The 115,343-nt window shown below is 36.2% G+C and carries 125 protein-coding genes, 4 pseudogenes, 3 riboswitches and 2 other annotated features (1 of these 134 cut by a window edge); of the genes and pseudogenes, 95 read left to right on the top strand and 34 right to left on the bottom strand.

Annotated features, from left to right (window positions below; genetic code table 11):
• The 10 genes from ACIGHG_RS01485 to ACIGHG_RS01440 all read left to right on the top strand — a co-directional run.
• On the top strand, positions 1-41 hold the 3' portion of the coding sequence (locus tag ACIGHG_RS01485; protein ID WP_336471483.1) for an immune inhibitor A domain-containing protein. Its footprint begins 2,347 nt before the window's first position; the window shows 41 of its 2,388 coding nt (coding positions 2,348-2,388); its start codon lies beyond the left edge, outside the window; it ends in the stop codon at positions 39-41.
• Positions 42-411: 370 nt separating this feature from the next.
• Entirely contained in the window at positions 412-1,809 is a 1,398-nt protein-coding gene (locus ACIGHG_RS01480) for an aldehyde dehydrogenase (RefSeq protein ID WP_396547181.1), read from the top strand.
• A gap of 257 nt (positions 1,810-2,066) precedes the next feature.
• Positions 2,067-3,050 carry an ABC transporter ATP-binding protein gene (locus ACIGHG_RS01475; RefSeq protein ID WP_090915218.1) on the top strand — a complete coding sequence of 328 codons (984 nt, stop codon included), beginning with the start codon at positions 2,067-2,069 and terminating at the stop codon, positions 3,048-3,050.
• Complete coding sequence (locus ACIGHG_RS01470; protein WP_396546813.1) at positions 3,047-3,892, top strand: ABC transporter permease; 846 nt, start codon at positions 3,047-3,049, stop codon at positions 3,890-3,892. The genes ACIGHG_RS01475 and ACIGHG_RS01470 overlap by 4 nt, the downstream gene beginning before the upstream one ends.
• A gap of 6 nt (positions 3,893-3,898) precedes the next feature.
• Entirely contained in the window at positions 3,899-4,699 is an 801-nt protein-coding gene (locus ACIGHG_RS01465) for an ABC transporter permease (protein ID WP_396546811.1), read from the top strand.
• A 103-nt stretch (positions 4,700-4,802) separates the two neighbouring features.
• Entirely contained in the window at positions 4,803-5,855 is a 1,053-nt protein-coding gene (locus ACIGHG_RS01460; protein ID WP_396546809.1) for a polyamine ABC transporter substrate-binding protein, read from the top strand.
• A 59-nt stretch (positions 5,856-5,914) separates the two neighbouring features.
• Positions 5,915-6,562: a phosphatase PAP2 family protein gene (locus ACIGHG_RS01455; RefSeq protein ID WP_396546807.1), complete on the top strand. Its 648-nt coding sequence runs from the start codon at positions 5,915-5,917 to the stop codon at positions 6,560-6,562.
• A gap of 85 nt (positions 6,563-6,647) precedes the next feature.
• A complete protein-coding gene (locus ACIGHG_RS01450; RefSeq protein WP_396546806.1) occupies positions 6,648-8,846 on the top strand; it encodes an MMPL family transporter in 2,199 nt (732 codons plus the stop codon).
• A 104-nt stretch (positions 8,847-8,950) separates the two neighbouring features.
• Positions 8,951-9,361, top strand: a complete 411-nt coding sequence (locus ACIGHG_RS01445) for a histidinol dehydrogenase (RefSeq protein WP_396546804.1) — start codon at positions 8,951-8,953, stop codon at positions 9,359-9,361.
• A gap of 100 nt (positions 9,362-9,461) precedes the next feature.
• Complete coding sequence (locus ACIGHG_RS01440; RefSeq protein ID WP_396546802.1) at positions 9,462-10,382, top strand: RluA family pseudouridine synthase; 921 nt, start codon at positions 9,462-9,464, stop codon at positions 10,380-10,382.
• 324 nt (positions 10,383-10,706) lie between these two features.
• On the opposite strand, the gene ACIGHG_RS01435 is transcribed toward ACIGHG_RS01440, so the two are convergent.
• Positions 10,707-11,561 (bottom strand): CAP domain-containing protein, encoded by an 855-nt coding sequence (locus ACIGHG_RS01435; protein ID WP_396547179.1) that lies wholly within the window; start codon positions 11,559-11,561, stop codon positions 10,707-10,709.
• 694 nt (positions 11,562-12,255) lie between these two features.
• Between ACIGHG_RS01435 and ACIGHG_RS01430 the strand changes: the two genes are divergently transcribed.
• The 9 genes from ACIGHG_RS01430 to ACIGHG_RS01390 all read left to right on the top strand — a co-directional run bounded on the left by ACIGHG_RS01430 (position 12,256) and on the right by ACIGHG_RS01390 (position 20,432).
• Positions 12,256-13,227: a YncE family protein gene (locus tag ACIGHG_RS01430; RefSeq protein WP_396546800.1), complete on the top strand. Its 972-nt coding sequence runs from the start codon at positions 12,256-12,258 to the stop codon at positions 13,225-13,227.
• Entirely contained in the window at positions 13,224-13,895 is a 672-nt protein-coding gene (locus ACIGHG_RS01425; protein ID WP_336471493.1) for a response regulator transcription factor, read from the top strand. The genes ACIGHG_RS01430 and ACIGHG_RS01425 overlap by 4 nt, the downstream gene beginning before the upstream one ends.
• 1 nt (position 13,896) lies before the next feature.
• The gene (locus ACIGHG_RS01420; protein ID WP_336471494.1) at positions 13,897-15,285 is read left to right on the top strand and encodes a sensor histidine kinase; all 1,389 of its coding nucleotides are present in this window, start codon (positions 13,897-13,899) and stop codon (positions 15,283-15,285) included.
• 276 nt (positions 15,286-15,561) lie between these two features.
• Entirely contained in the window at positions 15,562-16,251 is a 690-nt protein-coding gene (locus tag ACIGHG_RS01415; RefSeq protein ID WP_396547177.1) for a FadR/GntR family transcriptional regulator, read from the top strand.
• 165 nt (positions 16,252-16,416) lie between these two features.
• Positions 16,417-17,133, top strand: a complete 717-nt coding sequence (locus tag ACIGHG_RS01410) for a (Fe-S)-binding protein (protein WP_090915244.1) — start codon at positions 16,417-16,419, stop codon at positions 17,131-17,133.
• Positions 17,134-17,151: 18 nt separating this feature from the next.
• Complete coding sequence (locus ACIGHG_RS01405) at positions 17,152-18,573, top strand: LutB/LldF family L-lactate oxidation iron-sulfur protein (RefSeq protein ID WP_396546797.1); 1,422 nt, start codon at positions 17,152-17,154, stop codon at positions 18,571-18,573.
• Positions 18,573-19,283 (top strand): LutC/YkgG family protein, encoded by a 711-nt coding sequence (locus ACIGHG_RS01400; protein ID WP_396546795.1) that lies wholly within the window; start codon positions 18,573-18,575, stop codon positions 19,281-19,283. Before ACIGHG_RS01405 ends, ACIGHG_RS01400 begins: the two co-directional genes overlap by 1 nt.
• Before the next feature lie 111 nt (positions 19,284-19,394).
• Positions 19,395-20,105 (top strand): prepilin peptidase, encoded by a 711-nt coding sequence (locus ACIGHG_RS01395; RefSeq protein ID WP_396546793.1) that lies wholly within the window; start codon positions 19,395-19,397, stop codon positions 20,103-20,105.
• 12 nt (positions 20,106-20,117) lie between these two features.
• Positions 20,118-20,432, top strand: coding sequence for a cyclic-phosphate processing receiver domain-containing protein (locus tag ACIGHG_RS01390; protein WP_396546791.1), 315 nt, complete (start codon positions 20,118-20,120; stop codon positions 20,430-20,432).
• 169 nt (positions 20,433-20,601) lie between these two features.
• Here the strand turns inward: ACIGHG_RS01390 and ACIGHG_RS01385 are convergent, their stop codons facing one another.
• The 6 genes from ACIGHG_RS01385 to phaQ form a co-directional block, all read right to left on the bottom strand.
• Positions 20,602-21,450, bottom strand: a complete 849-nt coding sequence (locus tag ACIGHG_RS01385) for a formate/nitrite transporter family protein (protein WP_396546789.1) — start codon at positions 21,448-21,450, stop codon at positions 20,602-20,604.
• Between the two features lie 213 nt (positions 21,451-21,663).
• Positions 21,664-22,470, bottom strand: coding sequence for a TerC family protein (locus ACIGHG_RS01380; RefSeq protein WP_396546787.1), 807 nt, complete (start codon positions 22,468-22,470; stop codon positions 21,664-21,666).
• A gap of 458 nt (positions 22,471-22,928) precedes the next feature.
• Entirely contained in the window at positions 22,929-23,114 is a 186-nt protein-coding gene (locus ACIGHG_RS01375; protein ID WP_090915256.1) for an alpha/beta-type small acid-soluble spore protein, read from the bottom strand.
• Positions 23,115-23,248: 134 nt separating this feature from the next.
• A complete protein-coding gene (locus ACIGHG_RS01370; RefSeq protein WP_090915258.1) occupies positions 23,249-23,692 on the bottom strand; it encodes a MaoC family dehydratase in 444 nt (147 codons plus the stop codon).
• Positions 23,693-23,793: 101 nt separating this feature from the next.
• A complete protein-coding gene (gene phaP, locus ACIGHG_RS01365; protein WP_336471502.1) occupies positions 23,794-24,318 on the bottom strand; it encodes a polyhydroxyalkanoic acid inclusion protein PhaP in 525 nt (174 codons plus the stop codon).
• 43 nt (positions 24,319-24,361) lie between these two features.
• Positions 24,362-24,811, bottom strand: coding sequence for a poly-beta-hydroxybutyrate-responsive repressor (gene phaQ, locus ACIGHG_RS01360; protein WP_090915262.1), 450 nt, complete (start codon positions 24,809-24,811; stop codon positions 24,362-24,364).
• A gap of 214 nt (positions 24,812-25,025) precedes the next feature.
• On the opposite strand from phaQ, the gene phaR reads away from it, so the two are divergent.
• From phaR to ACIGHG_RS01340, 4 genes are all read left to right on the top strand, one after another.
• A complete protein-coding gene (gene phaR / locus ACIGHG_RS01355) occupies positions 25,026-25,493 on the top strand; it encodes a polyhydroxyalkanoic acid synthase subunit PhaR (RefSeq protein WP_396546784.1) in 468 nt (155 codons plus the stop codon).
• A gap of 154 nt (positions 25,494-25,647) precedes the next feature.
• Positions 25,648-26,391, top strand: a complete 744-nt coding sequence (gene phbB, locus ACIGHG_RS01350) for an acetoacetyl-CoA reductase (protein WP_396546782.1) — start codon at positions 25,648-25,650, stop codon at positions 26,389-26,391.
• 82 nt (positions 26,392-26,473) lie between these two features.
• Complete coding sequence (gene phaC / locus ACIGHG_RS01345; RefSeq protein ID WP_090915268.1) at positions 26,474-27,559, top strand: class III poly(R)-hydroxyalkanoic acid synthase subunit PhaC; 1,086 nt, start codon at positions 26,474-26,476, stop codon at positions 27,557-27,559.
• Positions 27,560-28,029: 470 nt separating this feature from the next.
• Positions 28,030-29,379 (top strand): TrkH family potassium uptake protein, encoded by a 1,350-nt coding sequence (locus tag ACIGHG_RS01340; protein WP_336471506.1) that lies wholly within the window; start codon positions 28,030-28,032, stop codon positions 29,377-29,379.
• 42 nt (positions 29,380-29,421) lie between these two features.
• Here the strand turns inward: ACIGHG_RS01340 and ACIGHG_RS01335 are convergent, their stop codons facing one another.
• Positions 29,422-29,757 carry a DUF3905 domain-containing protein gene (locus ACIGHG_RS01335; RefSeq protein ID WP_090915272.1) on the bottom strand — a complete coding sequence of 112 codons (336 nt, stop codon included), beginning with the start codon at positions 29,755-29,757 and terminating at the stop codon, positions 29,422-29,424.
• 503 nt (positions 29,758-30,260) lie between these two features.
• Here ACIGHG_RS01335 and ACIGHG_RS01330 point away from each other — a divergent pair.
• Positions 30,261-30,413, top strand: coding sequence for a hypothetical protein (locus tag ACIGHG_RS01330; RefSeq protein ID WP_336471507.1), 153 nt, complete (start codon positions 30,261-30,263; stop codon positions 30,411-30,413).
• A gap of 32 nt (positions 30,414-30,445) precedes the next feature.
• On the opposite strand, the gene ACIGHG_RS01325 is transcribed toward ACIGHG_RS01330, so the two are convergent.
• Positions 30,446-32,212, bottom strand: a complete 1,767-nt coding sequence (locus ACIGHG_RS01325; protein WP_336471508.1) for a B12-binding domain-containing radical SAM protein — start codon at positions 32,210-32,212, stop codon at positions 30,446-30,448.
• A 172-nt stretch (positions 32,213-32,384) separates the two neighbouring features.
• Between ACIGHG_RS01325 and ACIGHG_RS01320 the strand changes: the two genes are divergently transcribed.
• From ACIGHG_RS01320 to cbpA, 3 genes are all read left to right on the top strand, one after another.
• Positions 32,385-32,507: a hypothetical protein gene (locus ACIGHG_RS01320; protein WP_396546780.1), complete on the top strand. Its 123-nt coding sequence runs from the start codon at positions 32,385-32,387 to the stop codon at positions 32,505-32,507.
• Positions 32,508-32,662: 155 nt separating this feature from the next.
• A complete protein-coding gene (locus ACIGHG_RS01315) occupies positions 32,663-33,292 on the top strand; it encodes a class II aldolase/adducin family protein (protein ID WP_090915280.1) in 630 nt (209 codons plus the stop codon).
• A gap of 159 nt (positions 33,293-33,451) precedes the next feature.
• Positions 33,452-34,078, top strand: coding sequence for a cyclic di-AMP binding protein CbpA (gene cbpA / locus ACIGHG_RS01310; protein ID WP_336471509.1), 627 nt, complete (start codon positions 33,452-33,454; stop codon positions 34,076-34,078).
• A gap of 26 nt (positions 34,079-34,104) precedes the next feature.
• Here cbpA and ACIGHG_RS01305 read toward each other — a convergent pair whose 3' ends face one another.
• Positions 34,105-34,878, bottom strand: a complete 774-nt coding sequence (locus ACIGHG_RS01305; RefSeq protein ID WP_336471510.1) for a divergent polysaccharide deacetylase family protein — start codon at positions 34,876-34,878, stop codon at positions 34,105-34,107.
• Positions 34,879-35,271: 393 nt separating this feature from the next.
• Between ACIGHG_RS01305 and ACIGHG_RS01300 the strand changes: the two genes are divergently transcribed.
• A complete protein-coding gene (locus tag ACIGHG_RS01300) occupies positions 35,272-35,541 on the top strand; it encodes an aspartyl-phosphate phosphatase Spo0E family protein (RefSeq protein WP_090915285.1) in 270 nt (89 codons plus the stop codon).
• Between the two features lie 24 nt (positions 35,542-35,565).
• Here the strand turns inward: ACIGHG_RS01300 and ACIGHG_RS01295 are convergent, their stop codons facing one another.
• Complete coding sequence (locus tag ACIGHG_RS01295; protein ID WP_396546777.1) at positions 35,566-37,062, bottom strand: ATP-binding protein; 1,497 nt, start codon at positions 37,060-37,062, stop codon at positions 35,566-35,568.
• Between the two features lie 151 nt (positions 37,063-37,213).
• Here ACIGHG_RS01295 and ACIGHG_RS01290 point away from each other — a divergent pair, with 151 nt between their 5' ends.
• The 4 genes from ACIGHG_RS01290 to ACIGHG_RS01275 all read left to right on the top strand — a co-directional run bounded on the left by ACIGHG_RS01290 (position 37,214) and on the right by ACIGHG_RS01275 (position 40,680).
• On the top strand, positions 37,214-37,660 hold the full coding sequence (locus ACIGHG_RS01290; protein WP_090915287.1) for a MarR family winged helix-turn-helix transcriptional regulator: 447 nt from the start codon (positions 37,214-37,216) through the stop codon (positions 37,658-37,660).
• A gap of 268 nt (positions 37,661-37,928) precedes the next feature.
• The gene (locus ACIGHG_RS01285) at positions 37,929-39,623 is read left to right on the top strand and encodes a M3 family oligoendopeptidase (protein ID WP_396546775.1); all 1,695 of its coding nucleotides are present in this window, start codon (positions 37,929-37,931) and stop codon (positions 39,621-39,623) included.
• 142 nt (positions 39,624-39,765) lie between these two features.
• Positions 39,766-40,299, top strand: coding sequence for a DinB family protein (locus tag ACIGHG_RS01280; RefSeq protein WP_090915291.1), 534 nt, complete (start codon positions 39,766-39,768; stop codon positions 40,297-40,299).
• 264 nt (positions 40,300-40,563) lie between these two features.
• The gene (locus ACIGHG_RS01275; RefSeq protein ID WP_090915292.1) at positions 40,564-40,680 is read left to right on the top strand and encodes a DUF6254 family protein; all 117 of its coding nucleotides are present in this window, start codon (positions 40,564-40,566) and stop codon (positions 40,678-40,680) included.
• A 10-nt stretch (positions 40,681-40,690) separates the two neighbouring features.
• Here ACIGHG_RS01275 and ACIGHG_RS01270 read toward each other — a convergent pair whose 3' ends face one another.
• Positions 40,691-41,899 (bottom strand): ATP-binding protein, encoded by a 1,209-nt coding sequence (locus tag ACIGHG_RS01270; RefSeq protein ID WP_396546773.1) that lies wholly within the window; start codon positions 41,897-41,899, stop codon positions 40,691-40,693.
• A 233-nt stretch (positions 41,900-42,132) separates the two neighbouring features.
• Positions 42,133-42,176: riboswitch (PreQ1 riboswitch) on the top strand.
• Between the two features lie 96 nt (positions 42,177-42,272).
• Here ACIGHG_RS01270 and queC point away from each other — a divergent pair.
• The 4 genes from queC to queF are packed head-to-tail and all read left to right on the top strand — an operon-like array spanning position 42,273 to position 44,654.
• Positions 42,273-42,935 carry a 7-cyano-7-deazaguanine synthase QueC gene (queC, locus tag ACIGHG_RS01265; protein ID WP_090915293.1) on the top strand — a complete coding sequence of 221 codons (663 nt, stop codon included), beginning with the start codon at positions 42,273-42,275 and terminating at the stop codon, positions 42,933-42,935.
• On the top strand, positions 42,935-43,429 hold the full coding sequence (gene queD, locus ACIGHG_RS01260) for a 6-carboxytetrahydropterin synthase QueD (protein ID WP_090915295.1): 495 nt from the start codon (positions 42,935-42,937) through the stop codon (positions 43,427-43,429). The genes queC and queD overlap by 1 nt, the downstream gene beginning before the upstream one ends.
• Entirely contained in the window at positions 43,422-44,138 is a 717-nt protein-coding gene (queE, locus tag ACIGHG_RS01255; protein WP_336471514.1) for a 7-carboxy-7-deazaguanine synthase QueE, read from the top strand. The genes queD and queE overlap by 8 nt, the downstream gene beginning before the upstream one ends.
• A gap of 18 nt (positions 44,139-44,156) precedes the next feature.
• Entirely contained in the window at positions 44,157-44,654 is a 498-nt protein-coding gene (gene queF, locus ACIGHG_RS01250; protein WP_035435424.1) for a preQ(1) synthase, read from the top strand.
• Positions 44,655-44,689: 35 nt separating this feature from the next.
• Here the strand turns inward: queF and ACIGHG_RS01245 are convergent, their stop codons facing one another.
• Positions 44,690-44,875, bottom strand: a complete 186-nt coding sequence (locus ACIGHG_RS01245) for a YkvS family protein (RefSeq protein ID WP_090915300.1) — start codon at positions 44,873-44,875, stop codon at positions 44,690-44,692.
• A 211-nt stretch (positions 44,876-45,086) separates the two neighbouring features.
• On the opposite strand from ACIGHG_RS01245, the gene ACIGHG_RS01240 reads away from it, so the two are divergent.
• Positions 45,087-45,245 carry a hypothetical protein gene (locus ACIGHG_RS01240; RefSeq protein WP_336471515.1) on the top strand — a complete coding sequence of 53 codons (159 nt, stop codon included), beginning with the start codon at positions 45,087-45,089 and terminating at the stop codon, positions 45,243-45,245.
• 181 nt (positions 45,246-45,426) lie between these two features.
• Complete coding sequence (locus ACIGHG_RS01235; protein WP_396547175.1) at positions 45,427-46,026, top strand: histidine phosphatase family protein; 600 nt, start codon at positions 45,427-45,429, stop codon at positions 46,024-46,026.
• 65 nt (positions 46,027-46,091) lie between these two features.
• On the opposite strand, the gene ACIGHG_RS01230 is transcribed toward ACIGHG_RS01235, so the two are convergent.
• A complete protein-coding gene (locus tag ACIGHG_RS01230) occupies positions 46,092-46,649 on the bottom strand; it encodes a GNAT family N-acetyltransferase (RefSeq protein WP_090915304.1) in 558 nt (185 codons plus the stop codon).
• A gap of 133 nt (positions 46,650-46,782) precedes the next feature.
• Here ACIGHG_RS01230 and ACIGHG_RS01225 point away from each other — a divergent pair, with 133 nt between their 5' ends.
• The 14 genes and pseudogenes from ACIGHG_RS01225 (at position 46,783) to ACIGHG_RS01160 (ending at position 57,567) form a co-directional block, all read left to right on the top strand.
• Positions 46,783-46,977: an abortive phage infection protein gene (locus tag ACIGHG_RS01225; RefSeq protein ID WP_090915306.1), complete on the top strand. Its 195-nt coding sequence runs from the start codon at positions 46,783-46,785 to the stop codon at positions 46,975-46,977.
• 64 nt (positions 46,978-47,041) lie between these two features.
• On the top strand, positions 47,042-47,359 hold the full coding sequence (locus ACIGHG_RS01220) for a hypothetical protein (protein WP_336471517.1): 318 nt from the start codon (positions 47,042-47,044) through the stop codon (positions 47,357-47,359).
• Between the two features lie 428 nt (positions 47,360-47,787).
• Positions 47,788-48,147: a class Ib ribonucleoside-diphosphate reductase assembly flavoprotein NrdI gene (gene nrdI, locus ACIGHG_RS01215; RefSeq protein ID WP_336471518.1), complete on the top strand. Its 360-nt coding sequence runs from the start codon at positions 47,788-47,790 to the stop codon at positions 48,145-48,147.
• Positions 48,134-48,898 (top strand): annotated as a pseudogene (locus ACIGHG_RS01210) (ribonucleotide reductase N-terminal alpha domain-containing protein); the annotation flags it as partial. The gene nrdI and the pseudogene ACIGHG_RS01210, both read left to right, overlap by 14 nt.
• Before the next feature lie 349 nt (positions 48,899-49,247).
• A pseudogene (locus ACIGHG_RS01205) lies at positions 49,248-49,610 on the top strand (ribonucleotide-diphosphate reductase subunit alpha); the annotation flags it as partial.
• Positions 49,611-49,994: 384 nt separating this feature from the next.
• The gene (locus ACIGHG_RS01200) at positions 49,995-50,945 is read left to right on the top strand and encodes a ribonucleotide reductase large subunit (protein WP_336471802.1); all 951 of its coding nucleotides are present in this window, start codon (positions 49,995-49,997) and stop codon (positions 50,943-50,945) included.
• A gap of 188 nt (positions 50,946-51,133) precedes the next feature.
• Positions 51,134-51,709: pseudogene (locus ACIGHG_RS01195) on the top strand (ribonucleotide-diphosphate reductase subunit beta); the annotation flags it as partial.
• Between the two features lie 321 nt (positions 51,710-52,030).
• A pseudogene (locus ACIGHG_RS01190) lies at positions 52,031-52,420 on the top strand (ribonucleotide-diphosphate reductase subunit beta); the annotation flags it as partial.
• 429 nt (positions 52,421-52,849) lie between these two features.
• Positions 52,850-53,239, top strand: a complete 390-nt coding sequence (locus ACIGHG_RS01185; RefSeq protein ID WP_336471519.1) for a GntR family transcriptional regulator — start codon at positions 52,850-52,852, stop codon at positions 53,237-53,239.
• On the top strand, positions 53,227-53,925 hold the full coding sequence (locus ACIGHG_RS01180) for an ABC transporter ATP-binding protein (protein ID WP_396546769.1): 699 nt from the start codon (positions 53,227-53,229) through the stop codon (positions 53,923-53,925). The genes ACIGHG_RS01185 and ACIGHG_RS01180 overlap by 13 nt, the downstream gene beginning before the upstream one ends.
• Positions 53,922-54,713: an ABC transporter permease gene (locus ACIGHG_RS01175; protein ID WP_336471520.1), complete on the top strand. Its 792-nt coding sequence runs from the start codon at positions 53,922-53,924 to the stop codon at positions 54,711-54,713. The genes ACIGHG_RS01180 and ACIGHG_RS01175 overlap by 4 nt, the downstream gene beginning before the upstream one ends.
• A 14-nt stretch (positions 54,714-54,727) precedes the next feature.
• On the top strand, positions 54,728-55,630 hold the full coding sequence (locus ACIGHG_RS01170; protein WP_396546767.1) for an ABC transporter ATP-binding protein: 903 nt from the start codon (positions 54,728-54,730) through the stop codon (positions 55,628-55,630).
• Complete coding sequence (locus ACIGHG_RS01165) at positions 55,630-56,406, top strand: ABC transporter permease (protein WP_336471522.1); 777 nt, start codon at positions 55,630-55,632, stop codon at positions 56,404-56,406. Before ACIGHG_RS01170 ends, ACIGHG_RS01165 begins: the two co-directional genes overlap by 1 nt.
• Positions 56,407-56,541: 135 nt before the next feature.
• Entirely contained in the window at positions 56,542-57,567 is a 1,026-nt protein-coding gene (locus tag ACIGHG_RS01160) for a CPBP family glutamic-type intramembrane protease (protein WP_396547173.1), read from the top strand.
• A 24-nt stretch (positions 57,568-57,591) separates the two neighbouring features.
• On the opposite strand, the gene ACIGHG_RS01155 is transcribed toward ACIGHG_RS01160, so the two are convergent.
• Positions 57,592-57,774 (bottom strand): DUF3913 family protein, encoded by a 183-nt coding sequence (locus ACIGHG_RS01155; protein WP_396546765.1) that lies wholly within the window; start codon positions 57,772-57,774, stop codon positions 57,592-57,594.
• A gap of 302 nt (positions 57,775-58,076) precedes the next feature.
• Between ACIGHG_RS01155 and ACIGHG_RS01150 the strand changes: the two genes are divergently transcribed.
• Positions 58,077-58,475, top strand: a complete 399-nt coding sequence (locus tag ACIGHG_RS01150; RefSeq protein ID WP_336471523.1) for an SseB family protein — start codon at positions 58,077-58,079, stop codon at positions 58,473-58,475.
• A 474-nt stretch (positions 58,476-58,949) separates the two neighbouring features.
• Here ACIGHG_RS01150 and ACIGHG_RS01145 read toward each other — a convergent pair whose 3' ends face one another.
• On the bottom strand, positions 58,950-59,852 hold the full coding sequence (locus ACIGHG_RS01145; RefSeq protein WP_396546763.1) for a S66 peptidase family protein: 903 nt from the start codon (positions 59,850-59,852) through the stop codon (positions 58,950-58,952).
• Between the two features lie 110 nt (positions 59,853-59,962).
• Here ACIGHG_RS01145 and ACIGHG_RS01140 point away from each other — a divergent pair, with 110 nt between their 5' ends.
• Positions 59,963-61,048 (top strand): NAD(P)H-dependent flavin oxidoreductase, encoded by a 1,086-nt coding sequence (locus ACIGHG_RS01140; protein ID WP_396546761.1) that lies wholly within the window; start codon positions 59,963-59,965, stop codon positions 61,046-61,048.
• Positions 61,049-61,080: 32 nt separating this feature from the next.
• Here ACIGHG_RS01140 and dltD read toward each other — a convergent pair whose 3' ends face one another.
• The 5 genes from dltD to ACIGHG_RS01115 form a co-directional block, all read right to left on the bottom strand.
• Positions 61,081-62,256, bottom strand: coding sequence for a D-alanyl-lipoteichoic acid biosynthesis protein DltD (gene dltD, locus ACIGHG_RS01135; protein WP_336471526.1), 1,176 nt, complete (start codon positions 62,254-62,256; stop codon positions 61,081-61,083).
• Positions 62,253-62,492 carry a D-alanine--poly(phosphoribitol) ligase subunit DltC gene (gene dltC, locus ACIGHG_RS01130; protein ID WP_336471527.1) on the bottom strand — a complete coding sequence of 80 codons (240 nt, stop codon included), beginning with the start codon at positions 62,490-62,492 and terminating at the stop codon, positions 62,253-62,255. The genes dltD and dltC overlap by 4 nt, the downstream gene beginning before the upstream one ends.
• Positions 62,493-62,563: 71 nt before the next feature.
• The gene (gene dltB / locus ACIGHG_RS01125; RefSeq protein WP_396546758.1) at positions 62,564-63,742 is read right to left on the bottom strand and encodes a D-alanyl-lipoteichoic acid biosynthesis protein DltB; all 1,179 of its coding nucleotides are present in this window, start codon (positions 63,740-63,742) and stop codon (positions 62,564-62,566) included.
• Positions 63,739-65,253: a D-alanine--poly(phosphoribitol) ligase subunit DltA gene (gene dltA, locus ACIGHG_RS01120; RefSeq protein ID WP_336471529.1), complete on the bottom strand. Its 1,515-nt coding sequence runs from the start codon at positions 65,251-65,253 to the stop codon at positions 63,739-63,741. The genes dltB and dltA overlap by 4 nt, the downstream gene beginning before the upstream one ends.
• Before the next feature lie 12 nt (positions 65,254-65,265).
• Positions 65,266-65,412, bottom strand: a complete 147-nt coding sequence (locus ACIGHG_RS01115; protein WP_090915341.1) for a teichoic acid D-Ala incorporation-associated protein DltX — start codon at positions 65,410-65,412, stop codon at positions 65,266-65,268.
• 321 nt (positions 65,413-65,733) lie between these two features.
• On the opposite strand from ACIGHG_RS01115, the gene ACIGHG_RS01110 reads away from it, so the two are divergent.
• Entirely contained in the window at positions 65,734-66,912 is a 1,179-nt protein-coding gene (locus tag ACIGHG_RS01110) for a M20 metallopeptidase family protein (RefSeq protein ID WP_396546755.1), read from the top strand.
• Positions 66,913-67,309: 397 nt separating this feature from the next.
• Positions 67,310-67,756 (top strand): flavodoxin, encoded by a 447-nt coding sequence (locus ACIGHG_RS01105; RefSeq protein ID WP_396546753.1) that lies wholly within the window; start codon positions 67,310-67,312, stop codon positions 67,754-67,756.
• A gap of 74 nt (positions 67,757-67,830) precedes the next feature.
• On the opposite strand, the gene ACIGHG_RS01100 is transcribed toward ACIGHG_RS01105, so the two are convergent.
• From ACIGHG_RS01100 to ACIGHG_RS01080, 5 genes are all read right to left on the bottom strand, one after another.
• On the bottom strand, positions 67,831-68,739 hold the full coding sequence (locus tag ACIGHG_RS01100) for an aminoglycoside phosphotransferase family protein (protein ID WP_396546751.1): 909 nt from the start codon (positions 68,737-68,739) through the stop codon (positions 67,831-67,833).
• A gap of 292 nt (positions 68,740-69,031) precedes the next feature.
• Positions 69,032-69,181, bottom strand: coding sequence for a hypothetical protein (locus ACIGHG_RS01095; protein ID WP_090915349.1), 150 nt, complete (start codon positions 69,179-69,181; stop codon positions 69,032-69,034).
• An 18-nt stretch (positions 69,182-69,199) separates the two neighbouring features.
• Positions 69,200-69,376: a 2-isopropylmalate synthase gene (locus ACIGHG_RS01090; protein ID WP_090915351.1), complete on the bottom strand. Its 177-nt coding sequence runs from the start codon at positions 69,374-69,376 to the stop codon at positions 69,200-69,202.
• Positions 69,377-69,685: 309 nt separating this feature from the next.
• Positions 69,686-70,156, bottom strand: a complete 471-nt coding sequence (locus ACIGHG_RS01085) for a L,D-transpeptidase (protein WP_336471533.1) — start codon at positions 70,154-70,156, stop codon at positions 69,686-69,688.
• A gap of 190 nt (positions 70,157-70,346) precedes the next feature.
• Complete coding sequence (locus ACIGHG_RS01080; protein WP_336471534.1) at positions 70,347-71,705, bottom strand: MATE family efflux transporter; 1,359 nt, start codon at positions 71,703-71,705, stop codon at positions 70,347-70,349.
• Positions 71,706-71,887: 182 nt separating this feature from the next.
• Between ACIGHG_RS01080 and bacA the strand changes: the two genes are divergently transcribed.
• Positions 71,888-72,679, top strand: coding sequence for an undecaprenyl-diphosphate phosphatase (bacA, locus tag ACIGHG_RS01075; protein ID WP_090915356.1), 792 nt, complete (start codon positions 71,888-71,890; stop codon positions 72,677-72,679).
• 26 nt (positions 72,680-72,705) lie between these two features.
• On the opposite strand, the gene ACIGHG_RS01070 is transcribed toward bacA, so the two are convergent.
• Both ACIGHG_RS01070 and ACIGHG_RS01065 read right to left on the bottom strand, forming a co-directional pair.
• Positions 72,706-73,260, bottom strand: coding sequence for a thioredoxin family protein (locus tag ACIGHG_RS01070; RefSeq protein ID WP_396546748.1), 555 nt, complete (start codon positions 73,258-73,260; stop codon positions 72,706-72,708).
• Between the two features lie 64 nt (positions 73,261-73,324).
• Complete coding sequence (locus ACIGHG_RS01065; protein ID WP_336471536.1) at positions 73,325-73,765, bottom strand: YrvL family regulatory protein; 441 nt, start codon at positions 73,763-73,765, stop codon at positions 73,325-73,327.
• 381 nt (positions 73,766-74,146) lie between these two features.
• On the opposite strand from ACIGHG_RS01065, the gene ACIGHG_RS01060 reads away from it, so the two are divergent.
• From ACIGHG_RS01060 to ACIGHG_RS01050, 3 genes are all read left to right on the top strand, one after another.
• A complete protein-coding gene (locus ACIGHG_RS01060) occupies positions 74,147-74,566 on the top strand; it encodes a MarR family winged helix-turn-helix transcriptional regulator (protein WP_336471537.1) in 420 nt (139 codons plus the stop codon).
• A gap of 132 nt (positions 74,567-74,698) precedes the next feature.
• Positions 74,699-74,854 carry an imidazoleglycerol-phosphate dehydratase gene (locus ACIGHG_RS01055; RefSeq protein ID WP_336471538.1) on the top strand — a complete coding sequence of 52 codons (156 nt, stop codon included), beginning with the start codon at positions 74,699-74,701 and terminating at the stop codon, positions 74,852-74,854.
• 617 nt (positions 74,855-75,471) lie between these two features.
• A complete protein-coding gene (locus tag ACIGHG_RS01050; protein WP_336471539.1) occupies positions 75,472-76,815 on the top strand; it encodes a TrkH family potassium uptake protein in 1,344 nt (447 codons plus the stop codon).
• Positions 76,816-76,901: 86 nt separating this feature from the next.
• On the opposite strand, the gene ACIGHG_RS01045 is transcribed toward ACIGHG_RS01050, so the two are convergent.
• Positions 76,902-77,267: an imidazole glycerol phosphate synthase gene (locus tag ACIGHG_RS01045; protein ID WP_396546745.1), complete on the bottom strand. Its 366-nt coding sequence runs from the start codon at positions 77,265-77,267 to the stop codon at positions 76,902-76,904.
• A 212-nt stretch (positions 77,268-77,479) separates the two neighbouring features.
• Here ACIGHG_RS01045 and ytfJ point away from each other — a divergent pair, with 212 nt between their 5' ends.
• Positions 77,480-77,854, top strand: coding sequence for a GerW family sporulation protein (ytfJ, locus tag ACIGHG_RS01040; RefSeq protein WP_336471541.1), 375 nt, complete (start codon positions 77,480-77,482; stop codon positions 77,852-77,854).
• Between the two features lie 127 nt (positions 77,855-77,981).
• Positions 77,982-78,071 (top strand): hypothetical protein, encoded by a 90-nt coding sequence (locus ACIGHG_RS01035; RefSeq protein ID WP_020063024.1) that lies wholly within the window; start codon positions 77,982-77,984, stop codon positions 78,069-78,071.
• A 445-nt stretch (positions 78,072-78,516) separates the two neighbouring features.
• Here ACIGHG_RS01035 and ACIGHG_RS01030 read toward each other — a convergent pair whose 3' ends face one another.
• Together ACIGHG_RS01030 and ACIGHG_RS01025 are read right to left on the bottom strand one after the other, a co-directional pair.
• Positions 78,517-78,759, bottom strand: a complete 243-nt coding sequence (locus ACIGHG_RS01030; RefSeq protein WP_139207656.1) for a YkuS family protein — start codon at positions 78,757-78,759, stop codon at positions 78,517-78,519.
• A 98-nt stretch (positions 78,760-78,857) separates the two neighbouring features.
• Positions 78,858-79,112 (bottom strand): DUF3911 family protein, encoded by a 255-nt coding sequence (locus ACIGHG_RS01025; RefSeq protein WP_336471542.1) that lies wholly within the window; start codon positions 79,110-79,112, stop codon positions 78,858-78,860.
• 405 nt (positions 79,113-79,517) lie between these two features.
• On the opposite strand from ACIGHG_RS01025, the gene ilvE reads away from it, so the two are divergent.
• The 21 genes from ilvE (at position 79,518) to ACIGHG_RS00920 (ending at position 100,140) form a co-directional block, all read left to right on the top strand.
• The gene (ilvE, locus tag ACIGHG_RS01020; protein ID WP_336471543.1) at positions 79,518-80,417 is read left to right on the top strand and encodes a branched-chain-amino-acid transaminase; all 900 of its coding nucleotides are present in this window, start codon (positions 79,518-79,520) and stop codon (positions 80,415-80,417) included.
• Positions 80,418-80,428: 11 nt separating this feature from the next.
• Entirely contained in the window at positions 80,429-82,096 is a 1,668-nt protein-coding gene (ilvD, locus tag ACIGHG_RS01015; protein ID WP_396546741.1) for a dihydroxy-acid dehydratase, read from the top strand.
• Between the two features lie 23 nt (positions 82,097-82,119).
• Positions 82,120-82,347: a binding site (T-box leader), on the top strand.
• Between the two features lie 72 nt (positions 82,348-82,419).
• Positions 82,420-84,114 (top strand): acetolactate synthase large subunit, encoded by a 1,695-nt coding sequence (ilvB, locus tag ACIGHG_RS01010; RefSeq protein WP_336471545.1) that lies wholly within the window; start codon positions 82,420-82,422, stop codon positions 84,112-84,114.
• Positions 84,114-84,629, top strand: coding sequence for an acetolactate synthase small subunit (gene ilvN, locus ACIGHG_RS01005; protein WP_336471546.1), 516 nt, complete (start codon positions 84,114-84,116; stop codon positions 84,627-84,629). The genes ilvB and ilvN overlap by 1 nt, the downstream gene beginning before the upstream one ends.
• A 26-nt stretch (positions 84,630-84,655) precedes the next feature.
• A complete protein-coding gene (gene ilvC, locus ACIGHG_RS01000; RefSeq protein WP_396546739.1) occupies positions 84,656-85,666 on the top strand; it encodes a ketol-acid reductoisomerase in 1,011 nt (336 codons plus the stop codon).
• A 1-nt stretch (position 85,667) separates the two neighbouring features.
• Positions 85,668-87,191 carry a 2-isopropylmalate synthase gene (locus ACIGHG_RS00995; protein WP_396546737.1) on the top strand — a complete coding sequence of 508 codons (1,524 nt, stop codon included), beginning with the start codon at positions 85,668-85,670 and terminating at the stop codon, positions 87,189-87,191.
• A 14-nt stretch (positions 87,192-87,205) separates the two neighbouring features.
• Positions 87,206-88,270 (top strand): 3-isopropylmalate dehydrogenase, encoded by a 1,065-nt coding sequence (leuB, locus tag ACIGHG_RS00990; RefSeq protein ID WP_090915384.1) that lies wholly within the window; start codon positions 87,206-87,208, stop codon positions 88,268-88,270.
• Positions 88,270-89,664: a 3-isopropylmalate dehydratase large subunit gene (gene leuC / locus ACIGHG_RS00985; protein ID WP_396546735.1), complete on the top strand. Its 1,395-nt coding sequence runs from the start codon at positions 88,270-88,272 to the stop codon at positions 89,662-89,664. Before leuB ends, leuC begins: the two co-directional genes overlap by 1 nt.
• Positions 89,642-90,217: a 3-isopropylmalate dehydratase small subunit gene (leuD, locus tag ACIGHG_RS00980; RefSeq protein WP_396546733.1), complete on the top strand. Its 576-nt coding sequence runs from the start codon at positions 89,642-89,644 to the stop codon at positions 90,215-90,217. Before leuC ends, leuD begins: the two co-directional genes overlap by 23 nt.
• Positions 90,218-90,689: 472 nt before the next feature.
• Entirely contained in the window at positions 90,690-91,952 is a 1,263-nt protein-coding gene (hisZ, locus tag ACIGHG_RS00975) for an ATP phosphoribosyltransferase regulatory subunit (protein WP_396546731.1), read from the top strand.
• A complete protein-coding gene (gene hisG, locus ACIGHG_RS00970; protein WP_396546729.1) occupies positions 91,928-92,563 on the top strand; it encodes an ATP phosphoribosyltransferase in 636 nt (211 codons plus the stop codon). Before hisZ ends, hisG begins: the two co-directional genes overlap by 25 nt.
• Positions 92,564-92,577: 14 nt before the next feature.
• Positions 92,578-93,867, top strand: coding sequence for a histidinol dehydrogenase (gene hisD, locus ACIGHG_RS00965; RefSeq protein WP_396546727.1), 1,290 nt, complete (start codon positions 92,578-92,580; stop codon positions 93,865-93,867).
• Entirely contained in the window at positions 93,867-94,451 is a 585-nt protein-coding gene (hisB, locus tag ACIGHG_RS00960; RefSeq protein ID WP_396546725.1) for an imidazoleglycerol-phosphate dehydratase HisB, read from the top strand. The genes hisD and hisB overlap by 1 nt, the downstream gene beginning before the upstream one ends.
• Position 94,452: 1 nt before the next feature.
• Positions 94,453-95,058 carry an imidazole glycerol phosphate synthase subunit HisH gene (gene hisH / locus ACIGHG_RS00955; RefSeq protein ID WP_396546723.1) on the top strand — a complete coding sequence of 202 codons (606 nt, stop codon included), beginning with the start codon at positions 94,453-94,455 and terminating at the stop codon, positions 95,056-95,058.
• Positions 95,055-95,774: a 1-(5-phosphoribosyl)-5-[(5-phosphoribosylamino)methylideneamino]imidazole-4-carboxamide isomerase gene (gene hisA, locus ACIGHG_RS00950; protein WP_396546721.1), complete on the top strand. Its 720-nt coding sequence runs from the start codon at positions 95,055-95,057 to the stop codon at positions 95,772-95,774. The genes hisH and hisA overlap by 4 nt, the downstream gene beginning before the upstream one ends.
• Entirely contained in the window at positions 95,768-96,526 is a 759-nt protein-coding gene (gene hisF / locus ACIGHG_RS00945; RefSeq protein WP_090915400.1) for an imidazole glycerol phosphate synthase subunit HisF, read from the top strand. Before hisA ends, hisF begins: the two co-directional genes overlap by 7 nt.
• On the top strand, positions 96,523-96,828 hold the full coding sequence (gene hisI, locus ACIGHG_RS00940) for a phosphoribosyl-AMP cyclohydrolase (RefSeq protein WP_396546718.1): 306 nt from the start codon (positions 96,523-96,525) through the stop codon (positions 96,826-96,828). The genes hisF and hisI overlap by 4 nt, the downstream gene beginning before the upstream one ends.
• Positions 96,829-96,841: 13 nt before the next feature.
• On the top strand, positions 96,842-97,165 hold the full coding sequence (hisE, locus tag ACIGHG_RS00935; RefSeq protein WP_336471560.1) for a phosphoribosyl-ATP diphosphatase: 324 nt from the start codon (positions 96,842-96,844) through the stop codon (positions 97,163-97,165).
• A 12-nt stretch (positions 97,166-97,177) separates the two neighbouring features.
• A complete protein-coding gene (locus ACIGHG_RS00930; RefSeq protein ID WP_396546716.1) occupies positions 97,178-98,197 on the top strand; it encodes a histidinol phosphate phosphatase domain-containing protein in 1,020 nt (339 codons plus the stop codon).
• A 145-nt stretch (positions 98,198-98,342) separates the two neighbouring features.
• Entirely contained in the window at positions 98,343-98,501 is a 159-nt protein-coding gene (locus ACIGHG_RS00925; protein WP_090915407.1) for a DUF4025 domain-containing protein, read from the top strand.
• 667 nt (positions 98,502-99,168) lie between these two features.
• Positions 99,169-100,140 (top strand): NAD(P)-dependent oxidoreductase, encoded by a 972-nt coding sequence (locus ACIGHG_RS00920; RefSeq protein WP_396546714.1) that lies wholly within the window; start codon positions 99,169-99,171, stop codon positions 100,138-100,140.
• A gap of 37 nt (positions 100,141-100,177) precedes the next feature.
• Here the strand turns inward: ACIGHG_RS00920 and pssA are convergent, their stop codons facing one another.
• Both pssA and ACIGHG_RS00910 read right to left on the bottom strand, forming a co-directional pair.
• On the bottom strand, positions 100,178-100,882 hold the full coding sequence (pssA, locus tag ACIGHG_RS00915; RefSeq protein WP_090915410.1) for a CDP-diacylglycerol--serine O-phosphatidyltransferase: 705 nt from the start codon (positions 100,880-100,882) through the stop codon (positions 100,178-100,180).
• Between the two features lie 280 nt (positions 100,883-101,162).
• Complete coding sequence (locus ACIGHG_RS00910; RefSeq protein ID WP_396546712.1) at positions 101,163-103,049, bottom strand: LTA synthase family protein; 1,887 nt, start codon at positions 103,047-103,049, stop codon at positions 101,163-101,165.
• A gap of 191 nt (positions 103,050-103,240) precedes the next feature.
• Between ACIGHG_RS00910 and ACIGHG_RS00905 the strand changes: the two genes are divergently transcribed.
• The 12 genes from ACIGHG_RS00905 (at position 103,241) to ACIGHG_RS00850 (ending at position 115,113) form a co-directional block, all read left to right on the top strand.
• Positions 103,241-103,636 (top strand): DUF3888 domain-containing protein, encoded by a 396-nt coding sequence (locus tag ACIGHG_RS00905; protein WP_336471564.1) that lies wholly within the window; start codon positions 103,241-103,243, stop codon positions 103,634-103,636.
• A gap of 90 nt (positions 103,637-103,726) precedes the next feature.
• Positions 103,727-103,909: riboswitch (Lysine riboswitch) on the top strand.
• 343 nt (positions 103,910-104,252) lie between these two features.
• Entirely contained in the window at positions 104,253-105,569 is a 1,317-nt protein-coding gene (gene lysA / locus ACIGHG_RS00900; protein WP_336471565.1) for a diaminopimelate decarboxylase, read from the top strand.
• Positions 105,570-105,863: 294 nt separating this feature from the next.
• Positions 105,864-105,972: riboswitch (SAM riboswitch) on the top strand.
• A gap of 70 nt (positions 105,973-106,042) precedes the next feature.
• Positions 106,043-106,186, top strand: coding sequence for a YezD family protein (locus ACIGHG_RS00895; RefSeq protein ID WP_090915417.1), 144 nt, complete (start codon positions 106,043-106,045; stop codon positions 106,184-106,186).
• A gap of 246 nt (positions 106,187-106,432) precedes the next feature.
• Positions 106,433-107,137 carry a phosphoadenylyl-sulfate reductase gene (locus tag ACIGHG_RS00890; RefSeq protein WP_336471566.1) on the top strand — a complete coding sequence of 235 codons (705 nt, stop codon included), beginning with the start codon at positions 106,433-106,435 and terminating at the stop codon, positions 107,135-107,137.
• A 27-nt stretch (positions 107,138-107,164) separates the two neighbouring features.
• The gene (gene sat / locus ACIGHG_RS00885) at positions 107,165-108,301 is read left to right on the top strand and encodes a sulfate adenylyltransferase (protein WP_336471567.1); all 1,137 of its coding nucleotides are present in this window, start codon (positions 107,165-107,167) and stop codon (positions 108,299-108,301) included.
• Between the two features lie 13 nt (positions 108,302-108,314).
• Entirely contained in the window at positions 108,315-108,914 is a 600-nt protein-coding gene (cysC, locus tag ACIGHG_RS00880; protein ID WP_336471568.1) for an adenylyl-sulfate kinase, read from the top strand.
• 107 nt (positions 108,915-109,021) lie between these two features.
• On the top strand, positions 109,022-110,644 hold the full coding sequence (locus tag ACIGHG_RS00875; protein ID WP_336471569.1) for a nitrite/sulfite reductase: 1,623 nt from the start codon (positions 109,022-109,024) through the stop codon (positions 110,642-110,644).
• 12 nt (positions 110,645-110,656) lie between these two features.
• The gene (locus ACIGHG_RS00870) at positions 110,657-110,857 is read left to right on the top strand and encodes a DUF3906 family protein (protein ID WP_336471570.1); all 201 of its coding nucleotides are present in this window, start codon (positions 110,657-110,659) and stop codon (positions 110,855-110,857) included.
• 113 nt (positions 110,858-110,970) lie between these two features.
• On the top strand, positions 110,971-111,747 hold the full coding sequence (cobA, locus tag ACIGHG_RS00865; RefSeq protein WP_396546708.1) for a uroporphyrinogen-III C-methyltransferase: 777 nt from the start codon (positions 110,971-110,973) through the stop codon (positions 111,745-111,747).
• 1 nt (position 111,748) lies between these two features.
• Entirely contained in the window at positions 111,749-112,507 is a 759-nt protein-coding gene (locus ACIGHG_RS00860) for a sirohydrochlorin chelatase (RefSeq protein ID WP_396546706.1), read from the top strand.
• Positions 112,476-113,084 carry an NAD(P)-binding protein gene (locus ACIGHG_RS00855; protein ID WP_396546704.1) on the top strand — a complete coding sequence of 203 codons (609 nt, stop codon included), beginning with the start codon at positions 112,476-112,478 and terminating at the stop codon, positions 113,082-113,084. The genes ACIGHG_RS00860 and ACIGHG_RS00855 overlap by 32 nt, the downstream gene beginning before the upstream one ends.
• A 329-nt stretch (positions 113,085-113,413) precedes the next feature.
• Positions 113,414-113,658: a binding site (T-box leader), on the top strand.
• A gap of 111 nt (positions 113,659-113,769) precedes the next feature.
• Positions 113,770-115,113, top strand: a complete 1,344-nt coding sequence (locus ACIGHG_RS00850) for a sodium-dependent transporter (protein ID WP_336471574.1) — start codon at positions 113,770-113,772, stop codon at positions 115,111-115,113.
• Positions 115,114-115,147: 34 nt separating this feature from the next.
• On the opposite strand, the gene ACIGHG_RS00845 is transcribed toward ACIGHG_RS00850, so the two are convergent.
• Entirely contained in the window at positions 115,148-115,315 is a 168-nt protein-coding gene (locus ACIGHG_RS00845; RefSeq protein ID WP_336471575.1) for a hypothetical protein, read from the bottom strand.
• Between the last annotated feature and the right edge of the window lie 28 nt (positions 115,316-115,343).

The raw sequence follows: 115,343 nt of genomic DNA, 5'->3' as shown, positions 1-115,343 counted from the left end.
CAGACGATAATTCTGCAGGTGCAGTTCGTTTATATCGTTAATAATGGAGAAGCTGTTGAAGGGGATTCCTTTCAACAGCTTTTTTTATAGGAACATAGTAACTACTCAGTCACTCTATGAAAAAACGATAGAAAAGCATTTTTTTAAGTGGTCGAGAGGGGCTGGCTATGTATAGTAGCGGTCAGGGCCTTTTCCTGCCACACGCAAAGTTTGAAAACAAAGAAAGGCAGCGAGGTGTAGGTTCATTTTTATCTTCATGGCAGCAATTATAGGTAAGCGTATTTTCGCTGGAATTATACTCATTACCAAACTTCTAAATGAAATGTATGGCTGAGTAGTTACGGAACATAAATAATAAATTTTTACATATCAGTTCATTTTTTAATAAGAAGAAACAAGAAATGTATTATAATATATGGTGAAGTAAAGGGGGGAAGCTTTATGACGATTGCTTCTATTGTGGAAAGACAAAAATCCTACTTTTATAGTGGGAAAACAAGAGGAATAGATGAAAGAAAGCAACAGTTACGAGCATTATATGAAAGCATTCAGCGCTATGAGTCTGAAATTTTTGCAGCGCTAAAGCTGGATTTAAATAAATCAGAGCATGAATCATATACAACAGAGATTGGATATACATTAAAAGAAATTTCTTTTATGATAAAGAATCTTTCTAAATGGAGTAAACCAAAGCGTGTGAAAACGGCAATGACTCATATTGGATCAAAAGGGAAAATTATTCCGGAGCCGTATGGCGTAACGTTAATAATTGCCCCGTGGAATTATCCATTTCAACTGGCGATTGCTCCGTTAGTTGGAGCTATTGCAGCTGGAAATACGGTTGTTTTAAAACCTTCAGAGTTAACACCAAATGTTTCTAAAGTTCTTGCGAAAATATTAACGGAGTTATTCCCATCTGAGTTTGTCGCTGTGATGGAAGGCGGCGCCGAGGTGAGCACAGCTTTGCTGAAGGAGCCGTTTGATTATATTTTCTTTACTGGTAGTGTCGGAGTTGGAAAAATTGTTATGGAGGCAGCTGCAAAACAATTAACACCTCTTACACTTGAGCTTGGCGGCAAAAGTCCGTGTATTGTGCATAAAGATGCAAAGCTTGATGTTACAGCGCGGCGAATTGTATGGGGGAAATTTTTAAATGCGGGGCAAACGTGCGTTGCACCTGATTATGTATACGTTCACTCTTCTATTAAAGATCAATTCATAGAAGAAATGAGAAAAGCTGTGCATGAACAATATGGAGAGAAGCCATTGCAAAATGAAAAGTATGTTCGCATTGTGAGCAGGCGTCATTTTGAAAGATTGTGTTCATTTTTAGAGGACGGCCAGGCTGTAATAGGTGGGAATTATGATCAAGATAAACTATTAATTGAACCTACAGTACTGACAGATGTGACATGGAACGATGCTGTTATGGAAGATGAGATTTTTGGTCCCATTTTACCATTATTAGAGTATGATCATATAGAAGATGTCATAACAACTGTTCAGCGTCATCCGAAACCACTTGCACTATATGTTTTTTCTGAAGAACGAGATTTGCAAAAGCAAGTGACACAATCTATTTCCTATGGAGGCGGTTGTATTAATGATGTTGTATATCATCTAGCAACGCCGTATTTACCATTTGGTGGTGTTGGTCAAAGTGGATTGGGCAGCTATCACGGAGAGCAGAGTTTTCAAGCATTTTCACATTATAAAAGCATTTTGTCTCAATCGACAACGTTTGATATGAAAATTCGCTATTCTTCTACAAAAAGTGCTTTAAAATTCATTCGAAAATTGTTAAAATGATGATGGTGTTTATCAATTGGTTCGTCCGTATGATAAAAACCCCTTCAACACGAAGGGGTTTTTCTATTCAAGGTGTGTATCGTGTAAAATTGAAGCAGACATATTACATAAAGTGAAGCTTCTATCAGTGGCGTGCATTCACCACTAATCACGCTTGTATTACGTGATTAAACATTTAAATTGAAGCAAAGTTATTGCATATAGAATACTTGGGTTATTTATGAATATTAAAAATATGAGGTAGATAGGAAGAGAAGATGAAAAATATTATTAAGGTCGAAGCAGTAGAAAAACATTTTGGAAATCAAGTTATTATTCCGCCTCTTTCTTTAGACATTAAAGAGGGCGAATTTTTAACAATTCTTGGTCCGAGTGGTTGTGGGAAAACGACATTACTTCGTATGATTGCTGGTTTTGAGAAACCGACAAAAGGGGTAATTTCCCTTGATGAAGAAACGATTAATGATTTACCGCCTTATAAACGTCATATGAATTTAGTATTTCAGCATTATGCACTGTTTCCGCATATGACTGTTGAGAAAAATATTCGCTTTGGATTGAAGATGCAAAAGGTTTCTGAAGCGGAGCAGCAAGAACGTGCTGAGGAAGCGATACGTTTAACACAATTAACAGAATTCCGTAATCGGAAACCAGCTAAACTTTCTGGCGGACAACAGCAGCGCGTGGCAATTGCACGTGCAATTGTGAATAATCCTCGTGTGTTGCTATTAGATGAGCCGTTAGGAGCACTAGATTTTAAGCTTCGAAAAGATTTACAGCGTGAATTGAAAAACTTACAACGAAATCTTGGGATTACGTTCATTTATGTGACGCATGATCAAGAAGAAGCGATGAGTATGAGTGATCGCATTGTAGTTATGAACAAAGGTCACATTGAACAAATTGGAACACCAAAAGAAATCTATCACAAGCCAGAAACGTTGTTTGTTGCGACGTTTATTGGAGAAAATAATATTATTCAAACAGGAGAAAACTATGTAGCAGTACGCCCAGAAAACGTGAAAGTACGTTCCGTGGAAGAATCATCTACTGAAGGGTATCAATTTGGCCATATTGAAGATATCGAATTTGTTGGAAATATGGAGAAGTTATATATTCGGGATGAGAAAACAGGCGAGTTGTTGATGGCGTATCAAAGCGCAGAAGAAGCGAAGCAGTGGAACATTGGTGACAATGTGTATGTAGGTTGGGAAAAAGAGGATGAGGTGACCTTAAATTGAAAAAAGGGAAATTACTTGCATTACCTACAGTTGCCTGGTTGCTGATCTTCTTCTTAGTACCTCTCTTGTTTGTGTTAGCTTTTGCATTTTTACAGCGCGGGACGTACGGAACAGTTGAGATGAGCTTTACGTTAGAGAATATTAAACGTGTATTTGATTCGCTCTATATGGAGACGTTATGGGAAACAGTAAAAATTGCTGTTATTACAACAGTACTTTGTTTATTGATTGGGTATCCGTTCGCCTATACGGTGACGATTGTTGATCGTAAATGGCGTTCTCTTTTACTGCTTCTTGCTACAATCCCGTTTTGGATTAACTTTTTAGTCCGTTCGTATGCTTGGATTGTTATTTTACGTTCACAAGGGCTTGTCAATACGCTATTGCTGAAATTAGGTATTATTAGCCAACCTTTAAACTTACTATACAATACACCATCTGTTATTCTAGGGATGGTATATTCACTTTTACCATTTATGATTTTGCCTGTATATGCAGCGATTGAACAACTTGATAAGAGAAAATTAGAAGCGGCATATGATTTAGGAGCAACACCGCTCAAAGCATTTTGGCATGTAACAGTTCCAATGACGATGTCAGGAATCGCGACAGGATCGATTTTAGTATTTGTGTCATCTATTGGGATGTTCGTTGTATCAGACGTTATGGGTGGTTCGAAAGTTGCATTAATCGGAAATGTAATTCAAAATCAGTTTTTAGGTGCACGTGATTGGCCGTTTGGGTCAGCGTTATCGATGATTGTTGTGTTATTCTCCGTTCTGTTAATTTACTTATATTATCGGGCTACGAAAGTATATAACTATGGAAACGGAGGGGAATAAACGAAGATGAAAAAGTTTTTAGTCACTTATTCTTGGCTAATTTTATTGTTTCTTTATTTACCAATGATGGTACTTATGCTATTTTCGTTTAATGACTCACGTATTAATGCGGAGTGGAAAGGCTTTACACTTCATTGGTATACAGATTTATTTCAAAAACAGGATGTAATTGATGCACTTATAAACAGTTTGACGATTGCAGTTGTCACGACAATTGTCTCTACACTGTTAGGTGTGTTAATCGCAATTGCTTTACATCGTTATAAATATCGTTTTGAAGGTGCAATTAACGGACTTGTTTATTTACCAATTCTCATTCCAGATATTTTAATGGGATTATCGCTTTTAATTTTGTTTAGTCAACTTGGGATTGAACTTGGACAAATGACAATTATTATTGCCCACATTACATTTAGTATTTCATTTGTCGTTGTCGTTTTATCAGCAAGACTTTCGGGTATGGGGCGCGACTTAGAAGAAGCAGCAAATGATTTAGGAGCAACACCGTGGCAAACGTTTCGTTATGTAACGCTACCAGGACTTGCACCGGGAATTATTTCAGCGGCATTATTGACATTCACATTATCGATTGATGATTTTGTGATTAGTTTCTTCGTATCAGGTCCAGGCTCAACAACATTGCCACTGTATATTTACAGTATGGTAAAACGTGGTATATCACCTGAAATTAACGCATTGTCGACAATTTTAATTGTTGTAATTGTCGGATTAATGCTTGCTTCTGAAATGTTCCGTAGCAAAGGTACAGATGGAGAGGGAAATTCAGGCGGCCATCTTCCATTGTAATAAAGTGAAACTTTAATCAGTGGGAGTATTACTGCCCACGAATAGCGGGATAAATAACCGAGTAAAAGCTGAAGGATTAAGTTCAAACTAGGAGGGAATGCAAATGAAATGGATGAAAGTAGTCGCAAGTACTGCACTTACTTTCGGAATTGCTGCTGGTGTGTTAGCTGGATGTGGCGAAAAGAAAGAAGAATTAAATATTTACAGCTGGGCTGATAACTTTGATGAGCAAGTTATTAAAGACTTTGAAAAGAAATATGACGTGAAAGTAAATTATGATAAATATGCAAGTAATGAAGAAATGCTTGCGAAATTACAAGCAGGCGGTGCAAAGTATGATTTAGTTCAACCGTCTGACTATATGGTAAAAACAATGACAAAAATGGATTTGTTAGAGCCATTAGATAAAAAGAACATTCCGAATGTAGAGAATCTCGTTTCAAACTTTAAGACACCTCCATTTGATCCGGAAAATAAGTATTCAATTGTGTATACATGGGGTGTAACGGGCATTGCTTATAATAAAAAACATGTGAAAGAAGCGCCAACAAGTTGGGCTGATTTATGGAATGAAAAGTATAAAGGACACGTAGCATTATTAAATGATTCTCGTGAAGTACTTGGCATGGGGCTTAAGAAACATGGTTTTTCAAATAGCTCAACAAATGATGCGGAGTTAAAAACAGCTTTTACAGATCTTCAAAAATTATTACCAAATTTATTAGCGTTTGATACAGATAATATTAAACAACAATTTATTACTGAAGAAGCATGGATCGGTACAGTATGGTCCGGAGATGCGGCGTTCATTGCAAAAGAGAATAAAGATGTTGGATATGTCGTTCCAAAAGAAGGCGGCACAATTTGGGCGGATACATTAGCAATTCCCAAAGGTGCAAAACATAAAGAGCTTGCAGAGAAATTTATTAATTACTTAATGGATCCTAAAGTCAGCGTGAAAAACTATGAATCCATTGGATATAGTAATCCAAATGAAAAGGCTCGTCCTCTTCACAGCAAAGATTATCAAGAAAATCATATGATTTTCTTATCAAAAGAAGAGCTAGATCGTACAGAATGGCTTGTCGATGTGGATGGAAAAATAAAAGATTATGATCGTTACTGGACAGAACTGAAGACAGGAAAAGAAAAGTAATAAAAAGCGCGATTTCTTAGCGGAAATCGCGTTTTTTTTATAGTAGGAGGAACTGTAGTTTGAAAAAGAAATTACATATGTATGAGATTGTATGCACCGTACTTTTGCTTTGTGCATTTAGTATCATTACGTGGAAAATACGTTCAGGCGGAATAACGACAGTTGATGAGTATGTGAAAGGAATGGTAACAGGGCTTCAAACAGAATCATCACTTACGTTTTTTCGTTATGTTACAAAGCTTGGTTCTGGAATTGGGATTGTAATTGTGTTAGCGGTAAGTCTGTTCTTTTTTTTGAAGAAACGTTATTATGTAGCGATGGTCATATATCCTCTTTCTATTCTTAGTACACATCTTATGAATAAAGGAATTAAAGCGATTGTGAAAAGAGATCGGCCGACTATTAACGAGGCGTTAGATGCCCTCGGATATAGTTTTCCAAGTGGACATGCGATGTTATCGATTGTTACGTATGGATTTCTTGCCTATATCATTGCAGCAAACGTAAAAAGTGTAGCAGCAAAATGTTTTGTAACGATAGTAGCCATTGTATTTATTGTCTTAATTGGATTAAGCAGGATTATTTTATCTGTGCATTATCCAACTGATGTTTTAGCAGGTTATTGTATGAGCGGTATATTACTTATTATCGCTATTTATTTACACCGTTTCTATTCAGCGCGTTTTCAAGCGAATGAAGAGCGTTAAGAAAAGCGATCCTTTTTTCATAAACGAGAGAGTGGATATGATACACTAAGAGAAAGAATATGAGAAGAGGAGTAGGTGAGACTCTGTGAAAACAACTGTACATAAAGTAGATATGTGGGGGAAAATTGGCGCTTTGTTATATCGATTTCGATATACAACAATTGCGCTATTAATATTGCTAGCTGCGCTACTTGGGATATTTGCACCGAAGCTTCCTGGTGTATTAGGTGGAGATGGATTTCAAACACAAGGTGATTATCAAACGACAAAAAAGATACTCGATAAAGATTTTAAACAGTCACAAGATGCATTGTTACTCGTCTTTCAAAAAGAGAAAGGTGTATCTCAGCAAAAATTTATCGAGAGAATTGATGAGGTTGTAAAAAAAATTCAAAGAGAAGAAGCTTATGAATCTTTTCATGAGCCGATAGAAAATAAAACAATGTTGAAGGAAGACATTGCTTATGCAACAATTTTATTTTCCGGGAAAACAAGCAAAGAGCGGAAGGAAAAAACATTAGCATTTGCAAAGGATATTCAAAAAGAAAGTAACGGGGAGGTAAAAGTATCTCCAACTGGATATCCAGTTATTAATGATGAAATCAATACGAGAACACAAAATGACTTGAAAGTAGCAGAAATGATTGGGCTGCCAATTGCGTTTTTGGTGTTATTACTTTCTTTTGGCAGCTTCTTTGCATCAGTTTTGCCTATTTTAAACGGGGCACTAAGTGTTATTAGTACGATGGGAATTTTATATTTTGTCGGAGAACAAAAGGAACTTTCTATTTTTGTATTGAACGTGGCGCCAATGATTGGGCTTGCTTTATCCATTGATTTTGCTCTTTTATTTGTGAATCGTTTCCGAGAAGAGCTGGCATATCGTTCTGTTAAAGAAGCGATTATGGTTACTTATCAAACGGCGGGACGCGCTATTATTTTTTCAGGTTTATGTGTATTTGTTGGTTTGTCCGGTTTGTTCTTTTTCCAAATTGATTATATTCAAGCTGTCGCCATTAGCGGGATGATTGTCGTAATCATGAGTATTTTATTTTCATTAACGATGCTTCCGGCGCTGTTAGCTTTAATGGGGAAACGTATATTAGGAAAGAACCAAAATGTTCAGCGTACAGCACCAATGTGGCGTAAATTTGCACAGTTTGTAATGAAATATCCCATTGTAATGACGATTGCAGTATTTACATTTATTATTATTTGTTTATTGCCGCTTCGCGGTGCAGATTTACAGTTCCCTGGTGTAGAAGCATTACCTGAGAAAAGTGAGGCACGCACTGCCTTTGAACATTATGAAGATGCATTTAATAAAACGGTAAAAACCCATGCAGATGTGACGCTTGTTATTGAAACGAAAGGAAATGTCACAGAAAAAGAGAATTTACAAACATTGCAAAAGGTTGTGCAGAAACTAAAGGATGATAAAGATGTATATGAAGTGAAAAGTTTATATGAACAACTTGGAAATATGACTGCAGAACAGTTAACAGCAACGTTGCAATCACCAAATCGTGCACAAATAGAACCGGCATTAGAGGCGTATGTGAAAGGGAATAAGACAACGATTGGAATTGTTTTAGATACAAAACCAAGAACAGAAAAAGCAAAGCAATGGGTCCGAGAGTTTAAAACAAACTATAAAACGGAAGATATAACATATTATCTAGGTGGAATGACAACCTTCCAGCAAGAATTAGAAGATGAAATTAAAGATAAAGTTGTTGTGGGTATGTCTGTTATTTTTGCGTCAACGTTTCTGATTTTATTACTAGCGTTTCGTTCGCTCCTTATTCCAATTAAAGCAATTGTGATGAATGTGCTTAGTTTAAGTGCAACGATTGGAATTGTCATTTGGCTTTTTGAAGGTGGGCATTTTGGATTAGAACAAAGTTCGGTATTATTTGTGTTGCCAATTTTTATTTTTGGGTTAGTATTTGGATTAAGTATGGACTATGAAGTATTTCTTATTTCACGTATTCATGAATTATACGGAGAGACGAGAGATAACGATTATGCAACGTTAGAAGGATTAGTGTCAACAAGCAGGATTATTACGTCAGCTGCGTTAATTATGATCGTTGTTACAGGTGCATTTGCTTTTACTGATATTTTGCCTGTGAAACAGATGGGACTTGGTGTTGCGCTAGCTATATTCCTTGATGCAACCATTATTCGATTAATCCTTGTACCAAGTTTAATGAAAATGTTTGGCGAGTGGAACTGGTGGCTTCCATTTACCAAAAGGAAACAGAAAAAAATGCATGAATAAGTATCTCTCATCTTATAGGTGAGAGATACTTGTATGAATAGCTTTACCCCATTTTAGCGAATAGTATGAGATAAGGAGATTACATATAAGAGTGGGGGAAGGCAATGTTTCGTTATTTTAAATTTAAATTGAATGATAATGTACAATTTGCAGAAAATGATGGGCATATGTATCGCATTGTCGGCTATCGGTTAGAAAAAGGTTTTTATTCAAAGGAGACACATATTATTTATGAATTGCTGCGCGAGTTTGATGGATATACACTCGATGCAGAAGAAAGTGAACTTGTGAAAGTCATTCAAGTAGACGAGGAATATTATAAAATTCGTGATATGGGAGAATACCGTTATCCTGTTAAACTAAAAACATCGCTGAAAAAAAATAATCATAAAGCGATAGACCAATTATTAGATGCTTACAATGACTACAAGCGGTTAGCTGAATTTTTTCAAGATTTATCATATGAAAGAAAAGCTGAAGAAATGTTGCAGGAAATGAAAAGGCTTCGTGCATAAAGCGATAATTGGAGACAGTTCGATTGCGAACTGTCTCTAATTATGCATGAGAAGCGATTTTTCGTTACAATAAGAAAATGAATAGAAATAAGGTGATGATATGAAAGTAAAGAAAATGGGAGAATGGTGTGAAATTACGGTTCCTTCAGAATGGGATGGACGAACAATAGATTCTATTTTGAAAGAAGAATGGCAAGTTCCGAAAAAATTATTACATAAATATCGTATGGAAAAAAGTATTCTTGTTAATGGAGAAGGAAAACGGTGGAGTGAACAACTGCAAAAAGAAGATAAATTGCAAGTTCATATGTTTATACAAGAAGAGTACGATGTAGAACCGGAGTTTTATGATATAGAAGTTATTTATGAAGACGATCATGTATTAATTGCTAATAAACCAATTCAAGTAGACACACATCCTGCAAATAAAGGCGGGACAGGCACATTAGCAAACTATGTAGCATTTCATTTGCAAATGCAAGGAATTGAAACAAAGGTGCGTCATATTCACCGATTAGATAAGGACACAACAGGTGGAGTCGTCTTTGCAAAGCACGCTTTAGCCGGTGTGATTATGGATCGGTTATTAACGGAACGCAAAATTAAGAGGACATATATGGCACTTGTTGAAGGGAAAGTACAAAAGAAGCGAGGTACAATAGATGCTCCAATTGGACGAGATCGCCATCATGCATCAAGGCGTCGAGTTTCTCCAAAAGGTGACCGTGCCATAACACATTACGAGGTCATGCAATATTCGAAAGAGAATAACATAACACTTGTTAAAGTTCAATTAGAAACGGGAAGAACGCATCAAATACGCGTTCATATGAGTTATCTCGGTCATCCGCTGATTGGCGATGTATTATATGGCGGTAAGACAAGGCTGCTTTCTCGTCAGGCATTGCATGCTGCTCATATTACAATGTTACATCCAATAACAAAACAGCAAATTGAAGCAGATATCCCTCTTCCTCATGATTTTTCTCGTATTTTACATTCTTGTATGAATAAAAAATAAATAGAGCCCCCTAAGAAGGCTCTATTTATTTTTTTATTTGCGGACTCTTTCAACTCCAAATGCAATAGAAAGTAAAGAAATTAGTTTAGGAGAGTCCGATTGGTTTAACTAGTTTAACTATATAAATCGCTGCGATGCCAAGCAAAACATGACCTGCATTCGCTTTTTCCCTTTGTTTTAAAACCCTGCATGTGGCCAAACAAGATCCTGACCGCTTCTATGCACGGCCAGATGCTCTTATCCATCTAAAAAAAGGGTTTTATGCCAGTTTTTCAATATGTATTTATAAAATAATCAATGGGGAGAACCCCATTGATTAAAGTCTTACTTTGAAATAAATTCTTGTGTCCAGTAGTTTCCGCTTTCTACGTAACCAACACCGATATGTGTGTATCCGCTATTTAAAATATTTGCACGGTGACCTGCACTATTCATCCAAGCTTGTACAACTTCTTCAGGAGTACGTTGTCCTTGTGCAATATTTTCACCAGCAGATTTATATGAAATGCCAAACTGTTTCATCATATCAAACGGAGAACCGTATGTTGGGCTAGTGTGATCGAAGTAATGATTTTTTTGCATATCTTCTGATTTAACACGTGCCACTTTGCTTAACTGGGCGTCTACTTTTAATGCTGGTAAACCTTGTTTTGTACGTTCAGCATTTGTTAAATCAACAACTTTTTGTTCAAATGCGCTTAATGAACCCTTTGATTCTTCGGCAGGCTTATCAGCAGGCTTATCAGCTGGCTTAGTTGGTTGGTTGTTATCAACAGGCTTATCAGCTGGCTTAGTCGCTTGGTTGTTATCAGCAGGTTTATTAGCTGGCTTAGTTGGTTGGTTGTTATCAACAGGCTTATCAGCTGGCTTAGTTGGTCGGTTGTTATCAACAGGCTTATCAGCTGGCTTAGTTGGTTGATTGTTATTATCAACCGGTTTCTCTTCGGGCTTAGCTGCTGAGTTGTTATCAGCCGGTTTTTCTTCTGGTTTCGTTGTTTCATTGTTATTAACTGGGTTTGTAATTACAATATTCCCCCAAGGAGTTGTAATTGTTGTGTAAGTCGGTTGCCCAGGAATTACACAGTTGCCTGGTTGGAAAGCACCCGCATTCCATTTTGCATATGAATTTAAAAGAGATGTTAAGAAAGATTGAAAGTCTTGTTGATTCATATATTGCATAAATAATGGAGAATATGAAATATTTTGAACTTTAGGTGTTGATGGTTGGATTGTTTCTGCTTTCGCACCATTTGTTCCTAGGCCAAATGTAAGAGCAGTTGCTGCCGCTACAGATAGTAAAACACGTTTTTTCATTGTTAAATTGTCCCCCTACTTATGTATAAAGTTATGAAACTGTTATTACATAGAATTTATTTTTGTCGGCCTGATTGACTGACACGTTCATCGTAGCATAGATTTTTGTCGAAAAAAAGTTGGAAAAAAATTCATAGGCTACGAGATTTCCTTTTTTATCCTAACTGCTCAAAGAGAACAAAATAACGAAATATTAGATGTCATAAGGGGTAGTTAATATTTAAATAGAGAAAGAGTAACAATAATAATTGGTTATATTTTCTACCTTGAAAGAAGGGGAATGGGATAACACTAACGTTTATAGAAGAAAATAGAGGAATATTATGGATTGTTTTTAACACAATTGTAATCTTTTTGTCGTTCTTTTTTATTATACAGTAACATATTTTTAATGTTGTAGACTATAAAAAAGACGGGCGTATCTTTAATAGAGAAAGGTACGCTCGTTTTTCAATTTACATTTATATATTATATAGTAAGAACTATGATTTCACACTTTCCTCACAATTATTTGCTATTTTACAAGTATAACGAAACTGTCCATAATGGAGGTAATCTTTTGAAAAGGTGGCTTATTTTACTTTGTATCGTACTATTACTTACAGGATGCAAGGGAGGGGCGTATCAATCGATTGATACGAAAACATCTCTTCTTATAACGACAAATATAAAAGAAGGAAGTATTAGTTTTATTGATACTGATACGAAAAAAACAATTACAACGTGGCATTTAAATGAGGCTATTACGGGAACAACGTTGTTACCAGATAGAAATCGCTTACTTGTATATGGAAAACAGCTTGAGTATATATATGTATATTCTTTGAAAGATGGAAAGCAGCTTGAAAAATGGAATACAGGAAAAGGCATAGCAAATATTTTATTATCTGAAAATGGGAAAGAGCTGTTCGTTGCGGATCAAAACCAGCAAAAAATTCGTGTGTTTACAACCAATGGAAAAGAAACAGAGAGCATTTCGGTTGAAAAGGGTCCGCTGACGATGGTCCAACATAATGATATGTTATATGTTCTTAATTTTTATGATACGAAATTGTCTAGTATTGATGTGAAACAAAAGAAGGTTGTGAATTCTTTTATGATTCCACCAGCCTCAACAGGTGCTTTTCTTAGCCGAGATGGAAAGGACATATTTATTGGCGGGCATGGTGACGGTAAACAAGTAAATGAAAAAGTGCTCATGTATTCTGTACAAGATGGACAAATGCTACAATCGTTACATGCACCATTTATGCCGGTCAATCTGTCTACAGATCAACAATTTATTTATGTACTTAGTCATGGGTCTAACACATTGAGAAAATTTGATGGAAAAACGTATAAAGAAGTAGGAGTGCTTGAAGTAGGATCGAATCCATTTGCATTTTGGCAAGTTGGTAATGAAGGATATGTTGCGAGCTATGATAGTGATGAAGTGTATGTTTTAGATTTAAGTGAAATGAAAATAAAGCAGACGATTTCAGTTGGTAAAGGGCCATTTCAATTTACGCAAAGAGTAGGGGAGAAGAAATGAGTAAGTATAAAGTATTACTTGTTGATGATGAAAGTGATATGAGGCAACTTGTCGGTATGTATTTGGACAACTTTGGGTATGAGTGGGAAGAAGCTGAAAATGGAAAAGAGGCGCTCCATATACTTGAAATAGAAAACTTTGATTTTGTTATTTTGGATATCATGATGCCAGAAATGGATGGGATTACGGTTTGTAAAGAAATTCGAAAAACATCCGATATTCCGATTATCTTTTTGACAGCAAAAGGAGAGGAATGGAATCGCGTAAATGGATTGCGTACAGGGGCAGATGATTATATTGTTAAACCATTTAGTCCAGGAGAATTGATTGCACGTATGGAAGCAGTATTAAGGAGATACACGAAATATGAAGAACAAGAGGAGATAGCATTTGGACCAGTTGTTATTAATGAGAAAAGTCGCCGCGTTGAAATAGATGGTGAAGGTATTTCATTAACTGTGAAAGAATTTGATTTACTTTATTTTCTTTGTCAACATAACGGTCAAGTATTTAGCCGGGAGCAGTTGCTTGAAAAAGTTTGGGGATATGATTACGCCGGTAGCACTCGAACAGTTGATACGCATGTGAAAACAATGCGCTTAAAGTTTGGAGAACATGGGAATTGTATTCAAACTGTTTGGGGTGTAGGCTATAAATTTGAGGTGTAAGATGTTTACGATGGTACAAAAGTTATGGCTTACAATTGCGTGCGCAGTTTGTATAACAGTTTCATTTTTATATTTTGTTTCATTATATTCGTATGAAAAATTATATGTCCAAAATATTGAAGAGACATTAAAGGCAGAGGGAAATCGTCTTGTTGCGCAATATAGAGCAGACGAACCTATAGATGTATTTGAGGAAAGGGTAAAATCATTCGATAAAATTGCTAGTGCCGATGTATTGTTTGTAAATAATCCACGTGATTTAAGTGCATGTCTTCCATTTGATGTTCATTACAATTCAATTATTAGTGAGGATGACCGGCAAGCACTGTTAGAAGGAAAGACGATTACAAAGATGGGATATGAAGAACATTTTCAGCGTAACATTATGGGAGTCGTTATTCCTGTATTAGACAATAAAAAATTGATCGGTATTGTATATTCTTATATTCCTTTAAAGAGCATTAAAGATTTAATTTATGAAATGGGACTCATTTTAGCTCCTCTTGCTCTTGTAATGATTGTGTTAACTGTATGGATTGGACGAAAGATTGTTATTGCAATTACAAAGCCACTTTCACAAATGGAGCGAGTTGCGAATCATATGGCAAAAGGAGATTTTTCGCAGCGAATTACAATTTCATCAGAAGACGAAATTGGTCGGCTTGGTAAAGCATTTAATAAGATGGCAAGTGCACTTGAAGAAGAGGATGTGCAGCGAAAAGAATTTTTAGCAAATGTGTCACATGAACTGCGAACCCCTCTTAGTTATATTAAAGGATATAGTGAAGCAATTATTGACGGTGTAGCAAAAGGCGAACAGCAGTTAAAGTTTACCGGGCTTGTTCATAAAGAAGCAGGACGTATGCAACGTCTTGTTCATGATTTATTAGATTTAGCGCAGCTTGAAGGAGAACGTTTTCCTCTTAAGAAGCAACCTATTGTATTTGCACAGTTAATTGAAGATGTACTAGAGACATACGAATTACAATTGACAGAAAAACAAATTAAATTGCATACAATTCTTGATCCAGATGTAATTGTCAATATTGATGAAGATAGAATGCAACAAGTACTTCATAACATAATAGATAATGCGATTCGCTATACAGGTGAGAATGGGATTATACATGTCCAATTAGAGCAGCAAGCAGAGCAATGTAAATTGCAAATTAAAGATACGGGGATTGGTATTGGCACCGAACATCTCGAAAAGTTAGGCGAACGCTTTTACCGAGTGGATAAAGCGAGAAGCCGTCACAATGGTGGGACGGGACTAGGACTTGCGATCGTAAAACAAATTGTGCACATTCACGATGGAACATGGCAAATTAAAAGTGAAGAAGGAAAAGGAACGACAATTTTGATTCATTTACCAGTTATCTCTTCATAATGAATAAATAGGAAAAAATATCGGGATAACTTTTTTTGTCTATTTTATGAACAAAATGTTTGTACTTCTGTACGTTTAGTTCTAAAATAGATATGGATGCTATTTTCTGTATAAAGTGAAACTTGTAGTAGTTATCTCTTGACTATCTTTTTTCACTTCTCAGAATTTTGAGGTGAGAGTTTTACTACCCGTTAGTGCGGGATAAATTGTTGTCATAGTTGTTTGGATGATACTGGGGTGATACAACTGGAATACAAATCTATTAAGCCAAAAAAAATTTACGAAGAAGTATCGGAAGCCATTTTAGCAATGATTAAAAATGGTACATTAAAGCCTGGTGACAAACTTCTTCCTGTTCATCAATTGGCAGAGCAGTTTCAAGTTGGCAGATCTGCTGTGCGCGAAGCGTTAAGCGCATTGCGAGCAATGGGCTTAATTGAGATGAAACAAGGTGAAGGTACGTATGTGAAGAACTTTACTGCCTCTTCATTAACATCGTCATTAAATACCACTTTGCTAATGAAACAAGAAGATATTGTGAATTTATTGGAAGTGCGAAAAGTGCTTGAAGTAGGAGCAGTTGGTGCAGCAGCATTAAAACGCACTGAAGAAAACTTACACAATATGCAGCATTGGTTAGATGAGATGCAAAAGGGGATGGGAGATGAACAAGCTGGTGAAAAAGCAGATTTTCATTTCCATATGGCAATTGCAGAAGCTTCGCATAACAATATTTTGTTAGAATTAATGAACCACGTCTCTGAAATGATTGCTGAAACAATCGGTGAAACAAGACGAATTATTTTATATGGTGAACAAACAACAGCAGAACGACTTCTAGAAGAGCATCGGAAAATTTATGAAGCAGTGCTAGAGAATGATGTTGAAGCAGCGCAACAAGCGATGCAAAATCACCTAACGAATGTAGAGTGTATGGTCACAGGCATTGAAGAAACAAATTCGTAAGTGTATGCTTTTAAAATTTTATTTTTTGATAAAGTAGAGAAAGTATAAGTAAGCGTTTTCTAAAGAAAGAATATGAGCAGTTGGTGTCTCACTTCTTTCTTTTTTAATAAGTCGTCTGATGACCATATGAATATTGGCTGAGTTGAAATGAGGGGGAGCTATAATATGAAAGTTACATTGTTTGTTACATGCTTAGTCGATATGTTTGAAACAAATGTCGGCAAAGCGACGGTTGAAATTTTAGAGCGATTAGGTTGTGAAATTGAATTTCCGGAAGCGCAGGTTTGTTGTGGGCAGCCGGCTTACAATAGTGGCCATGTAGAAGCGGCAAAAGAAGCAATGAAGCATATGATTAGCACATTTGAAAATGCTGAGTATATCGTTACACCTTCCGGTTCTTGTGCGACAATGTTTCACGAGTATCCACATGTATTTAAAGATGATCCAGAATGGGGACCGCGTGCACAAAAAGTAGCTGAAAAAACATATGAATTGACACAATTTATTGTTGATGTGTTAAAAGTTACTGACGTTGGTGCTCGTTTGGATGGCGTAGCAACGGTCCATAAATCTTGTCACATGACACGTTTACTAGGAGTAAAAGAAGCTCCAGGTATTTTATTATCAAATGTGAAGGGCTTAGAAGTAAGAGAGCTGCCAAATGTACAAAATTGTTGCGGTTTTGGAGGAACGTTCTCGGTAAAAATGACGCCAATTTCTGAACAGATGGTAGATGAAAAAGTTGATAGTGTCATAGAAACAGGTGCTGATTATTTAATTGGAGCAGATTGTGGGTGTTTGTTAAACATTGGCGGGCGTATCGAGCGTTTAGGGAAAAATGTGAAAGTAATGCATATTGCTGAAGTGTTGAATAGCCGCTGATGAAGGGGGAAGTAAGCTATGTCTATGAAAACAAGTGATAAAAAATTTAATGATCGTGTTGGTGAAAATCTTCAAGATTCGTTTATGCGCGGGGCAGTATCATCTGCGCAAACGCGTCTGTACACAAAACGTTTAGAAGCAGCTGAGGAGCTAGGTAACTGGGAGGAGTGGCGTGATCTTGGTGAACAAATTCGTCAGCATACGCTAGAAAATTTAGATTATTATTTAATGCAACTGAGCGAAAATGTATCAAAACGAGGCGGGCATGTTTTCTTTGCGAAAACGAAGGAAGAGGCAGCTGAGTATATTAAGCAAGTAGCTGAAAAGAAACAAGCGAAAAAAGTTGTGAAATCAAAATCGATGGTAACAGAAGAGATTGGTATGAACCATGTACTTCAAGAAATCGGTTGTGAAGTCGTTGAGAGTGACTTAGGGGAGTATATTTTGCAAATAGACAATGATCCGCCATCTCATATTGTTGCGCCAGCACTTCATAAAAATAGAACGCAAATTCAAGGTGTATTTAAAGAAAAGTTAGGATATGAAAACTCCGATGATCCATATGAGATGACGAAGTTTGTTCGTAAAATTCTTCGTGAAAAATTTATGGATGCAGAAATTGGAGTAACAGGATGTAACTTTGCAGTTGCTAACACAGGTTCTCTTTGTTTAGTAACAAATGAAGGGAATGCAGACCTTGTTATGTCTATTCCGAAAACACAAATTGCGGTAATGGGTATGGAACGTATGGTTCCAACGATGGAAGAACTTGATGTTCTTGTCGGTTTACTTTGTCGTAGTGCTGTTGGTCAAAAACTAACAAGTTATGTAACCGTAGCAGGACCAATTCAAGAAGATGAAATAGATGGACCAGAAGAATTCCATTTAGTTGTTGTAGATAATGGCCGTTCTGAAATTTTAGGTTCTGAGTTCCGTCAAGTATTGCAATGTATTCGTTGTGCGGCATGTATCAATGTATGTCCAGTGTATCGTCATGTTGGCGGTCACTCTTACGGATCCATTTATCCTGGACCAATTGGTGCGGTATTAACGCCACTTTTAGGTGGCTATGATGATTATAAAGAACTTCCATATGCATCTAGTTTATGCGGAGCATGTACAGAAGCTTGTCCAGTAAAAATTCCATTGTATGACTTGTTATTAAAACATCGTCAAGTAATTGTGGAAAAAGAAGGACGTGTACCGCTTGCAGAAAAACTTGCGATGAAGATGTTTAGTATGGGCGCTTCTTCTGCGGCTTTATACAAAATGGGATCGAAAATGGCGCCGGCTGCAATGAGCCCATTCACATCTGGTAATCGTGTTTCTAAAGGTGTGGGACCGCTGAAAAATTGGACGGAAATTCGTGAATTCCCAGCGCCAAGCAAAGAAAGATTCCGCGATTGGTATAAAGAGCATAAGAAAGGCGGGAATAACTAATGGCAGGAACGATTCAAAACCGCGATGCATTTTTAGAAAATATCGCAAAACAGCTTGGACGTGAACGCAAAACAGAAGGGGTACAGCGTCCGTTATGGAAAAACAATGTGAATGTAGAAACGTTACATGATTACTCGCAAGAAGAATTATTAGAAGTATTTAAGAAACAATGTAACAACATTCATACAACTGTTATTGAAACAAATCGAGATGGATTAAGTGCTGCAATTAAGAAAGTTGTCACTGAAAACGGCGGCGGACCAATTATGTTATCTCAAGATGATCGTTTTGAAGAGTATGGACTAGGGCAATTGTTTGAAGCGGAACTTCCAGGTAAAAACGTAGAAGTAAATACTTGGGATCCAGTAAAGAAAGAAGAAAACATGAAGCTGGCGGAACAAGCAAATATCGGAATTTCGTTTAGTGATTATACATTAGCGGAATCAGGTACAATTGTCGTGCAGAGCCATAAAGGAAGAGGCCGATCATTACACTTTTTACCGACTATTTATGTAGCCATTATTCCACGTGAAACAATCGTACCGCGTATTACACAAGCAGTACGTGATTTGAATACACGTGTAGAAAATGGAGAAGCCGTGGCTTCTTGTATTAATTTTATTACAGGGCCAAGTAACTCTGCTGACATTGAAATGAACCTTGTCGTTGGTGTACATGGACCATTAAAAGCATTTTATTTTGTTGTATAGATGGAAAAACAGGCCTAATAAGGGCCTGTTTTTTTATGGAGAAAGATAAATTTTTGCAAATACAATATGTTATCTTTTCTTGTTATACTAGGCGCGAAAGGAGAGGATGAAATGCTATTTTATGTATATGCTTTTTTCACTGGTTTGATATTAGGGTCTTTTTATCACGTTGTGGCGTATCGGATTCCGCTCGGTTACTCCATTATAGAACCGCGTTCCCATTGCTCTCATTGTTCCCATGTATTACAACTAAAAGAGTTGATTCCCATTTTATCATTTTGTATTCAAAAAGGACGGTGCACGCACTGTAATATAAAAATTTCATATTTTCATCCTTTATTTGAAGGCATTGCAGGGCTAATGTTTCTTCTTGCAGCAGTTTTTGTTGGTTTCAATGAGCAACTTATTATCGTGTGGACATTGTTATCACTTCTTTTGATTGTTTCCATTACAGATCTTCTTTATATGATAATTCCAAATCAAATTTTATTCTTTTTTGCAGGACTATTTCTAATAGAACGTTTTTTTATACAGCCATCGCTATGGTGGGACGGACTGTTAGGGGCAATGGTTATGTTTATGCTCTTATATGTCATTCAAGTTATTTATCCAAAAGGAATCGGAGGAGGGGATGTGAAATTATTGACTTTACTTGGTTTTGTAGTTGGAACAAAAGCGATACTGTTGTCACTTTGTTTCTCATCATTATTTGGTCTTTGTTTTCTTATTATTTTTATTGTTCTTAGACGTATGACATATAAAGAGCCACTTCCCTTTGCGCCTTTTATTGCACTTGGTACAATATGTACATATAGTATGTAGAGGAGGGATGGGATGAATGTATATATGGATGATCAAAGACCGTTCCCAGCTGGCTTTACACTAGCGACGACAGTCGAACAAGCGCTGGAGCTTATTCGAAATAATAAGATACATACGTTATCACTCGATTATAATATGGGATTTCGTCAGAGAAATGGGCTGTATTTTGTAGATGTATTTTGTAAGGAACGATTATATGTGGAAGAAATTCATTTTCATACGAATGATACGATCGGACAACGTTATATGTTAAATCGGATACAAAAAGGAAAAGAGTCTGGAGAAATTTCTTCATCTATTATTATTAAATGTGTTGGAAGTTACTAAAAAAGCATGCATTCCAATAAATCTGGAATGCATGCTTTCGACGTGCAGGGGATGAATCCTTCATACTTATTAAAATTTCGCTTTATCCCGCTATTAACGGGCAGTAAAACCCCGATTGGTTCAACTAACCTCTTGTGAGGAAAAGCATCTCACAAGAGGAAGTTTCACTTTATTTTACATGTGCTGGCAATGGAATAATTTCTTCAGTTTGTTCAGAATCGATTTCTGATTTTGTAGATTTTGTTTCACCTTTTGTTTTAGTCAAATAATGATAAACCATACCAACAAATACAGATCCGCCAACTATGTTACCGATTGTAGCTGGAATTAAGTTATGAATCGCACCCGCAAAAGAAACTGTATCAGGATGTGGAACAAGTAAAGCAATTGAAAATATGGATAGATTTGCGATGCTATGTTCATATCCTGACATGAAGAAAGTAAATACAGTTAAAAATATCATAAGGATTTTAGCTGTATCTCCCTTTACTTGAGATGGAAGGAAACATGCAAGACAAACGAGCCAGTTACATAAAATAGCTTTGAAAAATATGTGCATTGTTGATGCGCCCATCTTTGTTGTGGCAACTTCATTTAATAAGTGATTGTGACTTATTGTTTCAAAAATACCAGTTGCATAAAAGAGGAATGCAAAAAATACTGCTCCTACTAAGTTTCCTACATAACAAGCACCCCAGTTGCGAAGTGTATCGATAACAGTTGTTTCTTTACGTAAAGTTGCAACTGTGAAATACATTGTATTTCCTGTAAATAATTCAGCTCCACCAAATATAATTAAAATAAGTGCAATTCCAAAAAAGATAGAGAATGCAAAATATGTTGCGGGTGAATGTGCATCATGAAAGAAATTTCCTAATTTAGAACATAGTACAATAACAAAACCCATATAGATACCAGCTAGTGCTGCCCGAAGGAAATATTGCATTGGATTGTTATCTAATATTTTTTTCTTTTTCTTTGCGAGCTGTACTAGGTAATCTACTCCTTGTTCTAGCATAAAACATTACGCTCCTTCAATAAATCGATTATAAATATTCTTTATATGAATAAGGTACACGTATTTGTTGTTACTTTCAATAAGTTTGTTCAATATTTCACAAAAAGGACACCATTTTTAATGAAAGCGCTAACAATATGTTGTATAATATAATACATTTTCAATAATTGAGAAACTCCACCTATTTTTGAAGAAAAAAGAAAAGCGCTGAAATTACAGCGCTCTTTCGTTATATTGTTTCGAATCTTGTTGTGCGTTTGGCTTTGTTTCTTTTGATAAGAACCAACCACCTGCACCAATTGACAGCAATACAACCCAGAATATCAATTTCCAAGTAGTTGATTCTGGGAATTCATGTGGAATTACGCCTAATGCAGGGTGAGCTAACGTATAAACCGCTAATTTCACACCAACCCAGCCGACAATCATGAATGCAGCAGTTTCTAATCCAGGTTTACGTTGCAGTAAGTTTACGAAAGCGGATGCGGCAAAGCGCATAATAATTAATCCAATCATACCGCCTGCGAAAATAACAGCAAACTGTCCGATATCAAGTTCGCCAATTGTACCAAGGTTTGTCTTCGGTAATGTCATTGCTAATGCAACAGCTGCTAAAATAGAGTCAACAGCAAACGCAATATCAGCAAATTCTACTTTCAATACAGTCCACCAAAAGTTTTCTTGTTTTTTCTCTGTTTCTTTTTTCTCTGTTTCTTGTTGAGTTGTATTCTTTTTTACATACGTTTTTACAAGGTGGTTACCAGCGATAAACAGTAAATAAACGGCACCGAGCGCTTGTACTTGCCATACATCGACAAGATATGAAATCAGAAACAATGATCCAAAGCGGAATACAAATGCTCCTGCAAGTCCGTAAAATAAAGCTTTTTTACGTTTTTCTTCCGGTAAGTGTTTTACCATAATCGCAAGGACAAGTGCATTATCTGCTGCTAAAATTCCTTCCAAAGCAACTAAAATCAGTAATACCCAACCATACTCCAATAATAAAGATAGTTCCATTTACATTCTCCTCTCGTTTGTATAAGCGCTAAACAAAAAGAAGAAAATTCCCCATTGTTTAGCTTCCCCAAAAATAAGCTCTATCAACGGCGGAGGAATTTAGAAATGAATGCAAAAAAGACCTCTGCCGTTAATAGGCAAAGGTCTTGCTAGACATATGTAATAAAAATATGCCAACAAAGCCGGAGGAACACAGTTCCACGTAATGACGACTTTGTTTCAGAGAATATTTTCTCTGACGCTACTCCCCTTTGGAAATATGCTATTACGTAAAGTATATAAGTAATACTAAAGTTTGTCAACCTGTTAAAAGGTTTCTGCGTGAATATTTTGTTTTTTTTATACTTTCTATGAGGAGAGAGAAATGTTCATGAGTAGTGTGCTTGTTCTGCTTAAAATTAGAATAGTAAAGAGGCAGAGAATATCTGCCTCAAATCCATTGTTTATTTTATTTATTATTATCCACGTAATTGTTGCTGTGCAAGGGAAACGAGACGTTTTGTTACTTCACCGCCGACAGATCCGTTTGAACGAGCAGCTGTATTAGATCCTAAATTCACGCCAAATTCTTGTGCAATTTCATACTTAAACTGCTCTAATGCTTGTTCAGCACCAGGAACAAGTAGTTTATTTGTTTTTGCCATAGTATAATACCCCTTTTTTCATTTTCAGCTTATAACAGCTGATGATATTATTGTATGTGTTTGATTTTCACTCATACGCGGAAGTAATCGGGCAGACTAACAGTTCTTGGATGAAATGAAAAAGAGTAGCAGCGCTACTCTTTTTTCATAACAGTTGCTGTACCTTCTACAACAACTTTATTGTATTGATTATATATGTTTGTTTGTAATGTAATAATTCTTTTATCATCACGTTTTTCAATGACTTCAGCGACAACACGCAGTGTATCTCCGATTTTTACAGGGGCACGGAATGCGATATTTTGTGATAAATAAATGGTGTTTTTTCCAGGAAGCTTTGTTCCAAGTATTGTTGAAATAAAGCTAGAGACGAGCATACCATGAGCAATACGTTCTTTAAACATCGTTGTTTTGGCAAAAGAATCAAGTAGATGAATTGGATTTACATCGCCCGTAAGTTTTGCAAACGTAACAATATCTTCGTTTGAAATCGTTTTTGTTAAAGAAGCTTGATCCCCTATGTGAATGTCATCATAATAAAGCTCATGAACCGATTCTGCTTCTCGAAAAGGATTCATTTCTTCCTCCTTCTTTTCCATGTTGAAAAATGTGAGCCATATTGATGCAAATGGAGAAAGAAAGGAAAGAGTATCTTTTGCAGTCAGTTGCCACATCTTTCTTACTTCATGGAAGTAAATAGATTTTTTGAGTTTTCCTCGAACTTTTTTACGAGGTCTAGTTGCATGGATTTGAATTCTTCTAAAAAACTTTCCATTTGTTTTTGAACCTCTTCACGTTGTTGTTGTTGCTGGCTAATTAGTTGTTTCACTGCTTCTTCGAATTGTTCGCTTGTTTGTGAAAGTAAAGATAGAGATGTTTTTGTTGGAGATACAGTGATTTGCTGCATATGATTGGAAAGTTCATTCCATTTTTCTTGCCATCCATCCATTTGTTCATTAAAGCAATTTCCAGTAAATTGCTTTACGTATTCAGTATATTGTTCATTTGCTTGTGCTGAAAATTGCTGGATTTCTTTTTCGATTTCTTTCGTACTTTCTGTTAATTTATGCAAAGCTTCCTGTTGATGTTTCAATGTTTCTAATGTAAGTTGTTCCATTTGTTTTCCAGCTGAAGAGAAAAAGGATAGAGAGTGTGACCAATTTTTCCAGAATACATCAACAAGTTCGTGTGGTTTCGTTTCCATGACTTGACCTCCAAATAAAATTTTTACATATTGTGAACGCAGATTAATCTGCTGTATCACCAGAAGATGATGAAGATTTTTCATCCTTTACTGAAACCGTGGAAAATGGGAAGAATGCATTTGTGTATAGGTTAAAAAATGTACGAAGCATCTTTTGATATTGCTCAAATGAAGTAGCGCAAGAAGATAAATATTCCTCTCCATATTCCGTTAAAGAATAAATTCGTTTTGCTGGACCTCCTTCACTTGTATCCCAAGTGGAAGATATGAGGTTTTCTTTTTCTAACTTTCGCAAAGTCCTATATACATTACCTTGATCAATAGAAGAAAAGCCAATATCCATTAGCATTTGAATGAGTTTGTAACCGTGAAGACTCCAGTCTTTAAGACAGAGAAGTAGAAATGGAACTAAGAAGTTTTTTGGCATGGAGTTTGGTTGTTTCGTTTGGGGCGTTTCCAAACTTTCTTTTTTTTCTGGTTCATTTTGTAGCATGATTGTGCATCACCTCATGAATCAGTTAGTTGGGAATTTTTTCTTATATGTGCAATTTACACCTATCTGTATTTTTTGTCAATGAATTTTTCGAAAATAGAAAAAATAAATACACCCTTGAACTTTTAGTCAGAATATTAGAAAATAATGAATAGATTGAATTATTTCAATTGTTTTTCTAGTTTTAATAACTAAATGAAGGAGTGTAGGAGAAGTGATTGAACAAAAACTCGATCCACTACAAGCTTGGAAGGAAGTTTACGAACAGACAGAAAAGTTTTGGGGAAAAACGCTTGGTGAAACAATCAAGACAGAAGAGTATTCTGCATGGATGGGAAGCGTTTTAGATTTGAACTTGTTTTATCAAAAGATGATGAACGATGCAACGAAGGGATATTTAGAGAAAGTGAATATCCCAACGCAAGAAGATATTGCACGAGTTGCCACTCTTGTTATTAATTTAGAAAACAAAGTTGACAATATTGAAGAGTTTTTGGAGGAAAATACAGAAGCCCTTGGACAATCACTTACAATAAAACGTGATGTAACAAAAGTAAAGCAAGATATTCGGACGTTAGAAAATAAATTAGATAAAATTTTAGAGCTATTAGAAGGGCAAAATGGAATATTAGAAAAACTACAAGTGCCAGCAGTACAAGCGAAACCAGATAATAAAAAATAATTTCGTTAAATATATATTCGTTCCGAAAGCGGAAGGGAGAACCTCTTTCTAGGGCGATATATTATTTATAAATGTATACATGCATTGTGCGGTGTACATCTAGGCGAAATCCATCCATCATGTAGCCGCGAATTATAACAAAGGGGGAGCAAAAATGGCTCAATTACATGGAAAAGTAGCAATTGTAACTGGTGGAGCAAAGGGGATTGGAAAAGCAATTACAGTGGCACTAGCGGCAGAAGGTGCAAAAGTAGTGATTAACTACAATAGCAGTAAAGATGCTGCTGAAAACCTTGTGAATGAGCTCGCGAAAGAAGGACATGATGTGTATGCTTGTCAAGCAGATGTTTCTAAGTTAGAAGATGCAAAGCGCCTTGTAGAAGAAACAGTACAGTATTTTGGGAAAATAGACATTTTAGTTAATAATGCTGGAATCACAAGAGATCGTACATTTAAAAAGCTAAATCGTGAAGATTGGGATCGTGTTATCGATGTGAATTTAAGTAGCGTATTTAATACAACAAGTGCTGCACTTCCATACATAACGGAAGCGGAAGAAGGGCGAATTATTAGTATCTCTTCTATTATTGGACAAGCTGGTGGATTTGGACAGACGAATTATTCAGCTGCAAAAGCTGGTATGATTGGATTTACAAAATCTTTAGCATTGGAACTTGCAAGAACAAATGTAACAGTAAATGCGATTTGCCCAGGGTTTATTGATACAGAGATGGTAGCAGAAGTTCCGGAAAACGTTCGTGAACAAATTGTAGCTAAAATTCCGAAGAAACGTTTTGGACAAGCTGATGAAATTGCAAAAGGTGTTATATACCTTTGCCGAGATGGTGCGTACATTACAGGTCAGCAATTAAATATTAATGGCGGTTTATATATGTAATCTAACAACAAAGAAGTGCATGTCTATGATAGGTATGCACTTCTTTCTTTCTAAAAAAAATAAAAATAAAGGAGTTGCGAACATGACAATGCTCAGAGCAGAATGGGAAAAACAATTAGAGTTGTATCCAGAGGAATATCGAAAAGCATATCACCGCTTTAGACGAGCAAGTGAAGTGTTACTTCGTGAACCAGAGCCGCAAGTGGGCTTAACGCCAAAAGAGGTTATTTGGACGAAAAATAAGACGAAATTATATCGTTACATTCCAAAGAAAGAAAAGACACATTCTGTTCCTATTTTGTTAATTTATGCTCTTATTAATAAGCCCTATATTATGGATTTAACACCAGGGAATAGTTTAGTGGAATATTTAGTGGACCGTGGTTTTGATGTGTATATGCTAGATTGGGGAACGTTTGGTTTAGAAGATAGTCATTTGAAATTTGATGATTTTGTTCTCGATTACATTGCAAAAGCTGTAAAAAAGGTATTGCGTACAGCAAATGCGGAAGAAATTTCTTTGCTTGGTTATTGCATGGGAGGAACATTAACTTCTATTTACGCTGCACTGCACCCGCATATGCCAATTCGTAATTTAATTTTTATGACGAGTCCATTTGATTTCTCTGATACAGGGTTATATGGACCGCTATTAGATGAAAAATATTTTAACTTAGATAAAGCAGTGGATACATTTGGAAATATACCTCCAGAAATGATTGACTTTGGAAATAAAATGTTAAAGCCAATTTCGAATTTTGTCGGTCCGTATGTAGCGCTTCTTGATCGCTCAGAAAATGAACAGTTTGTAGAAAGTTGGAGATTAGTTCAAAAATGGGTTGCAGATGGGATCCCTTTTCCAGGAGAAGCATATCGTCAATGGATTCGGGAATTTTATCAAAAAAATAAACTAGTTAAAGGTGAACTTATGATTCGCGGCAGGCAGGTGAAGTTGGAAAATATTAAGGCAAATGTATTAAATATTTCTGCGAAACGTGATCATATTGCTCTTCCATGCCAAGTGGAAGCTTTATTAGATCATATTTCTAGCGTTGATAAGCAGTATGTGTGTATTCCAACGGGGCATATGTCAATTGTGTATGGAGGAACAGCGGTAAAACAAACATATCCGACAGTCGGCAATTGGCTTGAAGAACGTTCAAACTAGGGATTGATAGTGAGAGAAAAGGAAGTTATCCAGTTAGTGAAAACTAGCTGGATTTTTTTATCCCGCTATTTTTGGGCAGTAATACTCCCACCTCAAAATTCAGCGAAAGCATTGTCCGGCTCCAGTGGCTAGAATGTTCGGTGGCTTCGCTTCTTCCTACGAGGTAAAAACCCCCTCTACGTCAGAAGCTCCATCCCCCTCACATTCTGAACGAGCCACTTCCGCTTTTCTAAGAAGTTAGGTGGGAGATAAACTGCTGGCATGCGCCCGATTGGGAGGGCTAATAATCAGTGGGAGCTTGCAACTGTTACAGAGTATGTTGGGCATGTCAGCGTAGTCACTGCTTAAACGTTAAAGTCTATACCTTGTTATGAAATGTTGGAAAATGATATGATATGTGATGTGCTCGTTATTGGTAGTAGTTCGGATTTTAAAGTATTTTAAGCAAAAAAAGTTAAAGAAGTGATGGAATGAAAGCTATTAGGAAATGGTTACAACGTTTAAGGCCAGTACAGCTTATTGCTGTATTTTATGGCATTGCTGTGATTGTATCTGTTCTATTATTAAGCATGCCATTTGTTATTAAACCAGGAGTGAAGTGGACGTTTATTGATGCTTTATTTATATCTGTTAGTGCAGTAAGTGTAACCGGTTTATCTACTGTGTCGATTCCAGATACATTTAATACAGCAGGTATCGTTATATTAGCACTTGTTTTACAATTAGGCGGACTTGGCATTATGGCACTTGGCACGTTTGTTTGGATGATTACAGGGAAGAAAATAGGTTTGCAGCAGCGGCGATTAATTATGGCAGATCAAAATCAAGGGAATTTAGCAGGACTTGTTCATTTAATGCGCTCTATTTTAATATTGATTGTTTCGATTGAATTGCTTGGTGCACTTTTATTAGGGACAAGATTTTTACATTACTTTCCTAGTTGGAAGGAAGCGTATTTTCATGGTTTTTTTGCAGCAGTTAGTGCGACAACGAATGGTGGATTTGATTTGACGGGCCAATCGCTTATACCGTATCAAAAAGATTATATTGTACAAATTATACATATGTTTCTCATTATTTTAGGTGCAATTGGTTTTCCTGTATTAATTGAGATTAAGCAATATATGAGTAGAAAGAGAGAGAAATTATTTCGATTTTCATTATTTACAAAACTTACAACAACAACGTTCTTTTCTTTAGTTATTGTTGGAACAGTCGTTATTTTTTTGTTAGAATGGGATCATTTTTTACATGGGAAATCATGGGATGAAATGCTGTTTTATACATTGTTTCAATCTGTTACGACAAGAAGTGGCGGTTTAGCAACGATGGATATTCAGGAATTTTCGCCTCCAACACTTTTCTTTATGAGTATATTAATGTTTATTGGCGCTTCGCCAAGTTCTGTTGGCGGTGGTATTCGTACAACAACATTTGCTGTTAGTATCCTCGTATTGTATAACTTTGCAAAAGGTAGTAGAAGTGTACGTGTATTCGGGAGACAATTACATGAAGAAGATATTGTAAAATCGTTTGTTGTTGCATTGATGGGCGCGTTGTTATGTGCGGTAGCAATATTTATTTTATGTATAACGGAATCATTTCCATTAATGAATCTCGTCGTAGAAGTGTGTTCAGCGTTTGGAACGACTGGATTATCGACAGGGATTACATCAGAACTCACAACAATTGGAAAGTTAGTATTAATTGTGCTTATGTTTATCGGGCGGATTGGTATTTTAACGTTCATATTGGTGATTGGGGGAAGAGAGAGACCTCCTCGATATAAATATCCGAAAGAGCGGATTATTATTGGATAAGAAAAGCGATTCTATTTTGTAAAATAGAATCGCTTTTCTATATTAATCATTAATACCAAACTGTGGATGCATAAAAATATCTTCTGCATCACTATTATTTTTGGATAGTAACTCTTGGTTTTCTTCAGCAATCCAACCGATATCATTAGTTGGATGTACCCATTGGTTTCCAGACATAATAGCAGGATCGATATCATCGTTCCAATGATTTAGAGGGCTATTTTCTGAGTTATATTGGCTATCGCCAATAATCACGTCATATTCATTGATGAATGGCTGTTGCATTGTGATGCCAGTTCCTTTAAACGAAGGAAAATTCATTTGATGCGGAATTGTTTCATCAAGAATCGGAGAGTCGATAGGTTGCTTTTTCTTCACATTCATCGCTCCTTGTGTATTAAAGTATCTAAACCCATTTTAATTTTTCGACATATAAGGCAGCCATGCAGAATATAGCCTCATTTGTACTCGCTTTGGCCTTTTGTTTTAAACATAGCACGTGGAAAAAACAGGCTCTGACCGCTTCTATCACGGCCAGATGATCTCGCCCATCTAAAAAAAGTGTTTTATGTCAGGTTTTCACTTGTATTTATATAGAAAGGTGTATAGGCCTTCCTGTTTTATAGCATTTCCTCACATTGCGTATTCACAACTTGTTAACAGTTACCATTTATAGAGTGGGGTCTTGATGTCCATATTAGTATTACAAGCATTATATAAAATCCTTTTTCTCTTTAGGTAGGGCCGGCTATGTATAGAAGTAGTCAGGGACTTTTTCTGTCACATGCAAGGTTTAAAACAAAAAGAGAAAGCGAAGGAAATAAGTGAAACCTCCACTACTGGAAAGTTCACTTTATATAAAGAAGTAAGGAGTGTTTCGTATGGTAAAACGAAAGGTGAGTCGTAACGCAGCTGCAAAGAACAATCAAACTCCAAAAGAAAGCTTGCCAGATGCGGAATTTGCAGTAGAGTACGAAAATGAAGATGTTGCAAAATATGCAAATCGTAATTCAAAAAAAGGTAAGAAAAAATGAGGCGTTTTTACAAACGTCTCATTTTTTTATACTTAGATTGATTTTGAGAATGTGCCTTTACCGGCTGCGTATAATTCACATTGTGTCGTTTTCGGATTGTAGTAGGCAACAAGGAAAGAAGGGTTTGAAATCAGTTCACCATGCTTCATGTAATGGTGGTAATCAAATGGTATATGCTCTACAATCGTGTGTTTATACAAGTCTTTTTCCGTCAATTGAAGAACAGCAAATTTATCTCCTAGAATACTTGGTTGTTCTAAAATTCTTTTATAGTAGGCATTTACTTCTTCTTTCTTTCTTTGTTCTGTTGTCCATGATTTACGTGGGCGATATTTATGATTTTGTAAATAATCAATTGTCATTAACCCTTTAATTATATGGAGTTTTGCAGTTTTTCTTGATTGTAAAAACTGATACAGGCGTTGGAATAAATCTTCTAGTTGGTGTCCAATTCGTATCCATCCTTGTGTATCCCAATAAGAGCCAAATTCTTGAAAGAAGTCAAAAGGTGTATCAAATACATGGGATACAACATATGACACAGTGTTATCCATACGATGGGCATTCCAATATTTTTCTAATACATCTTCAACTTGTTTAATTCGAATAATATCATCAAATGATAGTATATTATTTCCAAGCATTTCATACGGTGCATTCTCCATGTATATATATTGATGATCATTTGCTCGAAGTCGAAGTCCTGTACCACGCAGCAATTTTAAAAAGCCAAGTTGTAATTCTTCTGGTCTTAAAGCAAAGACATCATTAAATGTTTTTCTGAAGGATTGATAGTCTTCTTCAGGGAGTCCTGCAATTAAGTCTAAATGTTGTGCGATTTTTTGTCCATCGCGAACCATTGTAACTGTTCTTGTCAATTTTTCGAAGTTTTGACGTCGTTTTACAAGGTCGTTTGTTTGATCATTTGTAGATTGTACACCAATCTCAAAACGGAACAAACCTGGGGGAGCGTGTGTATTTAAAAATTCAATGACCTCGGGCCTCATAATATCAGCTGTGATTTCAAATTGAAATACGGTTCCATCTACGTGTTCGTCAATTAAAAATTGAAACATTTCCATTGCGTAGCTACGGCTAATGTTAAAAGTACGATCGACGAATTTAATAATACGTGCACCATTTTGCATTAAATAGCGAATATCTTCTTTAATACGTTCACGATCGAAGTAACGGACGCCGACCTCAATAGAAGATAAACAAAATTGACAGCTAAACGGACAACCACGGCTCGTCTCGATATAGGTAATGCGTTTACTTAAATGTGGAATATCTTCTGGGAAACGATATGGAGATGGTAATTCTTTTAAATTTAGTTTTTCACGTTGTGGTTTGATTACGTAGGTACCATCATCTTTTCTAAATCCAATACCGTCAAGATTTTCAAATTGCTGTGTGCTTTGTATTTCAAATAGAAGATTTTTTACAGCCATTTCTCCTTCACCAATAATAATAAAATCAATTTCAGGAACACGTTTTAGCCAATGTGGCACATCGTATGTAACTTCTGGACCACCAACAAAAATAATAAGATTTGGATTAATCTTTTTGAGCATTTGAATGACTTCAATTGTTTCTTCGATGTTCCAAATATAACAGCTAAATCCTATTACATCCGGCTTGCGCCTATGTAAATCCGTAACGATATTCATGGCAGGATCGTTAATCGTATATTCAGCCATCTCTAAATCAAATTCAGGCTGGGCATAGGCTTTAAGATAACGAATTGCTAGATTTGTATGAATGTACTTTGCGTTTAACGTACTAATAATAATGTTCATATTTTAACCCTCAACTTTAATTTAAAATTACATTGTTTAGTATAGGCATATATATGGAAAAAAACAACATTCACAAGAAGTTGAATTTACAAAAAAAGGACACTTTTTCTCTTACTGCTCATATAATTTACCAATAGAAAAAAAGTTGGTTAAAGGAAAGAAGGGAGTAGAGGTGAAGAAAAGAGTGCATGATAAGATCATTTTATATGCATATATACTGCGGAAATTACGCATTATTAATGAACAAGAGAAGAATGCTATGCTGCAAATTATGATAAATAAAAGAGCTCTATAATAGGGCTCTTTTTATTTGGATAAAGTTTAGGGAACACGGCAAAAGCATATTGACAAAAAGGTGTTCTCATGTGATAATTCAATTAAATTTTTCGAATTATCTAAAAATACTGCCTTTTACATAAAAATAGAAGATAACAATACGGGGGTGACAATGTGTTATTGTTTTTAAAGAAATGGAAAGAATTACGGGATATTAAGATGGAATTGGCTCTTCGCGATTGGTTTTATGGGACAAAAATTAGTTTATCGATACGTACGTCTAAAGATCCGCTTACGTTTTTAGTTAATATAGAGGGAAAAGATAAAGGTCTCTTTGTGGAAGATGATTTTATTGTAGTTAACAGTACATGTGAACCAGTATTTGCGATTGATGAGAAACCGGCTTCTGAATCATTTATGCACGCAGATATTTATAAAAAAAGTCAGGCGGAATGTATTTTACAAGTACAAACAGTTGATAGTCACTTAATGTCGGAGTTATATGGAAAAGAAGGGGAAGTAACATTTGAACAGAGGAATGTAGAACGTGTTTTTGGGAAAGAAGGCATTACAGGTATTACAATTCCAATTGTAGAAAATGAAAGTAAATTTGCAAATTTGTTAGAAGAGAGTGTGCCTTGCTTTACTAAAGGTGGTGGAGCAGTACTTGTTCACAATTATGGATTAATTGTATGGGGAACAACGCCAGAAGAAACGAAAAAATGGTTAGAGGGATTAGAGTACTTAATGAACTACCATGTAAAACTGTTAATGATTAAAGGGACAAAAAGTTCGGTGATGTAATCCTAATTCTCTTTAGGTAGAAGTACCTAAAGAGAATTAGGATTAGGTAGGAAGTAATATTAAAAAATGAAAGCGTTTTATCCCTGAAGTTTTACTCATAAAATATGGCTCTCCTTATTATATATAGATTACATGTCGTCATGTGGGGAGGAACGTATTTTGCGAGTTAAATATCATTTTCTTTCAAAGCAACAAGTTGTAACTTGCTTCGAAAATGAAGATGCGGAGCAAGCTTTAGAGATAATGGAACGAAGTGGATACAGAGCGATTCCTGTTTTAGCGGAGGACGGTAAAGCATTTAAAGGTATTATTTATAAAGTGGATGTGTTGGAGAATAAATGTAAGGAGCAAGAAGAAAGAAAAGAAAGTGTTTTTGAGCTAATGAAAAATGAGCAGGCATTTATTTTTGAACGTGATTCTTTCTTTAGAGCTTTTTATACAATTCGCAGACTACCATTTTTATCTGTACTAAATGATTATCATGAATTTATAGGTATTTTAACACATTCTAATATTTTTGATGTGATTGAAGACTCATTTGGAATGAATACCGGTGGGTATATATTAACATTAGCGAAGCATGAGTCGAAAGGAATAATTAAAGAGCTTGGCACATTATTAAAGTTGTATAATATTGGTGGATTATTTACATTAGATAATGGTGATCAATATATTAGACGTCTTATTGTTAATATTGCAGATGATTTGAATCAAAAAGAGTTAGAAAGGTTAGTGGCGAAACTAGAGAAAAAAGGTTTTCGAGTTAGTCATGTAGACCGTATTTAAAAGTAGAGAGAGGCAGAAGCCTCTCTCTATTTTTGTGAAGAAACAGGCGGAGGTGGGGATACAAGATCAGATAAAAAGATAAAATCAGCTTTTTCTTGAATTTTAGGAATATAAGATCTAATGACAGAAGATGTAATTTCACCTGGAGGACCAACGTGACCAATAGCTATCATAATAGGTTCAGTTTTTACCTTTTGCAAGAGAATATTTGCTTGTTTTGTTACGTGAGTTGAAGTATATATATCATCAAAAAATAGTTTGTTTTCTACAATAGGTACACCAATCTCTTCGCCAACTTTTTTTACAACGCTGTTCGGGCTTGTTTTACTATCTAAATAAAAGAGACCATGTTCTTTACAAACTGATAGTATAATGCGCATCACTCTTTCATCAGCAGTTACTTTTGAACCCATATGATTATTCATTCCAATTGCAAACGGAACTTCTTTAATTGCTTGTTTGATACGACTTCTAATTTCATCATCACTTAAATCAGTTGTAATAGCTTTTGGTCCAAGCCACTCTTTTTTTCCTTTTACGGGTTCCATTGGCATATGAATAATAATTTCGTGTCCTTTTTGATGAGCTGACGTTGCGTCTTGTTTTGTAGATGGAAGAAATGGCATAACTGCAACAGTTAATGGGATAGGCAGTGATAACATTTTTTCCGTTCCTTTCATATTATTTCCAAAGTCATCAATGACAATCGCTACTTTATTTGTGTGAGCATAGGCTGGTACAGAAAAAGTTACGATTGGCAGTAGTGCGGTAAGGAAAAAGATAATCATATATTTTCGCATGTAAAATTCTCCCTTCATATAATACAAAGCATCCATAAATAGTTGGGGTTTTCATCCACTGACGATTAATTGAACCAATCGGGTTCGTTAGTACGGGATAAATGATAATCTACTGTTATCGTTTACGTTTTGAATGAATTTAAACGCACAAAATGTCGAAAGTAAAATTGTGAAAAAGCGGGAATTCTCTGTTTGATTGGACTTTTTGTTAAAATAAAACAAAAAAAATGTCTATTATTGCGAATGTATTTACAAAGATAGAATAATTTGTAATAATTCTCAAGGTGAGGATAAAGATTTGTAAATTATAGGGAGAAAATGTTTAATTTTCTGAACGTTCGTATTTAATAGGAATAAAATACAGATTATGAAAGGATATCGAGGGGGATACGCATGTTTGTAGCAAAAAGGAAATCTACAATGGACAAGCTTTTGTATGATATTCATGTGAAGCGCGAAGAAATGATCCATTTAGGGCTTACAAGTGGATTTAATAGCTTGGAGACAATTCAAGTAAGTCAAGAATTGGATAAGCTTATTGTGAAATATCAAAGTTACAAAGAGAACAGGGTGTCGAAATGGTTTTTCATGATAAAAACATCATTCTTTAAAGTGACACACAATGAGAAAGCGAATGCGTTTTGGACAACATTTATGAAGTAATCATCCCGTATGAAAATGGGATGATTACTGTGAATGGAGCGGGAGTATAATGTATACTGTTGTTCCTATATTTTCTGTACTTTCAATTGTAATTTGACCATTATACATTTCAATAATTCTTTTGCATACGACAAGTCCTAGTCCCGTTCCTGTATCTTTGTTTGTGAAAAATGGATGAAAAATACGTTTTTGGATATGTTTCGGAATTCCTTTTCCTGTGTCTATAATCTGTAATTGTGCCATACTTTCATTTGCTTCGACTGTAATAGTCAATGTATCATCTGATGACATTGCTTCAAAAGCATTTTTTGTAATATTTAAAATAACTTGTTTAATATGATCGCTTGAACAGCGAATAGGAAGTGGATTTTCAGACATATTTATGTAAAGTTGTACGTTATGTAAATTTGCCTCGGATTGAATAATTAATGAAACTGCTTTTACAATGTCTCTTAAATCGTATGTTTTTTCAATAATAGCAGTTGGTTTTCCAAGGATAAGGAATTCACTGACAATTTCGTTAATCCTTTCGATTTCTTGTTCAATAACGGAAAAATAAAATTGATCTTTTTCATTTGTGTGTGTTTCTTTTAAAAGAGTAACAAGTCCTTTAATGCCTGTAAGAGGATTACGGATTTCATGAGCTGTACTTGCAGCGAAGGAACCAACTAATTCTAGTTTTTGTACTTCATTTTGTTTTCTTTCCAATTTTGTTTGCCTTTTTAGAAGAATGTATTTTATAACTAAAAATAAAATATTCATAAGAAATAATATTATTAAACAGCCCATAAAGACGTTACGATATAAAACGTTTTGTTGAATAGGTAATGGATAAATAGAAACGCTCCACGGTAATCTTGTTAATGGAATAGTAATTTGTTGTGTGTTTTTGGGGGCGAATTTAGGATTATTATCGTGTAAAAATGTAATTCCATACTTATCCAATACTTCAAAGTGATATTTTGGTTTAATTGCATTTAAAGACGTTGCAATGTAGTCAGACCGTAGGGTTGCTAATAGCAGTCCGGAAACATCTTTGTTTTTATTGAAAACAGGAGTGGCAATCACAATCACTTTATGTCCAGAAGCACGGTCTGTAATTGCAGATGAAACTGTCGTCTGTTTATTTTTTAAAGTTTCTTTTGCATAAGAACGATCAGTAATATCGATAGAATCTTTTAATCCCAATGATGATAATGTAACTTTAAGATCTGTATTTGCATAATACAGGCCGGAAAAACGTTCGTCGCTTTCATCTGTACTATGGAGAACTTGTTGTATTTCATTATCATTTTGCGATTTTGCGCTAATAACCATCGCAAGCATTTCTAATGCAGATGTTGCTTCTCCTAGATAACGATCTAAGTAGTCTCTATATAAAAATACGACTGTATGAGCTGCTTGTTTATTTTCTTTTTCCATTTTATATTTTTGGTGTAAAAACAAGATAGAGCTAATACAAAGGGTTGGCAATATAACAAGTAAAATATATAAAAATGTGTTACGTAGTTTTACGTTCAAAATTGCTGCTCCTTTTGTTTTTATTTTCATTATATATAAACATTCTCAAATGTGTAGTGTTTTTATTGTTTTTTGTTGTAATATGTTGAAGCATGACAGTATTTTTTATGATTTTTATTTGAAAAGAAATTTAGTAAAGGATGGAAGTGTTATGACATCTCAGTATGAAGGAGAAGATGTTTCTAAATCGTTAAAAGTATTTATTGCTTTATCACGCGTACAACGCTCTGTTATGGATATTGCCAATAAGTCTATTCAAAGCAATGGACTAAATCCAACTGAGTTTGCTGTACTAGAACTGTTATACCATAAGGGAACTCAACCATTGCAGCAAATTGGGGAAAGAATTTTAATTGCAAGCGGTAGTATTACATATGTTGTTGATAAATTAGAGAAAAAGGGACTTGTTGAGCGAAAACCTTGCCATAATGACCGTCGTGTAATTTATGCTCATTTAACAGAACTAGGAATACAATTAATTTCGAGTATTTTTCCAAACCATGAGCAAGTCATTCATGAATCATTTCACATGCTAACAAAGGATGAAAAGGATCAACTATTAATGTTGTTAAAAAAGATAGGGAAATATGAGAAATAATAAAAAACTTTGAATGTATTTCAAAGTTTTTTATTTATCCCGCTATTCGTGGGCAGTAAGACCTCTATATAGGTACAAATTGAAAAACTGACATAAAATCGCCTCTCTAGTTGGGAGGAAGTATTTGGTCATGCATAGCAGCAACTTATATGTAGAAAAATCAAAAAGGATTTCTATATCTTAAGATTTAGAGAGAATAAAGGGAATTTACGAAATATATGGAATTATAGTAAGTGGATGTTTTTTAGAAAAGAAAGGGGTTATTTCTATGTCGTTTGAAACTTATGAATACAAGCGTCCAAATATGGATGAAGTGAAGAACAGGTTTACAGAGACTTTACAGCAGTTTAAGAAGGCTAAAGCATTGGAAGAACAAAAAGAAATAATTGCACAGATTAATGCAATTCGTAATGATTTTAGCACTATGTATAACATATGTTATATTCGTCATAGTGTAGATACAATGGATGAATTCTATAAAGAAGAGCAAGATTTCTTTGATGAATATTCACCAATTGTGAAAGGCTATGTGACAAAATATTACGAGGCATTAACACAATCTCCATTTCGAAAACAGTTAGAAGAATATTATGGTATACAGTTATTTGCACTTGCAGAGGCTGAAATGAAAACATACTCTGATGAAGTATTAGCAGATTTGCAGTTAGAAAACAAATTGTCTTCTGGATACACACAGTTATTAGCAGCAGCTAAAATTCCGTTTGAAGGAGAAGAACGAACGCTTTCACAACTTGCTCCGTTTATGGAGAACAGAGATCGTAATATGCGTAAACAAGCAAGTGAAGCATATTATGGATTTTTAGCAGAGCATGAAGAAGAATTAGACCGTATTTATGATGAACTTGTAAAAGTAAGAACGACAATTGCGAAGAAACTTGGTTTTAATAATTTTGTTGAGCTTGGATATGCAAGAATGTATCGTACAGACTACAATTCAGAGATGGTTGCGAATTTCCGCAAACAAGTACTCGATTATATTGTTCCCGTTGCAAGTGAACTTAGACAAAAGCAACAGGCTCGTATTGGAGTAGAGAAGCTTGCTTATTATGATGAGAACTTTGAATATCCATCTGGTAATGCAGTGCCAAAAGGTGATGCAGATTGGATTGTGAATCATGGCAAAACGATGTATAGAGAACTGTCAGAAGAAACAAATACATTTTTTAATTTTATGTTAGAAAATAATTTACTAGATCTTGTTGCTAAAAAAGGAAAAGCTGGCGGAGGCTATTGTACATATATTGAAAACTATAAAGCACCGTTTATTTTCTCAAATTTTAATGGAACGTCTGGTGACATTGATGTGTTAACACATGAAGCAGGACATGCTTTCCAAGTATATGAAAGCCGCCACTATGAAATTCCAGAATATAACTGGCCGACATATGAGGCGTGTGAAATTCATTCTATGAGTATGGAATTTTTCACATGGCCATGGATGAAATTATTCTTTGAAGAAGATGTAGAGAAATATTATTTCTCACATTTAAGTTCAGCATTGCTATTTTTACCATATGGTGTATCTGTTGATGAATTCCAGCATTTTGTATATGAACATCCAGAAGCATCACCAGCTGAGCGAAAAGCAGCGTGGCGTAACATTGAAAGAAAGTATTTACCACATCGTGATTATGAAGAAAATGATTATTTAGAGCGCGGTGGCTTTTGGCAACGCCAAGCACATATTTATAACTCACCATTTTATTACATTGACTATACGTTAGCACAAATTTGTGCATTCCAATTTTGGAAACGTTCTAGAGAGAATCGTCAAGAGGCATGGGAAGATTATGTTCATCTTTGCCGTCAAGGCGGTAGTAAATCATTTTTACAATTAGTTGAAGTAGCAAATTTGACATCACCATTTGCTGATGGGTGTGTGAAAGGTGTAATCGATGAGATTCATGCTTGGTTGAACGGAGTAGATGACACAAAATTGTAAAAAATATTCATTATTTTTTATGGATTTACAATCGACAATTATTGGGAAAAATGAGATAATAAAAGAAAATTTAGAATAATTAAACGAAGAGGTGTTTCTTGAAAAGAAGCGCCTCTTTTTAACCAAATAAGGGGGGAGAAATATGATGCAATCTTATGCAAATATGAATATGGAAACGTTGCTACATGGAATGGCATCTACGAGACAGATGCTTTTATCAGAAATTGAAATGTTAACAGATACAGAAATTAATACGAAGCCGCGCCGTGATAAATGGAGCATTATGCAAGTGTTACATCATCTTCATCTTGTTGAACAATCTGTTACATCTGCTATAGTATATGCGCTTCATAAAACTGAAAGAAAAGTTGTTCCACCAAAAGACCTTCAAGCTACACTCGATCGAACAAGAAAGAGAGAAGCCCCTCAACAAATGCAACCAACAGAGACATTAATGAAAAAAGCACAAATGCTGCAATTGCTGCAAAGTTCAAGAGAAAAGCTTTTACATGTTCTGCATAGTATTGTAAATGAAAAAGAACTATTTGAAAAATCGCTCAAACATCCTATATTTGATGAGCTTAATTTATATCAGTGGGTACAATTCTTAGACTTACATGAACAGCGTCATCTGACACAGTTAAAAGAAGCAAAACATGCAATTTTGCAAAGATAAAGTGAAACTTCCATCAGTGGTGTTCTGATGGTTAGTAGAACCAATCGGGCATTTACGGGCAGTTATCCTCACCTATCTTCTTTGTTTCTCTCTGAATATTGGTGAGGGTCATACTGCCCACGAATAGCGGGATAAAGTAAAATGTCCATCAGTTGATTTACTAGCTGATGGATTTTTTATGGTTTTTTACACCACTCAGTATATGTATATTCTTACTTCATATGTTGGAACATATATAAGGACATCTTACAAGGAGTTGAAATAATGGGAAATAAAAAACGGGAGCAAGAACGACAATGGAAGGCACGAAAAGAACATCAGCAGCCGCATGGGAAAGTGAAAACTTTTGCAGAACTTGTGGATGAAACGAAAAAAACGTAATGCAGTTGCATTACGTTTTTTTCGCTAAGGGAAATGTAAGAAGAAAAGTTGTTCCGATGTTCCTTTTGCTAGAAATGTAAATTTTTCCATTCATTGCTTTTATAACACTAAAGACAACCATCATTCCAAGGCCTGTTCCCTTCTCTTTTGTGGAGTAAAAAGGGGAACCAAGGCGTTTTATTTGTTCATTGCTCATACCGATTCCGGTATCTTGAATATGTAATTGGATGTGTTTATTAGCAGGTGTTAAGGTAAATGTAAGATCCCCGCCGTTTGGCATTGCTTCAATACAGTTTTTTAGAATGTTTAAAAGACATTGGTTGAGCTTTTGTTTTTCTCCTATTATATAAAATGTTTTACTTTGTTTCGTATAATGAATACGAACGTTAGAAAGGTTTGCTAATGGTGTCATGAGCGTAAGTGCATGGAGCAACTCTTCCTCTAACTGTAATATTTGTACTTTTTCAATACTTGGTTTTGCGAATGTTAAGTAGTCTGTTAATACATGATTTGCTTGATCAATACCACGCATAGCAATATCTAAATATAACAGTTGTTCTTGTTCTGAATAGTTTTTTGATTGTAGCAATTGAAGAAATCCCCTTGTTGATGTAAGAGGGTTTCGAATTTCATGTGAAATAGAAGCAGCCATCTCACCGATAAGTTGAAATTTTTCGGCGTTCACAAGTTCTTTTGCAAGACGGACTTGTGATTGTAATACGTCCAGTAAGTATAAAATTAAAATTGTTCCTATAATTGTGCATAACTCATATGTAACGATATAAGATGTATAGTCCTTTGGATTTGGAACGATAGATAAAAAATAGGGAATCCAACTAATACCGTATATTAGGCTGTAAAAAAAAGCTAAATACATTTTTGTTTTGATTTTCCCTTTTATATATATTTTGTATGTTGTAATGAGAAAAATGTACAAAGTGAGAGATGCAATAAAAGAAGGTATGAGGCCGCCTCCGCCAATAAAAAAACGATAAAGGTTCATAACACCTAAAATTGCACCACCTGCTACTGGTCCTCCAGATAATGTTCCGACAATGAGCACAATATGTCGTAAGTCAAATTGAAAACCGTAATCAACTTTTGCAGCAAAAGACATACAGACAATAGCGGTAATGCTGCAAGAGAGAATAAATACAAACGAATTCAGCTTTGGAGAACGATTTCCTTTTTCGCTCCAAAATAAATGATAAATCAACATTGTAACTAGAATAAATAATATATTTAAGAAGAGGTACATAATAAAAAGCTTCAGCTTTAAAACCTCCTTGTAGCGAAAAATAAAGGTTTGGTATATAAAATTATCATACTATTAATATGGAAGAAAATGAAATATTATTTTTAGAAAAAACAGAAAAAATAGACGTTTTTCACTCATATACTTGGTATGTTACAATGTAAGATGAAAGTTAAAGAAGACAATCCATGCATAGCATGGGAGAGGTTCGCGAACTCCCTCTATAAAAAACTAAGAAGAGAACAATGTCCTTTTTGATATTGTTTTGTTTTTTTTAGTATGACAGTTCAAGAACGCTCTTTCTTCTTCGAGTCGAAAAAAGAGGAGAATGAGTGAAATGAAAAAGGAAAAAGCAGTTGTTGTTTTTAGTGGTGGTCAAGATAGTACAACATGTTTATTTTGGGCACTTGAACAGTTTGAAGAAGTAGAAACAGTGACGTTTAATTATAATCAACGTCATAAGCTCGAAATTGACTGTGCGGCAGAAATTACAAAAGAATTAGGTGTGAAGCATACTGTACTTGATATGAGCTTATTAAATCAGCTGGCTCCTAATGCGTTAACGCGTACAGATATGGAAATTACACATGAAGATGGTGAGTTGCCGTCGACATTTGTCGATGGACGTAATTTATTGTTTTTATCGTTTGCAGCTGTGTTAGCTAAACAAGTAGGGGCACGTCATATTGTAACCGGTGTGTGTGAAACAGACTTTAGCGGCTATCCAGATTGTCGTGATGTATTTGTGAAATCGTTAAACGTTACACTAAATTTATCGATGGATTATCCATTCGTTATTCATACACCACTTATGTGGATTGATAAAGCGGAAACGTGGAAATTAGCAGACGAACTTGGGGCATTCGAATTTGTCCGTGAAAAGACGTTAACTTGTTATAACGGAATTATTGGTGATGGTTGCGGTGAATGTCCAGCGTGTCAGCTTCGTAAAGCAGGACTTGATAAATATGTACAAGAGCGTGAAGGAGCGAAAGCATAATGACACAAGACTTTTTTGGATTTCGCATTGTTGAAAATTTACAAAAAATAGATCAAGACATTGAGCGTAAGCAACTAAAGTATCATAATAAGCGTGTGATGGTTAGTAAAGAATTTACGTTTGATGCTGCACATCACCTGCACTGTTATGAAGGGAAATGTAAAAACCTTCATGGCCATACGTATAAAGTAATTTTTGGAATTAGTGGTTATGTGAATGAAATTGGCCTAGCGATTGATTTTGGTGATATAAAAGAAATTTGGAAAAATGAAATTGAAATATATTTAGATCATCGTTACTTAAATGAAACACTTCCAGCTATGAATACAACTGCTGAAAATATGGTTGTATGGATTTTTGAGAAAATGGAAGAGGCACTAACAAAGGGTGATCGACAAAATGAATATAAAGGGGCACGTGTGGAATTTGTGCGCTTATTTGAAACACCAACAAGCTATGCAGAAGTAAGACGGGAGTGGATGATGGGTGAGTAACATTCCTGTGTTAGAAATTTTTGGACCGACAATTCAAGGAGAAGGAATGGTAGTTGGCCAAAAAACAATGTTTGTTCGCACAGCAGGTTGTGATTATAGTTGTGCATGGTGTGATTCTGCATTTACATGGGACGGTTCTGCGAAAGAGCAAATTCGTCAAATGTCGCCGAAAGAAATTTTTTCTGAGCTTGTCCAAATTGGCGGTGAAAATTTCTCACATGTAACGATTTCAGGTGGGAACCCTGCGCTGTTGAAGCATTTAGGAGAATTGATTTCTTTATTAAAAAAGAACGGAATTCGTACAGCAATTGAAACGCAAGGAAGTAAATGGCAAGATTGGTTGCTTCATATAGATGAGGTGACAATCTCGCCGAAGCCGCCGAGTTCAAAGATGACAACGAATTTTGTTATGTTAGATTCAATCATTGATAAGTTAGACGGAAAAGAGTTTAGCTTAAAAGTGGTTGTATTTGATGATCAAGATTTTGTATATGCAAAAGAAGTGCATGAACGTTATCCACACATTCCGTTTTTCTTACAAGTTGGAAATGATGATACGAAGACGACGGATGATGCTTCATTAATTCAGCGTCTTCTTATGAAATATGAGTGGCTTATTGATAAAGCTGTGCAATGTAAGGAAATGAATGATGCAAAAGTATTACCGCAGCTCCACGCTTTAGTGTGGGGAAATAAACGCGGTGTATAAGTGAAGGGAGATTTTTAGATGACTGGAAGAAAAGATGAAGATTTAAAAGATGTAACATTACTAGGAAATCAAAATACAAAATATTTATTTGAATATAGCCCAGAAATTTTAGAGACATTTGATAATAATCATCCGAATCGTGATTATTTTGTAAAATTTAATTGTCCAGAGTTTACAAGTTTATGCCCGAAAACAGGCCAACCAGATTTTGCGACAATTTATATTAGTTATATTCCAGAACAAAAAATGGTAGAGAGTAAATCTTTAAAGTTATATTTATTTAGTTTCCGCAACCATGGAGATTTCCATGAAGACTGTATGAATGTAATTATGAATGACTTAATTAAGCTAATGGATCCACGTTATATTGAAGTATGGGGCAAGTTTACACCACGCGGTGGTATTTCTATTGACCCATATTGTAACTATGGGCGTCCAGGTACAAAATATGAAAAAATGGCTGAATATCGTTTAATGAATCATGATTTATATCCAGAAACAGTAGATAATCGTTAAGAAAAGAGGGGGCTTGCCCCCTCTTTTCTAGTATTCTATGTATGTTGCGTAATAATTGTATAGTTTTTATGATTGACAACAGTAAGAGGTTCCATATCTAGCTCTCTAAAATTATCCATAATTGTTATATCAACGATAACGGAGTTTTTATTTACTTTTTGAACGCGCCCTTGTAAACCGTTTTTAAATTCAATGATATCTCCAGCTTCTGCGATTTTCATAAGCAACTCTCCTTGTTACATTTTTACGAAAAAGAGAACAAGATTCGTTCTTTTTGTATTTCCCTTTATTTTGAACGATATTTTCTCATTTGTAAATGTTTCCATGATATTTTTTTGAAAAAAATACTAATTTTTCACAATTGATTTATAGTAAGAATCGCATATTTATTGTAAGGTGAATATAAGAGCATCCTGAAACGGAGAGGATAATATGGTATTTGAGATTGTAGGAAGCTTTATAGCTATTGTGTTGTTTTTATTTGCATATACGAAATTAAAAATGATTCGTGAACATGAAACATACATATACTATGAGGGCGTTGATAGCGTTCCTTCTTTTTCTAGTCATGAAGATGGAAGTGCTGAATGATATAAGTGTGTTTCTATATAAATCCAAATTAAAAAATCGACATAGAAACCCTCTTTCTTTTTAGGCGGGCGAGAGCATCTGGCTATACATAGAGGCGGTCAGGGCCTAGGAGGAAAGACAAAGATGGCCAAAAATTAAAATGGATTTATATAAGGAAAATGTTGAACGGAGAGTGAGAAAGATGCAAATTTCTTTCATACGTCATGGAAGCTCTAGTGTTCAAAAGAAAGCGATTACAGTACAAGAATTTCAAGAATGGCTACAAAGATACGAGCATGAAGATATTATGAGAGAAGTAGAAATTCCAATTGAAGCAATTGAAGTGGTTGAATCTTCTAAATTTATTGTATCGAGTGATCAGAAAAAAGCTGTTCAATCAGCAACGATGTTGACTAACAATGTTATTTTTATGCAGAACTCCCTTTTTCACGAAGCTGCTGTTCCTTCTATTTTACCCGTTCCGAAATGGATAAAGTGTAAGCCGGAAGTATGGATGTTTTTGAGCCGAGCATTTTGGATGATTGGTTATTCGAGGGATGTTGAATCTTACTTAGAAGTACAGAGAAGAGCGAAGCAAGCGGCCGATGTGTTAGTTGGATATGCAAATGTATATCAGCGAGTTACGCTTATTGGGCACAGTTATTTTAATGCGATGATTGGTAAAGAGTTAAGTACGCGTGGATGGCGTGGACCACTGCTATTTCATAATAAACCATGGGGGTGTACAATTTATACGTTTCATGAAGTGACAGAAGGAAATGTGTTTGTAACGTATACATAAAGTATAATAGGTGTAATACATATAATACAAAGGCACAATTATTATTTGATAATTGTGCCTTTGTATTATATATGTTTAACTAAATGAGCATATGGTTCGCCCACAAGCATAAGTGTGTTATCTTGTGTATAGCCGAGTTTTTTATAAAGAGAAAATGCAGGTTTGTTTTCTAAGTTTACTAGTAAAGAAATTTTGTCATGCCCTTCTTCTTGAGCGTGTGTTTCAGCAGCAAGAATTAAATTTGAACCGATACCTTGTCCGCCATATGTAGATGAAACAGATAGAGTATCAATATAATATTCATCTTCTTCTGCTTCTTTTTCTAATATAATAGAAGAATCTTGTTTAATGTCTCGTAACCGTTTCACAATTGGGGCATCTAGTTTAGTTGCGACACTTCCGTGGTAGGCTACAATAATACCAACAGCCTTTCCATTTCGTTCTTCAACAAAACAATTTTCATAACTGAGTCGGTTTTGCTTTTTCGTAAACCAATATTCTAAACCTTCTAGAACTTCTGTTTCATTTGTGCTACCTGTTAATTTTTCAGCAATTTCATGCAGTGCGTTGTACAATAAAGGAGATATTGCGTTAGCATCTGTTTGTTTTGCTTTCCGAATCATGTTATCCCTCCTAGTGTCCATTTTATTGTATCATAAGAGTTAGCATGATACGAAATGATTTGCTGTATTAGGAGTGAATTGGATATATTTAAAAGTGGTCGTAAAGTAAAAATACGACAGAAAGGTGATTAGCGTGGATAAACAACAAGTAAATATGATTTTAGATCAGCTTAAAAATAAAGAAATAGAAGAATATGTTGTGTCAAAAGAAGTGTTTTATACATTTCGCCAAGTTTTAGTAGAACGAGAAGATTTTAAACATTTTCGAGGTAACGCACAGCACGGTGGGAAAATCATTTATACATATATGGAAACGCCGCGCTCATAAGGAAAAGAATTGCTTATTAAAAAGCTTGCTAAGAGTCGGATAACGAGAAAGGAGAGGAGTTTATTTGGGAGAGTTTAAGCAAGGAATACTTCCACACTGGGACTGTTTTTGGAAAGATGAGAAAGGAAGGAAATTTGTTGGAATGGTTATGTTTCCCGAAAAGCGAAAGCGAATGAAGGAAATCATAGGGCAATTAAAAATAGCATATGAACAAGAACAAATTGTGCTTGTAGTCGCAAAACTTCAAAACTCTATTCAAAAAGTTAAAGGTACGATTGCGTATTTCGATGAAGAATCACCTGTTTTTACGATGCAATGTAAAGATGAGAGTTTCTATCATATTTTTTTGAGCGATATCGTGCGCGTACAAACGTTTAATTAAAACAGCAGCATGTTTAAACGTGCACTAAAAAAGGGGAATTGAAAGTTTTAACTTATATATAGAAAAAATGTGTAACCGGTTTCGAACAGTTTCTAATAGGGAAACTGTTCGTTTTTTTATGACAAATGAGCAATAGTTTTCGCATGCATGTTTCTTTTTTTGACAATTTGATACGATGAACTTTTTTGGAAATGTGGGTAAATCCGTTGACAACTTTTTTGAAATACACTTTATTGACATGTGTTTTAGAATGTTGTTTCATATTCTTTGTATTGAAAAAAGATCGGCCTTTTTTGTCGAAAAAACAAATTTTTAAAAAGAAAGAAATTATACATATATCTTGTGTCCTTTTTTAAAAAGTAATACAATATATAGAGAATTCATCAAGAACGAACATGATGTAAAAAGATGTAAAAGGAGGGTCGGAGATGTTAATTGCATATGATTCTATGACAGGAAACGTGAAGCGTTTCATTCACAAATTAAATATGCCGGCCGTTCAAATTAATGAAAATCTCGTATTAGATGAAGAATATGTCCTTATTACGTATACAACAGGTTTTGGAAATGTGCCGGAACGTGTTTTGGAATTTTTAGAACGTAATCATGAACGCTTAAAAGGAGTAGCTGCAAGCGGAAATCGCAATTGGGGAGATATGTTTGGGGCAAGTGCAGACAAGATTGCAACGAGATATGAGGTGCCGATTGTATCAAAATTTGAGTTATCTGGAACAAATAAAGATGTAGAATTTTTTAAAGAGAGGGTGCTGGAGATTGCGACACATTGAATTGAATAATGAGATCACGCAAATGCAGGACGGGTTCTATCAGCTTCACAAAGATAAAGAGGCACTAGCAGTCTTTATGGAAGAGGCGAAAGAGAATACCGTTCATTTTGATAGCGTGGCTGAACGCATCGAGTATATGTTAGAGCATGATTACTACTATGATGTGTTAAGTGAATATAAGATGGACGAGGTGGAAGCTGTATATGATATCACATACGGCGAAAAGTTCGAGTTTCAATCTTATATGGCAGCATCTAAGTTTTATAAAGATTACGCGTTAAAAACGAATGATCAAAAACAATACTTAGAAAGTTATCCTGATCGCGTGGCAATTGTATCGTTATATTTAGGACGAGGAAACGTCCAGAAGGCGAAGCAATTCGCGAGTATGATCGTAAAACAAAACTATCAACCAGCGACACCAACCTTTTTAAATGCAGGAAGAAGCAGAAGAGGAGAAATGGTGTCTTGTTTCTTGTTAGAGATGGATGACAGCTTAAATTCGATTGGGTTTAATATTAATACAGCGATGCAGTTATCAAAAATCGGCGGCGGCGTAGCGCTCAACTTGAGTAAACTACGAGCACGCGGTGAACAAATTAAAGGTATCGAGAACGCAGCAAGTGGTGTTGTACCAGTTATGAAATTACTTGAAGATTCGTTTTCGTATGCGAATCAGTTGGGGCAACGAAAAGGTGCAGGAGCTGTATATTTAAATATTTTCCATTGGGATATTATTGAGTTTTTGGATTAATTGGTAGTCCCTCTATACAGTAATGTATATGAGAAAACCTTGTGAACCTAGCCATTAGGGTGTCGCATTAGCGGCTAACGGTATCAGTTGAATAAGGAGTAGAGAAAAAGCTCACGAAGAAGCTGACTAAGAGAGCCTACGGTCCATTATAAGTGGATAGCAGGTAATACCGTGCCAAGCTTGTTAGAAGTGCTTATCTAGCAAGAAGGTGTAGAGACTATCGAACGCACGTCAGTAGACGAAAGCAAGTAGAGTAGGCTGGAGATAGGCACCAGTCGAAGTGCAAGGCAGCCAGTTACAGGTTGATGATATAGTCCAACCTTCATAGAAATATGAAGACGCGTTGACCAAAAAAATAAATGCCGACGAGAAGAGCCGTATTCAGTCTCTTTCCATCGGAATTATCGTTCCAAGCAAGTTCTTTGAGCTTGCTGAGAAAAACGAACCATTCCATGTTTTCGCACCTTATACAGTGTATAAAGAGTACGGAAAACATTTAGATGATATCGACATTGATGAAATGTATGACGAACTGATGAGTAATCCAAATATCAAGAAGAAACAGCTTGATATTAGCACGCGCGATATGCTCATTAAAATTGCAATGATTCAGCTTGAGTCTGGTTATCCATACTTAATGTTTAAATCAAATGCGAATAAGCAGCATCCGTTAAAGGGTATTGGAACTGTGAAGATGTCGAACTTGTGTTAACTATGTAGCACCTTCTAGTAGAAATACTAGTCGAAAACTCCGTTAAACGGGGAAAGCCTCAAAAATGAGGTAACCTACCGTGCTAAATCTTATCTTAGAGTAAGTTATTGTATTCAGAGGGTATCTTATCGTTTTGTATAGGTACAATTAAAAGATAGACAGCATGAAATGATAAGAGACTTTCTGAAAAAATAAGATAAGTAAAAGCCTAACGACTATCCCATATGGGAGTAGAGCGCAAGCAATTGGCGTTCGAAAAGCGGAGCACCTAATCAGGTTATGCTGTAGGTGATGATATAGTCTGTCCTGTATGGTGACATACAGCAGTTGTGTAAGCAACGGGCTGAGAGTAGCGACCTCAGTTGAACATTCGAGACTGAAATCTTCCAGTTACAAGAAACATCTGAAATTAATGATTATGGTACAGATGATATTATTCGTCGTGATATTAACTGTAACTTAGGGTCATTAAATATCGTGAACGTAATGGAGAATAAAGAAATACGTGAAGCGGTTCATGCGGGAATGGAAGCTTTAACAGCTGTTTCTGATATGACAATTATTCCGAACGCACCGACTGTGAAAAAAGCAAATGAGGAGCTTCATTCTGTCGGTCTTGGAGCAATGAACTTACACGGTTATTTGGCGAAAAATAAAATTGCTTATGAAAGTGCAGAAGCGAAAGAGTTTGCTCGTACATTCTTTATGATGCTAAATTACTACTCCATTGAAAAAAGTATGGAAATTGCAAAAGAGAAAGGTGAAACCTTTAAAGACTTTGAAAAGTCAGATTATGCAAATGGCACATACTTTGAGAAGTATGAAACAACGGATTATAGTCCGGTAACTGAGAAAGTACAGCAATTATTTGAAGGAATTCATGTTCCAACAAAAGAAGATTGGACAAACTTAAAAGAACAAGTACAGAAGCATGGTTTATATAATTCATATAGATTAGCAATTGCTCCGACACAATCGATTAGTTACGTGCAGAATGCGACATCATCAGTAATGCCAATCGTAAGCCAAATTGAATCAAGAACGTACGCAAATGCAACGACATATTATCCAATGCCGTATTTATCAAAAGATACGTTCTGGTACTATAAATCTTCTTATGATATGAATCAGTTTAAGCTCATTGATTTAATTGCAGAAATTCAAGAGCATATTGACCAAGGGATTAGTACAATCCTGTATGTAAATAGTGATATTTCTACTCGTGAATTAGCACGTTACTATATTTATGCTCATAAAAAAGGATTAAAGAGCTTGTACTACACAAGAACACGTAAATTAAGTGTGGAAGAGTGTGTAGCCTGCACAGTATAATGTATTCTTTTAGTAGAAGAGCATACAATTGATATTTATCATATAAAACAGCATGAGCAGGGTTAGAAAAATCCTGCTCATGCTTAGTTATGAAATTTACGTTCTAACGTGCGGTTAGATTTTCATTATGAAATGGAAGTTTTACCGCACGTTAGAACGATGCAACAATATAATAAAGGGGCGATTCAATGCGCGCGGTAAACTGGAACAAGAAAGAAGACGATTTTAGTTTAATGTTTTGGAAGCAAAACATCGCTCAGTTTTGGACAGAAGAGGAGATCGCTGTTTCTTCTGACAAAAATACGTGGGTGCAGTTATCTAAGGAAGAACAAATTGCTTATAAGCGTGTACTTGGGGGATTAACACTTCTAGATACAAAGCAAGGCGGCGAGGGAATGCCGCTAATTCTTGTGCATCTTGAAAACTTACAAGCAAAAAGTGTTCTTGCGTTCATGGGTGCTATGGAAGAAGTGCATGCGAAAAGTTACAGTCATATTTTTACAACACTCGCAAGTGAAGAAGAAATTGATGAAATTTTTGAATGGGTAGATACTCATCCATTACTTGAGAAAAAATCAAGTATCATTACAAATTACTACCGTCGTTTATTACAGCCTCAAGTAACGAAAAAAGAGCTATACATGGCAATGGTAGCAAGTGTATTTTTAGAAAGCTACTTGTTCTATAGTGGATTCTTCTATCCGCTGTATTTAGCAGGGCAAGGAAAATTAACGGCGAGCGGTGAAATCATTAATCTCATTATCCGTAAAACATTTGCGGCTCTATCTAGCAATAGATAGTAGAAAATCCCTCTAATTGCTGGGATACCCTGTAGTTAATTGGTGGTTATTGGTTCTTTAAAAGGAATCAGTAAATGAAGCAAGTTAGCTAGGGCAATCAGCAGCGAAGCCTTTAGATAATCTAAAGGAACGTTCAACGACTAGGTGAAAACCGTAGGGCACAAGCGATAGGTGCTCGAAATGGGGGACATCCTATATGGATGGTGATATAGTCTGTACTTACTGGTAACAGTAAGCTGCTTGTAAAAGCGGTACAAGAGTAGCGACCTTGTATGAACATGTTAGGATGAGAGTATCCACGGCGTATTCGTCGGTATTTTAGCACAGCAAGTTTTTGCAGAGCTTTCTGCTGCAGAACAACAAGAAGTACAAAAAGAAACACAAGAGTTATTGATGGAACTGTATGAAATTGAAACTGCATATACAGACGAAATTTATACATCTATCGGCCTTGTGGAAGAGGTAAATCGTTTTGTTCGTTACAATGCGAATAAAGGGCTTATGAACTTAGGATTAGAACCGCACTTTGAAGAAGAAGAAATTAATCCAATTGTGTTAAATGGCTTACGTACGGATACGAAAAACCATGACTTTTTCTCTGTAAAAGGGAATGGTTATGTAAAAGCAACAAATGTTGAAAAACTATCAGATGATGATTTTGTATTTAACTTTTAATAAGATGAGTGCTCTATATGTATAGGGCGCTCTTTTTTTATGGAAAATAAGTTTACATAACATTGTTATTTCGTCTGATGTTGCTGATGATATTTTATGAAGAGCAATTATATATAAATCCAACTTGACTTTCCAGCACACAAGTTGCCGCCACGCTGAACAAAAAATAACCTGCTACTTTCTTTCTCTCTTTGTTTGAAACTTTGCACGTGGCAGAAAAAGGCCCTGACCGCTTCTACGCATGGCCAGACGCTCTCGACTATCTAAAAAGAAAAGGGGTTTATGTCAGGTTTTTAATTTGTATTTATATATTAGGGTATATAAAAGTTAATTTTTAAGATAATATCAAATATATTCCAAATAAACATTTACATTTTTTGTGTCATAGTGTACTATTTGATTAGTACACTATGACATTAGGAGGAAGAAATGAAAATTGAATTTTCTCCAAACATCCCTATTTACATTCAGGTGATGGAATACATAAAAAAGGAAATTGCAACAGGTCATTTAGCGCCTGGTAGTAAAATTCCCTCTGTACGTGAATTAGCGGGAGAGCTACAAGTGAATCCGAATACAATTCAACGTACATTTCAAGAGCTAGAACGCGAGGGTATCGTTGTGACGCGTAGAGGAATGGGAAGATATGTAGCAACTGAAGGAGAGAAAATTATGGAGCTGCGAAAGGATATGGCAAAAGAGTTGCTTCATGCCTTTATAAATGGAATGAACAACTTAGGGTTTTCAGAAGAGGAAATGTTGTCCATTCTTTATTCTTCATTAGAAGAAAAAAAGGGAGAGAACAGATGCGAGAATTAGTAAAAATAGAAAATCTATGGAAACGTTACGATTTAAAAGCTGTTATTAGAGACGTAAACATAACGATAACAGAAGGAAAAATTATTGGTCTTGTTGGAGATAATGGCAGCGGGAAAACGACGTTGCTGAAAATGATTGTCGGTTTACAGCATCCTTCTCAAGGAGATATTTTCATTGCTGGTAAGAAGGTAAATCGAGAAACGAAAAATATTGTTTCATTCATGTCTGACCGTCCGATATTTGAAGACTGGATGACTGTAAAAGATGTTTTATTTTTTTATCGTGATTTTTATGAAGATTTTGATATTCAAAAAGCGGTGGATACAATTGCGAAATTGAAAATTCCATTAGAAGAAAAAATTAATGCTTTATCAAAAGGAATGGTAGAAAAACTACAGCTTATTTTAACCTTTTCAAGGAATGCAAAACTATATGTACTAGATGAGCCACTGGGCGGAATTGATCTCGTCTCACGGGAGCATGTACTAGAGTTAATTCTTCAATTTTATCGCGAGGATTGTACAATTTTAATTTCTACTCATTTAATTAGTGAAATTGAAAACTTGTTTGATGAAGTGATTTTCTTAAAAGATGGGGAGATTGTTTTATATGAAAATGTAGAAGATCTTCGTTTTCAAAGAGGAAAAGCAATACACGAGTTGTTCAAGGAGGTTTTTGGACAATGAATCCACTTCTTCATTATTTATATAACTGTAATAAAAAGAAAATATGGGCTATTTACGTAGGATTTATTACGATTTCACTTATTCTTTTATTTAATTTTATGGGTTCTGCTAAGCATATGACCCCAACAAAACAAGATATAATATTAGTTTTGTTTATATTATTATTTAGCATAACAGTATTTTCTATTAGTTTAATAGTAATCTTATCTTTTCGAAGAATGTTAAAAAATTCTATGATTCGTTATACAGCTATTCCTACTAAAAAATATATATGTGCCAACCTATTGTTTTTTACGATAATGTTTATTTTGCTGTCTGTAATAGCTTTAGGATTTGTTCATTTTTTTTCTTTAGATATTTACGGGAAAAATACAAATGGAGAGTTTCAACGAGCGATACAATACTTTTATAAATTTGGGTTGCTGCATCATTTCTTTTCTATCTTTTTATTGATTATAGATTTAACGAATTTTTTGGCTTCTGTATATTTCATAATTGTAATTATAAAACTCTTTAAAGTGAACTCCGTATTAAATAAGGTATTATTTTTCTTTTTTTTCGTAATTCTTGGGTGGGCTCAATTCTCTATAACTGAATTTTTACAAAAAATAGATAAGCATGCATTTTACACAAAAAGTATTAGATTGATGGATAAAAATGGTTTTTTCGAAACGTCATTTTATTTTAATGAAGGGTCAAGTATTTCGTATGTATGCTTTACTTTGTTATCGACCGTTCTCTTCATATTTATAACATCCTACATTATCGACAAAAAATTAGAAGTTTAAAGGAGGAATAGGCATTGGGAAATGTAGTAGTGAAATTAGAAAATGTTCATAAAAAAATAGGCAGTGCTGAAATTATTCGTGGTCTTTCGTTTGAAGTACAGGAAGGGGAAGTGTACGGTTTCCTTGGACCAAACGGGAGCGGGAAGACGACGACAATTCGGATGATGACAGGGCTGATTTCAGTAACAGAAGGCGATATTACAATTTGTAGTCACAGTATACGTACTAAGCGTGAGAAAGCATTAGAGTATATTGGAGCGATTGTAGAGAACCCTGAACTATATGAATATATGACAGGAATGCAAAATTTAAAGCACTTTGCGAATATGGCAGTAACATCGATTTCTATAGAAAGAATTGCTGAAATTGTAAAGCTTGTTGAATTAGAACATGCGATTCATAAAAAGGTAAAAACATATTCTCTTGGTATGAAACAACGATTAGGGATTGCACAAGCGCTATTACATAATCCCCAAATCTTAATTTTAGATGAGCCGACAAATGGTTTAGATCCAGCAGGAATTCGTCAAATTCGCGATTACTTACAGCGTTTAGCAAAAGAAGAAAACATTGCAGTCATTGTATCAAGCCACTTATTAAGTGAGATAGAGCTAATGTGTGATCGTGTCGTTATTATTCAGAATGGACAATTTGTGCAAGAGTACAGTTTACATGAGCAGGTAAAAGGAGACGGGAAAATTACGGTAGCGTTTGAAGTGGATCAAGTAGAGAAAGCGAATGAACTGCTAAAAGGAACCGTACAAGAAAAGAAAATTATTGTGTCTGTTATAAAAGAGGAAATTCCGCAGCTTGTGAAAAATTTAGTGTATGCTGATGTTCTTGTGTACAGTGTAACAGTTCAAAATAAATCATTAGAAGATGAATTCTTAGCAGTTACAGGGGGAGTGAAAGCATAGTGATGAAATTAATCCAAAATGAATTTTTAAAGTTACATGCGAAAAAGAGTATGTATATTTTGTTAGTCGTGCTAGCAGTATTAGAAATAGCAGAAGCAGTTATTCTCAAAAAATGGGCCCCACCTGAATTGAAAATCGAAGGGTTTATGATGTTCGCGGAGCAAAATATCGGTATGATTGCTACATTTGCAACAATCTTTGGAATTACGCTAGCTTCCCGCACAATTACAGAGGAATTTCAAAAAGGAACAATTAAACAATTATTAATTCGACCAAGAAAACGAGTTATGATATTATTTTCAAAGTATATTACAGTTCTCTTAGCTATATTATTGGTATGTATTGTTTCTTTACTTACAGCCATGTTAATTGGTCTTATTGCATTTGGCGGGGACACCGGAATGATAACTTTTGCAATTTTATTAAAACGTTTTGCGTATAACATTTTACCGATATTGTTTTATCCAACAGTTGCATTTTTACTAGCTAATATTTTTAGAAAATCAGTTTTACCATTAGTTATTACACTATTTTTCTTTTTCTTAGAGTCAATGTTAAAAATGCTAATATTTCAATTTGGCCAAGGTATAGCAAAATATGTTGTAATGTTCCACTTGAATTTAAATATGTATGATAGTAATGAGTTGCTGAGTCAGGGGGCTAAACCAATATTTTCAGAGTTTAGCTTTACAACTTCCTTGTTATTTGTGTTAGCTCATTTTGCTGTTTTACTTGTTGCTTCTAGTGCATTGTTCCAAAAACGAGATGTTTTATAAAAAATAAATCCTCGCTTAAGCGGGGATTTATTTTGGGGAGTTGTAGGGTTATACAGAGCTAAGTTGATAAATAAAGGAAGAAATTACAGCATATTGATACTATAATATAAATATATCATGTTGGAGGTGTTTTCTATTAATCTTGCATTTTCACGAATTCGACTTCGCAGTTTTTTTGGATGGATGATTTTAGGCACATTCATTGCATATGTTCCATTAGGGATGATAGGTGCTGAAAATAGTTTATTCGAATTTGTCTCAGATACTTTAGTTTTCTTTGTTTTTCCATTACTGTGGTTGTTTTATAAGATGAAAAAACATAATGCAGTATTTACAAGTTTTTTTGATAAACCATCATCTATTCCATGGCAACTCATTTTAATTGCTACGGCTATGGGAATGATTTTTTCATTCGGTATATCTTTTATTCAATTTTACATATTAGCTCAGCTGATTCCTAACTTTCTTGTTGATTTGTTAAGTGATGGAAATGCTATTGATATGAGTACTACTTTTACAAAGATTTTAAGTGTCATTTCAGCTTGTATATTTGCTCCAATTATGGAAGAAGTGATCTTTCGGGGCTTTTTCTTAAATCGAATGGCGTACAAGTGGGGTGTGAAACGTGCTATTATCGTTTCTTCACTTATTTTTGGATTCGGTCATGTTGATGTGATTGGTGCATTTTTATTTGGTGTTGTTATGTGCCTTTTATACATTAAGACGAAAAGCTTATGGACAAATATTATCGTGCACGCTTTAAATAATATTGTCGTTAGCATTATTCAATTTACCGATGGCAGCGCACAAGAACCAGTAAAAATTGCTGATTTGCAAGCGCAGAGCAATTTATGGGTTGGTCTTGCTATTATCATTATTAGTTTATTATGGCTTGTTCCCTTTATTCGTCGTAATTGGCGCACCGTAAAAGAAGTTGGACTGCCATCATTACGAATCATTCAAGAAGAAAAACAAGCTGATTTGATTGCACAGCAAGCTATATATAGTCAAGTGGTATTCACAGAGCGCTACATGGCTGTTGAATTACCGGATGAAGCAGTTAATCATTTAGGTTTAGAAGAACGTGATTATGTAAAAGTGGAATTAGTTAATGATACAGTTGTGATTAAAAAAGCAGATGAAAGAGGGAAGCTCTCCTAAAGAAAAATGGAGAGCCTTTTTTCTTTAGGAGATAAGAATTTCAACATGAAAGTTATTACCGTTTTTTATATATTTAATGTCTGTTACAGTGCGTATTTTTTTAAAAATTTCTACTTTCTCACCAATTCGCGGAATAGTTGGAACATTATCCCAAATACCAAGCAAATCGTCCGTGGTTTTTGTTTTTTCATAAAACCAAATTTTCACTGTGGTACTCCTTTCTTAGTTTTGTATTTTAATACATAATAAAACATTTTTATGCTTTTTGTAAAAGGTTTTTACGTGTTTTTTGAATAAAATTAACAAAAAAATGTATTCAGGAAAGACATGTTCAATATCAGTTGGTAATGACGCTTCCGATGAGACAATGTGAGAAACCGTTGCCCAATGTTTCAATTACAGCCAGAAATATCATTGTTGATGTTATAGTAAAAAATAATTTTATAGAAAAAAATGAGAATATTTTGTATAATTACATTACAATAATTTTGAAAGCAGGGTGGCGGCTTATGGCACATATTCCAATAAAAAAACTAGAAATATTATTAGCATTAGCTGATGAAGATAAAAACAAGCAAAAAGAATTTTATGAAACGTTATTAACAACATACGTTTATGTTGCAGGAACAGTTGATATAAAAGAAGGAGATCCACAAGGAACAGTGCATTTACGCTATTTTCAGGGGGAAGGAAGATGGATTTTACCATTTTTTACACAGCTTGAATTTTTACAAGCCGTACTGCCTGAAGATGTACCTGTCATTACGATTCGTGGAAAAGAGTTATTTGATAGCATTGATGCGGAAGCAACAGCAGTCTTAAATATTGGCACAGATCTTGATAAAACATTTACACCTCCAGAAATTGCTGATATTTCTTCAGGAAGAATTTTTAATTACTATCAATAAGGTGCCGTTACCATTTTCCCTATGGGTCATATAGTATAGTAGCTTGACCAAGAAGGGGATGGTAGAGATGGGAAAGAATAATAACTCAAATAAAAATAACAGTAAGAATAACAATAAAAATAATAAAAACAATAGTAATAACAAGAAGAATAAGAAAAAATAAATGTATAGACAAAAGAGAAGCATATCGCTTCTCTTTTGTCTATAACTCTAACAGATGAAGTGAAACTTCTATCAGTATTTGTTCATTCCACAATGAAGGTCATTTGAAAGAATTGGGTGGTTCATGCGAGATAATAAATCCCTGATATGCAGAATACACCAGGACCTTCACCCGTGTTCTCCTTTTGTTTTAAACTTTGCGAAAAGGCAGTGACCGTTTCTATGAGCGCTGAGGCATAACTATTGTAAAAGTTAGCTTGTTTGAACTAATTGTAAATATAAGAAGAAGTCGTGCTCTATATTATAAGCGAATCAGTGGATACCGGAATAAATGGAAAGTGTTTTTTGTCTTCCATTTATTGTAGCAGGGACACCTAGAGGAAATCCTATATTTGGTTGTATATGACCAATTGGTAAGTCATACAAAAGTGGAATATTATAAGAGACAATGTAATCATATAGAATTTCAGAAATAGATAAAGATGATTTTGAAGATGTACAGTTGTGACAACTTGTAAAGATAACGCCGGCACATTGTTCAAACTTCTTTCCTAAGCGTAGTTGATTTAACATACGATCAACGCGATAAGGCTCTTCTCCAATTTCCTCCAATAATAATAACTTATCTTTTGTATCAATTTCGTACGGTGTACCTAGTGTACTTGTAATTACAGATAAGTTTCCTCCGACAAGAGGAGCGGTGATGCAACAATTGACGGAATGAAAAAATGCTGCTGCTTTGAGAATAATAGAGTATGGATGAAAAAGTTGTTTGAATGTGGAAAAAGAGAGAGTATCAAGCCCCTTGCCAACTTCCTCCATCATAGGACCATGAAAAGTAACGAGCCTTGCAAATTGCCCAAAAGCGATGTGTAAAGCTGTAATATCGCTATAGCCCCAGAAAATTTTCGGATTATCTCGAATGAGTTCGTAGTTAATAGAAGGTAGAAGGCGACCAGTCCCATATCCCCCCCTCGCACAAAAAATACCCTTTACATATGGATTTGTAAAAGCCTCGTGTAGGTCATGAAGACGAACGGTATCATCTCCAGCTAAATAGCCTCGTTTTTCTTGTACACTCCTTCCGATGATAACGAATAAGCCCATCTCTTCGAACTTTTGTTTTGCTTGAAGAATGTGCTCTATAGATGGCGGACCTGCTGGAGCGATGATCATAACGGTATCTCCGTATTGTAACGGTTCAGGGTACTGCATCAAATTCCCTCCTTTTTTACACTATATTCATTTCGTGTGTCTTCAATAATTGAGGAAAGAAGGAAATAGTTTTGGTGGACAAGAATTTATAAGAGAAAGGAGAGAAAAAAATGTTTTATAGTCGAGTATGTGAAAAGCTACAAATTACATATCCTATTATTCAAGCCGGGATGGCAGGAACAGTTGTAACACCAGAGTTAGTAGCTGCAGTGTCTAATAGCGGGGGATTAGGTACATTAGGTGCAGGATATATGAGCTCTGAACAAATTCGCTTCGCAGTACGTGCGATTCGGCAGTTAACAGATAAACCGTTTGCGGTGAACTTGTTTATTACAAAAGAAATGCAAATGAATGAAAAACAAGTAGAAGAAGCACAACATTTACTACAACCTATTCGGGAACAATTGCAATTAGAAACAGTAAAGCAAACGGTACAGTTACCGGAGAGCTATAAAGAACAGCTGAAAGTTCTTATAGAGGAGAATGTACCTGTTTTTAGTTTTACTTTTGATACACCAAAACAGGAAGAAATAGAGTTGTTAAAAAGACAGGGGATAAAAATAATTGGTACGGCAACAAATGTGGCAGAAGGGAAAGTATTGGCACATTTAGGCGTAGATATTATTGTAGGACAAGGTAGTGAGGCAGGAGGGCATCGTGGAACGTTTCTAGGAAAAGAACAAGATTCTATGATTGGAACAACTGCACTGATTCCTCAGCTTGTTGACGCTATTCCTCACATTCCAATCGTTGCAGCAGGTGGAATTATGGATGGCCGTGGAGTAGTGGCAGCCTATGCACTTGGTGCAGAAGGAGTACAAATGGGCACAGTATTTTTAACTTGCTATGAAAGTGCAGCTCATAAGGCACATAAAGAAGCAATCATAAAGAGTACAGACCAAAGTACGACAATGACGCGTGCATTTTCAGGTAAGTATGCAAGAGGAATTCAAAATGCTTTTATCGAACAATTGAAAAATAAAGAAGAGAAATTTCCTGCGTACCCAATTCAAAATGCATTAACAACAGAAATCCGCCAAGCAGCAGTAAAACAAAATAATGGTGAGTATATGTCACTTTGGGCAGGGCAAGCTTCACCTTTAGCACAAATAGAAGAGGCACAGCAAATTATAATACGAGTGATTAAAGAGACAAAGGAAACATTAACAAAATTACAAAGTACGATCTATAAGTAAAAAAGAACGCTTGAAAAATTCAAGCGTTCTTTTTAGTTATTTTTATAAAACTGTTGAAGTTCCTCGTCGACATATACCCAGCCTTTCCAACCTAAATGCATCGTATCTTTTAAGAAATACTTATCATATTCATGGCTTGAAAAGTCTGCAACTGGGAATCCAGCTTTGGCAATTTGTTCATTTATTTTTTTATAGTATACATCACGGCGTTCTTTCGGGAATCCAGCATAATCGTACCATGGACCATTAACGGGAACAGAAATAAATAATGGTTTTGCATGCGTTTGTTTTAAAATGTCTAAGACTAATTGGAAATCGTCATATTCTGGTGATTCATTGAATGATTCATTTGCTCGATAACCTTTTAGACGTTCTAATTTTTTCTTAATCCCTTTGTTATAGTATGGATCTTCAATGCCAAATGGATTTGTTTTAGATTCTATTTCACCAGTTTTTTCTGCTCGCTTACGAATTTCTTCCCAAGCAAGCGATTTTAATTCAGGATCTAAATGTGTTTTTTGCGGTTTAATATCAAATATTGATGCAACCATGTCTTTGCGGTCTAAAATATTACGATATACGTATGCAAATGGTTTTGCAGCCGCCGCTTTCATATTATGGTTTGTATCGTCATACACAATTCCTTCTAAAGAAGTTTTTAAGAGTGTATCTTTTCGAACAATCTCATATTCTAATAAGCGCTCAGCAATTTGTTTTTTCATCTCAGGCTTTAAGTCATTGTTAAAGATAAGATGGTACGCTTGTTGAGACGAAAAGTTTGGTGCAAAATGCACTTCATCTAAACCTTGTTTTACAAACCATTGTGGTGAAAGGACAAAGACAATTTTGCGATTTTCTAACTGATCCATTGAGGAAGCTAGACTTAATACGTGAGTAAGACTTTGTGTTCCACCGCGACCGATAAGAAACGGTGTAAATTCTTGATCTTTTACTTTAAAGTAGTTCGATGGATGGTACACATCCAATCGAGAAAATTCCGATGAACCATACATCGGAAGGTATTTTGGATTGTCTAGCATCTTTTGTTGCAGTGCAATGCCTTGAAACATTTCTTTCTTTAAAGATGTTGCGGCATCGTCGACCTTTTGCTCCCCGATAAGTGGTAAAAGGAAGCGTGGTGGAATAAATAACACCACGCAAAAAAGAGCAAATGCTAGAAGCATCGGGCCAAACGTTGGTTTTTTCATCGCATATCTTCCAGTTTCTTAATAATCATGTTTGGTGTTGCCCACTCGTCGCGATCAAAGTCAGAAATAGACACTTCAATGCCTAAACGTTCTTGGAATTCTACTAATAACGATACTGTACCGAAAGAATCAAGAACTCCTTCTTCAAATAATTGTACATCTGTATTTTCCTTAACGATGTCATTTTCACATACTTCCTCTAAAATATCTAATACTTGATCTTTAAATTCAGCCATTTTATATTCTCCTTTATATCCAAAAGTTTATTATGAGTAACTGTTTAACGGTTTAACACGAAAAGCAGTTATTAACCAAAAAATCTGTTTAAATTGTTTAAATGTCCTGAGAAAATTAAGAAACCAAAACAAACAAAGTGGAACGTAATTACAATAGCAAGGACGTGTGTCAGCTTGTTGTTTGGCCAAAACTTATGTTTTTTATTTTGACGTTCAAAAATATCAAACAAGATAAACAAAGCAGCATGATATAGGCCATACACAATATATTGATAAATATGCTGGCCAGTAATATGCCAAATTCCCATAATGAAAAAGTTTAAAAATGCGCCGATATAGGAAATCGTATATCGGTTTTTTATAATCTTTTTCTTTGTCGCAAAAAAGACGAATCGCATATAAATGAAGTCGCGGAACCAGAACGACAAGCTCATGTGCCAGCGATTCCAGAAATCTTTAATGTTGCGACTTAAAAATGGTTTGTTAAAGTTTTCTGGTGTTTTAATGCCCATCAAGTAACTTACACCGATAACAAATGCGCTATAGCCTGCAAAGTCGAAGAACAAATAGAAACTATACGCGTACATATAAGTTAAAACGGATGCAAATGTATCTTGTTTTATGAACGGTGTATCTAACAAATATTTGCTAATTAAATAAGCGATAATAAATTTATAGAGAAAACCTTGGAAAATCCGGTTTAAGCCTGTATGTAACATCATTTTGTATTCATCAGCGCTCGGTGGTTTCTCTATATCTTTTTGGAACCGTCGATAACGATCAATCGGTCCTGATGAAATCGCTGGGAAGAACAACACGAACTCCCAAAACTTAAAGAATGATACTTCTTTAATCAGACCGTCACGAATTTCAAAAACCATTTGTGTAGCTCTAAACGTTACAAATGATATTCCAAGAAAAAAAACGAGTTTTAAATCTGGAATGAACGGTGCGATCTTTGCAAGAATCAACGGTAAAATTGATAACGTAATGGCTATATAAAACGTGCTTGTTTTATTATCACGCTTTCTTAATGTTAAGTATCCTCGAATCAGGATATATTGCCAAATGACAAATGCTGCTAGTGCAATCGCTTGTTTAGGTTTATCGGAAAAGATAATCGCTAGTATAATAAGCGTTGCAACAGCATTGTATTTGCGGAGCATTTTACCTTTTAATCCGGCAACAATTGTTGGGAGAAGTAAAATAGCTACAATAGCGAAAAAATAAAATGATCCATATGGGGTCATGCTGTAACCTCACTCAATAATTTTTTACGATCTACTTTTCCATTTGGTGTCATTGGAATAGAAGATTGATACATGAATTTTCGTGGAATCATGTAATTCGGTAATCGTTCATTGAGTTCTTTTTTAATCGCAGATGTTAATTTGAATTCTTTTTCAAAAGAATGTTCACCTGGAACAACAACTGCTAATAAGTAGTCGTATTTTTCACCTTTTTTAATTGGAAGTACAACAGCAGATTCCACATATGAACAAGAACGAAGGTGATGTTCAATTTCTTCTAATTCCATACGATAACCATGTAGCTTAATTTGGAAATCGAGACGACCGTTATAGAAAAGAAGACCATTTTCTAAATAACCAGCGTCACCTGTTTTATAAGCACGTTCGCCGTCAATAACAGTGAACGCTTTTTCTGTTAATTCAGGGCTTCCTAAGTATCCAACACTTACACTTGGACCAACAATGATGATTTCACCCTTCTCACCATCAGCTGCAACTGTGCCATCTTCTTTCATAATGATGATACGGCAATCTGATTTGCAGTAACCGACTGGAAGAGATTGATATTTCTCCACTACTTCATTTGTTACATGAATACCAGTCACCGCAACAGTTGCTTCTGTTGGTCCATATGTATTCATAATCGTAGCTTTTGGGAAACGCTCTAGCAGTTTTTTTGCAACATCATTAGATAATACTTCACCACAGAATAAGAATGTCTTCATATTTGGAAGCATACCTTCTGAGAAAGATGGCTCCATTAAACACATTTCTGCAAAGGATGGTGTAGATGTCCAAACTTGTACATCTGATTGTTCTAAAGAAGCAAATAAATCCTTTGGACGTGCAATCATATCTTTATCAATTGCCCATAGTGTACCACCAGTTACTAATGATGGATAAATGTCCATAACAGATAAGTCAAACGAGAAAGGCGCCTGGTTTAAGAAGACTTGTCCTGTTTGTAAATTGAAGTCTTCAACCGCCCATTTTGTAAAGCTTACAAGACAGTTATACGTAATTTGTACACCTTTTGGATTTCCCGTACTACCCGATGTGTAAATGATGTAGAAGTTGTCTTCATCATTTACTGCATGTTCAGGATTTGGGATATTTCCTTTATGAGTATGAAGAATATCTTCTAATTTGTTTCCATCAATAATGTGAACTGGTAAATCAGCTATTGTAACATCAGTTGGAGATAACAGCAGCTTTGCACCAGAACTTTCCGCAATGCGCAATACACGATCAGCAGGAATTGATACGTCTACTGGAATATATGCGTGACCAGCTTTGACACACCCTAGGAAACAGATGATCATTTCTGGTTGCATATGTCCGTATACCATAATTGGTGATTGATCATCTTCATATTGAGAAGAAATCCAATGTGCTAATGCATCAGAGTCTTCTTTTAATTGTTTGTACGTAATTTTCGCATCTCGCCAAACGAAGGCGTTTTGGTCAGGCGTTTCAAGCGCCCACTTTTCAATCTGTTCTAATAACTTCATAACGCTCCCACCCTAAAATTCATTGTAAATAAATGTACTTGTATTTGTATCTTGGAATCCATACAACCATAGTAAAGCAAATAAAATCGCAAGGTAGTAACAAGTTTTTGCAATCCATTGCGTGAGTGGTTGAGACCATATTTCTTTTAATGTTTTCATGTCTGTCCCTCTCTATAGAAATAGTATCCGTATGTAAGTATCATAACCTACATCGCTTTGAAAAACACAAAAATTCCACATTTTAGGTAAATGCAAGACGGAAAGGCTCTTTTCTGATAGTAGCACTAAATGTTAAAAAAGAAAATCCCTAACTTAACAATTATATTACATTCCAGATTAAATTGTAATTCCTTTGCAATGGAAAGAGACAAGAATATGTTACTTCTAACTAAGATAGTACATAAACTGTTATTAAACAAGTGAATACGGTTATTAATGATGGAATAAGATTGTTAGAAATAGAATAGGGAGTTGAAGCGGATGAAAACATCTCAAGTAGATTGGTTATGTTATCTTTCTGAAGAAAATATTCGAAATTGGCGACGCTATTTGCATCAGCACCCTGAGTTGTCATTTCAGGAAAAGCATACATCGCAGTTTATATATGATACATTACATTCTTTTTCGTATTTTGACTTAATGAGGCCAACAGCATGTAGTGTAATGGCAAAGCGAAAAGGAAAAGGTCCTGGTAAGACTATTGCAATCCGAGCAGATATAGATGCACTTCCAATTCAAGAACAGACAATGAAGCCGTATGCATCAATTGTACCAGGAGTTATGCATGCTTGTGGTCATGATGCACATACCGCAATTTTACTAGGCGCGGCAGAAGCTTTAGCAAAATATGATGGTGACTGGGGGGGAGAAATTCGTCTTTTGTTTCAACACGCTGAAGAACAATACCCTGGTGGAGGACAAGAGATGGTCAGGGCAGGCGTTATGGACGGCGTAGATTATGTTATTGGTTTGCATGTAATGTCAGGACTAGATAGTGGGCAAATAGGAATTTCCTATGGACCGATGATGGCAGCACCTGATGTATTTACAATTGAAATTAAAGGAAGAGGAGGACATGCTGCTCATCCAAAGCAAACAGTGGATCCTATTGTAATTGGCGCACAAATTATTACAAATTTACAGCATCTTGTCTCAAGACGGACTGATGCATTTGAACAACGGGTGGTATCGGTTACGCAATTTCACGCTGGAACAGCCGATAATATTATTCCTGAGACAGCAATGATTGTAGGAACGGTGCGTTGCTTTGAGAATAGCTTAAGGCAAGAGTCTGAAGGGATTATTGAACAAATTGTAAAAGGAATTACAGCGGCACATGATGCAACGTACGCATATACGTATCGGTATGGATATAATCCGGTCATAAATGATTTGTATGTGACAAAAATAGTAGAAGATAGTGCGATTAAATTGTTTGGAAAAGAAAGTATTACCTCACTTTCACCTTCTATGGGGGGAGAGGATTTTTCTGCATATTTACAAAAGTCTCCAGGTTGTTTTGTAAAGCTAGGAACAGGGAATGGAAATAAAGAAACATGTTATCCGCATCATCATCCTAAGTTTGATGTAGATGAAACAGCATTAATTCGCGGTGCACAATTATTCTTGCAAACTGCAATGGAACTATTGAAAGATTAAAGTAAAATGAACAAACAGTGGGAAATGAACAAATGCTCCGCAATAAGTGAAATCGCTTCAATTCTTGTTTATCCCGCTATTTTAGGGCAGTAATATTCCCAACTACTGAGGAAAGTTTCACTTTATATTCTAGGATAAAAAAAGAGCAACTGCGATATTCGCAGTTGCTTCTATTTCTTTCCGTTAGAGAGGGTTAAGAAAGAACTATGCTCATTTATAATATATGCATGTCTCCCGGACAAGCTTGTATCTTTTCATTAATTTTTAAAAAAAATATTGACTTTGATAATTATTATCAATTAATCTAGTGGTGTTGTAAGTGATAATAATTATCAATATCATTTTTGTGTAAGAGCACTAAACATATATAAGATACATAATAAAGGGAGAGAGTTTAATGAGTAAGTTAGTAATGATTTTTGCAAGTATGAGTGGAAATACAGAGGAAATGGCAGGTTATATTGCCGGGGCGATTCGCGAGGCGGAAAAAGAAATTGAAGTAATCGATATAATGTCATCACCAGATGCGTCTATTTTAGAAGAGTATGATGGAATTGTACTAGGTGCATACACGTGGGGAGATGGTGATTTACCGGATGATTTCTTAGATTTCTATGATGAAATGGATAAAGTGGATTTAACAGGGAAAATAGCAGCAGTGTTTGGTTCTTGTGATTCTGCATATCCGAAATACGGGGCAGCTGTTGATACTTTAATTGAAAAATTACAAGAACGCGGAGCTAAAGTTGTACTTGAAGGATTAAAAGTGGAATTAACGCCAGAAGATGAAGATGTTGAAGCATGCCTTCGTTTTGGTACAGAGTTTGTACATCATCTTTCTTAATGGTGAGAGCGTAATGAAGAGCATGTGTAGGAGAATATCAAATATGAAATAAAAAGGTGCAACAAAGCACCTTTTTATTTGTTGAAAATATGTAACAATCGTTGTTTATTTGTTTCAATTATTTTTTCATTATTTGTTTCGAAACCATATACAAGGTCATGGAGTATAGGACTATATTGATAAAAGGAGATAATTCGCTCAAAAAATGTTTCATCCTTGTTATTCGTTAAAGCAGTATATTTGTTGTACACTTCTAATGTAAAGTCATGCCCATAGTCAGCGTATAATCCAGCAAAATCAAACGCGGGATCACCAATTTGTGCATCTCCTATATCAATGATGCCGGCAATTTGCTTTTTGCCAGGATGAAATAGAATATGGTTATGTGTTAAGTCGGCATGAATAACGGTTTGTAAGGAAGAGTTTATATATAGTTGCTCTACAAATATTTGAAATATTGTATGCAATCGATTAGTTTCTTCTATTGTAAATGTGGTAAACAGATAATCTCTTAGTTTTATATGTAATTCCTTCCAATATTTAATAGTTTTCTCAACTTGAAAGCCCCATTCTTTTGCAAGTGTAGTAGGAATTGTATGCAAAGCAGCAAGAAATGATGCAAGTTGCGCGGCAATGTGCGCTTTTTCATTGATTGAGAGATTATGTAAATAAGATGATTTGAATGGTTTGCCATGAATCATTTTATAGTAACTGCAAACAGGAATTGAATCTTCTTCGTTTTCGTATAGAATATGATAGTTCGGTACTTCTATCTGCCCAGCTTGCAGTATAGGAAGTAGTACTTCGTATAATTGTTTTTCACGAGGGATTTTTTTCGCATATTCAATTTTTCTAGGAAATCGAAATAACCAATCATCGTTTACGATAATAGCGACATTATCCCAGCCGCTTTCATCTTGATGAAAGGAATGGATAGGTAAATCGGGGAGTGTTTTTTGAATGTAGTGCGTATAGTTTATCATTTTTTTGCCTCTTTCGTTAAGTAATCATACAAAAGAAAATCCCTAAATTAGGGACTTCTTTTGCTATTCTATATAAATGCATTTTGGTTTTTCGACATGCAAGTTTCTGCTATGTAGAACACAACATGACTTGAACTCGCTTTCTCCTTTTGTTTTAAACCTTGCATGTGGTAGAAAAAGGCCCTGACCGTTTCTATGCATGGCCAGATGCTCACGTCATCCCTAAAAAGAAAGTGGTTTTTATGTCGACTTTCAATTCGATTTATATACATTTTATGATGGGAGTTTCGCTTTATAAATTCTCGTTTTGTTGACCAATCTCCTTTTTACTCAAATCAAGATTTGCATTTTCAATAGCCCTATGTTTGTTCAAAGAATCTCCGGCGTAGCCCTTTTGTGTTTTTAAAACTCTTTTGCTTGAATTTGCTGAGTTGTTATTCATATATATTCCTCCTGTCCTTTATCTAAAATATACGAAGGTAATAAGTAATAGTAGTACAGCTGCAAACACGACAATTCCTACTAAAAACGCCATGTTCGAATAACGAGAGGGGGGATGTACATCTTGACGATAACTAGGTGAAATTTCCGGTGCAAACTCTTCTTGATGAGATTGTTGTTCTTCTGTTTCGTCCATTGTTGCAACTCCTTTCACTGTATTGATAGGTTACGCGCTATAAGAAAGAAATATACACTTAGTATGCTAAGCATTGAATGAGAACTTATACATATAAAGTGAAACTTTAATCAGTGGGGGTATTACTGCCCACGAATAGCGGAATAAATTAAAAAATAAGGAAAATCATGATGAAGAAGGGGAAAGTCTGAAAAGAGAAGGGAATCTATGTTTAAATATCCCTTTATAACGAATTAATGATGTTCTTGCAAAAGAAGAAAAAGTTCTTTATTAAGAACTTTTTCTTCAAAAAAAGAATTATGTTGTGTTTTATTTGTTTGTGACGATTACATTTGTATTGACAGGAACGCGGTCAAATAACCAGTGTACATCATCATTATACATGCGAATACAACCAAGTGTTGTCCATTTTCCAATAGCATTTGCGTTATTGGTTCCATGGATGGCATATGTTGTTCCTTTTGTTCCATTTACATCTAGACCGAGCCAACGATCGCCTAATGGATTACGTGGATCACCGCCAGGAATGTGTCTTTTATAGTATGGTCGATTCTTAATTTTGTTGACAATCGTGTACTTTCCTAAAGGTGTTTTTGTACTGCTTTTGCCGGTAGCAACTGTAAACTCTTTAATAAGTTTACCCTTTTCATAATATGCCATCTTATTTGTCGCGACATTGACGACTAGCAAATGATCTTGCTGATTTGTCTCTGCGTTGACCGCTTTGATAGGAAGCATAGAAGAAAAGAATAATAGTAGTGCGATCATAATTTTCCTCATATTCAATTAATCTCCTTTGTATATATATCCAAATCTATTATAGCTTTCTTTTATAAGGAATCCTATCCTTTTTTTTAAATATTACAGATTATCATAAATGTACTCAAAAAATGAATGAATTCAAAAAGTAGAGAGACGAAAAAGAAGGAGGTGTTCTTTTGGTATTTTTCAGATGTTAAAAAGCCGCTATTTAGCGGCTTTTTACTGCAATATATTTTTTCTGTACTTGCAATAGACGAGCGAGTAAAAAGATTGCCCCGAAAGCCAATCCTAAAATGAGTCCAATCCAATATCCTTTTGCAGCCAAAGGTGTATAGGTTGCAAGGATATAACCGAGCGGCAGACCTATGACCCAATAGGCAACGAGCGTCATAATAAGAGCTACATTTACATCTTTATAACCGCGAAGTGCACCTTGTACTGGTGTGGCAATGGCATCAGAAAATTGGAATAAAATCGCAAGCACTAGAAATTGTTTCGTTAAGTCGTGTACAACAGGGTTATTTGTATAAATAGAAGCGATATTTTCATCAAATACAAATAGTAAGAGCGAATAAACAAATGCAAAAGCTAGTGCCAATCCAATACCTATAAAGCCATAGTGCTTGGCATCTTTATACCTGGATGCACCGACTTCAAATCCAACAGAAATGGTCATTGCCATAGATAGGCTGAGTGGTGTCATATATAAAAGAGACGCAAAATTTATTGCAGACTGGTGAGCAGCAATGGTTGTTGTATTAAAATTACTCATTAATAACGTAACAGCAGCAAAAATACTTGTTTCAAAAAAGATAGCAAATCCAATAGGTATCCCGAGTTTTAATAATTCCTTCCAGCTAGATATAGAGAGGCGATAGAAACATTGAAAGACACCATAGGAAGAGAACGGTTCTTTCGTACGAACAATGATAATCGTGATCAGTAAAATACACCAATATGTGGTTGTTGAGGCGATCGCAGCTCCAACACCTCCGAGTTTAGGAAAACCGAAATGACCAAAAATGAGCACATAGTTCAAAATGATATTAATCGGTAAAGATAGTAAAGTGATAATCATTGTTGTCCGTGTTTTTCCTAAGGCGTCAATAAAACCGCGAAGTACGGTATAGACGAACAGTGGAATGATACCAAATGCGATAATGTTTAAAAATTGACTAGCAATCTGTGCTACTTGTGGTTCTAAATGCATGGCATGTAAAATAGGTGAAACTGCAAAAAAACCAATTAGTATAACGATAAAGCTGACAAAAATCGCTAAATATACAGCTTGTGTCACAACGTGAGACACTTTTTCTTTTTGTTTGGAACCGACAAGATGAGCGACAATCGGAGTGGTCGCTATTAAAATACCTGTTAATCCTGTACTAATTGGAATCCAGATACTTGTTCCAATTGCAACGCCAGCTAAATCAGTAGCACTCGCATGGCCTGACATCGTAGTATCAAAAAAACTCATGGAAAATAATGATATTTGTGTAACGAATATGGGGAAAAATAATAAGACAAATTGTTTTATTTTTTGTGAAATTGATGTAGTTTCTTTCATATATACTCCTTTCTGAAATACAAACAAACCGCTTTAATCATACTATTGAATAAGAATTTAGAAAAGTAATGTGTATCCATGTATTGAGAGTGAATTTGAAAAAAACGATGCGTGTTTTGTAAAGATGAGGTATTATGATAAAGTGTGAATGAAGCATTATAAGGTATTAAGGAGGCACGAATGTGGCTGATTGGTTAATTGGATTAATCATGGGTGCTGTTGAAGGATTGACGGAGTTTTTACCTGTATCATCAACAGGACATATGATTCTAACAGGGCATTTAATTGGATTTGAAGGAGATAAAGCAAAAACATTTGAAGTTGTTGTGCAATTAGGGTCCATTTTAGCGGTTGTTGTTGTATTTTGGAAACGATTATGGTCATTAGTTGGAATTGGACGAGTAAAACAAGGGCCATCATTAAACTTATTACATATTATTATCGGAATGATTCCAGCAGGTTTACTTGGTTTTTTATTTCATAGCAAAATCAAGGAGATTTTATTCGGGACAGGACCGGTTGTTATTAGTTTAGTTGCTGGTGGTATTTTAATGATTATCGCTGAGAAGTTTTCAAAACCAAGCACAGCAAAAACATTGGACGAGATTACATATAAACAAGCATTCACAATTGGGATGTTTCAATGTTTAGCGCTATGGCCAGGATTTTCACGTTCTGGGTCTACGATTAGTGGTGGGTTATTAGCTCGTGTATCTCATACAGCAGCTGCTGAATATACATTTATTCTTGCCGTACCAATGATGATTGCGGCAACAGGTCTTGACTTAATTAAGAGTTGGAGTGAATTAAGTGCAGCAGATCTTCCGTTATTTGCGAGCGGATTTATTACTGCATTTGTGGTTGCGATGTTAGCGATTGTTTCATTCTTAAAATTATTATCACGTGTGAAATTAACACCATTTGCATATTATCGTTTCATTCTTGCTGCGGTGTTTTATTTCTTTGTTTTATAATGAAAAAACTGCCATTTGGCAGTTTTTTATTTTGCTATTTTTTCTATTATATTTTCCATGACGTGTTCCCAAATTGATGTGTCAGAAGCTAATGTTTTACGGAATTCTGCATACATATTTTGCTGTTTTTCTTCGAACCCTGGATCTTCCTTATTAGGAAGTGTTGCACGCATAGAGGTAACTAACTCTTGTACTTTTGGTGCTCGAGGTCCCCATACTGCCTTTTCATTCCCATCTTGATCTGTAAAAATAAAAATTGGAATTGCACGTGCTATCCCATTTGTTAAATATTGATCCATCAACTCTAAATGATCATCGCGAATGAGTAAGCTCATCTTAATGTCAGCAACTTCACAAATACGCTTCATAATTGGTACGCAAAGAAGGGCATCACCGCACCAATCTGCGGTTAAAACGATAACCTTTAAGTTTTCATTTTGACGTGCCTCTAAAGTTGGAAGAAGTTCATTTGGAATTAAGAAGTTATTGTAAATGTGTAGTAATTCGTATTGGTTTACTTTCATATTATTTACATATGTATCAAAGGACATTCCTTTTTCAAACCATTGGCGTAATGTCATGTAGTACACTCCTTTCTATATTTTCTCATATTGTATCAAGTTTTTTTGTAGAAAGCTTGTAATATTACTTTTTCTTTTTATCAGTAATCCATATTTTATCGAGTATAAAAAAGAACAACACAATTAATAATTCTGCCGTATTAGAAATATTAACATCATTCATCCATTCATCTGCGATATGAAATGTAATCCAATCAAAAGAAATTTGTAAAATAGCAAGAAGGAGAAAAGAGAGCCATGTTGGCATGCTGTTTAATGTGGAACTAAAAAATAATGTACACAACTTAATTCCAAAACTACCAAAGAGGTCTAAAACAGTAACTAATATAAAAAAGAGAAGAAGAGCTGTTCGAGATGTATATTCGACTCCGGTAAGATGAAAGACACCAACAGAGACAAAAAAGATAAAAGCAAATGCGAGTAAAATAAGTAGGCCGATACTACTAATTACAATTATTTTTTCTTTTATATTTAAATTTGAAAACCGTTCTTCTTGTTCTTTCATTTAAAACCTCCTAATTTTTAGGGATGATTAACTTTTGGTTTATTGTACCATTTTTTAGGGGAATTGAGTATGCTTTCAACGTTGGAAAGTTCGTATTAAACAGGTGTATGCCGCTCGTTAAGGAGCACTTTTGGTTTATGTGGAGATTTTACTGCCGAATAGCGGGATAAAATGAAAACAGGGTGCTTCTAGGCACCCTGTTTTCGCGCTGATTAAATGTACAGCATGTTTTAAAAGCAACCTTTATCATCTATTTCCAAACGATGAAGAAAAGATACATGAATTTCCAAATAAAAGGGATGACAAAATGAAAAAAGTACGTTAATATAGTTCATAATATTTTTATTTAACTATATTAAATACATAGAGGTGCTGTATAAAATGGTTAACAATCGCGAGTTGCTGATCGAGAATTTGTCGACAAATTTTTTTGCTATGTTTCGTACAATCCGTAATGATATGAACAAAATTTTTGAGGATTATATTCCGTGGAATGAATTTCTCGTGTTACGTATTTTAAATCGAAACCAAAAGGAAATGGTTTCCCGCGTTGCGAATGAATTGAATGTATCGAATAGTCATATTACGGCTGTTGCAGAAAAATTAATAAAAAAAGGACTTGTAACGCGTTCGCGTAGTACGTCAGATCGCCGTGTCGTCTATTTGGAGATTATTGATAAAGGAAAAGAGTTAGTAGCTGAGATGGAAAAACAGAACAAGCTGTATTTGAAAGAACGGTTTTCTGCTTTATCTGAAGAGGAAATGACGGTTATGATCGCTATTTCGCATAAATTAATTTAGGATAAATCATTTTATGTATTTTACATTGGGGAATCGTTAAAGCCTTCGCAACTCAGCGAAGGCTTTTCATGTGTATTTTGAATGAAACGAAGCATACTAACAATATTATGATAAAGAAGGGAAGGAAGTTGTATGACAAATCGTAATGGTAGTATAGGGAGTGGGAATCAAGGGGCACCTAAAGCCGGACAATATCAACAGGAATTTGGTACAGAGTTTATTGCTGGTGATGATAATAAAGGAAAAGAATATCGTTCGAAAAAAGGAAGCAAATCAAGGAAGGAGTGAAGTATATTCACTTCTTCTTTTCTATATAAATACAAATTAAAAAATCGACAGAAAACCCTTTTTCTTTTGAGGGGGACGAGAACATCTGGCCGTGCATAGAAACGGTCAGGACCTTTTCCTGCCACATGAGAGGTTTAAAACAAAGGGAGCATGTGAGTAGCGGTCATGTTGTATTCTGCATAGCAGCGACTTATATGTTAAAAATTTAAAATAGATTTATATATCAGGAGGGAATATAAGTAGTGAGATAAAAAAAAGCCATCTTTGTATTTCAAGATGGCTTAGGAAGGGGGACAATTTATGTCAATTTAAGTTAGGGACAGAAAGCTGTTCGAGACATTGGGGATGTCTCATTATTAGGGAGGAACAGCTTCGATAGTTATACTATAAAAGACTGATGTGAATTCAATGTGAACTTGGAGTGAAGGAATTAGGAATTTTCTATTTTTTATCCCGTAAAAGCCCAATTGGGCCGGCTAACCATCATTGGGGAATGAAAAAACCCCCAATGATGGAAGTTTCACTTTATATGGAAATAAATGTTGAAATTCATAAGAAAAAAGATTATGCTCAACTATGTTACATATTATGGAGGGCGGATTAAGGGAGTTAGTGCTATGAAAATAATAGAAAAACGAGACTTAAATGATCGTTTTATACGATTGAGTCCACCACAAATTTTAGCAATTGGCTTTTTTGCTTTGATTATGGTTGGGGGACTATTATTGAAATTACCAATTTCAACAAAAACGTCAATTAGCTGGGTAGATGCTTTTTTTACAGCGACATCAGCTGCGACTGTAACTGGATTAGGTGTAGTGGATGTAAATAGTACCTTTACAATATTTGGGCAAGTTGTCATTATGTTTCTTATACAAACTGGTGGTTTAGGTTTAATGACAATTGCTATTTTAATAGTTTGGGTGTTAGGTAAAAAAATAGGGCTGCGTCATCGCCTTCTTATTGGAGAAGCATTAAATCAAACGAACATTGGTGGGCTTGTAAAATTAGTAAAACGGGTGTTTTTCTTCTCAATTTGTATTGAATTAGTGGGTGTTGTATTTTTATCTATTCGCTTTGTTCCAGAATTCGGATTCGGAAAAGGAATATATTACAGCTTGTTTCATGTCGTGGCTGCTTATAATAATGCCGGATTTGCTTTATGGCCAGATAATTTAACGAGATATGTTGGAGATCCTATTATTAATATTGGTATTTGTTCGTTAATTGTAACAGGTGGTTTAGGTTTTACCGTACTTATTGATATATGGTATAGCCGCAGTTTTCGAAAACTAGTATTGCATTCAAAAATCATGATTATTGGTACGATTGTGTTAATTGTGGCTGCAATGCTTATTATATTTGTATTAGAATATAATAACGCAAAAACATTAGGTTCTTTATCGTTAAGTGAGAAGTTGTGGGCATCGTTTTTCCAAGCAATTACGCCGCGTACAGCTGGATTTAATACAATTGATTACGGAAGTATGGGAGAGTCAACACTGTTCTTTACGATGGTGCTTATGTTTATTGGAGCAGGAAGTGTTTCGACTGGAGGCGGTATTAAGCTTACCACTTTTGTTATTTTAATTACATCTGTGCTTTCATTTTTCAAGAAAAAAGAAGACTTGGTTTTATTTCGTCGTACAATTAAAATGTCAACAGTGACGAGAGCTTTAGCGATTGTCATTGCCAGTCAATTTTTAATTTTTGTGGCAGTATTTGTACTGATGCTTACTGAAAACTTTAGTTTTATAGAAATTTTATTTGAAACAATTTCAGCATTTGGAACAGTTGGATTAACAATGGGCATTACAGCGAAATTATCAGTTTTTGGAAAATGCGTGATTATGTTTGTTATGTTTTGTGGATTAATTGGACCGCTAACACTTGTATTTTCACTTGCTCGGCCAGCAAAACAAAAAATTCGCTATCCAGCTGAGGATGTATTTACAGGATAAGGTATCTTGCAAGAAGCAAGATACCTTTTATCATATTCCATGATGAAAAATTGTCTGTAAGATTCTGATCGATGGAAGCTTCGCGTTTAAAAAAGAGAGAAAAATAAGCCGATAAGAGCCGCTCGGAATATTAATGCGACAATTGCCGCTAAACCGCCAACGATTGCAGCAATTCCACCTGTAACAGTAGCGCCGCGGTTATAGGCATAGATACCGAGTAGGACAGAAAGAAGTCCAAAGAGAATTGGAAAAGTGAATAAAGATAAGACGGCAAAAGCGAGTGCGATAAATCCAGTTGTTGAACCACCTGCGGCTTTTGTCGTTACTTGTTCTTTGTCATTGTAAGGCACACCGTTCGGTGCAATTTCAGCTGCATATTCTTCTTCAAAATGATCTTCGTTTTCTCTATAACGTTCTTCGTGTTTATCAGTCAATGTGATATCTCCTTTCATAAAGAGCTTCATGTTTAGTATGAGCTACTTTTGTTTTTTTATCCTATTATTCGCGGACAGTAAGCCGTGCTTTTAGCTCAAGTAACTTTTGGGAGAAGAATGTTCTACAAGGAATATTTGCTTTCAAAAATTATTAGGTTGTAAAAACTGGTATGTCTTTATCGTTTTTGGAAACGATAAAAAGGAATTAATAGGAAAAAGAGGTGGTTTCTATGACGCAACATCCAATTGAAAACTTAATGAAAACAGCAATGGCAAATTTAAAAGAAATGGTGGATGCTAATACGATTGTCGGAAAGCCTGTATCAACAGCAGATGGTAGTATTATTTTAACCGTTTCCAAAGTTGCCTTTGGTTTTGGGGCAGGCGGAAGTGATTTTAATGTGAATGGACAAAAAACAGAGGCTCAGAGCTTACATCCATTTGGAGGTGGAAGTGGTGCCGGGGTTTCCATTAATCCTGTTGCATTTTTAGTAGTTGGGGCAAAAGGGGTTCAAGTAATGCACTTACATAGTGGTACACACCTTGTAGAAAAAGCATTGGAAACAGTGCCTAATGCCGTGCAGAGATTGGTAAATAAGCTTTAATAGGACACTTGCATTTTAAGGAAATTATGATATAGTAGATGAAGTGTGCTTAAAAACGATACGAATATAAGGTGAATGAAAATATATAGATAATTATGATTTATGAAAGAACAAGGGAGAGGTATAAATGATTAACATCAAGAATTTTGTTGTCGGTTTATGTATGTTAGTGAGCGGATTTGTTGTGTACGTACTAAAGGAAAAAGCGCAGTTTTAGCAAACAGGCTCATTTGTTAGTCTGTTTTTATTTTGGAAAAAATGTTGACATTATTATGATGGTGAGATAAAATATATTTTCGTGTCTCGGTTACAGCTAGTATATATTGGTTATTCTTTACTTATACAAATCACTGGTTTGCTAAAGATCGGGTGATGATGCCAACAACTTTAGTGATCACGTATATGATGAATTGTATTTGTAAGTTGTATACACATACTAGTGTATCAGGAGCGGTCGTTGGAGCCGTAATGATGAAAGAGAGGTAGGGCTTTCATCCAGTATATGTTACTTTCCCGTTAGTTAAATATAGAAAAAAAGGCTACTTTTTAATAAATGGTAGCCTTTTTTAATGTGTTTCTGAAAGAAGTTCCCATCTTCGAGCATGTGATGGGATCGCAAAGTGAAGTTTTCGATAGAATTCCTTATTCATTAAAGTTTTACTTTATTGAATTCTACTTTCGACCTGTTGACAAATTTCATCGGTTGTTAATCCTCTTGCGTCAATAACAGATCCCTTTATCACAGCATTACTAATCCCCGCTACGTTAGAATCTTGACCGCTGATAACGCAGCAGTCACATCCTTGTACATCACTTTCAGATTGCAATGAGACTACGTCATGCCCCTTTTGCTGTAATGCTTGTTGTACGTTTGTTAAAGTATTTTCTACGCCAATTTTCGCCATGTTATTCACCTCCTGCCATCTAGTAATATGTTCCTTTTTCGGAAGAATATTCACTAATTAGCAGAAGAGTTCACACGTGTGGCAGGAGAAGAAATAAGCTAGTCGTTATAAACCCCCGTCAACATATCGCATACAAAACGATCGTTTTGCACATCTTGCATTATATAATCATTTGATTGTACATCAACAGAAGCAATAAACATCGGATTTTGTGTTGTTTTATTTTGCTCTGCATATGGAAGTAATTCTACATAATCCTCTAATTTACACAGTCCTTTTGTATTCATTAAATCAAATAACTGAAGCATTTCCATTACTTCTTGTCTGGTTCCTTTAATTTGTAAACATGCCATATGATTTAGCCCCCTCGAATTTGTCAAAATGATTTTTGAAAATAGGATTATGAGTAATGAGGAAAAAATATGAGCGTTATCCTCAAATTTTATTTTTTATTTTTCCCCCTCACTTTATTAATCCTCTTTTTCCTAAAAACAGATGGAACGTCCGTTTATTGGATACAATACATTCGCATTTTTGGACAAAAATCCTTCCCTCGAATAAATATTTTTTGTTGAAAAAAATGTCGGAAAATATTTTTTGACATTTTGTAAACGTTAACAATACTGATATAACAATATAAATTAGGTTGTTTATAAGTTTAAAAATTTAAAATTTTCAAAAATTTCTTTGATTTATTTGAAAAGGAAGCGTAAACTAGGAAACAATAAAAAATTCAAGGATATAGGGGGCGCTTTCAAGTGAACGAGCAATGGATTTTCTTAAATGGAGAATTTGTTCAAAAAAATGAAGCAAAAGTTTCTGTTTATGATCATGGATACTTGTATGGTGATGGGGTATTTGAAGGCATTCGTGTTTATAGTGGGAATGTTTTTCGATTGAAAGAACACCTCATTCGTTTGTACGAATCAGCAAAATCCATTTTATTAGAAATTCCATATACGTTGGAAGAAGTGACCAATATTGTTGTTGAAACGATAAGGCGTAATCAATTATCCAATGGGTATATTCGTTTAGTTGTATCACGCGGAGCTGGAAATCTTGGTTTAGATCCTGATTCGTGCTTAAAGCCAAATGTTGTTGTAATTGCAGAACAACTAGCATTGTTTCCAGCGGAATATTATGAAAAGGGTATCCCGGTTGTGACAGTTGCAACAAGGCGGAATCGTCCAGATGTATTAACACCACAAGTGAAATCATTGAATTACCTCAATAATATTTTAGTTAGAATTGAAGCGAAACTTGCTGGTGTGCAGGAAGCGCTGATGTTAAATGAGCAAGGGTATGTTGCAGAAGGTTCAGGTGACAATGTATTTATTGTAAAAGGCAATAAATTAATTACACCGCCAAGTTCTGCGGGAGCACTGGAAGGAATTACCCGAAACGCAATTATGGAAATTGGTGAGAAGCTTGGCTATGACGTAAGGGAAGAATTATTTACTCGTCATGATGTGTATGTAGCGGATGAAGTATTTTTAACAGGTACAGCAGCTGAAGTTATTGCGGTAACGAAGGTTGACGGAAGAGAAATTGGTGCTGGGAAACCAGGGACACATACAAATCGTTTATTAGAAGAATTCCGTAAGCTAGTAGTAGAAGATGGCGAAAAAATTTATGAAGAAAATAAAGTAAGTTGGTAGGAGAATAACCGATGCGAAGTAATATGATTAAACAAGGGATTGACCGGGCGCCGCATCGGAGTTTGCTTCATGCGGCAGGGGTTAAAGAAGAAGATTTTCATAAACCATTTATTGCAATTTGTAATTCATATATAGATATTGTTCCAGGACATATTCATTTAAGGGAACTTGCTGATGTAGCGAAAGCTGCGATTCGGGAAGCAGGAGGTGTTCCTTTTGAATTTAATACAATCGGTGTTGATGATGGAATCGCGATGGGGCATATTGGAATGCGCTATTCACTTCCGAGCCGGGAGATTATTGCAGATGCAGCAGAAACTGTAATTCAAGCTCATTGGTTTGACGGAGTGATGTTTATGCCGAATTGTGACAAAATTACACCAGGAATGTTAATGGCATCTGTTCGGACGAATGTTCCTTCTGTTTTTGTATCAGGGGGACCGATGGAAGCTGGAAAAGCAAAAGATGGCACTCCTCTTTCATTAGCATCTGTATTTGAAGGAGTTGGCGCTCATAAATCAGGGAAGTTAAGTTTAGAGCAGCTGATTGATATGGAAAAATCAGCATGTCCAACGTGTGGTTCTTGTTCAGGGATGTTTACAGCAAATTCTATGAATACCATTATGGAAATGCTCGGTGTTGCACTTCCTGGAAATGGAACGATTGTCGCAACAAGTGAAGAACGACATAACTTAATTCGTCAAGCTGCGTCTCATTTAATGGATTTAATTGAACGTGATATAAAGCCGCGTGACATTATTACGAAAGAAGCAATTGATGATGCCTTTGCATTAGATATGGCGATGGGCGGATCGACAAATACCGTTTTACATATGTTAGCCATCGCGAATGAGGCGGGAATTAATTATGATTTGCAGCGTATTAATGATATTGCAAAGCGTGTTCCATACTTGGCGAAAATTAGCCCAGCTTCTCATTATTCTATGCATGATGTACATGAAGCTGGCGGGGTGGCAGCTATTATTAAAGAGCTTTCACAAATTCCAGGGGCAATTCATTCGGAGCGCATTACAATTACAGGGAAAAGCATCTATGAAACAGTAGAAGATGGAAAAATTTTAGATGAAAAAGTAATTCGTCCGAAAGAGCGGCCTTATCGTAAAACAGGTGGTCTTTCCATTCTCTTTGGAAATTTAGCACCAGATGGTTCTGTCCTAAAAGTTGGAGCGATTGATGAATCAGTTACCTCATTTGTGGGTGAAGCAATTTGCTTTGACTCTCATGATGAAGCAGTTGCTGCAATTCATAGTGGTATTGTGAAAGAAGGGCATATTGTAGTCATCCGCTATGAAGGTCCAAAAGGAGGGCCTGGTATGCCGGAAATGTTAGCTCCAACATCAGCAATCGTTGGGAGAGGACTTGGAACAAAGGTTGCGTTAATTACCGATGGCCGCTTCTCCGGAGCAACAAGGGGGATTGCGATTGGGCATGTATCGCCTGAAGCGGCTGAAGGAGGACCGATTGCATATGTGAGAGACGGCGATCCCGTCATCATTAATGTAAAAGATGGCAGTATTCATTGGGAAATTTCTAATGAAGTATTAGAAGAGCGAAAAAAACAATTTATTTCTCCAGAGCCGAAAGTGAAAACTGGGTATTTAGCAAGATACGCAAAGCTTGTTACTTCGGCAAACACTGGAGGAATTATGAAAATATAAAGTGAAACTTCCGTTCACGGATGGATAAAGCGTTGATAGGGAGGAGTAGTTGATTGTGAAGCCTCACAGAGAGTCGGTGGTTGGTGGAAACCGATGGTTCACGTTGATGAACATCGCCCTTGAGTGCCAAACTGAAGCACTTGTCTAGGTTTGGACGGTAGCTCCGTTATTAGCTTGATTCTATTAGAGTCACTGAGGCAAGAATCTTTCTTGCAAAGAAGGGTGGTACCGCGAAGTCTTTCGTCCCTTCAGCACATAGCTGAAGTGTGGGCGAAAGACTTTTTTATTTATATACGCATTTCAAAAGGAGGTTTGTAGAAACGATGTCTTCAAAAACGGAAGAGAAAATGGCAACCGGTGCACAGTTATTGTTACATGCGCTTAGAAAGGAAAAGGTAGAAGTCATTTTTGGCTATCCAGGAGGAGCTGTCTTGCCTCTATATGATGCGCTTTATGATTGTGAAATTCCTCATATTTTAACTCGGCATGAGCAAGGAGCGATCCATGCAGCAGAAGGGTATGCAAGAATTACTGGAAAGCCTGGTGTTGTAATTGCTACAAGCGGGCCGGGAGCGACAAATGTCATTACTGGTTTAGCGGATGCGATGATGGATTCTTTACCGCTTGTCGTATTTACTGGTCAAGTTGCAACAACGTTCATAGGGAGTGACGCCTTTCAAGAAGCGGATGTTATCGGACTTACGATGCCTGTTACAAAGCATAATTATCAAGTGCGAAATGTTTCAGATTTACCAAGAATTATAAAAGAAGCATTTCATATTGCCGCAACAGGTAGACCAGGTCCGGTCGTCATTGATCTTCCGAAAAATATGGTTGTAGAAACGGGAGAGCGATGTAGCGATGCCCTGATGGATTTACCTGGATACCAGCCGAATTATCGTCCAAATCAATTGCAAATAACAAAACTGCTGCAAGCAATTGAAACGGCAAAGAAACCACTTATTTTAGCGGGTGCTGGTGTACTGCATGCAAAAGCGGCAAATGAATTAACCGCATTTGCTCGTATGTATCATCTTCCGGTTGTTCATACATTGCTTGGTCTTGGAGGATTTCCAGCGGATGATACATTGTTTTTAGGGATGGGGGGCATGCACGGTTCTTACACAGCAAATATGGCTTTGTATGAATGCGATTTATTAATAAATATAGGGGCTCGTTTTGATGATCGTCTGACGGGAAATTTAACGTACTTTGCAAAGGAAGCAACGGTAGCCCATATTGATATTGATCCTGCAGAGATTGGAAAGAACGTCGTGACAGAAATTCCAATTGTAGCAAGTGCTAAGCATGCTTTAGAAGCATTGCTGGCATGTAAAGGAGAGAAACAAAATCATAAAGAATGGCTACAACTTCTGCGAAGAAGAAAGAATCGCTATCCGTTTTGTTATGAAGACGATTCACAAATATTAAAGCCGCAAGCTGCAATCCAGATGCTTTATGAAGTTACAAATGGAAATGCAATTATAACGACGGATGTTGGGCAGCATCAAATGTGGGCTGCGCAATATTATAAATTAAAACACCCTGACAAGTGGATTACATCAGGAGGGCTTGGAACGATGGGGTTTGGTTTGCCAGCTGCGATTGGGGCGCAAATTGCCGAGCCAAATGAACTCGTCGTAGCAATTGTAGGGGATGCGGGCTTTCAAATGACATTACAAGAATTAAGTGTTTTAAAGGAACATTGCCTCCCTGTGAAAGTACTTATTTTAAACAATGAAGCACTTGGGATGGTGCGGCAATGGCAAGATGAGTTTTATAATCAGCGTTATTCGCATTCGGAACTTTCTTGTCAACCAGACTTTGTCATGTTAGCTCATGCGTATGGAATAAAAGGGATTCGTATTGAACAGCCGTTAACAGCAAAAGAACAATTAAAAGAAGCGATGAATTTACAAGAGCCGGTGCTAATTGATTGCCGAGTTTTACAATCTGAAAAAGTTATGCCTATGGTTGCTCCGGGAAAAGGTGTTCACCAAATGGAGGGGGTGGAATAGTGAAACGGATTGTGACAGCAATAGTTCGAAATCAAAGTGGGGTTTTAAATCGAATTACAGGCGTGATGGCGAGAAGGCAATTTAATATTGAAAGTATTTCAGTAGGCCATACGGAATCGTCACATATTTCAAGGATGACATTTGTTGTTCATGTTGAAAATATTCAGCAAGTCGAACAGCTTATTAAACAACTTCATAAACAAATTGATGTATTAAAAGTATCTGATATTACAGAAGAAGCAATGATTGCAAGAGAGCTGGCGCTCATTAAAGTGTCTACGTCAATTGCTTCTAGATCTGAATTGTATAGTTTAATTGAACCATTCCGCGCTGCTGTTATAGATGTTGGAAAGGATTCCATTGTCGTTCAAGTAACAGGAACGCAAGAAAAAGTAGAAGCGCTTATTGAGTTGTTGCGTCCATACGGTTTAAAAGAAATTGCAAGAACAGGGGTAACAGCCTTTACAAGAAGTATGAAAAAACAAGATAAACAACAAGTAATGTTAATTCATTAATTTTTAAATATAGGAGGAGAAAGAAAATGGTAAAAGTTTATTATGAAAAGGATGTAACAGTAAATGTGTTAAAAGGAAAGAAAGTAGCAATTGTTGGGTATGGATCTCAAGGTCATGCTCATGCACAAAATTTACGCGATAACGGTTTTGATGTTGTTGTAGGTCTTCGTCAAGGAAAGTCTTGGGAAAGGGCAAAAGAAGATGGATTCTCTGTATACAAGGTTGCTAAAGCTACAAAATTAGCAGATGTTGTAATGGTATTGCTTCCAGATGAACAACAGCCGGAAGTGTATGAAACAGAAATTGCACCGAATTTGCAAGAAGGAAATGCACTTGTGTTTGCTCATGGGTTTAACGTTCATTTTAATCAAATTACACCACCGGAAGATGTAGATGTATTTCTTGTAGCACCAAAAGGACCGGGGCATCTTGTACGCCGAACATTTGTAGAAGGTGCAGCCGTGCCGGCATTATTTGCGGTTTATCAAGATGCAACAGGAACAGCGTATGAAAAAGCATTATCGTATGCAGATGGAATCGGAGCGACTCGCGCCGGTGTACTCCAAACGACATTTAAAGAAGAAACAGAAACAGATTTATTTGGAGAGCAAGCAGTACTTTGCGGAGGGGCAACTGCTCTTGTGAAGGCAGGTTTTGAAACATTAGTAGAAGCTGGTTATCAACCGGAACTTGCCTATTTTGAATGTTTACATGAACTGAAGCTTATTGTCGATCTTATGTATGAAGGCGGGTTAGAAAATATGCGCTATTCAGTTTCGGACACAGCGCAGTGGGGGGATTTCGTATCGGGGCCGCGCATTGTAACAGAGCATACGAAACAAGCAATGCAAGAAGTATTAAAAGATATTCAAGATGGGACGTTTGCTAGAGGATGGATTGCGGAACATAAAGCAGGAAGACAAAAATTCCATGCAATGAATGCAGAGGAGAATGAGCATCAAATTGAAGTGGTCGGACGTAAATTACGTGAGATGATGCCATTTGTGAAGCCGAGAGTGAAAATGGAGGTTAAGTAATATGAAGAAAATTTTGTTCATGGATACGACGCTTCGCGATGGGGAGCAATCTCCTGGAGTAAATTTAAATGAACAAGAAAAATTACAAATTGCACGGCAGTTAGAGCGGCTTGGAATTCACGTGATGGAGGCGGGTTTTGCATCCGCTTCTGAAGGTGATTTCCGGTCGGTGAAACGTATTGCTGGAACCATTCAAAATGCTTCTGTTATGAGTTTGGCCCGTGCAAAGGAAAGTGATATTCATACTGCATATGAAGCGTTAAAAGAAGGTGTATCTCCTCGGTTACATGTATTTCTCGCAACGAGTGATATTCATATGAAATATAAGCTCCGTATGTCAAAGGATGAAGTGTTAGATACAATTTATCGTTCAGTAAAACTTGGGAAATCATTATTTCCAGCGGTGCAGTTTTCTGCAGAAGATGCAACGCGAACAACTCCTTCTTTTTTAGCGGAAGCTGTAGAAGTTGCGATCGGCGCCGGCGCGGATGTAATTAACATTCCTGATACAGTAGGATATACAAATCCAGAAGAATATTATTCTCTTTTCCGATATTTACAAGAGCATGTTCTATCTTATGAGAAAGCTATTTTCTCCTGTCATTGTCACGATGATCTTGGCATGGCAGTAGCCAACTCATTAGCGGCAATTGAAGGCGGTGCACTTCAAGTAGAAGGAACAATTAATGGTATTGGAGAACGCGCTGGTAATGCCGCTCTCGAAGAAGTTGCAGTTGCACTTCATATTCGAAACGATTACTACGGAGCGTCATCTTTCATGCAATTAAAAGAAATTAAAAGGGCGAGTACACTTGTAAGTCGTTTAACAGGCATGATTGTTCCAAAAAATAAAGCAATTGTTGGTGCAAATGCGTTTGCCCATGAATCTGGTATTCATCAAGATGGGGTTTTAAAAGAAGCATCTACTTACGAAATTATTTCACCTTCTCTTGTAGGGGAAGAACAAAATAAATTTGTACTTGGAAAACATTCTGGACGCCATGCCTTTACAGAAAAAATGAAAGAGTTAGGCTATGATTTTACAGAGGAAGAGCGAGACTTAGCGTTCCATGCTTTTAAACGGTTAGCTGATCGAAAAAAAGAAATTACAGAAGAAGATTTAAGGGCGCTTGTATTAGGAGAAACTGCGTTTGCTAAGCAACAGTACAATATTAAGCAATTGCAAGTTCATTTTGTATCAAGCAGCATTCAAAGTGCAACCGTCTGTTTAGAAGATGCTGATGGTAATGTATTGGAAGATGCTGCGACGGGAGCCGGGAGCATTGAAGCCATTTATAATGCAATTCAAAGAATTCTTCATTTGCAATGTGAGCTTGCTGACTATCGTATTCAGTCGATTACACAAGGACAAGATGCGTTAGCTCATGTTCATGTTGAATTGAAAGAAGATGGGTATCAAGTTTCGGGTTTTGGCGTAGCGCAAGATGTACTAGAAGCTTCGGCCCGTGCTTACGTATATGCAGCTGGGAAATTAAAAGCATTACGATCACTTACAAAATCGTAAAGGAGTGCTTGAAGATGGAAAAACGAATCGTTTGTTTAGCTGGTGATGGAGTTGGGACAGAAATTATGTCTAGTGCAAAGCAAGTGCTAGAGATGGTAGAAAGGTTATACGGTCATGATTTTTATTTGCAAGATGAATTGTTCGGAGGAGCAGCAATTGATGTATGTGGTCAGCCGCTTCCGCCCCGCACATTAACAGCGTGTTTGGCAAGTGATGCAGTATTACTAGGTGCAGTTGGAGGACCGCACTGGGATTATGCAAAAGAACGTCCTGAACAAGGACTTCTTACACTGCGAAAAGGGTTAGGAGTTTTTGCAAACGTTCGCCCGGTTTCTGTAGAAGAAGCAACAGCGCACTTATCACCGCTAAAAACAGCGGAGCAAGTTGATTTTGTTGTCGTTCGCGAATTAACAGGTGGAATCTATTTTTCATTTCCGAAAGAACGGACAGAGGAAGTGGCAACGGATACACTTACTTATCATCGACGTGAAGTAGAACGAATTGTTTCCTATGCATTTCAATTAGCGAAAAAACGTCGCAAAAAAGTAACTTCTATTGATAAGGCAAATGTTTTAGAATCTAGTAAACTATGGCGACAAGTAACAGAAGAAGTAGCAGCTCGCTATCCAGAGGTAGAGTTAGAACATTTATTAGTAGATGCTGCCGCAATGGAACTCATTCGTAATCCAAGACGATTTGATGTTATCGTCACAGAAAATTTATTTGGCGATATTTTAAGTGATGAAGCATCTGTGTTAGCAGGTTCATTAGGAATGTTACCGTCTGCAAGTCATGCGGAAAATGGTCCATCTCTTTATGAGCCAATTCATGGATCAGCGCCAGATATTGCTGGGAAAAATAAAGTAAATCCAATCGCTATGCTTCGCTCAGTCGCAATGATGCTTGGACAATCATTTGGGTTAAGAAAAGAGGGAGAAGCAATTGAAGAAGCCATTTCTACAGTACTTCGTTCTGGAAAATGTACTGCAGATTTAGGCGGGAATGAAACGACAACTTCGTTTACAAAGTATGTATTACAAGCGATGGAAGAGCAGGCACTAGTGGGGAGATGGCGATAATGGGGAAAACGCTGTTAGATAAACTATGGGAACGACATGTTGTAGCAACAGATGAGAATGGACTCGATTTATTATATATTGATCTTCATCTTGTTCATGAAGTAACATCGCCGCAAGCCTTTGAGGGCTTGCGGCTTGCAAATCGAACTGTGCGGCGTCCAGATTTGACATTTGCGACAATGGATCATAATGTACCGACAAAGGATGTGTGGAATATTACAGATGAAATCGCAAAACAACAGATGGATACGCTTCGTCATAATTGTGAGCAATTCCGTGTACGATTAGCGGATATGGGAGATGAAGCGCAAGGAATTGTGCATGTGATTGGGCCGGAACTTGGATTAACACAACCGGGAAAAACAATTGTGTGCGGTGATAGTCATACAGCGACACATGGAGCGTTTGGTGCGCTGGCGTTTGGGATTGGTACAAGTGAGGTTGAACATGTATTAGCGACCCAAACTTTATGGCAACAAAAGCCGAAAGCGATGGGAATAGAATTAAATGGAACATTGCCAAAGGGTGTATATGCAAAAGATATTATTTTACATTTACTCGCCACATACGGTGTTTCTGTTGGGACAGGACATGTAATGGAGTTCTATGGAGATGCTGTACAAGAAATGACAATGGAAGAGCGAATGACGCTTTGTAACATGGCGATTGAAGGGGGAGCAAAAGCAGGTATGATCGCTCCGGATGAAACGACGTTTGCTTATGTAAAGGGGCGCCAATATGCCCCGAAAGAGTTTGAACAAGCAGTCGAAAAATGGCGTGAATTATACACGGATGAAGATGCGGTGTATGACATGGTTCTTACAGTTGATGTGAAAAATTTGGCGCCGTATGTAACGTGGGGTACCAATCCAGGAATGGGGCTTCGCATTGATGAGGTACTCCCGCCAGCAAACGATAAAAATGATGAACGTGCCTATGCATATATGGGTCTTCAAGCAGGAGGGCGCGTAATGGATATTCCAATCCAACACGTGTTTATTGGTTCTTGTACAAATTCCTGGTTGTCTGATTTAGAAATTGCTGCTGCGGTTGTGAGAGGGAGGAAGGTGAAAAATGGCGTGCGAGCTCTTGTTGTCCCAGGATCAAAACAAGTGAGAGATGCAGCAATGAAAAAAGGATTACACCTTATTTTTGAAGAAGCGGGATTTGAATGGCGAGAACCTGGGTGTTCAATGTGTCTTGGTATGAATCCAGATCAAGTGCCAGAAGGTGAACATTGTGCTTCTACTTCAAACCGGAATTTTGAAGGAAGACAAGGAAAAGGTGCAAGAACACATCTCGTTAGCCCGGCTATGGCTGCAGCCGCAGCAATTCATGGTTATTTTGTTGATGTGAGAAAGGAGAACTACGATGAAGCCATTTCATATTCATAAAGGGAAAGTTGCGGTGTTGATGCATGATAATATTGATACCGATCAAATCATTCCGAAGCAGTATTTAAAGCGCATTGAAAGGACAGGATTTGGAGAGTTTTTATTTGATGAATGGCGTTATTTAAATAACCGTCAAGAAAACTATGCGTTTCCGTTGAACGCTCCTGAGCGAAAAGGAGCTACGATTTTAATTACAGGAGAAAACTTCGGTTGCGGATCTTCTAGAGAACATGCCCCGTGGGCCCTTGCAGATTACGGATTTCGAGCTATTATTGCAGGAAGTTTTGCGGATATTTTTTATATGAATTGTACAAAAAATGGAATTCTTCCGATTGTAATGGAAAAGGAAATTCGTAAGCAGCTTGCATCTATGGATCCACAGATGATGATAGAAATAGATTTAGAGAATGAAGTAATAATAACTCCTGAGGACCGTTTTTCTTTTTCTATTGAACGCATGTGGAAAGAAAAGTTGTTAAGAGGTTTAGATGATATTGGGGTTACACTTCAATACGAACAGGAAATTGTAGAATATGAAATGAAACAAATGTAGAAAGTAAAGAATATTCTTTACTTTTTGTTTTATTGGGAGTATACTGACTTAAAACTAAGAGGAGAAAGGGAGTAATGACAATGTTTACTTTCCAATCAGTCATTTTATTTACACAACATCATCATACATAAACCCTTGAACCTAGCGTGAAAAAACGTGTAGGTACAAGGGTTATTCCTGTTGTACCTACATTCTCCAAAGAGCTATGTAGGTATTTTTATCTACATAGCTCTTTTTTCGTTTTCTAAGCGCTATGTTGTGAATGTATGAGTAATGGTGAAGACGGAATTGGAACAAATCATTCATGTAAATTTTGTTAGGAGATTCTCGCATCAAGTGTGCTATACAGATAGCTGAATAGTAAGTGGGAGTGGTTCAAGAATTTAATAGGGGACATATAAAAGAAGGATATTAAATATGCTATCTTTGTAGATTTTTTATATACATGTGTCAAGAAAGTAGAGGTGTGACGATGAAAAAATGGAAACGAGCCAATCCAAATGGAACAAGAGATTTTTTGTTTCAAGAATGTACATTAATGGAGGAGACTGAGCAAAGGTTAAGACGTACATTTATTGAGAGAGGGTACGAAGAAATACGGACACCCATGATTGAATTTTATGATGTGTTTGCGTTTCAAAATCGTCCGATTGACGAGGAGAAGATGTATAAGTTTTTTGATTCTGAGGGGCGCATCCTCGTTCTTAGACCTGATATGACAATTCCACTAGCTCGTGTAATCGGAACAAAAAGAATGGAAGCTCCTTTGAAATTAACCTATAGTGGAAATGTTTTTAGGGCAAATGAATCTTTATCAGGAAAATATAATGAAATTACACAAACTGGAATTGAGATTATCGGTATCGATAATATACGCGCTGAAATTGAGTGTATTGTAAGCACAATTGTCGCCTTGCAATCAGTTGGTATTCAATCCTTTAAAATTGAAATTGGTCAAGTGGAACTCTATAAATCTATCGTGAAAAAGTTATCTTTACGAGAAGAAGATGAATATACATTGCGAGAATATATTGAAAGTAAAAATTATGCTGCTTTGTCCCATTTTCTACAAGAAAAGCGGTTAGATATGCAAGATGAAACAGTTCAATTATTACAAAAGTTACCTCGTTTATTCGGTGGATTAGAAGTGATTGAAGAAGCTGAAAAGCTTGCTGTGAGTAAAGAGATGAAGCGAGCCATTGCGCGGATCAAAAATATATATGAAAACATGGAACGTCTTGGGTATGGTGGGTATATTTCTATTGATTTGGGGATGATTCAACATCTTCATTATTATACGGGTGTAATCTTTCGGGGATATATATGTGATATTGGAGAAGAGATTGTCAGCGGTGGGAGATATGATGAACTCATTGGAAATTTTGGCGAGTCTCTATCTGCAGTAGGATTAGCAGTACAAGTAAATCAAATTGTACGAACTTTACAAGAACGGAAGGAAACTTCATATCAAAAACAAATAGATGCGCTCATATATTATTCGTTAGATATGATTTCAGAAGCAGAGAAATTATGTACTTTATTTAGGAAAGATGGTGTAAAAGCAGAACTGTCCATGTTAGAAAATTTACAAGATACATTTCGATTTGCAAGAACGCTCGATGTAAAAACGGTAATTGATGTATCAGGCGATACTTTAACCCAGTATGTTTGGAAAGGGAAATGGATTATGCAAAAAAAAGGAGAATCCTCATGCGTAACATTCAAATTGCGTTAACGAAAGGAAGACTAGAAAAACATGTAATTCCATTGTTTGAACGAATTGGTATTGATTGCAAAGAACTAAAAGATAAAGGAAGGAAGCTCGTATTTCGAAGTAAGAACTCAAACATTTCATTTATTCTTGTAAAGGCAGTGGACGTCGTAACATATGTCGAGCATGGTATAGCGGATATGGGTGTTGTTGGGAAAGATATTTTACTTGAATATGAGAATGATGTATATGAAATGGTTGATTTAGAGGTAGGTTGTTGTAAAATTTGCGTTGCTTCCACTTTGTCGTATCGCCCAAACGGTTATAACAAAAAGAGAATTGCAACAAAGTATCCGAATATTACTTCTGCATATTTTCGTAAGAAGGGAGAAGATGTAGAGATTATTAAAATAGAAGGTTCTGTTGAGATTGCTCCTTTGTTAGGATTAGCAGATGCAATCATCGATATTGTAGAAACAGGACAAACGCTGAAAGAAAACGGGTTACTTGTATTTGAAGAAGTTTGTGATATTTCAGCACGTCTAATTGTAAACAAAGCATCTTTAAAAATGAAAAAAGACGGAATATTCAATATTATAAACAGAATAGAGAGTGTTGTAGCAGAAAAGAAATAAAAGGGAGAGGAAATATGGAAATTATATATGAGGATTATTCTAATATTTTATGTAAGGTAAAACGGCTAAGAGAACAAGCCAATATAATAGAAGAAACGATTCAACAAGATGTGAAGAAAATCGTTGTAAGTGTAAAGGAAAAAAAAGATGAAGCACTTTTTTCGTATACAAAGGCTTTTGACGGAGTAGAGTTGACTCAATTGCAAGTCTCGGGAGAAGAACTGGAATTAGCATATAAACGTGTTGAACCAGCATTTTTAGCAGCATTGCAAGAAGCAAAGAATAACATCATTTCATACCACGAAAAGCAAAAAAGACAGGCATTTATTGATACAGAGGAAGGGATTATTCGAGGGCAGGTTGTTAGGCCTCTGCAAACTGTTGGCGTGTATGTACCAGGGGGAACGGCAGCGTATCCATCATCGGTTCTAATGAATGTTTTGCCAGCAAAAATTGTGGGCGTTAATAAAATTGTCATGGTAACGCCGCCGAATCGTGAAGGAGTAGACCCACATATTTTAGCAGCGGCAAAAGTTGCCGGGGTTGATGAGGTGTATACAGTAGGGGGAGCACAAGCAATTGCTGCGTTAGCATACGGAACGGAATCGATTCCGCGTGTTGATAAGATTGTAGGACCAGGAAATATATATGTTGCATTAGCGAAGCGAGAAGTATTCGGTTCCGTTCATATCGATATGATTGCTGGTCCGTCTGAAATTGTTGTTATTGCTGATGAAACGGGAAATGCGGCATATATTGCAGCTGATTTATTATCACAAGCAGAACATGACAGACGAGCAACTGCTATTTGTATTACGACTTGTTTGAGATTAGCGCAGGAAGTGAAGCAAGAAATAGAAAAACAATTGATGAATCTACCAAGAAGTGAAATAGCTCGTGAATCCATTAACAGAAACGGAGCAATTCTTGTCATAGAGTCGTTAGAACAAGCGTTTCAGCTCTCAAATGAAATAGCTCCGGAACATTTAGAACTGCATATAAAAGAACCAATGACAGCTCTTTCGTATATTCAACATGCAGGCTCTATATTTTTAGGTCCGTATGCGCCGGAGCCATTAGGTGACTATATGGCAGGTCCGAATCATGTGTTACCAACGAGCGGAACAGCAAGGTTCTTTTCTCCATTATCTGTTGATGATTTTATAAAAAAATCGAGTTTTTTATTTTATACAAAAGAGGCTCTTGGAAAGGTGAAACATCATATTATCAATCTAGCAGAAAAAGAAGGATTGCAAGCTCATGCAAGAGCAATTGAGATTCGGTTTAAGGGAGGGGAAGAGTAATGCGTGCTGCAAAACAAATGAGAAGTACAACGGAAACAAAAATTTCTGTAACACTGCAATTAGATGGTAATCAAGAAGTTTCAATTCAAACAGGGGTTGGTTTTTTTGATCATATGTTGACTTTATTTGCAAAGCATGGTCGTTTTGGATTACAAATTGAAGCTGATGGTGATGTGTATGTTGATGCCCATCATACAGTAGAAGATGTTGGGATTGTTCTTGGGAATTGTTTGAAAGATGCACTTGGTGATAAAGCGGGAATTAATCGCTACGGTACGGCTTATGTACCAATGGACGAAGCATTAGGATTTGTTGCAGTTGATATAAGCGGAAGATCGTATCTCGTATTTCATGGTGAATTTCCAAATCCAAAGCTTGGTGACTTTGATACAGAGTTAGCAGAAGAATTTTTTCGTGCAGTTGCTCATGCGGCGAATATAACATTACATGCACGTGTTTTATATGGAAGCAACACGCATCACAAAATTGAAGCACTCTTTAAAGCATTTGGACGTGCACTGCGAGATGCCACCGAGAAAAATGAAAAAATTATCGGGGTAAATTCTACGAAAGGGCTGTTGTAACTTGATTGCAATTGTAGATTATGGAATGGGCAATATCCGGAGTGTTGAGCAAGCATTAAGGCATATTGGAGCTGCGTATATTGTAACAGATGAAGCAGAAGAAATTGTAAATAGCAATGGTATTATTTTGCCAGGAGTCGGTGCATTTCCAAGAGCGATGCGTTCTTTAGAAGAAAAAGGGCTTGTTTCTGTTTTACAAAAGGTGGCTTATGCAGGAAAACCGCTGCTTGGAATTTGTTTAGGCATGCAGCTTTTATTTGAGGAAAGTGAAGAGATTGAAAGAACGAAAGGATTAGGTTTGCTTCCAGGAAGAGTAAGGAAATTAAATGTGCCATATAAAATTCCACATATGGGATGGAATCAGTTACAAAAGAAAACGGAGCATCCTTTATGGAATGAAATAGAAGAAGAGCCCTTCGTTTATTATGTTCATTCTTATTATGTACAATGTCCAATTGAAGTTGTAGTTGGGGGGAGTGAGTACGGTGTTTTCGTACCAGGTCTTGTTGCAAGAGAAAATGTATTCGGAGCTCAGTTTCACCCTGAAAAAAGTGGGGGAATAGGAATTCAAATATTAAGAAATTTTAAGGAGGTTATAGAGGGATGAAAATATTCCCAGCTATCGATTTAAAAAATGGTCGTTGTGTTCGTTTATATCAAGGGAAATTTCAACAAGAAACAGTCATGAATGAAAACCCTGTTGCACAGGCATTGTTATTTGAACAACTTGGTGCACGTGCATTGCACATTGTCGATTTGGACGGTGCAGTTGCTGGTCGTTCAGAGAATCTTTCTGTCATTGAAGATATTTGCAAGGCATTGCGGATTCCAGTGCAAGTTGGAGGAGGGATGCGTTCGATTGCGGCGATTGAAACGCTTTTATTAGTTGGAGTGATGAAAGTAATTCTTGGAACGGCAGCACTGTATGATCGTACATTTCTAGAAGAGGCAGTTCGTTTATACGGAGATAAAATTATTGTTGGAATTGATGCGAAAAATGGATATGTAGCAACGCGAGGATGGCTAGATGTATCTGAAACGCCTTATGTACAATTAGCAAAGGAAATGGAGGAAGTAGGTGTACAGACACTTATTTTTACTGACATTTCTAAAGATGGAACGCTTGCAGGTCCAAATTTTGAACAATTGCAAAAATTACAAAGTGAGGTTTCACTTCAAATTGTTGCTTCTGGTGGTGTGAGTTCTCTTGCTGATGTTGAGAAGTTACAGGATATGAACTTATATGGCGTGATTATAGGGAAAGCATTATATGATAAAAAAGTTATGCTAGAAGAAGCATTGCAGGTGACAGGGGCATGTTAACGAAGCGAATTATTCCTTGTTTAGATGTGAAAAATGGCCGCGTTGTAAAAGGAGTCAATTTTGTAGGATTACAAGATGTTGGAAATCCTGTTGCAATCGCTGCTGCATACAACGAAGCAGGTGCGGATGAGCTTGTATTTTTAGATATTACGGCAACGTACGAAGATAGGAAAACAATGATTGATGTCGTAGAGCGCACAGCAAATCAAGTATTTATTCCTCTTACAGTTGGAGGTGGGATTTCCACTGTTCAAGATATGTATGGATTACTTCGGGCAGGGGCAGATAAGATTTCATTAAATTCAGCAGCAGTGCAAAGACCGGCATTAATCCAAGAAGGAGCAGAGCAATTTGGCTCTCAATGTCTAGTTGTTGCAATTGATGCCAGAAAGAGTGGAGAAAACAAATGGAATGTATATGTAAATGGAGGCCGCATTGATACAGAAATGGATGTAGTCGAATGGGCAAAGCGCGTGGAATGCTTAGGGGCAGGTGAATTACTGTTAACAAGTATGGATGCAGATGGAACAAAAGATGGCTATGATTTATTTTTAACAGAAACAGTTTCAAAAGCGGTTGGTATTCCGGTGATTGCTTCGGGGGGATGTGGATCAATTGAACATATTGCAGAAGTTTTTCAGCGAACATCGGCAAATGCTGCGTTAGCAGCTTCGATTTTTCATTACGGCGAAGCAACGATTCGAGAAACGAAACAAAAGTTGCAAAAAGCGCAAATTGAGGTGAGATTGTGAAACCAGATTTTACAAAAGGCTTATTGCCGGCCGTTGTGATTGAAGAAGGTACAAAAGACGTATTGATGTTAGCCTATATGAATGAAGAAGCGTATGAAAAAACAGTAGAGACAAAAATGACGTGGTTTTATTCACGTTCACGAAGAATTTTGTGGAATAAGGGGGAAACATCAGGACATATTCAGCGCGTTAAATCACTATATTTAGATTGTGATCAAGATTCTATTATGGTAGTTGTTCAGCAAGCAGGTGTAGCGTGTCATACAGGAGAAAAGTCGTGTTTTTATAATAAGGTGTTATAGGAGGGAGAAGGAAATGAACGATGTGTTGCAACAGTTATATGGAACGATTGAGCGGCGAAAAGAAAATCCGGTTTCTGAGTCGTATACAAATTACTTATTTACAAAAGGAGAAGACAAAATATTAAAGAAATTAGGGGAAGAATGTACGGAAGTTATCATTGCGTCGAAAAATAATAAGAAAGATGAGCTTATAAAAGAAGTTACTGATCTTACGTATCATTGCTTAGTGTTACTTGTAGAAAAAAATGTTTCATTACAGGAGATAACAGAAGAATTACAAAAACGGCAAGGGCAATTATCAAGAGTGGGTGAACGAAAAGACATTGATGCCTTATAGGAGGGGAGAAAAATGAGAGTAGATTATCACCTTCACTTAGAAGAAGGACCGTATTCTATGCGGTGGTTATCTCGCACAAATGAAGCGCTTGAGTATTTTGCGCCGATTGAAGAAGAAAAGCATTCGATGAAATGGATATTGAAGGCAGGGGAACGTTTACAAAAGCGTGTAAAGGCAGGGGCATTTTCACCGGAATGGATTGATTTATACTTGGAGGAAGCTGTGCGTAAAGGCTTGCAAGAAGTTGGCATTGTTGATCACTTATATCGTTTCTATGAAGCGAAGGAATACTATGAACGCTACGTCGATATTCGTAATACAGAACTGGGGCGGCTGCAAAAAGAATGGTTAGATCAAGTGAGGATGGAATCGATTATAAACTTTACAAGCGCAATTGAAGATGCGAAAGAAAGATGGAGAAAACGAGGCGTGACGTTACGACTTGGGCTAGAAGCAGATTATTTCATCGGCGGGGAAGAAGAACTGACAAAGTTATTAACATTAGGAAATTGGGATTATGTTATTGGTTCTGTTCATTTTATTAATGGATGGGGATTTGATAATCCGGATACAGACGATTATTTTAGACAACATAATTTGCATGTGTTATATCAGACATTTTTTCAAACGTTAGAAAAAGCAATACGTTCTGGCTTATTTGATATTGTTGCGCATTTAGATAACATAAAAGTGTTTAACTATCGCATAGATGAAAATGAGCAATTACCATATTACGAAAAAATTGCTAAAGCTTTGATTGAAACGAATACAGCTACGGAAGTGAATGCTGGATTATATTATCGATATCCTGTAAGAGAAATGTGTCCGAGCCCCTTGTTTTTACAGCGCTTAGTACAATATGGTGTTCCGATTACAATTTCTTCGGATGCGCATTTCCCAAATGATTTAGGTAGTTATGTACAAGAAAATATAGAAACACTTCGAAATTATGGTGTGACGCATGTTGCAACATTTGAAAAAAGAATCCGGAACATGAAACCGCTCGAATATGTAGAAGAGAATGTTTTGTGATAAAGTGAAACTTCCATCAGTAGGGGGAGGGTTTATTCCCTACTGATGGAAAGCCCGCTCAATCGGGCTTACTGCCCGCGAATAGCGGGATGAAAATCTCCTTTTTTGTTTACACTAACGTTGAACAAAAAAGGAGGATTTTCTTATGGCGAAACAACAATATAAAGATACTGGGAAGTTAACGAATGAGAGCAATGCCTTGCAAAAAGATCAATCAGAGCAAGCGATTATACAAGAACAAATTAGTGATACAGTAGCAGAAGGAACAATTGATGTGAAGTTAGGACAAGGAAGAGATAAATAAAGTGAAACATGGCAAAAAGGCTGAATGTATTCAGCCTTTTTGCCATGTTTTTGTAAAGAAAGGTGATAAAAATATATGAATACAAATTGAAAAAAGGATATAAAAATCCTCCTTTGTTTTAGATGGGCGAGAGGATTTGGCCATGCATAGAAACGGTCAAGGCCTTTTTCTGCCACGTACGATGATAAAGCAAAGAGAAAAAACGAGTGCTTGTCATCTTTTGTTCCACATAACCGCAACGTATATGTAGAACAATTAAAACGAATTTATATAGTTTAATCAAATTCCTTGTTTTTTTTCGACGGAATTTTTTACAATAATATTGAATGGGCATATTTTTATCCCGCTATTTTGGGGCAGTAATACTCCCACCTCAAAATTCAGCGAAAGCATTGTCCAGCTCCAGTGGCTAGAATGTTCGGTGGCTTCGCTTCTTCCTACGAGGTAAAAAAACCCTCTACGTCAGAAGCTCCATCCCCCTCACATTCTGAACGAGCCACTTCCGCTTTTCTTAAGAAGTTAGGTGGGAGATAAACTGCTGGCATGCGCCCGATTGGTGAGGGCTAATAATCAGCGGGGGATGAAGAAAACCCCCACTGATTAAAGTTTTACTTTATCCAAAGATGATGAGGTTTTACTGTGCGTAAAAAAGAAAGGATGCTTAAACATGGCGAAAATTTTAATAGCAGGAAAAATTCCAGAAATCGGACTACAGTTGTTACGAGATCATGAAGTGGAAATGTATGATAAAGAAGAATTGATTGACACAGAAGAGCTAGTAGCACGTGTAAAAGATAAAGATGTATTATTAAGCTTGCTTTCAACAAAAGTTCCGAAAGAAGTCATCGATGCAGCACCGTATTTGAAAATTATTGCAAACTACGGTGCTGGATATGACAATATTGATTATAAATATGCGGTGGAAAAGGACATAGCGGTTACGAATACACCAAAAGTTTCAACAGAGGCAACAGCAGAGCTAACATTTGCAATTCTGTTAGCGGCAGCGCGCCGTATTCCAGAAGGAGATACACTATGTCGTACAGTTGGTTTTAATGGCTGGGCACCGCTCTTTTTCTTAGGGCGTGAAGTATACGGCAAAACGATTGGCATTATTGGCCTTGGAGAAATCGGAAAAGCGGTAGCCAAGCGAGCAAATGCCTTTGGGATGAACATTGTGTATACAGGGCCAAGTCGTAAATATAGGGCGGAGCAAGAATTAGGGGCAACATATGTAACGCTGGAAGAACTATTACAAACAGCGGATTTTGTTACCATTAACTGTGCTTATAATCCGAAGTTGCATCACATGATTGATGAGGAACAGTTTAGACTAATGAAGAAAACAGCTTATATTATTAATGCGGCACGTGGTCCGATTATGAACGAAGAGGCGCTTGCATTTGCATTAGAAACAAAGGAAATTGAAGGAGCAGCTCTTGATGTCTTTGAATTTGAACCGAAAATTACAGAGAGATTAAAAGAATTAACAAATGTTGTGTTAACACCGCATATTGGAAACGCAACGATTGAGACGCGTGATGCAATGGCAGAAATGGCAGTACGCAATATTTTAGCGGTATTAGAAGGAAATGAACCGTTGACTCCAGTGTATAAAAAAGAACTTGTGACGAAATAACAAAGAATCCTTCCTTATGATAGGAAGGATTCTTTGTTTATTCTTTGTTTGCTCGCTTTTTTTGTGATGGGCGTTGTCTAAGAAATTGAGATAACATATACAAAATATAAAGCGGAATAGCGATGAATAAAAACACTGAAATATTACCGAAGCTCGTTTTATACATCGTATAAATGATTCCAATTAAAAAGAGTGTCACAATAATACTATATTTTGGAATCGGTACATCTTTCATACTTGGAATACGAATGCGACTAACCATAAGAAAAGCGAATGTCACGAATACTGTAATAAGTACGATTTTTGGAATCGTATGTGAAAATAAAGTAAGGAAGGCAACAAGACCACCTGCAGCTGTAATTGGTACACCAGTAAAGTATTTCATTGATGTTGATGATGGTGTAACATTGAAGCGAGCTAATCTGTATGCTCCAAATAGAGGGAAGAGTCCTGCTATGTATAATCCGATAATACCGTAATTAGAGAAGGATGTGTAATACATCAATACAGCGGGTGCAGCACCAAATGTAACAACGTCTGCTAATGAATCAAGTTCTTTTCCGAGCTGTGAATCGACGCGAAGTAGGCGTGCAATCCTTCCATCAAGGCTATCTAGCATCATTCCGATTAAAACTAAAATTGCCGCTGATTTGTAGTATCCTAATGAAGCATAGCCGATGGATAGAAATCCACTATATAAATTTCCGAGCGTAAATAGGTTTGGAATGGCTGCTCTGTACAAAATCTGATCCCTTGCTTTCTATTATAGATTCTTGATTAGTTTATGAAAGTTTATCTTTTTTATCATAACATAAATTTCCTATAATCGTCGAAAAAATTCTTCGTTTTGAGAAAGATTTCAGCGTATTTTTTATTTGTTGTAAGTCTGAAAGTAATAACTGTAATTGCTTTTTAATTTGTTTCATTCAAAGCTATCGTATTATATGTATGTTGTTTTTTATTTGGATTTATATGTATATAGAAAATAACCCTCGAATCGTTATCGTTCGAAGGTTATTTTCTTATTCAAATTTCGTTATCATCGTACCAGTCTTATATCGATTATGTGAATCAAATCGTAATAAATCACCGTAAATGAGTTTATCAGAGTAATTTAACTCTGTTTTTGCCTTTTCGATATATGGTTGACACATAGTAATATCAGTCGGTTCACCAGTTTTTTTGTTGTAGCATACATTTTTTGTATACAGATAATCATTTGTTACGAAGCTTCCGTCACGCATAACCATAAGTGGTTCATCATTTGTTTCAAATAAATCTGTACCAAATTCAATAGAATGGTTTGTTTTTATACCGAGTAAATGTAGAAGTGTTGGTTTCACATCAATTTGTCCAGAAACTTTTGAAATGACTTGTCCTTTTTGACCAGGAATGTGAATGATGAGCGGTACTCTTTGTAGCTGCATCGTATCAAAAGGAGTAAGTGTCTCTTTTCCTAAAAATTGGGCCATAGCTGCATTATGGTTTTCAGAAATACCATAATGATCTCCGTAAATAATGATAATCGAATTATCGTATAATCCTTCTTTTTTTAATTGTTCAATAAAATATTTTATTGCTTCATCTGTATAACGTACAGTTGGAAAATAACGATTTACAACGCCGCTTTCTGAATTAAATTCATTAACGAATTGATCTTCCGGTTGCAGCAAAAATGGAAAATGGTTTGTTAATGTAATGAATTTCGTATAGAACGGTTGTGGTAAGGATTTTAATTTTGGAATAGATTGTTCGAAAAATTCTTTATCTTTTAATCCCCAACCAACAGACATTTGTTCTGCATTTGTATAGTCTTGCAAATTGAAATAGCGATCATATCCGAGTGCAGGATACACCAAATTGCGATTCCAAAATGTTTTATCATTTGAATGAAATACAGCAGAGTAATATCCATGTTTTTTGAGTTGTTCTGGTGTAGCTGTATATTCATTATTAGCATGTGTAAAGAAAACAGAGCCGCGATCAAGCGGATATAAAGAATTCTCGATAATAAATTCGGCGTCTGATGTTTTCCCTTGCCCTGTTTGATGATAAAAGTTATTGAAATAATAGCTTTCTTTAATGAAGTCATTTAAAAATGGTGTAATTTCTTTTCCATTTATTTTTTGATTGATGACAAAACTTTGCGTAGATTCCATTGAGATTAAAATAACATTTTTTCCTTTTGCTACGCCAAATAAATCTTTATTTGCTTGTCTATCTTTTGTTTTCACATAGTTATCAATTTCAGAAAAGCTATCACCACTTGCGAAGGCACGCTGGGCCGAGGATTTCGATTGCAGCGCAATATCATAAATATGATATGTATATAAGCCAAGATTTTTCACAACTGTTTGGCGATCAAATGAATGTGAAAAGAGTTGTGGTTTATAAATAACTGAGATAACCATTTGCAAGGCTAATGCTGCTGTTACACCACTAAAAAAGGTTTGTTTTTCTTTTCTCGATAGAGGAGTTGTGTCACAAAAACTAGGGAATTTCCGAGATAATATGGCTAAAATAATGGTATCTGCAAATAAAAGAAGTGTTTTATATGTAAATAGTTCTTTTATACTCGTTCCTAAATCAGCCATGTTATTTGTTTGAAATAATACCGGGAATGTTACAAAGTCATTGTAAAATCCATAAAACATGGCGTTGCCAAATAAAATAAATGATAACACCATACTAATACTTATAATGATACGATTTCGATGTTTTGTTGCTAATAAAGCGAAACCGAAAAATAATAATAATGAAGCTAACGGATTAAAGAACAACATGATTTGTTCGAAAGCGTTATTGATCTTCATATCAAAAGCTAATTTGTATACAATATATGTTTTGATCCATAATAGGACGACTGCTATGAGAGCGAATCGTACTTTTGGAAACAAGTGTTGCATCATATTGGGTTCCTCCTACTACCTACAAGTAACCGTTCGTTTCTGTATATAACCGGTTACATATCTCTATGTTTTTTTACTATGTGTACTATTATATAAAAACATAGTGAATTTGTGGATGCTTTTCTCATAATTGGGTAGAAAAAGGGAAGCTGGATAAAATAATGTCATCGATAGAAAAGTGGAGGAGTACTATGAAGAAAATATGTTGTTTTATAGTGAGCTGCTTCATTTTACTTGGAAATCCAGCTCCTTTTTTGGCTGAACATGAACCGTTATTATTAGAAGATGCACTTTATTCGGTGCTATTTCCGAGAATAAATGAAGCGATTCAAAAGTATTATGGAAAACAAAAGCCATATGAATGTCCGACAATCGTTAGCATGAAAAAAATGTACAGCGGTACATATTTGTTCCGTGCTTCTATTGAAATAATTAAATATGAGCCAGGAATAGGAGGGAAAAAACTCCCACCATTTGAAAAAGTAACAATTACCTTTGAAAATGATGATGGTGAATGGACTGTGAAGAATATAGGTGTAAAGCGCTTACCAGATAATACGAAAATAAATTGTCGTAAACCAATTTAAAAAAGTATTTGACAAATAAATTACTCATTTGCTATTGTTAATAGCAATAAAAAAGATGATTGAAAATTAAATAGACTTACCTCATCTACACTCAAGGGTAGAGGCCGCGATAATCAAAAGTAAGCTATAGGAAATAAAGTGGTATTCATGATCATAGTCTGAAAGGGATTATCGCCGAAATATATGAGTACCCACTTTATTCATATATTGGGACTGCATTAAATAAATGTAGTACTGTCATAAGTTTTTGACTTATGGAGAGCTATTTGGAGATGTTTGATGCGGTTTCTTATTTGAGAAAATAACAACAAGTTTATTTTTTCATCGTATATTCTTCTAATAAGAAACGCGTGTGAACATTGTTCCGCGCGTTTTTTTGTTTATCCCGCTATTCGTGGGCAGTAAGACCCCCACCTCAAGATTCGGAAGACGCGAAGCCACCGACTGTTCTAGCCGCTGGATCTTAAAGAAAAGCGGAAGCGGCTCGCTCAGAACAAGAGGGGGATGGAGCTTCTGACATAGAGGCGCTTTTTGCCTAGGAGGCAGAGCTAGACAAAGCTGTCGAAAAATTAAAATGGATATATAGATGTTTTTGAGAGAAAAGGGAGGAATTCACATGTATTTACACGGCACAAGCCACATTAACGAGCAAGGGCACTTAGAAATTGGAGGATGCGATGCTACTGAACTTGCAAAAACATATGGAACACCTCTTTATGTATATGATGAAGCAGCGATTCGTGAGAAATGTCGTGCATTCCATCATGCTTTTAAAGAAAGTGGGTTCTCTTATCAAGTAGCATATGCGAGCAAAGCGTTCTTGTGCATGGAAATGTGCCGATTAGCTGCTGAAGAAAATATGTCGCTTGATGTTGTGTCTAGCGGAGAGTTATATACAGCGCTGCAAGCAGGATTTCCAGCTGATCGTATCCATTTCCATGGTAATAATAAAACAGAAGAAGAGATGAGAATGGCACTAGAAGCTAACATCGGATGTTTCGTTGTAGACAATTTTTTGGAACTAGAAGTATTGCATGATTTGGCAGAAGAATACGGGAAAGTTGCAAGCGTTCTGCTTCGTGTGACTCCAGGAGTAGAAGCGCATACCCATGAATATATTACAACAGGTCAAGATGATTCCAAGTTTGGCTTTGGTATTTCAACGGGGCATGCATTACAAGCAATGAAACGTGCATTAGAAAAATCAAATTACCATGTGCTGGGAATTCATTCTCATATTGGATCGCAAATTTTTGAGACAGCAGGATTTGTTCGTGCAATTGAAGTGCTTCACAAATTTTTAGAAGTAGTGAGAAAAGAAATGGATTACGTAGCTTCTGTATTAAATGTAGGCGGTGGTTTTGGAATTCGTTATACGGAAGGAGATACACCGCTTGCTCTTGGTGAATATGTGCAAGCTGTGACAGATGCGGTGCGCGAGCAGTTTATAGCATGTGGATATCCACTTCCAGAAATTTGGGTAGAACCAGGTCGTAGTATTGTTGGTGATGCAGGAACAACTTTGTACACAGTGGGAGCGATTAAAGATATTCCAGGCATTCGTAAATATGTATCAGTTGATGGAGGAATGACAGATAACCTTCGACCAGCACTTTACGGAGCTCGTTACGAAGCATTGCTAGCAAACCGAGCGAATGAATCTGCCGAAGAGGTTGTTTCAATCGCAGGGAAGTGTTGTGAAAGCGGGGATATGCTCATTTGGGATGTAGCGCTCCCTAAAGTTGTTTCTTGTGATCTCTTGGCTATCTCTTGTACAGGGGCATATGGTTATTCGATGGCGAATAATTACAATCGGATCCGTCGACCAGCAGTTGTGTTTGCGGAAAATGGAAAATCTCATGTTGTTGTTGAGAGGGAATCGTATGAAAATATTATCGGGAACGATCGCATACGTGTAAAGGAATTTGTGTAAAGTGAAACTTCCATCAGTGTGGGGGGGCATCCCCCACTGATGGAAAGCCTACCCAACCTTGCACATGCCAGCAGTGATCCCTCACCTATCTTCTTTAGAAAAGCGGAAGTGGCTCCCTCAATCTTGAGGCTGGGGATCTTACTGCCCACGAATAGCGGGATAAATACGTTCTTGTTTAGTTGAAGAAGGAGTTTTTAGGTGAATAACTCCTTCTTCTTTTAAAAAATATAAATTTTATCGGAAAACTAGGATTGAAAAAATTCAGAATTGTGATAAAATACGGATATAATTACATTCTTATCAAGAGCGGCGGAGGGAACTGGCCCAAAGAAGCCCGGCAACCTACTTTATAAAAGTAAGGTGCTACTTCCAGCAAAATGGAATCCATTTTGGAAGATAAGGTAGATACGTTACCGGAACAGTCTTTTCGAAATGGGAAAGGTTTTTTTTATGAAAAAAAAGGGGGGCTGTTCGTGGGGATACGCGGACAATTTGAAGAAGTAGCAAGTAAGATTCAAGCGATGCTTACTGATATGAAATATGGTTCAATTACAATTGTTGTACAAGATGGTAAAGTGATTCAGCTTGAAAAAAGTGAAAAAGTACGTTTGAAATAAGCATGCTGACTAGAAAAACTAGAGGCGGCTTTAATCTATTTTTATTAGATTAAGGCCGCCTTTTTGTATGAGTTTTATCCCGCTATTCGTGGGCAGTAATACTCCCACCTCAAAATTCAGCGAAAGCAAAGAAGTTAGGTGGGAGATAAACTGCCCGTAAAAGCCCGATTGGTTCAACTAATAATCAGTGGGGGATGAACAAAATCCCCACTGATTAAAGTTTCACTTTATGAAGGAGGTAGGGCGATGTTAACGTATGAAACATGGAAAGATCATTTTGTTTCATTTTCAGAAGATGATGAAACGAAAGGTGCTTTAGCAGCGGTGCGCTGGGCCTATGAACATTATAGGCAGGATATTGTGTATGCATGCAGCTTTGGGATAGAAGGAATGGTATTATTGCATTTAATTAACCAAGTAAATCCATCTGCAAAGGTTGTATTTTTAGATACAAATGTTCATTTTCAAGAAACGTACGATTTAATTAAAAAAGTACGAGAACGATTTCCTAAGTTGAATATTATTGAAAAGCAACCAAAACTTACACTTGAAGAACAGGCAAAAGAGCATGGCGATAAATTATGGGAACATAACCCAAACCTTTGTTGTCAATTAAGAAAGATTAAGCCGTTAGAAGAAGTGCTAACAGGTAGGAAAGCATGGATATCTGGTTTGAGAAGAGAGCAGTCTGAAACGCGAAAAAATACGCAGTTTGTTAATCAAGATCATCGTTTTCAATCTGTTAAAATTTGTCCACTTATTCATTGGACTTGGAAAGAAGTGTGGCGTTACGTATACAAGCATAATTTACCATACAATCCACTTCATGATATTGGGTATCCAAGCATCGGATGTGAAACATGCACAGTACAGGTGCAAGAAGGCGGCGATTTGAGAGATGGACGGTGGGTTGGAAAGACAAAAACGGAATGTGGTCTTCATTATCAATAAAGGCTGATAAAAAGGGAGAAGAAGAGAATGAGTGAAACAAAAACATTGGTGAATCGAATTGATACAACATATGAAACTGCACATATTGTAAAGGAAATTGAGTTAGACACAATTGCATTAAGTGATTTAGAACTTATTGCTACCGGTGGATATAGCCCGCTTACTGGTTTTTTAGGGGAAAGTGACTATGTGTCAGTAGTGGAGGAAATGAGATTAACAGATGGAGAGGTATGGAGTATTCCAATTACATTGCCTATAACAGAAGAAAAAGCGAAAGAATTACAAGAAGGAGAAGAAGTTAGGCTCGTAAAAGATGGGGTGACTTATGGTGTGATTCAAGTTGAAGAGATGTACACGCCTAACAAAGAAAAAGAGGCATTCCTTGTCTATAAAACGGTAGAAGACAAACATCCGGGTGTTAAGAAATTATATGATCGTCCTAATGTATATGTAGGAGGGCCAATTACGCTTGTGAAACGAATTGAAAAAGAAAAATTTGCCGCTTATTATTTAGATCCAAGTGAAACGCGAGCAGAGTTTCAACGGCGTGGCTGGAAAACAATCGTTGGCTTTCAGACAAGAAATCCGGTTCATCGGGCACATGAATATATTCAAAAAGCAGCTCTTGAAATAGTTGATGGCTTATTTTTAAATCCGCTCGTTGGTGAAACGAAGTCAGATGATATTCCAGCTGATGTTCGCATGGAAAGTTACGAAGTACTTCTTGAAAACTACTATCCAAATAACCGTGTCTTTTTAGCGGTATTTCCAGCGGCAATGCGATACGCAGGGCCGCGTGAAGCAATTTTTCACGCACTTGTCAGAAAAAACTTTGGATGTACGCATTTTATTGTTGGTCGTGATCACGCTGGAGTTGGAAATTATTATGGCACGTATGAAGCGCAGGAGATTTTCAACGATTTTACAGTAGAAGAGTTAGGGATTACGCCTCTCTTTTTTGAACATAGTTTTTATTGTGCGAAATGTGAGGGGATGGCATCAACAAAAACATGTCCACATGGAAAAGAAGCGCATGTCATTTTATCAGGCACAAAGGTAAGAGAACTTTTACGAAATGGAGAACTACCACCAAGTACGTTTAGTCGTAAAGAAGTAGTAGAGGTCCTAATTCGTGGTTTGCAAAAAGAAGTTGTGACAAAGTAAGGGGAGAAAATAGATGGGAACAAATATTACTTGGCATGCAGCATCTGTTTCAAAAGAAGAACGCCGAAAACAAAATAAGAATCATAGTTTTGTTCTATGGTTTACAGGTTTATCAGCTTCTGGGAAGTCCACAGTAGCCAATGCAGTAGCTCGCAAATTATTTGAGAAGAATATCGGTAATTATGTATTAGACGGAGATAATATTCGTCATGGGCTAAATAAAGATTTAGGATTTTCCGAAGAGGACCGTACAGAAAATATTCGGCGCATCGGTGAAGTGGCAAAACTATTTGTTGATAATGGGAGCATTGTACTAACAGCATTTATTTCACCATTTCGAGAAGATCGTCAGCAAGTACGTGACATAGTGGAACAAGATGAGTTTGTTGAAGTATTTGTAAAGTGTCCGATTGAAGAATGTGAAAAGCGTGATCCAAAAGGGTTGTATAAAAAGGCAAGAAGCGGAGAGATTAAGCAATTTACGGGAATCGACTCTCCGTATGAAGAGCCAATTCAAGCTGAGATTATTGTGGAAACACACCGCCATTCTACCAAAGAATGTGCACAGCAAATTATTGCTTATTTGCAAAAACGAAGCTTTATCCCGCATTAAAGGGCAGTAAGACCCCCACCTCAAGATTAATAGAAGATTAAAGAAGATAGGTGGGGGATAAAGCCCCCCACTGATTAAAGTTTCACTTTATATAAGGAGGATAACAGATGAGTTATGAAAAAGTGTGGGCAAACAATGAAAAATTAAATGCAACAGAGAAAAAGAAATTAGAAAAAGACGGTTTAGAAATTTTTAAAGATATTCCGTATTATGCTGAACATGGATTTGCGTCTATTCCGAAAGAAGAATGGGATTCTTTCAAGTGGGCAGGACTATATTTGCAGCGCCCAAAAGAAGCGGGATATTTTATGATGCGTGTGAATATCCCATCTGGAATTATAACAAATGAACAAGTGGAGGCTCTCGCTTCTATTGCAGAAGATTACGGCCGTGATGTACTTGATATTACAACGCGTCAAGCGATTCAGTTTCATTGGCTACAAATTGAGCAAATTCCAGACATTTTCGAGCGATTAGAAAAAGTAGGTTTATCGACAGCTGGGGCATGCGGTGATATTACACGTAATATTACAGGCAATCCACTCGCTGGAATTGATGAAAATGAATTGTTTGATACACAAGTAATTGTGCGGGAGGTATATGAATATTTTCAGCACAATGAAGAATTTTCAAATCTACCCCGTAAATTTAAAATGTCAATTAGTTCAAATGTGTACAATTCAGCAAATGCGGAGATTAACTGTGTGGCATTTACACCTGCAACGAAAGAAATTAATGGAGAGACAGTCATTGGTTTTCACGTCAAAGTGGGAGGCGGTTTATCAGCGCGTCCATATTTGGCGGAAGAATTAGATGTATTTGTTTTACCAGAGCAAGTGAAAGAGGTAGCAATTGCTATTGCAACGATTTTCCGTGATTTTGGATATCGTGAAAAGCGCCATTTTGCTCGCTTAAAATTTCTTGTTGCAGATTGGGGAGCAGAAAAATTTAAAGAACAGTTATTACAATATACAGGACCTTTATATGAGAGAGGAGAAAGTGCTCTAAAGGGGTGGAATGCTGGTTACTTTTACGGTGTTCATAAGCAAAAGCAAGATAATCAATATTATATTGGTTTCAATGTACCCGTCGGTCGTCTACATGCAGAAGAAATGTATGAGATTGCTAGAATTGCAAAACAGTATGGAAATGGTGAAATTCGTACGTGTAATTCACAAAACTTTATTATTCCGAATGTGCCTCAAGAAAATATTGATGCACTATTGCAAGAACCATTATGGGAAGTAATCTCTGCAAAGCCAAAGTCATTTATCGGTTATGCAGTTTCTTGTACAGGAATTGAATATTGCAATTTAGCATTAGTAGAGACGAAAGAAAGATTACGTAATATTGCAGATTATTTAGATACAAAGCTTGTATTAGATGTACCAATTCGTATTCATATGGTCGGTTGTCCAAATTCTTGCGGCCAACGACAAATTGCTGATATCGGCTTGCAAGGTATCAAAATGAAAACGAAAGAAAAGGGGATGGTTGAAGCGTTTGAAATTTATGTAGGCGGGACGCTATTAGGCGGAGGTGCTTACAATGAAAAGCTAAAAGGGAAAATAGATGGTGAAGACTTGCCACATGTTCTTACTGCATTTTTAACATATTTTAAGGAGAATAAGCTCCCTAGTGAAACGTTTTATGAATTTGTTAGTCGTATTGGAATAACGGATTTACAAGCAGTATTAGATACGATTTTAGAAGAAGTGATTGCATCGTAGGGGGAGAACAATATGGATTTATATCGTTTTGAAGCTGTTTTGGAAAATGGTGTTGTTTCTGTAGTCGTTGTTGCGCAAAGTGAAGAGCAAGCATTTCGTCTCGTTGAAGTAGAACTTGAAAAATATTTTTTACCTTTGCCGGAAGTGAAAGAAATTTCTTTATATGAGAAAAAGAAAATTCGAAAGGGAGCAGCGTTTGTATTGCATGAGTAGGAAACGGTCTAATCAATGCCAACAGGAAGTAAGACGGAAAATTGTCAACTTCCATTAGTAGAAAAGGTTCTGCTGATGGAAGTTTCACTTTATAGAAGAAATGAGGAGAAAGTATGGGGAAAGTGTACATTGTTGGTGCAGGGCCTGGTGATCCAGAATTAATTTCTGTGAAGGGCGTAAAATGTATTAGGCAAGCAGATGTCATTTTATATGATCGTCTTGTGAATAAAGAACTGCTTTCTTATGCAAAGCCAGAAGCGGATTTAATTTACTGCGGGAAACTTCCGAACTACCATACGATGAAGCAAGAAACGATTCATGCTTTTTTAGTGAAGTATGCAAAGAAAGGAAAGATTGTGACGCGTTTAAAAGGCGGAGATCCTTTCGTATTTGGAAGAGGCGGCGAAGAAGCGGAGGCATTGGTGAAACATAACATTCCGTTTGAGGTTGTTCCAGGTATTACAGCTGGGATTGCAGCTTCTGCATATGCAGGGATTCCTGTTACACACCGCGAAGCTAGCACAAGTTTTGCAGTTGTAACAGGGCACCGGAAAGAAGGCGCAGAAGAGGAAGTGAAGTGGGAAAACTTAGCGAAGGGTGTCGACACGCTTGCCGTTTATATGGGGGTAAGTAATCTTCCTTATATATGTGAACAGCTTCTGAAATATGGGAAAAGTGAACATACGCCAGTGGCGATGATAGAGTGGGGGACAACAGTATCTCAGCGTACAATTACAGGAACATTAGGAAGTATCGTATCTGTAGCAGAGGATGAGCAAATCCAAAATCCGAGTATGATTATAATTGGGGAGGTTGTACGCTTTCGCGAGAAAATTCATTGGTTTGAACAAACGCTTGAACATTCATCCCTATTTAGCGGAGTGCTTTAACATGAAAGCGGTACTCTATATTTGTCATGGCAGTCGAATGCAGAAAGCGTGTGAAGAAGCGATTGCTTTTGTTACATCATGTATGGAACGTATATCAGCTCCTATTCAGGAATTATGCTTTTTAGAATTAGCATCTCCTTCTATTGCTGAGGGAGTTGCAGCTTGTGTACAAAAAGGGGCAAATCAAATCGTGATTGTCCCTGTCTTTTTATTAGCGGCAGTTCATGTGAAAATAGATATTCCTAAAGAGTTAGGACGACTGCAAAATCAATATCCTTATGTGTCTTTTTCATATGGAAATCCATTTGGTGTTTCTCGTAAACTTGTTACTGCAATTTTAGATGGCAGCGGAATGAAATCCATTGGAAAACGAGTTACTCTTTTACTTGTAGCAAGAGGGAGCAGTGATGAGGGAACGTTAAGAGATGTTAGGGCCATTGCGTCATTGTTTGAAACGGCAGATGAAGTAGAGCATGTCGAAGTATGTTATTTAGCAGCAGCTAAGCCGCGATTTGAAGAGAAGCTGCATGAGCTTGTTCAAACAACGAATGCTCCGATTGTTATCCTTCCATATCTTTTATTCACAGGATTGTTAATGAAAAGAATTGAAAAAACAGTCCGGAAATATAACCATTCTCAAATTGTATTATGTCCGTATGTAAGCAAAAATCAGGCGTTTCAGGATATGCTCATTAAGCATACAGAAGAAATGATAAGGGAGAATGTATATGTATCCATTAACGGTGCGAATAAAGAATAAACTTGTTGTTTTCATTGGTGGCGGACGAGTCGCGGCATTTAAGATAGCTCCTTTATTACAACAAGAAGCTAATATTATTGTCATTAGTAGAAAATTGGATAAAAGTTTAATTCAGCTTGTAGAAGAACATAAAATTCGGTGGTTTCAAAAAGAATATGAAACAAGCGATCTTATCGGGGCTTTTTTAGTTGTGGCAGCAACGGACGATCCGTTGTTAAATGAGAGAATTGCAGATGATGCAGCGTCAAATCAATTAGTAAATGTAATTACAAATCCGGAATGTGGTAATGTTCATTTTCCAGCAGCTATTCATCGGGGCAAATTGAACATTGCTGTATCTACTGAAGGAGCAAGCCCAAAACTTGCGAAAAAAATTCGTGATAAAATAGCAGGGAAATATGATGATCGTTATAAGGAATACCTTGATTTTTTATATGAAGTACGTATAAAAGTGAAGCAGTTACAACTAGATAAGAAGAAACAAAATATTGTATTACAGGAAGTGCTTAAGTCTACCTATGTACACGATATAGAAGAGCGAGAAACACTTCTGTATTCTTTATATAAATACAAATAAAAAAATCGACATAAAAATCCTCTTTCTTTTTAGGTGGGCGAGAGCATCTGGCCATGTATAGAAGCGGTCAGGGCCTTTTTCTGCTACATGCAAGGTTTAAAACAAAAGGAAAAAGCAAGTAGGGGTCATGTTGTATTCTGCACAGCGGCAACTTATATGTCGAAAAATTAAAATGTATATATAGATAAAAAAGCTAGTATTTTGATAGTTTGTGATGTTTTCCTCTCTTTAATAAAATAAAGAGTTACTAAAAAGGGAGAAGAGCTGTAAATTAATTTATTCTTTACAAATGAAATAATCTCCTCTATAATCACAATTAACTTCAATACATGAAATCGATGAGCAAGAAGAGTACGTATATTTGAGACGTTCAGAGAGCTGGGAAAAGGTGTGAGCCCGGTACGATAAAATATACAGAATGGGCTTGCGAGAGGTATGTTGAACGGATAGTAGGCAACCCGGGTTCCGCCGTTACAAGGATAAGGTATCGGAAGTTTTCCTGTACCTGAAAAGTGGGATAGTTTATCCAATTGAGGTGGTACCACGGTATTATATTATACATATCGTCCTCTACATGCATAATAGCGTGTAGGGGACTTTTTTATTTCCTGAAGGAGGTGGGCGAGTATGAACTGAAAGTGTATAATTAAGAAAAGTATAAATATTCAGATAAGGAGAAATGAACATGAAAGAAACACAGCAATGGACGTCGAAAATTGGTTTTGTACTCGCAGCAGCCGGGGCAGCAGTAGGACTTGGGGCGATTTGGAAATTTCCATACGTTGCCGGGAATAGTGGAGGAGGAGCTTTTTTTCTTGTCTTTTTATTCATGACAATATTTATTGGGATGCCGCTTTTAGTGGCGGAATTTGTGATCGGTCGCAGTACGCAAAAAGAAGCGGTGACAGCGTATAAAGTATTAGTACCAAATAATAAATTATATCCATGGATTGGTCGCATGGGGGTTGTGACATGTTTTAGTGTTTTATCATTTTATAGTGTTGTTGGAGGTTGGATTTTACTTTATTTATTTTATAGCGTAACAGGTGGATTATGGGAGAATGCCGCTGATTACGCAAAATTATTTGGAGAAACAATCGCAAATCCAATAAGTGCAATTGGAGCACAATTTATTTTTATGCTTTGTACAATTTTTATAGTAAGTAAAGGTGTAGAAAAAGGAATTGAAAAAGCAAGTAAGTATATGATGCCGCTTTTATTTGTTCTGTTTCTTGCAATCATTGTTCGTTCTCTTACATTGGACGGGGCGTGGAAAGGTGTGGAATTTTTCTTAAAACCAGATTTCTCAAAATTAACAGCAAAAACAATTTTATATGCGATGGGACAATCGTTCTTTTCACTTACGGTTGGAGCTTCGGTTATGGTCACATATAGTTCTTATTTGAAAAAAGAAGAACATTTAGCAAAATCAGCAACGTCAATTACAAGCTTAACAGTCTTTGTTACTGTACTTGCGGGGCTAGCGATTTTCCCGGCGATTTTTGCGTTAGGTGTTAGTCCGACAGAAGGACCAGGATTATTATTCATCGTTCTTCCGGCTGTATTTGGAGAAATTCCTTTCGGGCATTTTTTCTTTATTTTATTCTTAATTCTGTTTTTCTTTGCAACGATTACATCGGCAATTTCTATGCTCGAAATTGTAGTTGCTTCCGTAGCGAAAGAGGATGAAAAGAAGCGTCCATCGGCATCGCTCTTAATTGGACTGCTTATTTTCGTAGTTGGAATTCCAGCAGCATTATCATTTGGAGTTATGAGTGATGTGAAATTATTCGGAAAGACATTTTTTGATTTAGTGGACTTTATGGTGAGTAACGTATTACTTCCGCTTGGTGTATTAGCCATTTCGCTCTTTGTACCAAATAAAATGAAGAAAGAGTTGTTAATGCAAGAATTAGAAGTTACAGGAACAAGAGGAAAAACGCTGTTTAATATATGGTTTTTCTTGCTTCGTTATATCATTCCGATTACAGTTATTCTTGTATTTTTAAATGTTATTGGTGTATTTTAGTTGATAAAAAACGGAGAATATTCTCCGTTTTTTATTATGATGTAGAAGTTTGTAATAGACGAGTATATGTTTTAAAAGCTACAACGGCTGCGATGAAGGAACCAATAAAAAAGATACCGGATCCAACTACTGAAAATATTCGGCCTATAAATGTCTCTTTGGCTTCTTGTAATTCTACAACTGCTTGTGATTCTTGATTCATGTGTAGACCTCCTCAAAAAACTTTTATA

The organism is Bacillus sp. NPDC077411 (assembly GCF_044543425.1).
Lineage (GTDB): Bacteria > Bacillota > Bacilli > Bacillales > Bacillaceae_G > Bacillus_A > Bacillus_A bruguierae.
The sequence above is the reverse complement of the archived record's forward strand: the minus strand, read 5'-3'. Positions and strand labels throughout refer to the sequence as shown.

Coding starts and splice junctions, on each gene's coding strand:
- ACIGHG_RS01245 (WP_090915300.1), bottom strand. CDS start 44,875: ATGAAAATCGCAGAAGCTGGAGATATCATTGAATTTAAAAACGGTTTA.
- dltB (WP_396546758.1), bottom strand. CDS start 63,742: ATGACCCCATATGGATCATTTTATTTTTTCGCTATTGTAGCTATTTTA.
- ACIGHG_RS01475 (WP_090915218.1), top strand. CDS start 2,067: ATGAAAAATATTATTAAGGTCGAAGCAGTAGAAAAACATTTTGGAAAT.
- ACIGHG_RS01025 (WP_336471542.1), bottom strand. CDS start 79,112: ATGGCATGTTTACAAATTAAAGGAACCAGACAAGAAGTAATGGAAATG.
- hisA (WP_396546721.1), top strand. CDS start 95,055: ATGAAAATATTCCCAGCTATCGATTTAAAAAATGGTCGTTGTGTTCGT.
- phaP (WP_336471502.1), bottom strand. CDS start 24,318: ATGGAAACGAAACCACACGAACTTGTTGATGTATTCTGGAAAAATTGG.
- ACIGHG_RS01370 (WP_090915258.1), bottom strand. CDS start 23,692: ATGAATCCTTTTCGAGAAGCAGAATCGGTTCATGAGCTTTATTATGAT.
- ACIGHG_RS01090 (WP_090915351.1), bottom strand. CDS start 69,376: ATGGACGAAACAGAAGAACAACAATCTCATCAAGAAGAGTTTGCACCG.
- cysC (WP_336471568.1), top strand. CDS start 108,315: ATGGGAACAAATATTACTTGGCATGCAGCATCTGTTTCAAAAGAAGAA.
- ACIGHG_RS00860 (WP_396546706.1), top strand. CDS start 111,749: ATGAAAGCGGTACTCTATATTTGTCATGGCAGTCGAATGCAGAAAGCG.
- hisD (WP_396546727.1), top strand. CDS start 92,578: ATGGAAATTATATATGAGGATTATTCTAATATTTTATGTAAGGTAAAA.
- ACIGHG_RS01435 (WP_396547179.1), bottom strand. CDS start 11,561: ATGCAATATATGAATCAACAAGACTTTCAATCTTTCTTAACATCTCTT.
- ACIGHG_RS01445 (WP_396546804.1), top strand. CDS start 8,951: ATGTTTCGTTATTTTAAATTTAAATTGAATGATAATGTACAATTTGCA.
- phaC (WP_090915268.1), top strand. CDS start 26,474: ATGACAATGCTCAGAGCAGAATGGGAAAAACAATTAGAGTTGTATCCA.
- lysA (WP_336471565.1), top strand. CDS start 104,253: ATGTATTTACACGGCACAAGCCACATTAACGAGCAAGGGCACTTAGAA.
- ACIGHG_RS01230 (WP_090915304.1), bottom strand. CDS start 46,649: ATGATTCGGAAAGCAAAACAAACAGATGCTAACGCAATATCTCCTTTA.
- ACIGHG_RS00905 (WP_336471564.1), top strand. CDS start 103,241: ATGAAGAAAATATGTTGTTTTATAGTGAGCTGCTTCATTTTACTTGGA.
- ACIGHG_RS01055 (WP_336471538.1), top strand. CDS start 74,699: ATGACAAATCGTAATGGTAGTATAGGGAGTGGGAATCAAGGGGCACCT.
- ACIGHG_RS01095 (WP_090915349.1), bottom strand. CDS start 69,181: ATGAATAACAACTCAGCAAATTCAAGCAAAAGAGTTTTAAAAACACAA.
- ACIGHG_RS00890 (WP_336471566.1), top strand. CDS start 106,433: ATGTTAACGTATGAAACATGGAAAGATCATTTTGTTTCATTTTCAGAA.
- hisG (WP_396546729.1), top strand. CDS start 91,928: ATGCGTAACATTCAAATTGCGTTAACGAAAGGAAGACTAGAAAAACAT.
- ACIGHG_RS01060 (WP_336471537.1), top strand. CDS start 74,147: ATGGTTAACAATCGCGAGTTGCTGATCGAGAATTTGTCGACAAATTTT.
- nrdI (WP_336471518.1), top strand. CDS start 47,788: ATGTTAATTGCATATGATTCTATGACAGGAAACGTGAAGCGTTTCATT.
- cobA (WP_396546708.1), top strand. CDS start 110,971: ATGGGGAAAGTGTACATTGTTGGTGCAGGGCCTGGTGATCCAGAATTA.
- ACIGHG_RS01410 (WP_090915244.1), top strand. CDS start 16,417: ATGAAAGTTACATTGTTTGTTACATGCTTAGTCGATATGTTTGAAACA.
- ACIGHG_RS01400 (WP_396546795.1), top strand. CDS start 18,573: ATGGCAGGAACGATTCAAAACCGCGATGCATTTTTAGAAAATATCGCA.
- ACIGHG_RS01100 (WP_396546751.1), bottom strand. CDS start 68,739: ATGATAAACTATACGCACTACATTCAAAAAACACTCCCCGATTTACCT.
- ACIGHG_RS01105 (WP_396546753.1), top strand. CDS start 67,310: ATGAGTAAGTTAGTAATGATTTTTGCAAGTATGAGTGGAAATACAGAG.
- ACIGHG_RS01405 (WP_396546797.1), top strand. CDS start 17,152: ATGTCTATGAAAACAAGTGATAAAAAATTTAATGATCGTGTTGGTGAA.
- ACIGHG_RS01285 (WP_396546775.1), top strand. CDS start 37,929: ATGTCGTTTGAAACTTATGAATACAAGCGTCCAAATATGGATGAAGTG.
- leuB (WP_090915384.1), top strand. CDS start 87,206: ATGGAAAAACGAATCGTTTGTTTAGCTGGTGATGGAGTTGGGACAGAA.
- ACIGHG_RS01140 (WP_396546761.1), top strand. CDS start 59,963: ATGTTTTATAGTCGAGTATGTGAAAAGCTACAAATTACATATCCTATT.
- hisB (WP_396546725.1), top strand. CDS start 93,867: ATGCGTGCTGCAAAACAAATGAGAAGTACAACGGAAACAAAAATTTCT.
- ilvC (WP_396546739.1), top strand. CDS start 84,656: ATGGTAAAAGTTTATTATGAAAAGGATGTAACAGTAAATGTGTTAAAA.
- ilvB (WP_336471545.1), top strand. CDS start 82,420: ATGTCTTCAAAAACGGAAGAGAAAATGGCAACCGGTGCACAGTTATTG.
- ytfJ (WP_336471541.1), top strand. CDS start 77,480: ATGACGCAACATCCAATTGAAAACTTAATGAAAACAGCAATGGCAAAT.
- ACIGHG_RS01180 (WP_396546769.1), top strand. CDS start 53,227: ATGCGAGAATTAGTAAAAATAGAAAATCTATGGAAACGTTACGATTTA.
- ACIGHG_RS01270 (WP_396546773.1), bottom strand. CDS start 41,899: ATGTTGATTTATCATTTATTTTGGAGCGAAAAAGGAAATCGTTCTCCA.
- ACIGHG_RS00845 (WP_336471575.1), bottom strand. CDS start 115,315: ATGAATCAAGAATCACAAGCAGTTGTAGAATTACAAGAAGCCAAAGAG.
- ACIGHG_RS00855 (WP_396546704.1), top strand. CDS start 112,476: ATGTATCCATTAACGGTGCGAATAAAGAATAAACTTGTTGTTTTCATT.
- ACIGHG_RS01465 (WP_396546811.1), top strand. CDS start 3,899: ATGAAAAAGTTTTTAGTCACTTATTCTTGGCTAATTTTATTGTTTCTT.
- ACIGHG_RS00870 (WP_336471570.1), top strand. CDS start 110,657: ATGGATTTATATCGTTTTGAAGCTGTTTTGGAAAATGGTGTTGTTTCT.
- ACIGHG_RS00875 (WP_336471569.1), top strand. CDS start 109,022: ATGAGTTATGAAAAAGTGTGGGCAAACAATGAAAAATTAAATGCAACA.
- leuC (WP_396546735.1), top strand. CDS start 88,270: ATGGGGAAAACGCTGTTAGATAAACTATGGGAACGACATGTTGTAGCA.
- phbB (WP_396546782.1), top strand. CDS start 25,648: ATGGCTCAATTACATGGAAAAGTAGCAATTGTAACTGGTGGAGCAAAG.
- ACIGHG_RS01330 (WP_336471507.1), top strand. CDS start 30,261: ATGGTAAAACGAAAGGTGAGTCGTAACGCAGCTGCAAAGAACAATCAA.
- ACIGHG_RS01390 (WP_396546791.1), top strand. CDS start 20,118: ATGAATGTATATATGGATGATCAAAGACCGTTCCCAGCTGGCTTTACA.
- ACIGHG_RS01050 (WP_336471539.1), top strand. CDS start 75,472: ATGAAAATAATAGAAAAACGAGACTTAAATGATCGTTTTATACGATTG.
- ACIGHG_RS01030 (WP_139207656.1), bottom strand. CDS start 78,759: ATGGCGAAAATTGGCGTAGAAAATACTTTAACAAACGTACAACAAGCA.
- ilvD (WP_396546741.1), top strand. CDS start 80,429: ATGCGAAGTAATATGATTAAACAAGGGATTGACCGGGCGCCGCATCGG.
- ACIGHG_RS01045 (WP_396546745.1), bottom strand. CDS start 77,267: ATGAAAGGAGATATCACATTGACTGATAAACACGAAGAACGTTATAGA.
- ACIGHG_RS01185 (WP_336471519.1), top strand. CDS start 52,850: ATGAAAATTGAATTTTCTCCAAACATCCCTATTTACATTCAGGTGATG.
- ACIGHG_RS01065 (WP_336471536.1), bottom strand. CDS start 73,765: ATGAAAGAACAAGAAGAACGGTTTTCAAATTTAAATATAAAAGAAAAA.
- ACIGHG_RS01035 (WP_020063024.1), top strand. CDS start 77,982: ATGATTAACATCAAGAATTTTGTTGTCGGTTTATGTATGTTAGTGAGC.
- ACIGHG_RS01290 (WP_090915287.1), top strand. CDS start 37,214: ATGACATCTCAGTATGAAGGAGAAGATGTTTCTAAATCGTTAAAAGTA.
- ACIGHG_RS01305 (WP_336471510.1), bottom strand. CDS start 34,878: ATGCGAAAATATATGATTATCTTTTTCCTTACCGCACTACTGCCAATC.
- ACIGHG_RS01325 (WP_336471508.1), bottom strand. CDS start 32,212: ATGAACATTATTATTAGTACGTTAAACGCAAAGTACATTCATACAAAT.
- hisF (WP_090915400.1), top strand. CDS start 95,768: ATGTTAACGAAGCGAATTATTCCTTGTTTAGATGTGAAAAATGGCCGC.
- ACIGHG_RS01275 (WP_090915292.1), top strand. CDS start 40,564: ATGGGAAATAAAAAACGGGAGCAAGAACGACAATGGAAGGCACGAAAA.
- ACIGHG_RS01150 (WP_336471523.1), top strand. CDS start 58,077: ATGGCACATATTCCAATAAAAAAACTAGAAATATTATTAGCATTAGCT.
- dltD (WP_336471526.1), bottom strand. CDS start 62,256: ATGAAAAAACCAACGTTTGGCCCGATGCTTCTAGCATTTGCTCTTTTT.
- ACIGHG_RS01235 (WP_396547175.1), top strand. CDS start 45,427: ATGCAAATTTCTTTCATACGTCATGGAAGCTCTAGTGTTCAAAAGAAA.
- ACIGHG_RS01070 (WP_396546748.1), bottom strand. CDS start 73,260: ATGACATTACGCCAATGGTTTGAAAAAGGAATGTCCTTTGATACATAT.
- queD (WP_090915295.1), top strand. CDS start 42,935: ATGACACAAGACTTTTTTGGATTTCGCATTGTTGAAAATTTACAAAAA.
- ACIGHG_RS01460 (WP_396546809.1), top strand. CDS start 4,803: ATGAAATGGATGAAAGTAGTCGCAAGTACTGCACTTACTTTCGGAATT.
- hisZ (WP_396546731.1), top strand. CDS start 90,690: ATGAAAAAATGGAAACGAGCCAATCCAAATGGAACAAGAGATTTTTTG.
- ACIGHG_RS01425 (WP_336471493.1), top strand. CDS start 13,224: ATGAGTAAGTATAAAGTATTACTTGTTGATGATGAAAGTGATATGAGG.
- ACIGHG_RS01340 (WP_336471506.1), top strand. CDS start 28,030: ATGAAAGCTATTAGGAAATGGTTACAACGTTTAAGGCCAGTACAGCTT.
- ACIGHG_RS01395 (WP_396546793.1), top strand. CDS start 19,395: ATGCTATTTTATGTATATGCTTTTTTCACTGGTTTGATATTAGGGTCT.
- ACIGHG_RS01375 (WP_090915256.1), bottom strand. CDS start 23,114: ATGGCAAAAACAAATAAACTACTTGTTCCTGGTGCTGAACAAGCATTA.
- ACIGHG_RS01280 (WP_090915291.1), top strand. CDS start 39,766: ATGATGCAATCTTATGCAAATATGAATATGGAAACGTTGCTACATGGA.
- ACIGHG_RS01175 (WP_336471520.1), top strand. CDS start 53,922: ATGAATCCACTTCTTCATTATTTATATAACTGTAATAAAAAGAAAATA.
- sat (WP_336471567.1), top strand. CDS start 107,165: ATGAGTGAAACAAAAACATTGGTGAATCGAATTGATACAACATATGAA.
- dltC (WP_336471527.1), bottom strand. CDS start 62,492: ATGGCTGAATTTAAAGATCAAGTATTAGATATTTTAGAGGAAGTATGT.
- ACIGHG_RS01115 (WP_090915341.1), bottom strand. CDS start 65,412: ATGAAAACATTAAAAGAAATATGGTCTCAACCACTCACGCAATGGATT.
- hisE (WP_336471560.1), top strand. CDS start 96,842: ATGAACGATGTGTTGCAACAGTTATATGGAACGATTGAGCGGCGAAAA.
- ACIGHG_RS00850 (WP_336471574.1), top strand. CDS start 113,770: ATGAAAGAAACACAGCAATGGACGTCGAAAATTGGTTTTGTACTCGCA.
- ACIGHG_RS01380 (WP_396546787.1), bottom strand. CDS start 22,470: ATGGAACTATCTTTATTATTGGAGTATGGTTGGGTATTACTGATTTTA.
- ACIGHG_RS01440 (WP_396546802.1), top strand. CDS start 9,462: ATGAAAGTAAAGAAAATGGGAGAATGGTGTGAAATTACGGTTCCTTCA.
- leuD (WP_396546733.1), top strand. CDS start 89,642: ATGAAGCCATTTCATATTCATAAAGGGAAAGTTGCGGTGTTGATGCAT.
- queC (WP_090915293.1), top strand. CDS start 42,273: ATGAAAAAGGAAAAAGCAGTTGTTGTTTTTAGTGGTGGTCAAGATAGT.
- ACIGHG_RS00995 (WP_396546737.1), top strand. CDS start 85,668: ATGAAGAAAATTTTGTTCATGGATACGACGCTTCGCGATGGGGAGCAA.
- ACIGHG_RS01145 (WP_396546763.1), bottom strand. CDS start 59,852: ATGCAGTACCCTGAACCGTTACAATACGGAGATACCGTTATGATCATC.
- ACIGHG_RS01080 (WP_336471534.1), bottom strand. CDS start 71,705: ATGAAAGAAACTACATCAATTTCACAAAAAATAAAACAATTTGTCTTA.
- ACIGHG_RS01085 (WP_336471533.1), bottom strand. CDS start 70,156: ATGAGGAAAATTATGATCGCACTACTATTATTCTTTTCTTCTATGCTT.
- dltA (WP_336471529.1), bottom strand. CDS start 65,253: ATGAAGTTATTAGAACAGATTGAAAAGTGGGCGCTTGAAACGCCTGAC.
- ACIGHG_RS01420 (WP_336471494.1), top strand. CDS start 13,897: ATGTTTACGATGGTACAAAAGTTATGGCTTACAATTGCGTGCGCAGTT.
- ACIGHG_RS01240 (WP_336471515.1), top strand. CDS start 45,087: ATGGTATTTGAGATTGTAGGAAGCTTTATAGCTATTGTGTTGTTTTTA.
- ACIGHG_RS01300 (WP_090915285.1), top strand. CDS start 35,272: ATGTTTGTAGCAAAAAGGAAATCTACAATGGACAAGCTTTTGTATGAT.
- queF (WP_035435424.1), top strand. CDS start 44,157: ATGACTGGAAGAAAAGATGAAGATTTAAAAGATGTAACATTACTAGGA.
- ACIGHG_RS01385 (WP_396546789.1), bottom strand. CDS start 21,450: ATGCTAGAACAAGGAGTAGATTACCTAGTACAGCTCGCAAAGAAAAAG.
- ACIGHG_RS00925 (WP_090915407.1), top strand. CDS start 98,343: ATGGCGAAACAACAATATAAAGATACTGGGAAGTTAACGAATGAGAGC.
- ACIGHG_RS00930 (WP_396546716.1), top strand. CDS start 97,178: ATGAGAGTAGATTATCACCTTCACTTAGAAGAAGGACCGTATTCTATG.
- phaQ (WP_090915262.1), bottom strand. CDS start 24,811: ATGCTACAAAATGAACCAGAAAAAAAAGAAAGTTTGGAAACGCCCCAA.
- ACIGHG_RS00920 (WP_396546714.1), top strand. CDS start 99,169: ATGGCGAAAATTTTAATAGCAGGAAAAATTCCAGAAATCGGACTACAG.
- ACIGHG_RS01110 (WP_396546755.1), top strand. CDS start 65,734: ATGAAAACATCTCAAGTAGATTGGTTATGTTATCTTTCTGAAGAAAAT.
- ACIGHG_RS00910 (WP_396546712.1), bottom strand. CDS start 103,049: ATGATGCAACACTTGTTTCCAAAAGTACGATTCGCTCTCATAGCAGTC.